The sequence below is a fragment of the Bradyrhizobium sp. BR13661 genome, assembly GCF_029892425.1.
Classification (GTDB): Bacteria; Pseudomonadota; Alphaproteobacteria; order Rhizobiales; family Xanthobacteraceae; genus Bradyrhizobium.
The window spans coordinates 115,056-226,891 of record NZ_JARXWB010000009.1; the positions used below are offsets into that span (position 1 = coordinate 115,056).

General features: G+C 64.2%; 111 protein-coding genes and 2 pseudogenes (2 of these 113 cut by a window edge). 51 read left to right on the plus strand and 62 right to left on the minus strand.

Features of this window, described 5'->3' with window-relative positions; translation table 11 throughout:
* The 3 genes from M2427_RS17025 to M2427_RS17035 form a co-directional block, all read right to left on the minus strand.
* Nucleotides 1-666: the start of a TolC family outer membrane protein gene (locus tag M2427_RS17025; protein WP_280707596.1), read on the minus strand. Its footprint begins 732 nt before the window's first position; 666 of the gene's 1,398 nt are visible here — the first part of the coding sequence; the start codon lies at nt 664-666; the stop codon falls past the left edge of the window.
* Nucleotides 667-887: 221 nt separating this feature from the next.
* Nucleotides 888-1,667 (minus strand): enoyl-CoA hydratase, encoded by a 780-nt coding sequence (locus M2427_RS17030; RefSeq protein ID WP_280707598.1) that lies wholly within the window; start codon nt 1,665-1,667, stop codon nt 888-890.
* A 106-nt stretch (nt 1,668-1,773) separates the two neighbouring features.
* Nucleotides 1,774-2,430, minus strand: a complete 657-nt coding sequence (locus M2427_RS17035) for a hypothetical protein (RefSeq protein WP_280707599.1) — start codon at nt 2,428-2,430, stop codon at nt 1,774-1,776.
* Between the two features lie 292 nt (nt 2,431-2,722).
* On the opposite strand from M2427_RS17035, the gene M2427_RS17040 reads away from it, so the two are divergent.
* Together M2427_RS17040 and M2427_RS17045 are read left to right on the plus strand one after the other, a co-directional pair.
* On the plus strand, nt 2,723-3,268 hold the full coding sequence (locus M2427_RS17040) for a sigma-70 family RNA polymerase sigma factor (RefSeq protein ID WP_280707600.1): 546 nt from the start codon (nt 2,723-2,725) through the stop codon (nt 3,266-3,268).
* A gap of 2 nt (nt 3,269-3,270) precedes the next feature.
* Complete coding sequence (locus M2427_RS17045) at nt 3,271-3,909, plus strand: DUF1109 domain-containing protein (protein WP_280707601.1); 639 nt, start codon at nt 3,271-3,273, stop codon at nt 3,907-3,909.
* Here the strand turns inward: M2427_RS17045 and M2427_RS17050 are convergent.
* Entirely contained in the window at nt 3,906-5,006 is a 1,101-nt protein-coding gene (locus tag M2427_RS17050; protein WP_280707602.1) for a DUF2336 domain-containing protein, read from the minus strand. The genes M2427_RS17045 and M2427_RS17050 overlap by 4 nt on opposite strands.
* Before the next feature lie 64 nt (nt 5,007-5,070).
* Nucleotides 5,071-6,228, minus strand: coding sequence for a GGDEF domain-containing protein (locus tag M2427_RS17055; RefSeq protein ID WP_280707603.1), 1,158 nt, complete (start codon nt 6,226-6,228; stop codon nt 5,071-5,073).
* A 438-nt stretch (nt 6,229-6,666) separates the two neighbouring features.
* Here M2427_RS17055 and M2427_RS17060 point away from each other — a divergent pair, with 438 nt between their 5' ends.
* The 4 genes from M2427_RS17060 (at nt 6,667) to M2427_RS17075 (ending at nt 10,828) form a co-directional block, all read left to right on the plus strand.
* Nucleotides 6,667-7,236, plus strand: a complete 570-nt coding sequence (locus M2427_RS17060; RefSeq protein WP_164938793.1) for a sigma-70 family RNA polymerase sigma factor — start codon at nt 6,667-6,669, stop codon at nt 7,234-7,236.
* Entirely contained in the window at nt 7,233-7,925 is a 693-nt protein-coding gene (locus tag M2427_RS17065) for a hypothetical protein (RefSeq protein WP_280707605.1), read from the plus strand. The genes M2427_RS17060 and M2427_RS17065 overlap by 4 nt, the downstream gene beginning before the upstream one ends.
* 16 nt (nt 7,926-7,941) lie before the next feature.
* Nucleotides 7,942-9,624 carry a S8 family serine peptidase gene (locus M2427_RS17070; protein WP_280707606.1) on the plus strand — a complete coding sequence of 561 codons (1,683 nt, stop codon included), beginning with the start codon at nt 7,942-7,944 and terminating at the stop codon, nt 9,622-9,624.
* Nucleotides 9,625-10,102: 478 nt separating this feature from the next.
* A complete protein-coding gene (locus M2427_RS17075) occupies nt 10,103-10,828 on the plus strand; it encodes a TIGR03809 family protein (RefSeq protein ID WP_280707608.1) in 726 nt (241 codons plus the stop codon).
* Nucleotides 10,829-10,856: 28 nt separating this feature from the next.
* Here M2427_RS17075 and M2427_RS17080 read toward each other — a convergent pair whose 3' ends face one another.
* The 13 genes from M2427_RS17080 to M2427_RS17140 form a co-directional block, all read right to left on the minus strand.
* Nucleotides 10,857-12,227, minus strand: coding sequence for a TIGR03808 family TAT-translocated repetitive protein (locus tag M2427_RS17080; RefSeq protein WP_280707609.1), 1,371 nt, complete (start codon nt 12,225-12,227; stop codon nt 10,857-10,859).
* A gap of 93 nt (nt 12,228-12,320) precedes the next feature.
* The gene (locus M2427_RS17085; protein WP_280707610.1) at nt 12,321-12,980 is read right to left on the minus strand and encodes a pyroglutamyl-peptidase I; all 660 of its coding nucleotides are present in this window, start codon (nt 12,978-12,980) and stop codon (nt 12,321-12,323) included.
* Nucleotides 12,977-13,966, minus strand: a complete 990-nt coding sequence (gene meaB / locus M2427_RS17090; RefSeq protein WP_280707611.1) for a methylmalonyl Co-A mutase-associated GTPase MeaB — start codon at nt 13,964-13,966, stop codon at nt 12,977-12,979. Before meaB ends, M2427_RS17085 begins: the two co-directional genes overlap by 4 nt.
* 56 nt (nt 13,967-14,022) lie before the next feature.
* Entirely contained in the window at nt 14,023-14,787 is a 765-nt protein-coding gene (locus M2427_RS17095; RefSeq protein ID WP_280707776.1) for an RsiV family protein, read from the minus strand.
* Nucleotides 14,788-14,994: 207 nt separating this feature from the next.
* Nucleotides 14,995-17,151, minus strand: a complete 2,157-nt coding sequence (scpA, locus tag M2427_RS17100; RefSeq protein WP_280707612.1) for a methylmalonyl-CoA mutase — start codon at nt 17,149-17,151, stop codon at nt 14,995-14,997.
* A complete protein-coding gene (locus tag M2427_RS17105; RefSeq protein ID WP_280707613.1) occupies nt 17,148-17,333 on the minus strand; it encodes a hypothetical protein in 186 nt (61 codons plus the stop codon). The genes scpA and M2427_RS17105 overlap by 4 nt, the downstream gene beginning before the upstream one ends.
* A 24-nt stretch (nt 17,334-17,357) precedes the next feature.
* Nucleotides 17,358-17,822 (minus strand): GFA family protein, encoded by a 465-nt coding sequence (locus M2427_RS17110; RefSeq protein ID WP_280707615.1) that lies wholly within the window; start codon nt 17,820-17,822, stop codon nt 17,358-17,360.
* Nucleotides 17,819-19,690 carry a methylmalonyl-CoA mutase subunit beta gene (locus tag M2427_RS17115; protein ID WP_280707616.1) on the minus strand — a complete coding sequence of 624 codons (1,872 nt, stop codon included), beginning with the start codon at nt 19,688-19,690 and terminating at the stop codon, nt 17,819-17,821. The genes M2427_RS17110 and M2427_RS17115 overlap by 4 nt, the downstream gene beginning before the upstream one ends.
* 81 nt (nt 19,691-19,771) lie before the next feature.
* Nucleotides 19,772-20,263, minus strand: a complete 492-nt coding sequence (gene folK, locus M2427_RS17120) for a 2-amino-4-hydroxy-6-hydroxymethyldihydropteridine diphosphokinase (protein WP_280707618.1) — start codon at nt 20,261-20,263, stop codon at nt 19,772-19,774.
* Nucleotide 20,264: 1 nt separating this feature from the next.
* A complete protein-coding gene (gene folB / locus M2427_RS17125) occupies nt 20,265-20,633 on the minus strand; it encodes a dihydroneopterin aldolase (RefSeq protein ID WP_100180855.1) in 369 nt (122 codons plus the stop codon).
* Nucleotides 20,630-21,490 (minus strand): dihydropteroate synthase, encoded by an 861-nt coding sequence (gene folP, locus M2427_RS17130; RefSeq protein ID WP_280707619.1) that lies wholly within the window; start codon nt 21,488-21,490, stop codon nt 20,630-20,632. The genes folB and folP overlap by 4 nt, the downstream gene beginning before the upstream one ends.
* 260 nt (nt 21,491-21,750) lie before the next feature.
* A complete protein-coding gene (locus tag M2427_RS17135) occupies nt 21,751-22,158 on the minus strand; it encodes a DUF4332 domain-containing protein (RefSeq protein ID WP_280707620.1) in 408 nt (135 codons plus the stop codon).
* Nucleotides 22,159-22,184: 26 nt separating this feature from the next.
* The gene (locus M2427_RS17140; protein WP_280707621.1) at nt 22,185-22,550 is read right to left on the minus strand and encodes a DUF2267 domain-containing protein; all 366 of its coding nucleotides are present in this window, start codon (nt 22,548-22,550) and stop codon (nt 22,185-22,187) included.
* A 333-nt stretch (nt 22,551-22,883) separates the two neighbouring features.
* On the opposite strand from M2427_RS17140, the gene M2427_RS17145 reads away from it, so the two are divergent.
* The 3 genes from M2427_RS17145 (at nt 22,884) to M2427_RS17155 (ending at nt 27,394) form a co-directional block, all read left to right on the plus strand.
* Nucleotides 22,884-24,506, plus strand: a complete 1,623-nt coding sequence (locus M2427_RS17145) for a helicase HerA-like domain-containing protein (protein WP_280707623.1) — start codon at nt 22,884-22,886, stop codon at nt 24,504-24,506.
* 137 nt (nt 24,507-24,643) lie between these two features.
* On the plus strand, nt 24,644-25,972 hold the full coding sequence (locus tag M2427_RS17150; RefSeq protein WP_280707624.1) for a glycosyltransferase family 87 protein: 1,329 nt from the start codon (nt 24,644-24,646) through the stop codon (nt 25,970-25,972).
* 27 nt (nt 25,973-25,999) lie between these two features.
* Nucleotides 26,000-27,394, plus strand: coding sequence for a M20/M25/M40 family metallo-hydrolase (locus M2427_RS17155; protein WP_280707625.1), 1,395 nt, complete (start codon nt 26,000-26,002; stop codon nt 27,392-27,394).
* 220 nt (nt 27,395-27,614) lie between these two features.
* Here the strand turns inward: M2427_RS17155 and M2427_RS17160 are convergent, their stop codons facing one another.
* Nucleotides 27,615-28,394: a class II aldolase/adducin family protein gene (locus M2427_RS17160; RefSeq protein WP_280707627.1), complete on the minus strand. Its 780-nt coding sequence runs from the start codon at nt 28,392-28,394 to the stop codon at nt 27,615-27,617.
* Nucleotides 28,395-28,520: 126 nt separating this feature from the next.
* The gene (locus M2427_RS17165) at nt 28,521-30,170 is read right to left on the minus strand and encodes a glycosyltransferase family 39 protein (protein ID WP_280707629.1); all 1,650 of its coding nucleotides are present in this window, start codon (nt 30,168-30,170) and stop codon (nt 28,521-28,523) included.
* A gap of 313 nt (nt 30,171-30,483) precedes the next feature.
* On the opposite strand from M2427_RS17165, the gene M2427_RS17170 reads away from it, so the two are divergent.
* Together M2427_RS17170 and M2427_RS17175 are read left to right on the plus strand one after the other, a co-directional pair.
* A complete protein-coding gene (locus tag M2427_RS17170; protein WP_280707630.1) occupies nt 30,484-31,359 on the plus strand; it encodes a DUF308 domain-containing protein in 876 nt (291 codons plus the stop codon).
* A gap of 163 nt (nt 31,360-31,522) precedes the next feature.
* On the plus strand, nt 31,523-31,939 hold the full coding sequence (locus M2427_RS17175; RefSeq protein ID WP_280707631.1) for a MucR family transcriptional regulator: 417 nt from the start codon (nt 31,523-31,525) through the stop codon (nt 31,937-31,939).
* A 4-nt stretch (nt 31,940-31,943) separates the two neighbouring features.
* Here M2427_RS17175 and M2427_RS17180 read toward each other — a convergent pair whose 3' ends face one another.
* Together M2427_RS17180 and M2427_RS17185 are read right to left on the minus strand one after the other, a co-directional pair.
* The gene (locus tag M2427_RS17180; protein WP_280707632.1) at nt 31,944-32,372 is read right to left on the minus strand and encodes a SufE family protein; all 429 of its coding nucleotides are present in this window, start codon (nt 32,370-32,372) and stop codon (nt 31,944-31,946) included.
* 69 nt (nt 32,373-32,441) lie between these two features.
* Nucleotides 32,442-32,882 carry a DUF5330 domain-containing protein gene (locus M2427_RS17185; RefSeq protein WP_280707633.1) on the minus strand — a complete coding sequence of 147 codons (441 nt, stop codon included), beginning with the start codon at nt 32,880-32,882 and terminating at the stop codon, nt 32,442-32,444.
* A gap of 406 nt (nt 32,883-33,288) precedes the next feature.
* On the opposite strand from M2427_RS17185, the gene M2427_RS17190 reads away from it, so the two are divergent.
* From M2427_RS17190 to M2427_RS17205, 4 genes are all read left to right on the plus strand, one after another.
* Entirely contained in the window at nt 33,289-35,133 is a 1,845-nt protein-coding gene (locus tag M2427_RS17190) for a PAS domain-containing sensor histidine kinase (RefSeq protein ID WP_280707634.1), read from the plus strand.
* Nucleotides 35,126-35,857, plus strand: a complete 732-nt coding sequence (locus M2427_RS17195) for a peptidoglycan-binding protein (RefSeq protein WP_280707635.1) — start codon at nt 35,126-35,128, stop codon at nt 35,855-35,857. The genes M2427_RS17190 and M2427_RS17195 overlap by 8 nt, the downstream gene beginning before the upstream one ends.
* 62 nt (nt 35,858-35,919) lie before the next feature.
* The gene (locus M2427_RS17200; RefSeq protein WP_280707636.1) at nt 35,920-36,264 is read left to right on the plus strand and encodes a DUF1491 family protein; all 345 of its coding nucleotides are present in this window, start codon (nt 35,920-35,922) and stop codon (nt 36,262-36,264) included.
* Nucleotides 36,265-36,690: 426 nt separating this feature from the next.
* Complete coding sequence (locus M2427_RS17205) at nt 36,691-37,413, plus strand: hypothetical protein (protein ID WP_280707638.1); 723 nt, start codon at nt 36,691-36,693, stop codon at nt 37,411-37,413.
* 30 nt (nt 37,414-37,443) lie between these two features.
* On the opposite strand, the gene M2427_RS17210 is transcribed toward M2427_RS17205, so the two are convergent.
* The gene (locus tag M2427_RS17210) at nt 37,444-38,421 is read right to left on the minus strand and encodes a DUF2336 domain-containing protein (protein ID WP_280707640.1); all 978 of its coding nucleotides are present in this window, start codon (nt 38,419-38,421) and stop codon (nt 37,444-37,446) included.
* Nucleotides 38,422-38,675: 254 nt separating this feature from the next.
* Between M2427_RS17210 and M2427_RS17215 the strand changes: the two genes are divergently transcribed.
* Complete coding sequence (locus M2427_RS17215; RefSeq protein WP_280707641.1) at nt 38,676-38,864, plus strand: hypothetical protein; 189 nt, start codon at nt 38,676-38,678, stop codon at nt 38,862-38,864.
* A gap of 14 nt (nt 38,865-38,878) precedes the next feature.
* Nucleotides 38,879-39,640 (plus strand): hypothetical protein, encoded by a 762-nt coding sequence (locus M2427_RS17220; protein ID WP_280707642.1) that lies wholly within the window; start codon nt 38,879-38,881, stop codon nt 39,638-39,640.
* 10 nt (nt 39,641-39,650) lie between these two features.
* Here M2427_RS17220 and M2427_RS17225 read toward each other — a convergent pair whose 3' ends face one another.
* Nucleotides 39,651-40,625: a dienelactone hydrolase family protein gene (locus tag M2427_RS17225; RefSeq protein ID WP_280707643.1), complete on the minus strand. Its 975-nt coding sequence runs from the start codon at nt 40,623-40,625 to the stop codon at nt 39,651-39,653.
* 93 nt (nt 40,626-40,718) lie between these two features.
* On the opposite strand from M2427_RS17225, the gene M2427_RS17230 reads away from it, so the two are divergent.
* From M2427_RS17230 to M2427_RS17245, 4 genes are read left to right on the plus strand one after another with little or no spacing between them, the layout of a single operon-like run.
* Nucleotides 40,719-44,126 carry a CHAT domain-containing tetratricopeptide repeat protein gene (locus tag M2427_RS17230; protein ID WP_280707644.1) on the plus strand — a complete coding sequence of 1,136 codons (3,408 nt, stop codon included), beginning with the start codon at nt 40,719-40,721 and terminating at the stop codon, nt 44,124-44,126.
* A 25-nt stretch (nt 44,127-44,151) separates the two neighbouring features.
* Nucleotides 44,152-44,595, plus strand: coding sequence for an Ig domain-containing protein (locus tag M2427_RS17235; protein ID WP_280707645.1), 444 nt, complete (start codon nt 44,152-44,154; stop codon nt 44,593-44,595).
* Nucleotides 44,595-44,789, plus strand: coding sequence for a hypothetical protein (locus M2427_RS17240; protein ID WP_280707777.1), 195 nt, complete (start codon nt 44,595-44,597; stop codon nt 44,787-44,789). The genes M2427_RS17235 and M2427_RS17240 overlap by 1 nt, the downstream gene beginning before the upstream one ends.
* Before the next feature lie 2 nt (nt 44,790-44,791).
* A complete protein-coding gene (locus M2427_RS17245) occupies nt 44,792-45,556 on the plus strand; it encodes a hypothetical protein (protein WP_280707647.1) in 765 nt (254 codons plus the stop codon).
* On the opposite strand, the gene M2427_RS17250 is transcribed toward M2427_RS17245, so the two are convergent.
* Complete coding sequence (locus tag M2427_RS17250; RefSeq protein ID WP_280707649.1) at nt 45,526-46,425, minus strand: LysR family transcriptional regulator; 900 nt, start codon at nt 46,423-46,425, stop codon at nt 45,526-45,528. The genes M2427_RS17245 and M2427_RS17250 overlap by 31 nt on opposite strands.
* Nucleotides 46,426-46,519: 94 nt before the next feature.
* Between M2427_RS17250 and M2427_RS17255 the strand changes: the two genes are divergently transcribed.
* On the plus strand, nt 46,520-47,347 hold the full coding sequence (locus M2427_RS17255; RefSeq protein ID WP_280707650.1) for an MBL fold metallo-hydrolase: 828 nt from the start codon (nt 46,520-46,522) through the stop codon (nt 47,345-47,347).
* Between the two features lie 37 nt (nt 47,348-47,384).
* Here M2427_RS17255 and M2427_RS17260 read toward each other — a convergent pair whose 3' ends face one another.
* Nucleotides 47,385-48,071: an L-2-amino-thiazoline-4-carboxylic acid hydrolase gene (locus M2427_RS17260; RefSeq protein ID WP_280707652.1), complete on the minus strand. Its 687-nt coding sequence runs from the start codon at nt 48,069-48,071 to the stop codon at nt 47,385-47,387.
* 133 nt (nt 48,072-48,204) lie between these two features.
* Between M2427_RS17260 and M2427_RS17265 the strand changes: the two genes are divergently transcribed.
* The gene (locus M2427_RS17265; protein ID WP_280707654.1) at nt 48,205-48,831 is read left to right on the plus strand and encodes a LysR family transcriptional regulator; all 627 of its coding nucleotides are present in this window, start codon (nt 48,205-48,207) and stop codon (nt 48,829-48,831) included.
* A gap of 43 nt (nt 48,832-48,874) precedes the next feature.
* On the opposite strand, the gene M2427_RS17270 is transcribed toward M2427_RS17265, so the two are convergent.
* The 6 genes from M2427_RS17270 to M2427_RS17295 form a co-directional block, all read right to left on the minus strand.
* On the minus strand, nt 48,875-53,482 hold the full coding sequence (locus M2427_RS17270) for a GAF domain-containing protein (RefSeq protein ID WP_280707655.1): 4,608 nt from the start codon (nt 53,480-53,482) through the stop codon (nt 48,875-48,877).
* 60 nt (nt 53,483-53,542) lie between these two features.
* Nucleotides 53,543-54,664, minus strand: a complete 1,122-nt coding sequence (locus M2427_RS17275; RefSeq protein WP_280707656.1) for a c-type cytochrome — start codon at nt 54,662-54,664, stop codon at nt 53,543-53,545.
* On the minus strand, nt 54,639-55,028 hold the full coding sequence (locus M2427_RS17280; RefSeq protein ID WP_280707778.1) for a response regulator: 390 nt from the start codon (nt 55,026-55,028) through the stop codon (nt 54,639-54,641). The genes M2427_RS17275 and M2427_RS17280 overlap by 26 nt, the downstream gene beginning before the upstream one ends.
* Nucleotides 55,029-55,112: 84 nt before the next feature.
* Nucleotides 55,113-55,283 carry a hypothetical protein gene (locus tag M2427_RS17285; RefSeq protein ID WP_280707657.1) on the minus strand — a complete coding sequence of 57 codons (171 nt, stop codon included), beginning with the start codon at nt 55,281-55,283 and terminating at the stop codon, nt 55,113-55,115.
* Between the two features lie 269 nt (nt 55,284-55,552).
* Entirely contained in the window at nt 55,553-56,488 is a 936-nt protein-coding gene (locus tag M2427_RS17290; RefSeq protein WP_280707658.1) for a MarR family winged helix-turn-helix transcriptional regulator, read from the minus strand.
* A 107-nt stretch (nt 56,489-56,595) separates the two neighbouring features.
* On the minus strand, nt 56,596-58,506 hold the full coding sequence (locus M2427_RS17295; RefSeq protein ID WP_280707659.1) for a TonB-dependent siderophore receptor: 1,911 nt from the start codon (nt 58,504-58,506) through the stop codon (nt 56,596-56,598).
* Between M2427_RS17295 and M2427_RS17300 the strand changes: the two genes are divergently transcribed.
* A complete protein-coding gene (locus tag M2427_RS17300) occupies nt 58,475-58,897 on the plus strand; it encodes a hypothetical protein (RefSeq protein ID WP_280707660.1) in 423 nt (140 codons plus the stop codon). The two genes, M2427_RS17295 and M2427_RS17300, sit on opposite strands and share 32 nt — an antisense overlap.
* A 138-nt stretch (nt 58,898-59,035) precedes the next feature.
* Here M2427_RS17300 and arsC read toward each other — a convergent pair whose 3' ends face one another.
* Genes arsC through M2427_RS17315 form a run of 3 tightly spaced genes read right to left on the minus strand, consistent with a single transcriptional unit; the run spans nt 59,036 to nt 60,494 of the window.
* Entirely contained in the window at nt 59,036-59,437 is a 402-nt protein-coding gene (gene arsC / locus M2427_RS17305) for an arsenate reductase (glutaredoxin) (RefSeq protein WP_280707661.1), read from the minus strand.
* A complete protein-coding gene (locus tag M2427_RS17310; RefSeq protein ID WP_280707662.1) occupies nt 59,434-60,135 on the minus strand; it encodes an MIP/aquaporin family protein in 702 nt (233 codons plus the stop codon). The genes arsC and M2427_RS17310 overlap by 4 nt, the downstream gene beginning before the upstream one ends.
* Nucleotides 60,135-60,494 (minus strand): metalloregulator ArsR/SmtB family transcription factor, encoded by a 360-nt coding sequence (locus M2427_RS17315; RefSeq protein ID WP_280707663.1) that lies wholly within the window; start codon nt 60,492-60,494, stop codon nt 60,135-60,137. Before M2427_RS17315 ends, M2427_RS17310 begins: the two co-directional genes overlap by 1 nt.
* Before the next feature lie 128 nt (nt 60,495-60,622).
* Between M2427_RS17315 and M2427_RS17320 the strand changes: the two genes are divergently transcribed.
* From M2427_RS17320 to M2427_RS17330, 3 genes are read left to right on the plus strand one after another with little or no spacing between them, the layout of a single operon-like run.
* Nucleotides 60,623-60,940 carry a metalloregulator ArsR/SmtB family transcription factor gene (locus M2427_RS17320; RefSeq protein WP_280707664.1) on the plus strand — a complete coding sequence of 106 codons (318 nt, stop codon included), beginning with the start codon at nt 60,623-60,625 and terminating at the stop codon, nt 60,938-60,940.
* Nucleotides 60,941-60,990: 50 nt separating this feature from the next.
* Nucleotides 60,991-62,355: an NAD(P)-binding domain-containing protein gene (locus tag M2427_RS17325; protein WP_280707665.1), complete on the plus strand. Its 1,365-nt coding sequence runs from the start codon at nt 60,991-60,993 to the stop codon at nt 62,353-62,355.
* Nucleotides 62,340-63,527, plus strand: a complete 1,188-nt coding sequence (locus tag M2427_RS17330; RefSeq protein ID WP_280707666.1) for an MFS transporter — start codon at nt 62,340-62,342, stop codon at nt 63,525-63,527. The genes M2427_RS17325 and M2427_RS17330 overlap by 16 nt, the downstream gene beginning before the upstream one ends.
* A 169-nt stretch (nt 63,528-63,696) precedes the next feature.
* On the opposite strand, the gene M2427_RS17335 is transcribed toward M2427_RS17330, so the two are convergent.
* The 8 genes from M2427_RS17335 to M2427_RS17370 all read right to left on the minus strand — a co-directional run bounded on the left by M2427_RS17335 (nt 63,697) and on the right by M2427_RS17370 (nt 71,965).
* Nucleotides 63,697-65,658, minus strand: a complete 1,962-nt coding sequence (locus M2427_RS17335) for a MacB family efflux pump subunit (protein WP_280707668.1) — start codon at nt 65,656-65,658, stop codon at nt 63,697-63,699.
* A 1-nt stretch (nt 65,659) separates the two neighbouring features.
* Nucleotides 65,660-66,895: an efflux RND transporter periplasmic adaptor subunit gene (locus M2427_RS17340; RefSeq protein WP_280707669.1), complete on the minus strand. Its 1,236-nt coding sequence runs from the start codon at nt 66,893-66,895 to the stop codon at nt 65,660-65,662.
* Nucleotides 66,892-68,439: an efflux transporter outer membrane subunit gene (locus M2427_RS17345; RefSeq protein WP_280707670.1), complete on the minus strand. Its 1,548-nt coding sequence runs from the start codon at nt 68,437-68,439 to the stop codon at nt 66,892-66,894. The genes M2427_RS17340 and M2427_RS17345 overlap by 4 nt, the downstream gene beginning before the upstream one ends.
* Before the next feature lie 278 nt (nt 68,440-68,717).
* Nucleotides 68,718-69,311: a phosphatase PAP2 family protein gene (locus tag M2427_RS17350; protein ID WP_280707671.1), complete on the minus strand. Its 594-nt coding sequence runs from the start codon at nt 69,309-69,311 to the stop codon at nt 68,718-68,720.
* 85 nt (nt 69,312-69,396) lie between these two features.
* A complete protein-coding gene (locus M2427_RS17355; RefSeq protein WP_280707672.1) occupies nt 69,397-70,395 on the minus strand; it encodes an SDR family oxidoreductase in 999 nt (332 codons plus the stop codon).
* A 94-nt stretch (nt 70,396-70,489) separates the two neighbouring features.
* Nucleotides 70,490-71,041 carry a DUF4142 domain-containing protein gene (locus tag M2427_RS17360; RefSeq protein WP_280707673.1) on the minus strand — a complete coding sequence of 184 codons (552 nt, stop codon included), beginning with the start codon at nt 71,039-71,041 and terminating at the stop codon, nt 70,490-70,492.
* A gap of 78 nt (nt 71,042-71,119) precedes the next feature.
* The gene (locus M2427_RS17365) at nt 71,120-71,620 is read right to left on the minus strand and encodes a hypothetical protein (protein ID WP_280707674.1); all 501 of its coding nucleotides are present in this window, start codon (nt 71,618-71,620) and stop codon (nt 71,120-71,122) included.
* 3 nt (nt 71,621-71,623) lie between these two features.
* The gene (locus tag M2427_RS17370; RefSeq protein WP_280707675.1) at nt 71,624-71,965 is read right to left on the minus strand and encodes a DUF3147 family protein; all 342 of its coding nucleotides are present in this window, start codon (nt 71,963-71,965) and stop codon (nt 71,624-71,626) included.
* A 210-nt stretch (nt 71,966-72,175) separates the two neighbouring features.
* Here M2427_RS17370 and M2427_RS17375 point away from each other — a divergent pair, with 210 nt between their 5' ends.
* The 5 genes from M2427_RS17375 (at nt 72,176) to M2427_RS17395 (ending at nt 75,450) form a co-directional block, all read left to right on the plus strand.
* Nucleotides 72,176-72,361 (plus strand): hypothetical protein, encoded by a 186-nt coding sequence (locus M2427_RS17375; RefSeq protein WP_280707676.1) that lies wholly within the window; start codon nt 72,176-72,178, stop codon nt 72,359-72,361.
* Between the two features lie 55 nt (nt 72,362-72,416).
* Nucleotides 72,417-72,881, plus strand: coding sequence for a DUF2231 domain-containing protein (locus tag M2427_RS17380; protein WP_280707677.1), 465 nt, complete (start codon nt 72,417-72,419; stop codon nt 72,879-72,881).
* A complete protein-coding gene (locus M2427_RS17385; RefSeq protein ID WP_280707678.1) occupies nt 72,878-74,212 on the plus strand; it encodes a sorbosone dehydrogenase family protein in 1,335 nt (444 codons plus the stop codon). Before M2427_RS17380 ends, M2427_RS17385 begins: the two co-directional genes overlap by 4 nt.
* Before the next feature lie 640 nt (nt 74,213-74,852).
* Complete coding sequence (locus tag M2427_RS17390; RefSeq protein WP_280707679.1) at nt 74,853-75,062, plus strand: cold-shock protein; 210 nt, start codon at nt 74,853-74,855, stop codon at nt 75,060-75,062.
* Nucleotides 75,063-75,210: 148 nt separating this feature from the next.
* Nucleotides 75,211-75,450 carry a hypothetical protein gene (locus tag M2427_RS17395; RefSeq protein ID WP_280707680.1) on the plus strand — a complete coding sequence of 80 codons (240 nt, stop codon included), beginning with the start codon at nt 75,211-75,213 and terminating at the stop codon, nt 75,448-75,450.
* A gap of 446 nt (nt 75,451-75,896) precedes the next feature.
* Here the strand turns inward: M2427_RS17395 and M2427_RS17400 are convergent, their stop codons facing one another.
* The 7 genes from M2427_RS17400 to M2427_RS17435 form a co-directional block, all read right to left on the minus strand.
* A complete protein-coding gene (locus M2427_RS17400) occupies nt 75,897-76,070 on the minus strand; it encodes a hypothetical protein (RefSeq protein WP_280707681.1) in 174 nt (57 codons plus the stop codon).
* Nucleotides 76,071-76,104: 34 nt separating this feature from the next.
* Nucleotides 76,105-76,650: a hypothetical protein gene (locus tag M2427_RS17405; protein ID WP_280707682.1), complete on the minus strand. Its 546-nt coding sequence runs from the start codon at nt 76,648-76,650 to the stop codon at nt 76,105-76,107.
* Nucleotides 76,647-77,111: a TlpA disulfide reductase family protein gene (locus M2427_RS17410; RefSeq protein ID WP_348521931.1), complete on the minus strand. Its 465-nt coding sequence runs from the start codon at nt 77,109-77,111 to the stop codon at nt 76,647-76,649. The genes M2427_RS17405 and M2427_RS17410 overlap by 4 nt, the downstream gene beginning before the upstream one ends.
* A gap of 114 nt (nt 77,112-77,225) precedes the next feature.
* On the minus strand, nt 77,226-78,290 hold the full coding sequence (locus M2427_RS17415; protein WP_280707683.1) for a hypothetical protein: 1,065 nt from the start codon (nt 78,288-78,290) through the stop codon (nt 77,226-77,228).
* A 127-nt stretch (nt 78,291-78,417) separates the two neighbouring features.
* On the minus strand, nt 78,418-79,239 hold the full coding sequence (locus tag M2427_RS17420) for an outer membrane beta-barrel protein (protein WP_280707684.1): 822 nt from the start codon (nt 79,237-79,239) through the stop codon (nt 78,418-78,420).
* A gap of 77 nt (nt 79,240-79,316) precedes the next feature.
* A complete protein-coding gene (locus M2427_RS17425) occupies nt 79,317-79,682 on the minus strand; it encodes a DUF2946 family protein (protein ID WP_348521932.1) in 366 nt (121 codons plus the stop codon).
* Between the two features lie 228 nt (nt 79,683-79,910).
* Entirely contained in the window at nt 79,911-80,690 is a 780-nt protein-coding gene (locus M2427_RS17435; protein ID WP_280707686.1) for a DJ-1/PfpI family protein, read from the minus strand.
* Between the two features lie 41 nt (nt 80,691-80,731).
* On the opposite strand from M2427_RS17435, the gene M2427_RS17440 reads away from it, so the two are divergent.
* Nucleotides 80,732-81,004, plus strand: coding sequence for a hypothetical protein (locus M2427_RS17440; protein WP_280707687.1), 273 nt, complete (start codon nt 80,732-80,734; stop codon nt 81,002-81,004).
* A gap of 134 nt (nt 81,005-81,138) precedes the next feature.
* On the opposite strand, the gene M2427_RS17445 is transcribed toward M2427_RS17440, so the two are convergent.
* The 4 genes from M2427_RS17445 to M2427_RS17460 all read right to left on the minus strand — a co-directional run bounded on the left by M2427_RS17445 (nt 81,139) and on the right by M2427_RS17460 (nt 85,915).
* On the minus strand, nt 81,139-82,005 hold the full coding sequence (locus M2427_RS17445) for a hypothetical protein (RefSeq protein WP_280707689.1): 867 nt from the start codon (nt 82,003-82,005) through the stop codon (nt 81,139-81,141).
* Between the two features lie 446 nt (nt 82,006-82,451).
* Nucleotides 82,452-83,036 (minus strand): DUF1254 domain-containing protein, encoded by a 585-nt coding sequence (locus M2427_RS17450; protein WP_280707691.1) that lies wholly within the window; start codon nt 83,034-83,036, stop codon nt 82,452-82,454.
* Entirely contained in the window at nt 83,033-83,611 is a 579-nt protein-coding gene (locus tag M2427_RS17455) for a DUF1214 domain-containing protein (protein WP_280707693.1), read from the minus strand. Before M2427_RS17455 ends, M2427_RS17450 begins: the two co-directional genes overlap by 4 nt.
* Nucleotides 83,612-83,620: 9 nt before the next feature.
* Nucleotides 83,621-85,915 (minus strand): PBP1A family penicillin-binding protein, encoded by a 2,295-nt coding sequence (locus tag M2427_RS17460; protein ID WP_280707695.1) that lies wholly within the window; start codon nt 85,913-85,915, stop codon nt 83,621-83,623.
* A 294-nt stretch (nt 85,916-86,209) separates the two neighbouring features.
* Between M2427_RS17460 and M2427_RS17465 the strand changes: the two genes are divergently transcribed.
* The gene (locus tag M2427_RS17465; protein WP_280707696.1) at nt 86,210-86,725 is read left to right on the plus strand and encodes a YcgN family cysteine cluster protein; all 516 of its coding nucleotides are present in this window, start codon (nt 86,210-86,212) and stop codon (nt 86,723-86,725) included.
* Nucleotides 86,726-86,886: 161 nt separating this feature from the next.
* Nucleotides 86,887-88,476: an MDR family MFS transporter gene (locus tag M2427_RS17470; RefSeq protein ID WP_280707698.1), complete on the plus strand. Its 1,590-nt coding sequence runs from the start codon at nt 86,887-86,889 to the stop codon at nt 88,474-88,476.
* 9 nt (nt 88,477-88,485) lie between these two features.
* Here M2427_RS17470 and M2427_RS17475 read toward each other — a convergent pair.
* Nucleotides 88,486-90,144: pseudogene (locus M2427_RS17475) on the minus strand (thiamine pyrophosphate-requiring protein); the annotation flags it as partial.
* 174 nt (nt 90,145-90,318) lie between these two features.
* On the opposite strand from M2427_RS17475, the gene M2427_RS17480 reads away from it, so the two are divergent.
* Nucleotides 90,319-90,726: a nuclear transport factor 2 family protein gene (locus M2427_RS17480; RefSeq protein WP_280707699.1), complete on the plus strand. Its 408-nt coding sequence runs from the start codon at nt 90,319-90,321 to the stop codon at nt 90,724-90,726.
* A gap of 21 nt (nt 90,727-90,747) precedes the next feature.
* Here the strand turns inward: M2427_RS17480 and M2427_RS42115 are convergent, their stop codons facing one another.
* Complete coding sequence (locus M2427_RS42115) at nt 90,748-91,005, minus strand: hypothetical protein (RefSeq protein WP_348521933.1); 258 nt, start codon at nt 91,003-91,005, stop codon at nt 90,748-90,750.
* Nucleotides 91,006-91,317: 312 nt separating this feature from the next.
* On the opposite strand from M2427_RS42115, the pseudogene M2427_RS17490 reads away from it, so the two are divergent.
* Nucleotides 91,318-91,443, plus strand: a pseudogene (locus tag M2427_RS17490) (cupin domain-containing protein); the annotation flags it as partial.
* Nucleotides 91,444-91,502: 59 nt separating this feature from the next.
* Here M2427_RS17490 and M2427_RS17495 read toward each other — a convergent pair.
* The 4 genes from M2427_RS17495 to M2427_RS17510 form a co-directional block, all read right to left on the minus strand.
* The gene (locus tag M2427_RS17495; RefSeq protein ID WP_280707701.1) at nt 91,503-91,667 is read right to left on the minus strand and encodes a Flp family type IVb pilin; all 165 of its coding nucleotides are present in this window, start codon (nt 91,665-91,667) and stop codon (nt 91,503-91,505) included.
* A gap of 184 nt (nt 91,668-91,851) precedes the next feature.
* Nucleotides 91,852-92,034 carry a hypothetical protein gene (locus tag M2427_RS17500; RefSeq protein WP_280707702.1) on the minus strand — a complete coding sequence of 61 codons (183 nt, stop codon included), beginning with the start codon at nt 92,032-92,034 and terminating at the stop codon, nt 91,852-91,854.
* 187 nt (nt 92,035-92,221) lie between these two features.
* Complete coding sequence (locus tag M2427_RS17505; RefSeq protein ID WP_280707703.1) at nt 92,222-92,458, minus strand: hypothetical protein; 237 nt, start codon at nt 92,456-92,458, stop codon at nt 92,222-92,224.
* 58 nt (nt 92,459-92,516) lie between these two features.
* Nucleotides 92,517-93,503 (minus strand): Ku protein, encoded by a 987-nt coding sequence (locus M2427_RS17510; protein ID WP_280707704.1) that lies wholly within the window; start codon nt 93,501-93,503, stop codon nt 92,517-92,519.
* 234 nt (nt 93,504-93,737) lie between these two features.
* Between M2427_RS17510 and M2427_RS17515 the strand changes: the two genes are divergently transcribed.
* From M2427_RS17515 to M2427_RS17580, 14 genes are all read left to right on the plus strand, one after another.
* Nucleotides 93,738-93,893: a hypothetical protein gene (locus tag M2427_RS17515; RefSeq protein ID WP_177248457.1), complete on the plus strand. Its 156-nt coding sequence runs from the start codon at nt 93,738-93,740 to the stop codon at nt 93,891-93,893.
* A 230-nt stretch (nt 93,894-94,123) separates the two neighbouring features.
* Complete coding sequence (locus M2427_RS17520) at nt 94,124-94,798, plus strand: response regulator transcription factor (RefSeq protein ID WP_011085905.1); 675 nt, start codon at nt 94,124-94,126, stop codon at nt 94,796-94,798.
* A gap of 91 nt (nt 94,799-94,889) precedes the next feature.
* The gene (locus M2427_RS17525) at nt 94,890-96,266 is read left to right on the plus strand and encodes a sensor histidine kinase (protein WP_280707714.1); all 1,377 of its coding nucleotides are present in this window, start codon (nt 94,890-94,892) and stop codon (nt 96,264-96,266) included.
* A gap of 148 nt (nt 96,267-96,414) precedes the next feature.
* The gene (locus tag M2427_RS17530; RefSeq protein WP_280707715.1) at nt 96,415-97,818 is read left to right on the plus strand and encodes a hypothetical protein; all 1,404 of its coding nucleotides are present in this window, start codon (nt 96,415-96,417) and stop codon (nt 97,816-97,818) included.
* Nucleotides 97,819-97,917: 99 nt separating this feature from the next.
* The gene (locus M2427_RS17535; RefSeq protein WP_280707716.1) at nt 97,918-98,187 is read left to right on the plus strand and encodes a hypothetical protein; all 270 of its coding nucleotides are present in this window, start codon (nt 97,918-97,920) and stop codon (nt 98,185-98,187) included.
* A gap of 130 nt (nt 98,188-98,317) precedes the next feature.
* Nucleotides 98,318-99,433: a c-type cytochrome biogenesis protein CcmI gene (gene ccmI / locus M2427_RS17540; protein WP_280707717.1), complete on the plus strand. Its 1,116-nt coding sequence runs from the start codon at nt 98,318-98,320 to the stop codon at nt 99,431-99,433.
* A gap of 37 nt (nt 99,434-99,470) precedes the next feature.
* Nucleotides 99,471-99,962, plus strand: a complete 492-nt coding sequence (gene ccmE / locus M2427_RS17545; RefSeq protein ID WP_280707719.1) for a cytochrome c maturation protein CcmE — start codon at nt 99,471-99,473, stop codon at nt 99,960-99,962.
* A complete protein-coding gene (locus M2427_RS17550) occupies nt 99,959-101,941 on the plus strand; it encodes a heme lyase CcmF/NrfE family subunit (protein WP_280707720.1) in 1,983 nt (660 codons plus the stop codon). Before ccmE ends, M2427_RS17550 begins: the two co-directional genes overlap by 4 nt.
* 3 nt (nt 101,942-101,944) lie before the next feature.
* Nucleotides 101,945-102,427 (plus strand): cytochrome c-type biogenesis protein CcmH, encoded by a 483-nt coding sequence (locus tag M2427_RS17555; RefSeq protein WP_280707722.1) that lies wholly within the window; start codon nt 101,945-101,947, stop codon nt 102,425-102,427.
* Between the two features lie 129 nt (nt 102,428-102,556).
* Nucleotides 102,557-103,900 carry a HAMP domain-containing methyl-accepting chemotaxis protein gene (locus M2427_RS17560; RefSeq protein WP_280707723.1) on the plus strand — a complete coding sequence of 448 codons (1,344 nt, stop codon included), beginning with the start codon at nt 102,557-102,559 and terminating at the stop codon, nt 103,898-103,900.
* Between the two features lie 221 nt (nt 103,901-104,121).
* Complete coding sequence (locus M2427_RS17565; protein ID WP_280707725.1) at nt 104,122-105,702, plus strand: Do family serine endopeptidase; 1,581 nt, start codon at nt 104,122-104,124, stop codon at nt 105,700-105,702.
* A gap of 292 nt (nt 105,703-105,994) precedes the next feature.
* Entirely contained in the window at nt 105,995-106,675 is a 681-nt protein-coding gene (locus M2427_RS17570; RefSeq protein ID WP_057753113.1) for a response regulator transcription factor, read from the plus strand.
* On the plus strand, nt 106,659-108,119 hold the full coding sequence (locus tag M2427_RS17575; protein ID WP_280707726.1) for an ATP-binding protein: 1,461 nt from the start codon (nt 106,659-106,661) through the stop codon (nt 108,117-108,119). The genes M2427_RS17570 and M2427_RS17575 overlap by 17 nt, the downstream gene beginning before the upstream one ends.
* A complete protein-coding gene (locus M2427_RS17580; protein WP_280707728.1) occupies nt 108,116-111,094 on the plus strand; it encodes a bifunctional [glutamine synthetase] adenylyltransferase/[glutamine synthetase]-adenylyl-L-tyrosine phosphorylase in 2,979 nt (992 codons plus the stop codon). Before M2427_RS17575 ends, M2427_RS17580 begins: the two co-directional genes overlap by 4 nt.
* Here the strand turns inward: M2427_RS17580 and M2427_RS17585 are convergent.
* Nucleotides 111,060-111,296 (minus strand): formate dehydrogenase subunit delta, encoded by a 237-nt coding sequence (locus M2427_RS17585; RefSeq protein WP_280707729.1) that lies wholly within the window; start codon nt 111,294-111,296, stop codon nt 111,060-111,062. The genes M2427_RS17580 and M2427_RS17585 overlap by 35 nt on opposite strands.
* Nucleotides 111,283-111,836 carry the 3' portion of a formate dehydrogenase accessory sulfurtransferase FdhD gene (gene fdhD, locus M2427_RS17590; protein WP_280707730.1) on the minus strand. It continues 277 nt past the right edge of the window, so the window shows 554 of its 831 coding nt (coding positions 278-831); its start codon lies off the right edge, out of view; it ends in the stop codon at nt 111,283-111,285. The genes M2427_RS17585 and fdhD overlap by 14 nt, the downstream gene beginning before the upstream one ends.

A 111,836-nucleotide genomic window follows, 5' to 3' on the forward strand; every position in this document is an offset into this window, starting at 1 on the left:
GATCACCTGGGAATAGGTCGCCTGGCTCACCGCGAGCGCGACTTCGGCGGCGTTGAGATCGGCAAGGCCACGGCTGAGGCGCGCCTCGGCCTGTGCGGTATCGGTCGGGGTCACGTCACCCGCGTTGAGCCGGCGCTGGGTGATGGAAAGCGTCTCGCGCAGGAAGGCGACGTTGGAGCGCTGTGCCTCGACCAGCGACTGGTTCGCCAGCACGTTGGTGTAGGCGGTCACCGCGTCGAGCAGCACGCCCTGGCCGACATTGCGCAGCGCCTCGCGGCCGGACTGCACCTGGAGTTCCGCCACCCGCACGCTGTTGGCGGTCCGGAAACCGTTGAACAGGGTCTGCGACACCGTGACCCCGATGGTCCAGGGCTTCAGTGTTGCGGTCTGGATGGTGTTATCAGGAAGCAAATTGCGCACCGCCTGCAGGCCGGCGCTCAGGCTCGCCACGATCTGCGGTCGGTAGCCAGCCAGCGCCTGCGGCACGTTCTCGTCGGTGGCGCGCTGCCTTGCGCGCTCGGCATTGAGCTGCGGATTGGTCTGGTAGGCCTTGACCAGCGCTTCCGGCAGGGCTTCCGCATCGGCCGCAGCGGGCAGGGTACAGCAGAGCGCCAGCGCGGCCCATGTCACGAGGACAGGACTCGCGCCCGATCGATGCCGCGTCATCACGCGACCAGCTCTGGCGGCACGCCCAATCATGTGATCCCGCAAACCCCGACTGTCCGCCCCCGCCGACGGCGGCTCTCTTAACTGTTTACCCAGCGCGGGTCCCGCAGGCAAACTGCCGCGGAGGAAACCCCCATGAAATCCGTGCTTGTTGCAGGTGCGTCACAGGGGTTCTGCGGGAAAGCGGCGGAGTCTGACACCAGCCTTACCGTTGGTCGGCTCTATCGGTTCTTGTTCACCGGCTTGCGCTTCTCGATGAAGGCGGCCATGCCCTCGGAGCGATCTTCGAGTGCGAAGGTCGAGTGGAACAAATTGCGCTCGACGCTCATGCCCTCGGCCAGCGTGGTCTCGAAGGCGCGGTTGACCGCTTCCTTGGCCATCGCCACGGCAGGGCGCGACATCGAGGCGATTTTCTCGGCCGCCGCCATCGTCTCGTCCATCAGCTTGTCGGCGGGTACGATGCGGCTGACGAGGCCCGAGCGCTCAGCCTCGGCCGCGTCCATCATACGGCCGGTGAGGCAGAGATCCATCGCCTTGGACTTGCCGATCGCACGGGTCAGACGCTGGGTGCCGCCGATGCCGGGGATGGTGCCGAGCGTGATCTCGGGCTGGCCAAACTTGGCCGTGTCGGCGGCGATGATGAAATCGCACATCATGGCGAGCTCGCAGCCGCCGCCGAGCGCGTAGCCGGCGACAGCCGCAATGGTCGGCTTGCGGCAGCGCGCGACGCGGTCGCCGCCGATCGCGGCGAAATCCTCGGAAAACATGTCGATGAAGCCCTTCGGCTGCATCTCCTTGATGTCGGCTCCGGCGGCAAAGGCCTTCTCGCTGCCGGTCACGACGATGCAGCCGATGGCGTCATCGGCCTCGAGATCGTCGACGGCTGCGGCGATCTCGCGAAAGACGCCGAAGGAGAGCGCGTTGAGCATCTTCGGCCGGTTCAGCTTGATGATGCCGACCGCCTTGATGCTCTCGACGATGATGTGTTCGAACGTGCTCATGCTCCACCCACGCTTTTGATTGAGCGGGCAATGTGCCCGCTGGCGCGGATGCCTTCAAGAGGGCTGGCAAGGAGCTAGGACGCGCAGGTGAGCGCGTCCCGGGCAATCAGGCCATGAACATGCGTGCGGCCGAGGCCAGCGTCAGCAGCGTACCGACGCCGATGAAGATCTTGCCGATCAGGGAGCTCTGCTCCCAGGCCGAGTTCGGCTGGCTGCTCGCCATCATCGGCGCCGGACGGGGCTGCGCGTCGGTCGCTGCGACCACCGTTTTCTGGACTGGCGGGTTGTCCTGTTGCAGGGCTCGGTCGATGTCGTTGAGCTGGTCGGGCGCGACGACCTGGTTCTCGGCATTGGGGGCCGGGTTGTTGTCGGCGGCAGCCTGCACATTGTCGTTGGCCCGGCCCGTCATGGCGGACGCCGCGGCCGCAGGCAGGGTGTCGGCGGCTGCGAGCTGCGCATTGGCGTTGGCAACTGACGCCGGCATCTGGTTCGACGCAGGCGCACCGCTGTCCGCTTTGACCGCATCAGCCTGCGGCGTCGCGTCCGTGTTGTTGGTCTTGCCGGCCTTGTCGTCGGATTTCTGCGCCGTCTTGCTGTCGGTATGGCGGCGAGAGGCATGGTGCCGCGGCTTGCTCGGCTTGACCGTATCGGCTTGTTTGCTTGCGCTTGCGGCAGAGCTCGGCGCGGCCTGCACAGAGGCTCCCATTAGCAGCAACAGTCCGGCCAGAACGACCATTGCCGCGCGCCCGCTGGCTTTCATCATGTTGACGATCTCCCCAATTCACCCGTCCCCGGGGGCGAACAGAGACCCTGCTGCATGACGACAGCGGGGCAAAATATGGGAATCTTCGGGCCACACCGGGCAAAACCGGGGCAAACCGGCCGGACGCACCGACCGGCCGTATGCGGCAGGGACCGATCGGTGTTATGAGCCCTGACGGGGTTTCTGCGGCTGCTTCGGGGCCGGGTTCGACGTCTATCACGATTTCGTGATCGCGAGGCCTGTGGCGTAACAAATTGAAAGAGCGGCCGAATTGCAATGGTGAGGGGCGCGCGTGCGCGGACGTGAAGACGAATGGACCGACCTGATGCGGTCGGCCATGACAGGCGATGATGCGGCGTATCATCGCCTGTTGAAGGCGGTCACGCCGGTGCTGCGCGCTGCGGCGAGGCGTGGCCTGGCGAGGGCCGGGCAGCCTCCCGATCAGGCCGAGGATATCGTGCAGGAGATTTTGTTGGCAGTGCATCTGAAGCGGCACACCTGGGACAGCGAAGCGCCTTTCGCCCCCTGGCTGTTCGCGATCGCGCGCAACAAGCTGATCGATGCGCTGCGGCGGCGCGGCCGCCGCGTCTTCGTCAACATCGACGATTTCGCCGAGACGCTGCCCGGCGAGGCACTGCAGGAGACGGCTTCGGCAGGCGAGGTGACCGCGCAGCTCAACACGCTGCCACAGCGCCAGCGCGACGTGTTGCAGTCGATCGCGGTCGACAGCACCTCGATCAAGGATACTGCGGCGAAATACGCGATGAGCGAAGGTGCTGTGCGTGTCGCGCTGCATCGGGGGCTTGCGGCCCTGACGGCCAAACTACGGGACCACTAGTCATGGACACCGATCAACTCATTCGCACGCTCGCGGCCGATAACGCTCACCGCGCCCCGCGCGTTGGCGCGCTGCTGACCATGGGGCTGCTGGTCGCGGCGCCGCTGTCGATCCTGATCTTCGCGACATTCCTCGGTGTGCGCGCCGACGTGATGACGGCCATGCATAATCCGTTCTTCGACACCAAGTTCGCGGTCACGCTGTCGCTGGCGATCCCCGCGATCATCATCAGCCTACATCTGTCTCGGCCAGAAGCGCTTATGCGCGGCTGGGCCTGGCTGCTGCTGCTGCCCGTCGGCCTGCTTGCGGTTGCGATCGGCAGCGAGGCTATGATGGCACCGGCGATGCCGATGACGATGCGGCTGGTCGGCAAGAACTCGAGGGCCTGCATGATGGCAATTCCCGCGATGTCGCTGCCGTTGCTCGCGGGCGCATTGTTCGGCCTGCGCCATGGCGCACCGTCGCGGCCCGCGCTGGCCGGTGCGCTCGCCGGCCTGCTGTCGGCCGGGCTCGCCGCCACGCTCTACGCCTCGCACTGCACCGACGACTCGCCGCTGTTCGTGGCGACCTGGTACACGATCGCGACCGCGGTCGTGACCGCGATCGGTGCCTTCGCGGGTTCGAAAGTGTTGCGCTATTAAGCCGCCGACGTCGTGTTCTGCATGCGGTGGAAGCGCAGCACCTGCTGTGCGGTGGAGCTGCGCAACGCCTCGTAGGTGTCGCGCAGCGTCAGCATGTCGGTCTGCGAGCCGCCCGAGAGCTTTTCGCGCATGGCAATGATCGCGCGAACGCTCGTCCATTGCATGCCGGCGACCTTGGCGAGGATCATCAGGCCTTCGGTTCGGCTCTCGATCATCATGTTCTCGGCGGTCTCGACCGAGACGCCGGCGAGGGCCGCGAGCCCGGCATTGGCTTCGTCGAACTTGCCTTGCTCGGCGAAAGTCGCGACCTGGAATTCGGTAAGGCGGCCGTCCTCGTGCAGCGATCTCACCAGCGCCCGCGCCATTTCGGTCTGTTTGGTCATGGCAGCCGTACGGACCCGCTGTGCCGCTTCCTGGACCACGCTCGAGACTTCGTCGGCGAGCTCGGGATGCGCGGCCTCCAGCTTCCTGCGGACGCTCAGCGACGCCTTCGCAATCAGCTTCAGGTAATGATGCCGCGGCAGATCGGGCCGCAGGCCGACGCAGGTGGCGAGATCGTCGTCGCGTTCGGCGCGCGTGACGAGGTCGGTGAGGCTGCTTTCGGAAAGCTTCGCGCCCGGATTGCTGACGGTCGACTGCACCACGTCTTCATTGCCGCGCGTGACCAGCACGTCAGTCAGCGCCTCCGACAGCACCCGGCGCAGCGAGATCGCCTTGAGGTGGGCCTGGCTCTTGCTGCGTGCAATCTCGAGCAGGGTCGTCTCGTCCAGCCGCTCCGATTTGGTCAGCACGGGACCGGCGACCTCGATGACGTCGTCGAGCGCAAGCGTGCGGATGATCTGCGGCGGCGCGGCTCCGATCGGCGCGAGGCGGTCGGCGAGCAGCGCTCTTGCCGAGGTCTCGATCTGCTCGACCAGGCACTGAAAGACGTCGTCGAACACCCGGACGTGATCGTCGGAATAGTCCACTGCGTTATTGATGAAGAGATCGGTGACCCGGCGCAGCGTCTCGACCCGGCGCGCGACGGTGCCGTGCGCGAGTGCCGACTGCAATTCCTCGAGGAGATTCTCGGATGATTTGACGGTTTTGGATCTCATAGCCCTGTCCTGGAGCGTTCGGTCCGGCGGCGTATCCTCACGCCCACCGTAGGAATTGGATTGGTCAGCTCGTAGCAATGCGGTTGCGCCCTTGCGCCTTGGCGGAATAGAGCGCGCTGTCGGCGCGCGCGAGAAATGTGTCGGCGGTATCAGCGTCGCGCAGCGTCACGACGCCCGCGGAAATCGTCACGCGCATGCCGGGCGAGAATGCGCTCCAGTCGAGCTCGGCGACGATGCTGCGCAGCCGATCGAGCATGCGCGATGCGGCCTCGCTTGCGGTGCCAGGCAGTAGCAGCAGAAATTCCTCGCCACCATAGCGGCCGAAGCGATCATCGGGCCGGATGTTGGCGAAGATGGTGATGGCGAAGGTCCGCAGCACCTCGTCGCCGACGGGATGGCCGTGCACGTCGTTGATGCGCTTGAACCAGTCGAGGTCGATCAGGGCGACCGCGCAGGGCGTGCCCGCCTGCCGTGACTTTTCGATCTCCGCGTCGAGCAGTCGCATGATGCAGCGGCGGTTGTAGGAGCCGGTCAGCTCGTCGAGCTCGGCGAGCTCCTCGATGCGTCGATAGGCGTCCTTCAGCTCGACGCTGCGCCGGTAGAGTACCTTGCGCAGCGTGGCGCCGAACAGGCCGAGGAAGGCGCACTGGCCGATCACCAGCACGAAGCACAGCATCGAGGCAGTCCGCTGCAGCCGCGTCGCGACCGGCATGCCGATCGGCAGGTCGGAGGCAAGGAAGACGGCCGCGAGCGCGCAGGTCGCGAGCGCCCAGGTCAGCATCGCCTGGGCCGAGGTCATGCGCAGCGTGCCGAAGGCGAAGATCAGGAACAGCACGCTGATGAAGGCGATCCCGATCGTCGGCACCGACACCAGGAAGATGAATTGCAGCGCCATATGCGCCGAGATCTGGAAGACGGTGAGATAGTGGTCATTGTGCCTGTCACCGACGCCGGCCTCAGACATCACGACGAAGATGCCGATGATCGTGACGCCGCCGACCCAGAACAGCGACGGAACGTTGATGTGAACGGCGCCGTCATAAGCGTAGAGCAGCAGCACGAAGGCGCCGAGCGAATAGCTTGCGACCTGGCCGACATACATCTGCCGACGCTGCCGGGTCCGCCGCGCCACGATCTCGGGGGCCACCGCTTCGGGCGCAAGGACGATATCCGCGACCTCTGCGGCATTCCTCTCCGGAAAGGACGTCGCGGCAGTGCTCATGGTCCCGCCAATGGTGGATGTCAGCCGAAAAAGTCTACGTGGCAAGCCTTTAGGTTTGGTATCCTTCTGAACCGAATCCCGGGGGCGCCGCGCGGGTGAGGGGCCTCATGCGGCGCGGAATTTTGCAGCCAGTTAGGCATTGCAGGCGATATCGCGGACCAAAGCCGGCGCCGTGCGACATAAGGTGCACAGGGCCGTGTTATGGATCGGGCTCGACCAGGCCGCCTGTGCAGTCGACGGCAAGTCCGCGAGAGAGTGTTTCCGTATTATGTTACCGTTATGGAGCGAGGCGGCAAGCCGCCACGGGTGGGACAAGGAAAATGGGCCCATGTGGGGTAGATCACACAGATCCCCGTGTGACTGCGGTAGGTTGAACAATTTTGCACCTCCCGTCGAACCCTCCGCCGTATCGACCCGACCAACCTTGCGAGACGGGCTTTGAGCGTGACACAGGCGGCTACGGACGAGGTCCTGATCGCCAGGATCGCCCAAGGAGACCGGCTCGCCATGCAGGTGCTGTACGGGCGGCACCATGTCAGGGTCTACAGGTTCGGGCTCAGGCTCGTGCGGGACGAGCAGACGGCAGAAGACCTCATCAGCGAGGTGTTTCTCGACGTTTGGCGTCAGGCCGGCAAGTTCGAAGGCCGATCCGCCGTTTCCACCTGGCTTTTGGCAATCACCCGATTCAAGGCCCTGTCAGCGCTCCGGCGCAGAAAGGACTTTGAGTTGGACGACGAAGCCGCCAACGCGATCGAGGATTCATCCGACGATCCCGAAACGGTGGTGCAGAAGAAGGATACCAGTGAAGCGTTGCGGGAGTGCTTGACGGGCCTCTCGCCAGACCATCGGGAAATCGTCGACCTCGTCTACTACCACGAGAAGTCAGTGGAAGAAGTGGCCGAAATCGTCGGGATCCCGGAGAACACCGTGAAGACGCGCTTGTTCTATGCGCGCAAGAAATTGGCCGAACTGCTGAAGGCAGCCGGCATTGAGCGAGGCTGGCCATGATGGCTTTGAGCAAGAAGATGCTGGAGCAAGAGCCCGGTGAGATCGAGTTGCTGCTGCCGTGGCATGCCGCCGGCACGCTGAACGCGCGCGATGCCCGCCGCGTCGAGGAAGCGCTTGCCAGCGATCCGGAACTCGCAAAGCAATATGCGGCGATCCGCGGCGAATACGAAGAGACCATCCATCTGAACGAGAGCCTGGGTGCTCCGTCGGCGCGAGCGATGCAGAAGCTGTTCGCCGCGATCGACGCCGAGCCTGCACGGGCGACCGGTTCGCTGCCGCTGTCGGCGCGCATCGCCACTTTCTTCGCGAGCCTGTCGCCGCGCGCGCTGGCCTGGTCGGCGAGCTTAGGCGCCGTCGCGCTGCTGCTCCAGGCCGGCATCATCGGCGCCGTCTTGATGAAGACCCAGCCCGCGACCTTCCAGACCGCATCGCTTTCGACCGGCGCGCCGATCACGCGCGAGCTCGGGGCGGTTGCGCCCTCGCGAGCGCTGGTACGCTTCACGCCCGAGGCGCGCGTTGCCGACATCACCGCGCTGCTCGACAATTATCAGGCCTCGATCATCGGCGATGCCAAGGGCGGCATGTTCCGCCTCCAGTTCGACAAGGCGATGAGCCAGGACGAGCTTACTGCGCTGCTTGCCAGGATGCAGCGCGAGAAGTTCGTCAACCTCGCCGTGGCGGCGCCTTGAGCGCGTTTCTGCAGCAATGATGCGCAAGTCAGAGAGTCAGTTACGCGCCGGGGCCTATGCTTCGTCTGTCGGAGCTGCACTCCTGCTCGCCGCCTGTCTCGGTATCGAGGTGGCGCACGCCCAGGCGATCATGCGCACGCCGACGATCAGTCTTCCCTCGCGCACGCCGACAATCTCTCCAAATATCGCGGCGAGAGCCGTGGGTGTTGATCGCGGCCCGCGCGTGACGCCGACCGTTCACATCACGGCGCGCATGGTGCCGAACCCCGTGCTGCCCTATGCGCGCTACTCGCCCAACCTCTATCCGGCCTGTTCCACCGCCTATCGCGATGCCGAAGGCGAATGCCTCAGCCAGCCGAACGGCAGCGGCGACGGCTCCGGCAAGGCGACGAAGAAGAGCGCCGGCAAGGGGCGCGGCAACGCTGCGCCGCTCGCCATCACCTCGCGCAGCTTCGCCAATGAATTCGTGGCCGAGATCGATAGTGCGCTGTCGTTGACCGAAGCCGACGAGTTGGCACGCCGCCACGGCCTGAGCCGCGTGTCGTCGGAGAATTTCCCGCTGATCGGAGCTACGATCGGCCTGTTCCGCATCACCGACGGCCGGCCCTATGACACGGTGCGGCGCGAATTCGCGGCGGACGGCAGTGTGCGCTCGCTTCAGCCGAACTTCCGCTACGTGCTCCAGGATCAGAAGCCGGCGGTCCCGACCGAAGGCGATCCCGCGCAATACGCGCTGTCCAAGCTGCGCCTGCCGGAGGCGCACATGCTGGCGCACGGCGCCAACGTCACGGTTGCCGTGATCGATTCCGGCATCGACGCAAAACATCCTGAACTTGCCAATTCGATTGCCGACGTCTTCGACGCGCTCGGCAGCAGCGAGGGCGCCCATATCCATGGCACCGGCATTGCGGGCGCCATCGTGGCCCATGCGAAGCTGATGGGCAGCGCGCCGGAAGCGCGCATCATCGCCATTAGGGCTTTCGGCGGCACCACGGGCGGCGCCGAGAGTTCGTCCTACATCATCCTGCGCTCGCTCAACTACGCCGCCGAGCACGGTGCTCAGATCGTCAATATGAGCTTTGCCGGTCCGAAGGACGCGGTGATCGAGCGCGCGATCGCGGCAACCGCCGCTCGTGGCCTGGTGTTAATTGCGGCCGCCGGTAATGCCGGCGCAAAATCGCCGCCGCTCTATCCCGCGGCCAATCCCAACGTGATCGCCGTTAGCGCGACCGACCAGCAGGACAAATTGTTCGCCGCCTCCAACCGCGGCAATTACATCGCGCTGGCCGCGCCCGGCGTCGATATCTTCCTGCCGGCGCCTGACGGCAAATACCAGATGACGTCGGGCACCTCGTTCTCGGCGGCCTATGTCTCCGGCGTCGCGGCGTTGCTGCTCGAGCGCAATTACACGCTGAAGCCGGAAGCGCTTCGCATGACGCTGGCGAAGACCGCGCGCGACCTCGGTTCACCCGGGCGTGATGATCAGTTCGGCGATGGCGAGGCCGACGCGTATGCGGCAGTGACGGCCGTTCCGCCCGACAGCACGACACCGGTCGCAGCCGTATCAGGTACAACTAAACGTGAAGATGCCGAGAAGCGTCGCGACGACCCCAACATCCGCGCGATCGAGCAGCCCTCGCTGTCGAGTGCGGGCGATAAATCCACGATTTCTCAGGCGGATAGGCCGGCGGCGCGCTAGCGCCTGCGACAACTTTGCATGCGGGCGAAAGGTTAAAAAGTCGACCCCCGCTTTGAACGTTCAGCTCGCTGCCACGACCAATCTATGTGGGAGCGGTCATCCCTCCCCATCAGTCATATTAGGCGCGAGCGCCCATCCACCCCAAGCGCCCATATGGCTCGACCCGTCCGGTTGTCCCCCCGGACGGGTCTTTTCTTTTGGCATCCGATTTCTTGAAGCGTCGTGCGTGATCAGCTTGCGGTTGAACTCGCGAGCGCGTCGTTGTCGTAACTCGCCGACGAGGCGCGGCAAGTCCGCCATGCTTGTGCGAAGCTTGACTCATAAAGCCCTGAAAACTCCGCACGACTACGGTGTTTTGTGAGGAGAGCTGCGTCGTTGCTGGACAAGTCAAAACTTTTCCACAAAATATTCACGTCACGTCTAAATTGATTCGCGTGCGTTGCGTCGCGTCCGTAATTTTCTCCTGACGGGCTGGTTCATGACTCATCGCATAGGGGTTGGCCAAGAGGTCGACCAAGGCGCGGCCAGACGTGAAATTGCGGCGCGCTGGTGCGCTCTCGCCGAACAGCGGCTGGAGCACCTCTCCGAAATGTTCGAGACCGGGCGCTGGCGCCGTTATCATTCCGAACTCGCATTTCTCGAAAACATCCAGGAAGCCAAGCGTGCGGTTCAGATCTGGCGTGCGCTTGCGAATGGCGGAGACGTCGCTGCGGCCGCGGCGAGTGTGACCTCCGCCTTCGGCTGGTCACCGGCGACGATGTCCCGCACGGTTCCGAGCGAGCAGGCCCAGACCGTGCAGCCGAAGGCCGTGCACATCGCACCCGAGACCTCCGTACCGGTCAGGCTGGACGTGCTTGCCGAGATCACGGAAGCCCCGATCGCGCCGCTTGCCGAGCCTATACCGGTCGGGGTGGCTGCTCTGATGGCGTCGTTTACAGCGCCTGCCGAGATGCCGCTGCTCAAGGCGCCCGCCGCGAGGGCGCCGGGCGCCGCACCTGCCGTGAGGTCGCCGGTCGCAGCTGCGACGCGCAGCGCGCCTGCCGTGAAGCCACCCGTCGCCGCGCCCGCTGCGATGGCAATGCTTCTGCCGCAATTCACCCCGCCCGCCGAAGACGTCGTCGCCGCCCCCGAGCGCCTGGTCGAATTCACCTTCAGCCTCGACGGCCTCGAAGCGAAATACCCGCTGCTCAGGAACGCGTTCTAGGGCCTAGGACGCCATGTGAGGGCGGCACCTATCGCCGCACAGCATTCCCGCCGATCACCACCTGCGCGAAGCGCTGGGCACCGTCGGCCGACAGGTCCGCCGTCACGGCGCGCGCATGCTCCAGGCCGACCACGGCGCCGCGCGGGGTTTCCGAGATCATGTTGTTGTTGACGAGCGCGGTGCCGGCGCCGGGCACGACGGAGACGCCGATTCCGGCCAGCGCCTTGCGGATCACATTGCCGCTGATCGCGACATCGCGCAGATACTTGCCCCAGCCGGCGACGATGCCGTAGGACGGCGCATTCTCGATGACATTGCCCGTCACCGACGTGTCCGCCTCGACGTAGATGCCGACGCCGGCATCGTCGTCAGGCGCGGTGCCGATCGGCCGCTTCGGGATCAGATTGCGGATGATATTGCCTTGAACCACAGCAATACGTCCGCCCTTGTTGAAATTGCAGACGGAGACGCCGACCGCGGCGCCGTCGACGGTGTTGTTGGCAATCACTGCCGCCTCGAACGAAAACTCCGAATAGAGCGCGACCTCGCGCACGTCGCTGACGCTGTTGCCTGAGATGTGGATGTTGGAGGCCGAATTGCCCCGCACCGCGGAGTAATCGCAATTCCTGATGCGGTTGCCGCGCACGATCACGTTGCCGGCGCGGAAGGCGTTGATGGCGTTGCCGTACTGGCCGGAGCCGCCGGGGCCGGCCTTGATGTCCTCGATGCGGTTGTCGGCGACCAGTGTACCGTCGTCGCCCATGGCAGTGCGCAGGATCTCGATGCCATTGTCGTTGGTGCCGATGATTGTGTTGCGTGCGATACTGAGGCCTCTCGCGTCGAACGAGACCACCGCGGTCACCGCGATGTCGGTGAAGATGTTGCCGGAGATGTCGCCGGACACCTGCTCGAGCCAGATGCCGCTGCCGCCCGATGCCGTGATCTCGCAGTCGGTGATACGAATGTTGCGGCCCCCGAGGACATGGATCAGCCCGCGCCGCGTCGGCAGCGGAATGCCGCCGCCATCGAAAGTGATACCGGTGAGGCCGATCGCATCAGAGCCGTCGCTCTGGATTGCCGAGGCTCCGCCGGTGAAGACGAGTTTCGTCGCGCCGCGGACGCCAACCAGTTGTGCCCCGTTCGGCAGCCGCAAAAGGCCCGTGCGATAGATACCTGGCGGCAGCGCCAGCGGCATCTGCACGCGCGAGGCATCGTCGATGGCACGTTGGAGCGCGCGCGTTTGGTCCTCGCTGCCGCCCGGCCGCACGCCATATTGGGTCGCATCGCGGCCAAGCAGCGACGTCAGCGGCGCTGCGCGCGCGGCGTCGGCAGGCATGGCAAGTGCGCCTGCGATGCCGGCGGTCGAAGCTCCGATGAGATGACGGCGGTTGAGGTCCATGACGCGTCCTTTGGCGGACGCGGGGTGTCCGCAGCCGCTTGGTAGCGCAGGGCGGACAGGCTCGTCGGGATTGTTCGCGGTAGGGTTAAATGTTTACCGCAAGGCCTGCGTGTTCCGCGCCTTCCTTGCCAGTTGTACCATCTCCACCAGCATCGCTTCCCCCGCATCCACCAGTTCCTCCAGCGTGATCCGCGGCGCGCCCTTGCGCCGGACCGCGCCGCTGCGCGCAAGCAGGGGGATGTGGATGAAGGCGGCAAGCGTCGGGCCGCCTGCCTTCACATTCTCGATCGCGCGCCAGCTCAGATAGTTGCAGAGATAGGCGCCGGCGTCGCGCGAGGGTCGTGCATCGATGCCGGTGAGGCGTGCGGCGCGCAGCAGCCTTGCGGTGTGCGGGCCGAAATTCATGGCGTCCGCATGACCGGCGATGCCGCGTCTGCTGGAGCGGGTGTTGGCGGCATCGGGCCAGAGCATGGTGACGGCGTTGCGTGCGCGGCTCTCGATGCGAAGGTAAGGCGTGCGCGCGGCGAGGCCGAACATCAGCAGCGCATCCGGCTTCACCTTTGCCAGGACGTCAGGCAATTGCCGGTCGACTGCTGCGTAAGTCACCGGAAATATGTGGCGCGATAGCGCGACATCATCGAGCGCCGGACGGCGAAGCTGCGCCAGCCGCGCCACCAGCGCTTGCGTGGGATTGTAGGGCGCGCCGGGAAACGGGCCGAAGCCGGTGAGGAGAATGCGGAGCTTGTCGCTCATTGCAGCAACTCCAGTATCTGTTCGGCGGCGAGCGACGGGGTGAGATGGCCGTCGGCAACTTCGGCCTCGATCTTCCTGACCTTGGTGCGAACCGAAGCCTCGCTGCGCAGTCGCGACAGCATCCGTTGCTCCAGCATCGACCACATCCATTTCACCTGCTGGTCGCGCCGTCGCGCCGCGAATTCGCCGGATGCCTTCATCGCCTTGCGGTGATCCAGAATTTTCTGCCAAAGCTCGGCAATGCCGGTGCCTGATATCGCCGAATAGGTGATGACAGGCGGATGCCAATGTTCGGATCGCGGCGCCAGGATATGCAACGCACCGCGATAGTCGGCGGCGGTGATGTTGGCGCGCTTGAGATTGTCGCCGTCGGCCTTGTTGATGGCGATCATGTCGGCGAGCTCGACCAGGCCCTTCTTGATGCCCTGCAGCTCGTCGCCGCCGCCCGGCAGCATCAGTGCGAGGAAGAAATCGGTCATGTCGCAGACCGCGGTCTCGGACTGGCCGATGCCGACGGTCTCGACCAGCACGACATCGAAGCCGGCGGCCTCGCACAGCAGCATCGCCTCGCGCGTCTTCGCGGCGACGCCGCCGAGCGTGCCCGATGACGGCGAGGGGCGGATGAAGGCATCGTCGGAGGCTGACAGCCGCGCCATCCGCGTCTTGTCGCCGAGGATCGAGCCGCCGCTGCGCGCCGAGGACGGATCGACCGCGAGCACGGCGACCTTGTTGCCTTGCGCGATCAGATAGGTCCCGAGTGCATCGATGGTGGTGGATTTGCCGACGCCGGGCGAGCCGGTGATACCGACCCGGACCGCCTTGCCGGTGTCGGGCAGCAGCATCTGCACGAGCTCCCGCGCCTGCGCCTGGTGATCGCCGCGCCGGCTCTCCACCAGCGTGATGGCGCGCGCCAGGGCTGCGCGATGGCCTGCACGGAGGTTGCGGGCGAGCGAGGTAATATCAAACGAAGTCTTCTTTTCGATCATGCCCTGCTTTACAACGGCGGAAGCAGGCAGGCGAGAGCCCTCAACCCCTCTCAGCCCTACTCGTCCGCGTCGCCCTTTGGTCGTGCCCCGCCAAAGATGCGTGAGCCCTCCGGTGTGAGGTAGGGCTTCAACGTCTCCCACGGAATATACGCGACATATTGGCCCTCGGCGTAGGGGCCGACGGCATAAGGCGGATAGTGGAAGGTGAGGCCGGAGCTCTTGCCCGTCTCGGTCGACGGCGCGAGCGTCACCGCGCCGATCTTGAGCAGGCTAGGCTCCACGCCCTTGAACCATTCCCCGGTCGCGGTATCGCTCGTGTCGCGCTTCTTCTTCTCGATTTTCAGCGAGGCAATCGCAGCCTTCACCATCGCCTTCATGGTCGTGCCGCCATCGGCCGTCTCGGTGAAGAACGGGCGGATCGAGATCCGCTTGTTCTCGGACTTGTCCCAAAGGATCGTGTTGACGTCGGTATTGGGATGGGCGCCGTGGGTGTCCATGTAGTCGTCGCGAAGCACGCTGACATAGCGGTCGGCAACGACCGAGCGGATCGAATATTTGCGCTCGAAGTCCCAGCCGCCGTCCCTGAAGAATTGCGGATCTTCCTTGCGCGAGGCAGCAGCGTCAGCCGTATTCTTGTCGAGCCACTTCCTGCCGTCGGCCAGGCAATCGGCGGCAAGCACCGGATCGGCCTTGATCTTGTCATCGAGGAAGACCCGCGCGTCGATGTTCTTGTTCTTGACGACGGCATCGGGCTTGGGATCGGCGGCGAGGGAGGGGAAGGTTAGGGCAATCGTTGCGATAGCGGACAGGATCGCGAGCAAGCCGGCCCGTGCATTTGGACGATGATATGTCACTTCAATATCCATCAATTCTGAATCCGTGGCCCGTCGCAGCGCTCGGATCTCTGCATAAGCGTAATGACTACAAGATGAACTGGCGCAGAACGCGCGGCGTGAACACCTGGACGTGAAGATTGGTCGCGGCAGCGCGCCCGCCGGTTTGATGCGGGCAGCCCGACGGCGGCGGAATTACTCCGCCGCCTCGCTGTGCCCGAGCCGGGCATTGAGCTTGCGGATCAGCTCCTCGGCCGCGTCCGCGATCACGGTGCCCGGCGGGAAGATCGCCTCGGCGCCTGCTGCATAGAGCGCGTCGTAATCCTGCGGCGGCACCACGCCGCCGACGATGATCATGATGTCCTCGCGGCCCTGCTTCTTCAGCGCAGCCTTCAGCTCCGGCACCGCGGTGAGATGGGCGGCGGCGAGCGAGGAGACGCCGAGGATGTGGACGTCGTTCTCGACCGCCTGTCGCGCCGCTTCGTCGGCCGTGGCGAACAGCGGCCCGATATCGACGTCGAAGCCGATATCGGCGAAGGCAGACGCGATCACCTTCTGGCCGCGGTCGTGGCCGTCCTGGCCGATCTTGGCGACGAGGATGCGCGGGCGGCGGCCTTCCGCCTCTTCGAACGCATCGATCAACGCCTGAACCTTCTCGACCTGGTTGCCCATGCTGGACGCCTCCCGCCTGTAAACGCCGGTGATCGATTTGATCTCGGCGCGGTGCCGGCCGAACACCTTTTCCATCGCGTCCGAGATCTCGCCGACGGTCGCCTTGGCGCGCGCAGCATCAATGGCGAGCGCGAGCAGATTGCCGTTGCCTTCCCCGGCCGAACGCGTGATCGCAGCAAGCGCGGCATCGACATCCTTCTGGTTGCGCTCGGATTTCAGCCGCGTCAGCTTGTCGATCTGCAGGCGCCGGACGTTGGTGTTGTCGACCTTGAGGATGTCGATCGGCGTCTCGTCCGTCGGCTTGTACTTGTTGACGCCGATCACGGCCTGCTTGCCGGCATCGATGCGCGCTTGCGTCTTGGCGGAAGCTTCCTCGATGCGCAGCTTGGGCACGCCGGCTTCGATCGCCTTGGCCATGCCGCCGAGCTCCTCGACCTCCTGGATGTGGCTCCAGGCTTTCGCGGCGAGATCGCGCGTCAGCCGCTCGACGTAATACGAGCCGCCCCAGGGATCGATGATGCGGGTGGTGCCGCTCTCCTGCTGCAGGAACAGCTGGGTGTTGCGGGCGATGCGGGCTGAGAAATCAGTCGGTAGCGCCAGTGCCTCGTCGAGCGCGTTGGTGTGCAGCGACTGGGTATGGCCCTGCGTCGCCGCCATCGCCTCGACTGTCGTGCGCATCACGTTGTTGAACACGTCCTGCGCGGTCAGCGACCAGCCCGAGGTCTGGCTATGCGTGCGCAGCGAGAGCGAGCGTGGATCCCTAGGATTGAACGGCTTCAGCAGCTTCGCCCAGAGCAGCCGCGCGGCGCGCAGCTTGGCGACCTCCATGAAGAAGTTCATGCCGATCGCCCAGAAGAACGACAGGCGCGGCGCGAAGCGATCGACGTCCAGCCCTGCAGCAAGTCCTGCGCGCAGATATTCGACGCCGTCGGCGAGCGTATAGGCGAGCTCGAGATCCTGCGTCGCGCCGGCTTCCTGCATGTGATAGCCGGAGATCGAGATCGAATTGTACTTCGGCATCTTTTGCGAGGTATAGGCGAAGATGTCCGAGATGATCCGCATCGAGGGCGCGGGCGGATAGATATAGGTGTTGCGCACCATGAATTCTTTCAGAATGTCGTTCTGAATGGTGCCCGACAATTTTTCCGGCGGAACGCCCTGTTCCTCGGCGGCAGCGACATAGAGTGCCAGGATCGGCAGCACCGCGCCGTTCATGGTCATCGACACGCTCATCTGGTCGAGCGGAATGCCCGCGAACAGCGTACGCATGTCGTAGATGGAATCGATGGCCACGCCGGCCATGCCGACGTCGCCGCCGACGCGCGGATGATCGCTGTCATAGCCGCGATGGGTGGCAAGATCGAAGGCGACCGAGAGGCCCTTCTGTCCGGCCGCGAGATTGCGGCGGTAGAACGCGTTGGAATCCTCCGCCGTGGAGAAGCCGGCATATTGCCTGACGGTCCAGGGCTGGTTGACATACATGGTCGGGTAGGGGCCGCGCAGGTACGGCGCGATGCCCGGATAGGTTTCGAGGAAATCGAGCCCGGCGAGATCAGCCTCGTCATAGGCGGGCTTTACGAGAATGCCCTCGGGCGTCAGCCACGGCTCGGCGCTGCCTGACGGTGCTGCGCTTGCGGTTCGCTCGAAGGCGACATCGGCGAAATTGGGAATGCGGGTCATTCCTTGGATTCCTCAAACCTGCGATTGCGCTCGATCAGCCTTTGCACATTCTTCTTGTAGACCGGATCATCCAGCCGATTCTCGGTCATCACACCAGTCGCGCCCCACAGCAGGCGTGCGAGAAGCTTCCCGATGTTCGCCTTCCACTCGATCAGCAGTATTTCCCCGAGCGCCTGAAGCATGGCATAGCCTATCACGCGTTGACCTCAATCATGATCCGGATGCTGATGGCTGACGATGGTCGCCATCTTCTCCGGCCCGTAATTCTGCTGCGTGGTCTGGCTCGGCAGGTTGGAGATGCCGACCACCCAGCCGAGGCGGGACTCGCTTCCATATTGCCGTGTCGGGACCAGCCGGTCGGGCCGGTCGAATGCGCCGGTCATGATCTCGATCCGCTCGCCGTCGATGCGGCCAAAGCTCAGCGGCGTGCCGCAGGCGGCGCAATAGCCGCGATCGGCGATCGAGGACGAGCGGAAGAACGACGGCTGTCCCTTGGTCCAGGCAAAATCGGTGCGGTTGATGTCGGCGAAGGAGGCGAACGGCGCGCCGCTCGCCTTCTGGCACATCCGGCAGTGGCAGATCGACACCTTGTTCGGTGTTGCCGAAATCGCAAAGCGCACCGCGCCGCATTGGCAGCCGCCGGTGAGAACGGGTTTGCTCGCGTCCGTCATGCCTGCTCCATCCGCAAATAAGCGTCTTGCAACGTGGCAAGCGCGTCACCGCCGGCAAACACGAAGCCCGTGACACCGGCCGCCCGCAGGGCAGCCTCGGCTTCAGCCGGACGGCCTGCCAGATAGATATGTCGCGCGCCCGCCATTTGCAGGGCCTTCGCCGCGGCTTCAGCGTGTTCCGCATAGACCTTGTCGCTGGAACAAAGGCAGGCAATTGCAGCGCCGGATGCCCTGAAGGCGGCGGCGAGCTTGGTGGGATCGATAAAACCTTCGCTGTCGATGGCTTGGATGCCACCGGCCTCGAAGAAGCTTTTTGCGAATGTCGCTCGCGCGGTAAAATCGGCGGGCGTGCCGAGATTGGCCAGGAATACGCTGGGCCGCGATCCGCGCACCTTCAATGCAGCGTCGGATTTGTCGCGCAGCGCTTCGAACGGCTGTGCGAGCCGGATCGGGGTGAGCGCGTCGAACTTGTATTTGGCCTCGCCATAGGGGGCCAATGCAATCGGTGTTGCCTGCAGTACGGCCGTCTCGCGCTCATGCAGGCTTGGAAACTCGCTGGCACCCGTCAATACGTCGCGGCGCTTTGCGATGTTGGCATCGCGTGCCTTTCGTACGGCTGCGACCTTACCCTGGAACAGGCCCTGTTGAAGCGCGGCGAAGGCGCCGCCGGCTTTCTCGCTCTCCTGGAAGAGCGCCCATGCGGCGTCGCAGAGCTGCGCCGTGAGCGTCTCGATGCCGCCGGATCCCGCCGCGGGATCGCTGACCCTGGCGAGGTTGCTTTCTTCGAGCAACAAAAGTTGCGTGTTGCGTGCGGCACGCCGCGCGAATGGATCGGGGAGCCCGAGCGCCAACGTATGCGGCAGCACGGTGATTGCATTGGCGCCGGCAAGCCCGGCTGCGAACGTCGCCATCGTCGCCCGCAGCATGTTCACATAGGGATCGCGCTGCGTCAGCATGCGCCAGGCCGTATCGGCCGCGATGAACAACGGCTTCGGCGATAGCCCGCAGGCGGCCTCGATCCGAGCCCAGAGCAATCGCAGCGCGCGGAACTTCGCCATGGTCAGGAACTGATCGGCATCGGCAGCGAGCCGCGCATAGATCATGCCCTGCGCGGCTTCCAGCGGAACGCCGGCGCCTTCGATCGCGCGGAGATAAGCGACGCCGCACGCGAGCACGAAGGCAAGCTCCTGCACCTCGGAGCCGCCGGCATCGTGGATCACGCGGCCATCGGCGGAGGCGAACGGCCCCTTGAAGCCGAGCGCGGCGAGACCCTTGATGCCGCCAGTCACGGCGGGAACGATCTCTTCCCAGCTGTAGGGGCTGTTTCCCCAGACTGCACACGCCGCGAGCGGATCGAGCCCAAAGCGAATGTCGCAGGCGGCGGGATCGATGCCGTTGCCCTTCACATATTCCGCGATATGGATCGCAGCCATCCGCGATTGCGGACCGACCTGAAGCTCGATGCCGATGCCGGCATCGAGATGAATGTCCTTCAGCACCTTTGCGACCGCATCGGCCGTGGGTTCCAGGCCGAAACCGTGGCTGCCAGCGCCGCCGGCGAACACGAGCGAGAGTCCTGTGGCGCCGTTCTCCAGGTCAGTCAGCGCCTGCGCATTCGCGGCCGCCGCATCGGGATGGTCGATCCGCTGCGTGATCTGCCACGGTGCGGCCGCGGGCCGTCCCGTCACCGGTGCGACGCCCTTGGCGCGCGGATAGAGCGGCTCGATCTTGAGGCCGTCATAAGTCTTGCCGACCAGCTTCTCGAACGGCGCGCCCTTCAGCACACCGTCGACCAGCCTGCGCCAGTCCGCGTCCGTTGCCTTGGGAAAATCGGCCGCCAGCGGCAGATCGTCAGTCACGGAGGTCATACGGCCAAGGGCTCCCAAACGTCTCGTTCTTCGCAGGCGAATTTGCCACGGCGGACCGCCCCTGCAAACGGTCGATTTTGGTTAACCGGTATCTGAAAGCCGCTCAATGCCTTGCGTCGAGACGCTGGCAAGTCCGTCACGGACGCGAACGCCTGATATCACGCGGTCCGGCGCGATTTCGGCCAGCGGCACCAGCACGAAGGCGCGCTCGAACAGGCGTGGATGCGGCAGGGTCAGGTCGGGCTTGTCCATCGCCACATCGTCGTAGGCGATCATGTCGAGATCGAGCGTGCGCGGGCCCCAGCGTCGCTCCTTGTCCCTGATGCGACCGAACTTCTGCTCGACCTTCTGCATCACGAACAAGAGCGCGTGCGGATCGAGGTCGGTCTCGATCTCGACGCAGGCGTTGATGAAGGGATCCTGGTCCTCGTCGCCCCAGGGCGGCGTCGCATAGTCGGACGAGCGCGCGATCACCACGGCTTGCGCCATGCCGCAGATATGGGCGATCGCCTTTTTGAATGTCGCGCGGACATCGCCGACATTGCCGCCGAGGGCGATCAGCACGTTTCCCATGTCAGGGGTGCCGCGAGCGAGTCAGCATGATGCCGACGTCGTCGAAGATCGCGGCGATCGGCGCATGCGGCTTGTGCACGGTGATCTTCACCGCGCGGATGCGCGGGAAGTGCGACAGGATGGCGTCGGCGACTGCACCTGCCGCGCGTTCCAGCAGCTTGTAATTGGTGTTCTTGAACGCCGCCGTGGTGGTTGCCACGACATCGGCGTAGGAGACGGTATCGGCGAGCCGGTCGCTGCGCGCTGGCTCCGACAAATCGGTGTAGAGTTCGAGATCAATGACGAAGCGCTGGCCGACTTCGGTTTCGTGATCCATCACGCCATGGCGGGCATGGATCGACAGGCCGGTGACGAAGATCGTGTCGGTCATTGCTTGCTCTCGATTGCGTTTGCGACCCGCAGGGCCTGCAAGGTTTCGGCGATGTCATGGGTCCGGATGATTTTCGCGCCCCTCTGGGCGGCGATCAGATGCGCGGCGATCGAGCCGGCCAGCCGTTCCTTGGGCTCCGATGGCGACACCGAGGCGATGAAGCGTTTTCGCGAGGCGCCGACGAGGATTGGCAGGCCGAATACGTCGAGCTCGCGTAAGCGGGCGAGTGCGATCATGCTCTGCTCGGCGGTCTTGCCGAAGCCGATGCCGGGATCGAGCACGATCTTGTCGCGCGCGATGCCGGCTTTCGCCGCGATATCGAGCGAGCGCATGAAAAATGCCTTCATGTCAGCGACGATGTCGATCGCGGAATCGACGCTCTCGCGGTTGTGCATGACGATGACGGGAGCGCCTCTCGCGGCGACGACCCGCGCCATATCAGTGTCGCGTTGCAGGCCCCAGACGTCGTTGGCGATGGCCACGCCCTGGTCGAGCGCGAAGGCCACGACTTCCGCCTTCATGCTGTCGATCGAGACCGGCACGCCGAGCGCGACGATGCTTGATAGCACCGGTTTTAGCCGGGCCAGTTCATCCGTCGCCGTGACCGGCTGGGCGCCTTTATAGGGGCGGGTGGATTCGGCTCCGATATCGATGATGTCGACGCCATCAGCGATCATCGCCCGCGCCCTTTCGAGCGCCCGGTGCGGAGCAATGAAGTCTCCGCCGTCGGAAAAGGAATCCGGCGTCACATTGAGCACGCCCATCACCGCCGGCAGAGGCCGTTCCAGCAGCGTCCGCAGCACGTCAGGCCCGGCCGAGCCGGCCGACGGGACGGATGGGGAGGGCAAGGCATTCATGCGGCCCGCTTTGCGCGGTCGGGGAGGGGGAGTCAAGACGGGATTGGCGTCTGCGCCGTGCCGGGCGGCGTCGATGTTGCGGCAATCTCGCGCATCAATCTCCGCTGTCGTCCCGGCCTAGTGCGCAATTGCGCACGGGGGCCGGGACCCATAACCCCAGGGAGAAGTTTGGCGAAGACTCGTCGTTCGGTACTGCGGCTTTCGGCGATCGATAGATTCCGCGGTTTGGGTCCCGGCCTTCGGTGGGACGACGTAAGGAGCTAATACGTAATCTTCGGCGACAGCTTCCTGGCCTTGGCGATGATGTCGCCGACCGACTTCTCGGACGGCAGGATGCGGACGAGCTTCTTCCGATCGTTGGCTTCGCGCATGCTTTGCGCCAGCCTTGCCGGATTCCGATAGGCGAGCTCGCGCACGGTGGTCACCCCTGCGGCGCGGACCAGGCCCACCTTGGCCCGGCCCATGCCGGGAATGCGCATGTAATCGGAGACGTTGGCCCATTCCAGGAGCTGCTGCTCGCTGATGCCGGTCTTGGCCGAGAGCGCCTTGCGGCCCTTGGCGGTGCTCGCGGCTTCCAGCAGTGCGTCGGTGGTGCGGATACCTTGCGCCTTCAGCTTGTTGGCGGCAAAGGCCGGCAGGCCCTCAATCTCGGAGATCGGATATGTCATGATACTCGACGTGAAATACGGCAGCTTCAGGCGAACTGGCTGAGGCCCGGCGTCCCTGCGATGATCTTGCCCATCTGATCCGCTCCGATTTTGTCTCGGCCGTAGCGGAAAAGTTCACGCGCCACGTTCTGGATGTCGGACATGCCAAGGCCGAGGCCCATCAGGCGCGTGCCGACGGCCATCAGCCCGCCGCCCATCAGCCGCGACAGTCCGCCGCCGCTCCTGGACGCTTCGATCGCGCCTTCTGCACCAGGGATCTGGTCGATCAAGGCCTGCACGCTGTCGGAAGGGCCTTCGTTGCGAAGGAAGCCCAAAATAATGCCGACGGTCTTTTCAGCGACAGCACTATCTATGCTGGCGTTTGTCGCCAGCCGCCCGATCAGCTCGTCCATATTAGCCCGCCCCTCAGCCGGTTCACATGCCGGAGTATTGTTTCGAAGAATGATCTTGAGCCGGTGTGATGTGAAATACAAGCGATGAACGCACGCAACGTTCCGATTCGTTCTCGAAGACGCGAAAGGTGTTGCAGCGATGCAAGAGCGGAGAAGAAATTCACGAAAACTACCGCGCTGCGAATGCGCGCTTCCGACTTTTGGTGCATGCGGCGCGCGTCATCTCCGACAATGTCGCATATCGATACCGCCTTGAACGGTTTCAATCGGCTTGCGACATGCGTTAAACTACGAAACTCGTACGCGAACCTAACAGACAGAATAGAGAGAGTGATGACGGCGCAGGACAACAAGCTCGGCGATACCGACGACAAGATCTTTGTCGGCAAGGGAGACGAGCTGGCCTGGCTGACACTGGCGCTTGCCAATCGCCACGGCCTCGTCACCGGCGCGACCGGAACGGGCAAGACGGTCACGCTGCAAGTGATGGCGGAAGGATTTGCGCGGGCCGGTGTTCCGGTGTTCGCCGCCGACATCAAGGGCGATCTTTCCGGCATCTCCGAGGTCGGGGAGGCAAAGGATTTCATCGTCAAGCGAGCGGGCGAAATGGGGCTGAATTTCCAGCCCGACCAGTTCTCGACCGTGTTCTGGGATGTGTTCGGCGAGCAGGGCCATCCGGTGCGGGCGACCATCACCGAGATGGGTCCGCTGCTTCTGGCCCGCATGCTCGATCTCAACGATGTGCAGGAGGGTGTGCTCAACGTCGCGTTCCGCGTTGCCGACGACAACGGCCTTGCCTTGATCGACATGAAGGATCTGCGGGCGTTGCTCGATGCCATCGTGCCCGATAGCAGCAAGAAAGGGCCTGATGCGGAGGAGGATCCGCTCGCGCCGATCCGCAAAGCTGCCCAGGGTTTTGGCAACGTCACCAAGGCGACCGTCGGCACCATCCAGCGTCAGCTGCTGGTGCTGGAGAACCAGGGTGGCACCAAATTCTTTGGCGAGCCGGCGCTCACTCTGAAGGACTTCATGAAGACCGACCGCGACGGCCGCGGCATGGTCAACATCCTCGTCGCCGACAAGCTGATGCAGAGCCCACGGCTTTACGCGACATTCCTGCTGTGGATGCTGTCAGAGCTGTTCGAGGAATTGCCCGAGGCCGGCGACCTGCCCAAGCCCAAGCTGGTGTTCTTCTTTGATGAGGCGCATCTGTTGTTCAACGATGCGCCGAAGGCGCTGATGGACAAGATCGAGCAGGTCGTCCGCCTGATCCGCTCCAAGGGCGTCGGCGTCTATTTCGTCACCCAAAACCCGATCGACGTGCCTGATCGCGTGCTCGGGCAGATGGGCAACCGGGTGCAGCATGCGTTACGTGCCTTCACCCCGCGCGACCAGAAGGCGGTCGCGGCCGCCGCCCAGACCTTCCGGCCCAACCCCAAGCTCGACACTGCCAAGGTGATCGTGGAGCTCGGCAAGGGCGAGGCGCTGGTGTCGTTCCTCGAAGGCAATGGCACGCCGGCGATGGTCGAGCGGGTGCTGATCCGCCCGCCCTCGGCCCGCATCGGACCCATCACGCCGGAAGAGCGCAAGGCGATCATGGATGCGAGCCCGGTCAAGGGGAAATACGACACCGCTGTTGATGCCGAGTCGGCCTATGAGATCATCCAGAAGCGGCTCGCCGGCACCGCGGCGCCGGCCGACGGCCAGGCCGGCGGACGCAGCGGTGGCATCCTCGGCCAGATCGGCTCGATGGTCGGCACCATCTTCGGCACCAATACCGGGCGTAACCGGCTCACGACGGGGCAGCGCATTGCGCGCGACGTGACGCGCACGGTCACCGACAAGGTGGTCGGCGGCGTCGTGGCCGATCTCGGCAAATCGGTCGGCGGCCAGCTTGGCGGCTCGGTCGGCCGGGCGCTGGTCCGCGGCGCGCTCGGCGGATTGCTCCGAAGGTAGGCAGGCAAGGACATTCTTGATGCGGCTTTCCGCGCTGCCGCGGCTCACCTCGCGCCTATTGGGGGCAGGGGCAGACTTGCGCCCTGTGTCTGGGTAGACATATATCGACCCTCTCCCGGCCGCAGATTGAAGGCATTGTGACCCCAGCCCAACCGCCCCACCGATCCGGCGCGCTCCGAGCTCCCTCGCTGCGCGCGCCGCTCGACCTGCTCTTCCTGTTCTGCTGCCTGATCCTGACCGCTGATGTCCTGGGTCCCGAGATCTTCGGCCGCGGCAAGACCAAGGACTATGCGCTGTGGTACTGGGCCGGGCAGCAGGTGCTGCATGGCGGCCCGCTCTATCCCAGTGACATAGACCACCCGTTTGAGTTCATCTACCCGCCGCTGCCGGCGATCCTGCTGGCGATCCCGAGCTGGTTCGGCAGGATCCCGCTTTATGTGGTGCTGTCCATCCTGAACGGGGTGGCGTGGTGGTACACGGGCATGCTCTCCAACGCCATGACCGGATCTGACCGCAAGTCCGGCCCGTGGCTTGAAGCCTTGCCGGCGCTCGTCACCGTGACCTTCGTGTTCGACATGTTCGATCTTGGCCAGCCGAACCTCGTTCTGCTGGCGATGATGCTCTACGGCTTCCGGTGCCTTCAGCATCAGCGGTCCTGGTTCGCAGGCTTCATGTTCGCGCTCGCCACCGCGATCAAGGTGTTTCCGGTCGCGGTGCTGCCCTATCTGGTCTGGCGCAGGCAGTGGGCCGCGGCCGTCAGCATGCTCGCTTTCATCGGCATCTTGCTCTATGTCGTGCCGGCACCGATCCGCGGCTTCGAACGCAACGCCGCCGAGCTCGGCACCTGGTACCGGGGCATGGTCGGATCGAGCTCGGAAAAGGGCTTTGGCCAGCGCGACGAGCAGAATTGGTCATGGGTCAACCAGTCCATCATTGCGGTGACGCACCGGCTGGTCAGGCCGATCAATTACAATCAGGAGGATCCCGAAAAGCCGCCGCGCACGATGAACATCATCGATGTCAGCTTCAGGACGGCGAACTGGATCGTGTTTGTGATCTCGGTCTTGCTCGGGCTCGGCTTCGTCGCGGTGATGCCACGGCAAGCGGAGCGAACGGCACGATCGGATGCCGAGGAGCTTGGCATCCTGTTCTGCCTCATGACGGTGGCCTCGCCGCTGGCGCGACAGTACTACTTCATGTGGCTGTTCCTGCCGTTCACCGTGCTGATGCAACGGGGCGCCTTCGACCCGCGGCCGGGGGTCCGGCTGGGAACCTGGCTTGCGCTTGGCGCTGCCGGGCTCCTGATGTTGCTGTCGCTGCCGCCGTTTCCCAACGCCTTTCAGGCCTGGGGCAACAACCTCGCTGCCACGGCCGTCCTCGCCGTTACACTCGCCTGGCACATTCGGCATCCGCCTGAAGCTGCTAGCTCGCAGGCCGCCGCAGGGCTAAAACCACCGACAGCGTGAGACTCCAGAAAATCGGGAAATGCGACCATGGCCAATGCGCAGCTTCAATCCGTGCTCGACCACATCGACAAGGACTTCGACAACAGCCTTGAACGCCTGTTCTCGCTGCTGCGGATCAAGTCGATTTCCGCCGATCCGGCCTTTGCCGGGGACTGCAAGGCCGCGGCCGAGCACCTGGCCAAGGACATCGCAAGCCTCGGCGTCGCGACCGAGGTGAGGCCGACGGCCGGTCATCCCGCCATCGTCGGCAAGACTGGGGCGAGTGGACGGCCGCATGTGATCTTCTACGGCCATTACGACGTGCAGCCGGTCGACCCGCTCGACCTCTGGCACCGTCCGCCGTTCGAGCCCGTCGTCACCGACCATGCCGACGGCCGCAAGATCATCGTCGCGCGCGGTGCCGAGGACGACAAGGGGCAGGTGATGACCTTCGTCGAAGCCTGTCGTGCCTGGAAGAAGGTGACGGGCTCATTGCCGATCGACGTCACCTTCCTGATCGAAGGCGAAGAGGAAGTCGGCTCGAAGAATTTCGTGCCCTTCATCGAAGCCAACAAGGACGAGTTCAAGGCGGACTATGTTCTCGTTTGCGACACCGGCATGTGGGACCGCAACACCCCGGCGATCACGACATCGCTGCGGGGCCTGCTCTATGAAGAGCTGAAGATCACCGCGGCCAATCGCGATTTGCATTCGGGCGTGTTCGGCGGCAGCGCGATGAACCCGATCCGGGTGCTGACCAAAATTCTCGGCAGCCTGTTCGACGACGACAACCGCATCACCATCCCCGGCTTCTACGACGGGGTGAAGGATCTGCCGCCTGATATCCTGGAGCAGTGGAAGAAGCTCAACCTCACGCCCGAGATGTTCTTGAAGCCGATCGGGCTGTCGATCCCTGCCGGCGAGAAGGGACGCCTGCTGATCGAGCAGGCCTCCTCGCGTCCGACCTGCGACGTCAACGGCATCTGGGGCGGCTATATCGGCGAAGGCTCCAAGACCGTGATCCCGTCGCATGCGTCGGCCAAGGTCTCGTTCCGCCTAGTCGAGGGGCAAGACCCGCAGAAGATCCGGAAGGCCTTCCGCGACTATGTGACGGCGCGCATTCCCGGCGACTGCAAGGTGGAGTTCGGCGATCATTCCGCCGCGCCCGCGGTCGCGCTCGACTGGAACATGAAGCCGCTGGCCGCCGCGAGCAAGGCGCTGACTGAAGAATGGGGCAAGGAGACCGTGCTGATGGGCTCCGGCGCCTCGATCCCGATCGTGGCTGATTTCAAGCGCACGCTTGGGCTGGACTCGCTGCTGGTCGGTTTTGGCCTGGACGACGACAACATCCACTCGCCGAATGAGAAGTACGACCTCCGCAGCTTCCAGAAGGGCATCCGCTCCTGGGCACGCATCCTCGCCGCGCTGGCGGAGGTGAAGTAAGCACCGGTGCCGTAGGGTGGGCAAAGGCGCAAAGCGCCGTGCCCACCACCTCTCAATGATCGCGAAAGAACGTGGGCACGCTTCGCTTTGCCCATCCTACGAGACCTGTGTCCGCATCGGCGAATGCACAAAACAAAAACGCCGCCCGGAATTGGGCGGCGTTTCATTCCAGAACGTGCAGAGGTAGGTGACGCCTATCCTACACGAAATCGGCAAAATCTCAAGAGCGGTAGCCTGGAAGCTCGCGATCGAGCTTGCGCAGCAGCGGCGGCCAGACGAGCTGGGTCGCGCGCAGCTCGGCGCGGTCGCGGTTGGCGAGCAGCTCGGTGTTCTTCTCGATCGCGATCTCCTCGACCGGATAGACCGGCGTGCCCAGCGCACGGGTGCGCACCTGCATCGAGCAGGCGCGCTCGAGGTGGTACATGCGCTCGAACGCGGAAGCGACCGAGCGGCCGACGGTCAGCGTGCCGTGGTTGCGCAGGAGCATGTGGTTGTGGTCGCCGAGATCCTTCTGCAGCCGCGGCCGCTCGTCGTGATCGAGCGCAATGCCTTCATAGTCGTGATAGGCGAGGTCGTGAGTGACGAGCTGCGCAGTCTGGTTCAGCGGCAAGAGGCCCTCGGCGCTGCTCGACACCGCGGTGCCGTCCAGCGTGTGGAGATGCAGCACGCAGATGGCGTCCTCGCGCACCTCGTGAATCGCCGAATGGATGGTGAAGCCGGCCGGGTTGATGCTGTACTCGCTCTCGCTGAGCTGGTTGCCGTGAAGATCGACCTTGACCAGGCTCGAGGCGGTGATCTCGTCGAACATCAGCCCGTAGGGGTTGATGAGGAAGTGATGGTCCGGGCCGGGCACGCGCGCCGAGATGTGGGTATCGACCAGATCGTCCCAGCCATACAGCGAGACGAGACGATAGCAGGCGGCGAGATTGACCCGTTGTTGCCACTCGGCCTCCGTCATGTCAGACGGCACTTCCTTCAGGCGGGCTTCCGCTGGCGACATGGCAAATCTCTCCGAACTTCGTTGTTGCGGGGAGGGAGCCTAGTCTTGGGTGAAGCCGGCAGCAAGGCGGGCAAAGCGCGGCAGTTCAGCGTAGCCCGCATGGAGCGGGCTGCGCTGAGACGAATATTACGGCGCCGGGATTGACAGCAGGCTGGAAATGCTGCGGCCACGGATGTCGTAGACGCGCGCGAACACCACGTCGTCGCGCTTGATCTCGACCAGCACGGGGGCGGTGAGTCCCTTGCAGTAGAACTCGCCGAGGGTCATGGCGAAATCGGCGGCATTGGAATCCCAGCCGATGGTGAAGTCGGGGCCGAGCGCGACCTGGGCCGGGCGCTGCGGACCGCACACGGCGACCTTCCATTTGCGATTGCGCGGCGGAACTTCCTGGCGCTCGACCAGCTGCTCGCGCAATTCGTCGGAGGCCTGCTTCAGGGCGAGGCCCCAATAGTCCAGCATGAAGCGGTCGTCGGCGGCGCGCACCGTGCCGGCGATGTGGTTGAAGTGGGTGTATTGATACGGATGCAGCCGGATCATCTCGGCCAGCGGCAGCGCGAGACCGAAGCAGAACAGTGCGAGCATAGCAGGCTGCCAGGCGCGGTGGTTGGCGCGCAGGCGCTCCATGGTCCAGGCGAAGGCGACGCCGCCGAGCACCGCCATCGGCGGGATCACGAATACGAAATGGCGGATGCCATTGTAGAGCGCCGGCCGCTTCACCATCGCAATCGCGAGCGGCAGGGTCGCTGCCAGCGTCAGCATCAAGAGGATGGTCTTGCGGCGTGCGGGAACCTCGCGCCGCGGCAGCATGGCGACGGTGCTGAACACCGCGCCGGCCATCAGCACCAGCATCACTTCGGGCAGCTGCAGCGCGAACAGCGTCGGCAGATACGACCAGGGCATGTCGGGCACGGACACGATGGCGCCGTCGAACATCTCCTTCCAGGGCTTCTCGAAGAAGTGCGAGAAGTAAGTCAGCGCCTCGAAGGGATTGCCGGGCTCCATGATCGACCACGGCCAGATCAGGCCCATCACGAGATAGCCGAGCGCAAGACCGGGCACCAGCACGTAGACGACGTGGGCGAAACGCCTGATGGCCTCGCGTGCGCCCTCGGTGCGCAGTTCCTCCAGGAACAGCGGCATGAAGCCGATCACGGCGTAGACGAGCGAAAGGCCGCCGAGAATGCGCGTGCCGAGCGAGAGGCCCGCGCCCAGGCCGACGATCAGGATCGTGCGCGGCGAGGGATTTGGATATTCCTCGGCAAGCCGCACCAGGCCCAGCATCAGGATGATCATCGCCACAGCGAAGGGCGCATCCTTCGGGTTCATGAACATGTGGCCGTAGAAGATCGGGCAAAGCGCGAGCAGCAGCAGCGCAGCAAGGCCGGCAAGGGGCCCGCCGATCCGGCGGCCGAGCCGCCACGTCACCGCAAGTCCGATCACGCCGACGATCGCGCCGACCAGGCGTCGCGTTTCGAACAGCTCGAGCGGTATAACCCTGTGCAGGAGGGCTGCGACCATGTCGAAGCCGCCGCCATACATGTAGAGGTTGGCGAAGGAGAGGGCGGAGGTGTCCCTGAAGCCGGAGCCGTACATGCGCAGCAGCAGGTCGGCATATTCGGCGTGGGTGTAGTCGTCCCAGCCGAGCCCGTAGTCGCGGAAGGTCAAGCCCGCGATGACGGCGACGACAGCCAGCACCAGCATGGCAAGATCGTCGCAAGTCCGTTCAACCGAGCGCCGTTGGGGCGTGTCGATCGCCGAAGTCGTGATGGATGTCATGGCTATTGGTGACCCGGAATCCCCTCGTGGCCCTGCTGGTGCGCGCGGGCCTGTTCCCCGGATTCCCTATAGCGCAGTTCCATTACCAAGTAATTGGGCATTATGGCTAAATTCCTGATGCGACGCAGCAATTCCTGGAAACGCGGGAGGCTGTAAGAGCTAGCGGATCGTTGCTGAAGGGAATGTGAATAAGTCCCTGATATCCTTCCCTTTAGGAACGGCGGCGGCAATTGGCCGTTGGCGCGCAACGTAAGATGACGGTATCGTGGCGTAACTGACGTCGCGCACGGATGCGCGGCCGGGGGTGAGTTCGATGAGCTGGGCGTTGTTGATCGCAGGGATTTTCGCCGTGGTGGCGGGCCTCCTCGCGGTCGCTTTTGGCTATTCCATCAGGGATTTCAGCCTCGGCAGTACGCTCATAACGAGCGGAACGATTGGCGTCTGCTCCGGTATGTTACTGATAGGCCTCTACGTCGTGCTGCTTGAGCTGCAGGGCATTGCCCGCCGGCTCGCCGGGACCGCGGCGCCATCGGAGGTTCGGGTCAGGCCGGTGCTGCCCCAGGGCCTCGCCGTGCCCGGCGCGCCCATGATGGAGACTGCGCCTGCACCAGCGATGCGGGGCGAGCCGCAGCCATCGCCCGCCGCGCCGCCATGGCAAGCCGAAGTGTCCGCGCCCGCACGCCCGGCAGAGCCGGAGGCACCGCCGCCGCCAGCGGCCCCGGAACCGCCGCGCCGCCGCAACCTGATGTTTGCCTCAAGCTCCCGCAAGGAGCGAGAGCGTGCGGAAGCGAAGGCATCCGAGGGCCCGCCTCCGCCACATGCCGAACCCATTGATGCCGCTGCGCCTGATGTCCCGCCGGGGAGCTTCGACGACGCTTGGCCAAAGCCCGACCGGGCGCGGCCGCCGGAGCCGCCCGCGGCGCGTCGTCCTCCACCACCGCCTTCACCGCCGTCGCGCCCGGCATCGACCTTCGAGCCTGCCGTACCTCAGCCTGACGCGCCTCCGCCTGCACCCGAGCCGCGGCCGGTGGAACAGCCGCCGGTGACGGTGCTCAAATCCGGCATCGTCGACGGCATGGCCTATTCGCTCTATTCCGACGGCTCGATCGAGGCGCAGATGCCGGAGGGCATGATGCGCTTTGCCTCGATCGACGAGCTGCGCTCCCATCTCGACCAGCGCGGTGGCTGAAGACCAGCCCCATGCAAGTAAAGTCTCGCAGCTATTGTCACGAGATCAGTAATCGACGCATATTCGCCAGTCGTCGTATTTCGGCCAAACGTATTGTTGACAGAGAATACTCCACCGCCGCCCGTGCAGCGCGACGAAGCCGGGTTGGAGAGAGGTTGCGCCCATGTCGGATGCGGGGCCCAAGAATTTCATCGAGCTGACGGCGAGCATCGTCTCCGCCTATGTCGGCAACAACCCGACGCCGGCCTCCGAGATTCCCAACTTGATCAGCCAGGTGCACGGGGCATTGACGCGGGTGTCGTCGGGCCGCGTCGAGGTGCCGCTCGAGCCGGCAAAGCCCGCGGTCTCGCTGAAGAAGTCGATCGCGCCTGACTATCTGGTGTGTCTGGAAGACGGCAAGCGCTTCAAGTCGCTGAAGCGCCATCTGCGCACCCAGTACAACATGACGCCCGAGCAGTACCGCGAGAAATGGGGCCTGCCGGCGGATTATCCCATGGTCGCGCCGAACTACGCGGTGGCGCGCTCGCAGTTGGCGAAGAAAATGGGGCTCGGACAGCAGCAGCGGAAGAAGGGGAAGTAGCGTCTCACGACGCCTCCGCGAGCGCCTCCTTCGCGTCCGTCTTGATGCGCTCGACCATCGAGCGCAGGCCGTTGGAGCGCTGCGGCGTCAGATGGTCGCGGAAGCCGAATTCGTTGAACACCGAAATCGCGTCGGTATCCAGGATCTGCTGCGGCGTGCGGCCGGAATACAGCGCGAGCACGATCGCGACCAGGCCGCGCACGATATGCGCGTCGCTGTCGCCGCGATATTTCAGGATCGGCGCGCCATTGCCGCGATCGACCGTCTTCTGCAGCCAGACCTGGCTGACGCAGCCCTGCACCTTGTTCTCGGCCGAATGCTCTTCCTCGGGCATCGGTTCCAGGGTGCGGCCGAGCTCGATGACGTACCGGTAGCGGTCGTCCCAATCGTCCAGAAGCTCGAAATTCTCGCGGATGGCGTCGATGTCAGTCATTGATGGCCTGTGGTTCCCGTTCAGGCCAATATAGGCACGCGAAGCGTCGAAATCGATAGGATTTGGGCCCTAATTCGCCGTCGGTCCGTGCCATTCCAGCGCGAGATCGTCCTGGGTCAGCGTGTCGCGCGGCGCCTCGGTGGCTGCCGTGTCGCCTTCACCGGCAACCGTGATCGAGCCGGTGTGGTCGGGCGCCTTCTTGTCGTTCCTTTTGGTCTTCTCGTTCTTCTCGTCGGTGATCTGCTCTTTCTTGTCGTTGACGATCTGGTAGATCTTGCGCGCGCCGTCCTGGGCCCGCTGGCCGATGATGGTCGCGGCCTGTCCACCGACTTCGCACGCCGCCGGCTGGCGCTTGCAGAACTGGCTCATGTCGGAGACGGCCGCGGTTGCGGCCTGCACCGCGTCGGCAGCGCCGATGTTCGGCAGCTTGTCCGATTCGGGTGTCTTGTCCCGCGGCAGGAGCACCAGCACCAGCCCGAGCCAGAATGTGATGCGGAGCAGAAAGCGCATCTTGTCGACCTGTATGTTAGATCCCGCCGCGGCGATATCCGCAGAGCGCGTCGGACCTAGCAACTGTCGATAAATCGCAAGTGCTTGCCTTCCGCTTAATTCGCGGAAAATTTACGCAAAAATTGTCGCGTCTGGAGGTCTCGTAAACTTTCGATTGATACGGGCACCGTGGTTGTCCGGACCTCATATCCACCAATTCGAAACCATGAACGGGACGGCGAAACCCTGTGTTCACCATCTACGATGATGACATCGCCAAATCGCCTAAAAATCTCTGCGATCACATGCTGTTCGGCGGCAGGTCGATCCGCCTTAGCACTCGTTTAAGGTCGCTCTGACACGGTGGCTCAACGACAAGGAGGCGTTCCGGCGCGTCTTTTGACGAGTGAGCCGAAGCGCGAGACCCGTGACAGTTTTGAGTATCATCCGCGATTGTCTCGATGCGTTGCTGCATCCCTCCGCGCGTTACGATGCGCTGACGCGTGCGCGCCATCGGGCCTTCATGGCGCCGCGGCTTCTTGGAAGCCTGGCTGCCTTTGCCGCATTTCCCGTCTATCTCGTCCTGCGTGGCGTGCCGAGCGCGATCGAGGTCGCTGCCTTCGCCTGGTTGATCGCGCCGATCCTGTTGTCCTGGTTCCTGTCGCGCACCGGGCGCTACGAAGGCGCCCACGTGCTGTCGTCGCTGGCGCTCGCCGGCCTGATCATGGCGATCGCGGCCACGACCGGCGGTATCGAATCATTCGCCGCGGTCTGGCTGGTCGTGGTCCCGCTGGAGGCCGCGTTGTCGGCCTCGCGCCGCGTCGCGGCCTTTGCCTCGCTGCTCGCACTGTCCTGCGCCGCCATTCTGATCCTGCTCGGCCAGCTCGGCTGGTTGCCCTCCGGAGAGCTCAGCACCGCGCAACATGGCGTGATGATGGCGTTCGGCGTTGCCTCCGCAACGCTCTATGCTGCCGGCCTCGCCTTCGGCGCCGAGTCGCTTGCGCGCACCAGCGTTACCCTGCTCTCGCGCGAGGAGGAGCGCTATCGCCTGCTCGCCCGCAACATGAGCGATGTGATCTCCCGGCACCAGCGCAACGGCGCCGTGCAGTTCATCTCGCCGGCGGCAGAGGCCATGCTCGGCATGCCGGTTGCGCAACTCCATGGCCACGGCCTGTTCGACCGCGTCCACGTTGCCGATCGTCCGGCCTATCTCACCGCGCTGTCGGATGCCGCGCGCGGCGACGTGCGCAGTGTCGAATTCCGGGTGCGGCGCGAGCCCGGCGGTTCCGAGCGGGACCAGATCGATTTCATCTGGGTCGAGATGCGCTGCCGGCCGCTCGATCAGGACCAGCGCCGCCAGAATCCTTACAGCGAAGCTACCGCCGAGCTCGAGGTCGTGGCGGTGATGCGCGACGTCACCGATCGCAAGCTGTCCGAGCAGGCGCTTGACCAGGCGCGCAGCGCGGCCGAAGCCGCCGATGCCGCCAAGACGCGCTTCCTCGCCACCATGAGCCACGAGTTGCGCACGCCGCTCAACGCCATCATCGGCTTCTCCGAGATGATCGCGCAGGAGCAGACCCTGATGCTGGCAGCAAGCCAGCGCAAGGAATATGCCGAGCTGATCAACGATTCCGGCAAGCACCTGCTGTCGGTGGTCAACGGCATCCTCGACATGTCGAAGATGGAATCGGGCAATTTCGAGATTGCGTCGGAGCCGTTCGCACCGCGCGCCTCGCTGATTCATTGCTGCAATCTGCTCGCGCTCAAGGCGCGCGAGAACGGCGTCGATCTCATCACCGATGCGCCGCAGGACCTGCCTGTCATGACCGGCGATCCCCGCGCGTTCAAGCAGATCGTGCTCAATCTCGTCGCCAACGCCGTCAAGTTCACCGAGCGCGGCGGCCAGGTCACCGTGTCCGCGTCGGCATCGGCTTCGCAGCTGACCCTGCGCATCAGCGACACCGGTGTCGGCATTGCCGCCGACGATCTCAAACGTATCGGCGCGCCGTTCTTCCAGTGCGGCAAGACCTATGAGCGCCGTCACGAAGGCACGGGCCTCGGCCTTTCGATCGTGAAGAATCTCGTGGCGTTGCATCTCGGCGAATTGACGGTACAAAGCAAGCTCGGCGAAGGCACCGCCGTCACCGTCAAGCTGCCGCTCGTCTACACGCCGCCGCAAGTGAAGCCGGCCGAGAGCAAGATCGCGACGTTGACGCCGGTGCTCCGACATGACGTTCAGGAACAACCTGCTCTGGTGAAGAAAAGTGCCTAAGAAGTCTGCCAACGACGAAGCTGCTCCGCGCCGCCGCGGTGCCAAGGGCGGCGCCAAGGCTGCGGTCGTGGATATCGAGACCGAGCGCAATCTCGTGATGCGCGTACTCTTGCACAGCCCGAAGGACACGCTGGCAGGCCTCGTTGCGGCAGCGGCCGTCAGCGCCATTGTTGCGAACGCGCTGTTCCTGCAGACCGGCCGGCATCCGGCGCCGATGTTCGGCACTGTGATCAATCTTCCCGCGCCGTCGCCCGCGTCGCTGTCCAGCCCCATGCCGCGCCCGCGCCCCGTCGGCGCCGATACCTCGCCGCTCGAGCCAAAGGCAACCGAGTTTCGCGTCGAGCCAAAGCCGGCCGAGAAGGCGCAAGAGAAGTTGGCTGAGAAGCCCGCCGAGACCACCGCATCGACGCCGCGCTCGGGCGATCCCATGACCAATCTGGTGATCAAGGCCACGGCACCCACGTCGGCACCGACTGCAGTGGCCGTCGCGCGGCCGCCAGCGCCTATCCCGCAGCAAAGCCCGGCGGCGCGTCGCCTCGCCGGCGTGCAGCGCGCGCTCTCCGAATACGGCTATGGCAATTTGAAGATCACGGGCACGATGAGCGGCGAGACCCAGACGGCGATCCAGACCTTCGAGCGCCAGCACAAGATGCCCGTCACCGGCCAGGTGTCGGACCGCCTGCTGCGCGAGCTCGCCGCAGCGATCGGCCATCCGATCGAATAATCGTCATCGTTCACGAGGCCTGACGGCTGGTGCTGCTTGCGGCGCTGGCCTATCGTGCACCCATGCGTTTGAAATCACACATCTGGGTCTCAGCCTACTTGCGCCGTTGCCAGACCGAGGGCGTGTTCGGCGCCGTGCGCCGTCGCGGCGCCGAGGAGGCGGGCGCGGTGTTCGTCAAGGTGTCGCTGCTCGACGGCAACGCGATGCTCTACGTGCCGGCACCGCAGAGCTCTTATGACGACGGCCGACCGATCGATCGCTTCTTCGTGCCGGCTGCGGCGCAGCCCGTGCCTGAGTCGGCAGTGGAGGAGCGCCTGACCAAGGAGCTCCGCTTCGATCCCGATGCTTGGATCGTCGAGACCGAGGATCGCGCCGGGCGGCATTTCCTCGACCTCGCGAAGACCTAGCGAGGTGTCGACCTCTTGCGATCGTCGCCCCCCGCCTGATCGGACCGGTATGGTTGGTTGCCGCGTGGGCGATGCTGATGATGGCCTTGGGTGCGCTGAAGGACGAGCGCTTTACGCTCTTTCGCTTCTTCATCGGGTATTTTTTGCTGTAGCCATATAACCGAAAGTATTTTCGGGTCCTCGGCACCTGTATCGCGATCGTGATCGGCTTAGTGATCGTTCTTAACGTGCTGTTCGCGATGGGTGCGATCGACCTCTAGCGGTCATGCCCATCGCAGAATGATCTCGATGTCTCGCGCGATGGTGACAATCAAAAGTTGATCTGGTAATTTGCTGCGCGAGTGAATCAGACATCTTTTCTCTAAGCCTGTCGACTTGTACCCGCCTCGGGTTTGCTCGGCTTCGGCTTCCATTATCAGGACGTAGATGAGTGCCGTAGCGACCGAATGGCCCTGGCGGAAAACGCTGGATGAAGTGGCGTGCAATCTAGCTCTCGGTCATCTCATCGAGAACCTGCCGCGTCGCCTGACGACCAACGGTCGAATCCACGCCGAAACCTACATTTCAGCTGTTGGAGCGATCGCTGGATACGCCGCGCAGAGGACCTTATTTGCCGAGGCCCCACCCGTGATGGGCGTTAACATCAACCGCGTCGGCGTGACCTCCGGCGAACAGTATTGGTTTGGTGATGCGCTGAACTTCATGCTGGTGCCCAGGACTGACGCCGACGCAAACAGGTGTGTTTGGGCTTTGGCTGCCGGCGGTGCAATGAGTGCCGGCATGCAAGGGCAACAGATGCCGGGGCTTGATGCAATGTTCAAGCACGTTGCCGCGACGATTGGCGGGACAGGCGAAGGCAAGTCCTCGGTCGGGGAGAAGCACCAGGCCCATCTGCCGGCGCGCGAGCTTCTCAAGGTGGTGTGGCCGTTGGCTCTTACGTGCTTTTCAGGGAAATTTCCGGGCGCGAGCCGCGAATACCCGGCAGCTCCCGTGAAATGGTGGTCGGCTATCGCGGCCTATGCCTCGAATCGTCCCATTCGAGACGTGAAAGATGTGCTGCCACCGCACGTGGCGCTGATCTTGCTGATGGAGGCCGCCATCTATTGCAGCAAGCTCGATCAGTCGAAAATTGAGGAAACGTCGGCCTGACTCGTGCCTCTAGAGCGAGGTGCGTTCGCTTCAGCGCTCCGACGATCCGCCGCTGCCCGTGCGCACGGCCGGACTCGACCCGGGCTGCACGCTCGGCCGCGTCTGGCCGACCGCGGCGCGCGCACGTTGCCGGTCGCTGTCATGCAGCGCAGGTTGATACTTGGCGCGCGTGACGGCGAGCGTCGAGCCGCGCCAGGCGGCGAGCATCACCAGCGCGGAGCGGTCGCTGAGGCGGTCATAGAGGCGCGACAGGCGGTAGACTTCGTTCACGGAATTGCCGATCGCCGGCTTGAAGAACAGCAGGATGCGCTGGAAATTCGGACTCGGCATGTCGAGCGCGCGCGCCGCGACCGCAAGCGCCTCGCCGCCGGCATCCTCGACGATCTCGGTCGCGACGCGCCAGGGCAGGATCAGGGTGTCGCCGAGCTCGTAGGTGAAACTGTCGACATCTCCGGCAATCGCGGCCATCTCCAGCACCTGGATCGCGCGCTTGGCGTGCACCGTCGGAATCCGCGGCGCCGCCTTCAGCGGCGTCTGCGCCAGGTTTTGCAGGATCAGGGCGCGCTGGTTTGCGTCGGCGCGGAAGAACATGTCGTGGATTTCGGCCGCTTCTTTCGGCTGCATCGCCATGTTGGCGGCCATGCGCACTTCCGCGTCGGTCGGCGCGCGGGCAGGCGAGGGGGCGGGCGGAGCTTGCGGGATTGCGCGCGCGAGCGGCACCCGGCGGCCTTCTTGCGCCGCGACCAGTCCGAGCTTTTGCAGCACCGGCACGGGCGTGTGCGGATAGATCGCAAGCTTCGCCTTGACGGAAGCGCGCGTCGCGTCATCGACCTGGTCGATCAGCCGCGTCGCAAGCTCGATGAATTGCCGCTGCTCGTCCTCGCTATGGGTGCTGGCCTGCACGTAGAGATCGGTCAACACGCGCAGCAATGTGGGGCGAACATCCACGCCCTCGCGGCGGGAGAGCGTCATCAGCCCGTCGAATCCGGGAAACAGCGACTTGGTCATGGAGGCGAACGCAACTCGGGAAAAACTGTTGTCGGAAGCCTATCAGGGGTTCCTTTAAAGGCTCGTTAAGGAAAACGAGATGTGAAGCGACCCCGCCCATTTCAAGCGGTCTCGCATCGTTGCGGGACGAACCGGGGCGGTCCGTGCGGTTACGGTCCAAAGGCCATCTTTACATCCCGTTAACCATAAACTGATCCTAATGCCCCGCATGTTGCAGGGGCGCGTTTGGTCGCGCGGCAATTGAGAGAGCTGACATGGGGACCATCATCGAATTTCCGGCCGGTCGCCGGGTGGGCTCGTCGGGCGACGTCACACCGCGCGCGGACATGGGGACGATCTTGATCCTTCCCGTCATTCGCATCGAGCGCGAGGCGGACGGAACCAGCGGCGATCGTGGACCGGAAGCGGGCACTGCGCCGGGGCGCCGTCGTCGTCGCCGCTAGCGTCCGGCTTTGCAATGCCGGACTCCATCCGCCAGATTCGCAAGCTCGCATCGGCCATCCTGCTGACGCTGATGGGCGCATCGCTCGCTGCCTGCAGCGGCGGTGATTTCGGCCGCACCCGCGCCAACATGCGCAGCGACGACATGCACGGCTGGCTTGGCATCGAGGCCACCGGCAGCCTCGGCCTGAAGGCCTCCCAATTCCAGCTCACCGACGAGGAGCGCCAGCTTCGCGACCTCGCCTATCCCATGATCGAGCCGCCGCTGTCGCGGCCGGCCTGGAAGAGCGTGTTCGGCGACTACAGGCCGCTGCCGTCGCCGTGGCATCAGAAGGTCGTGTTCGACCGTACCATGTACGGGCGCACGCTGATCGACGAGCCGCACCGCTCGCATTCCTCGCGCTATGCGCAGCTGATCGAGGACGTGCGCAACGACATCACCCGCTTCGAGCCGTTCTTCGGCTGCGCGATCCGCGTCATCGACCTCGATAAGAAGCGCGAGGCCAGCATGGCGCGCGTCTCCGAACTGTCGCCGAAGGAAAAGGCGGACGCAGTCGCGCGCATGCAGGAGAACGCGCTGATCGTCCAATGGGTGCAGCAATCGCTCGAGCAGCGCGTCTCGTCCTACCGCTGGGGGCTGGAGCGGCTGGTGATCCAGGCGCCCGACGGAATGGCGGCAGATGCCGACCGCCTGATCGGCGAGCTCGCCGCCCAGACCGCCAATCCGCCGGTGCAGTCGCAGCCTCCTTACGGCCGCGCGGTGGTGTCGAAGGGCTGAGCGTCCGCCGCTACGGCCCTCTCGGCATGGCCCGATCAAGAAACTCGAACAGCCTGCGCCGGGAATCGTCGGTCACATCCTGACGAAAATGATAGGTAACGTGACTGCCGCGGACGTCGATCTTGCTGAAGCCGTCCCGGTGCCGACAGTCCCAGCAGTGCGTTGCGCCGGCATAGAGATGCCATTCGACCGGAGCGCCGCCGCGCTTGAGCACGTCGAGCTTGCCGAGGCATTCCTGCGCCGGCGTCTCGGTGTCAGCATCGCCCATCAAGACCAGAAGTGGTCGTGACACATCTTCATTGACCAGATCATATGGCGATCGTTCCTTCGGCGTGATGCGGAAACAACCGGGATAAAAACTGGCGACAGCCGCAAATCCCGGGCCCGACTTCAAGGCCTCGACGTAATGAGGGCTCGCCGCCAGCAGGCCCACCATCGCGCCCCACGAAAAACCGACGAGTGCAATTCGTTGCGGATCGACATAGGGCATGCGTCGCAGATGCTCGGCCGCTTGCAGCGCATCACGCGCACCGCGAAAGAAATTCACACCGTTTTGGGGACCGAAGCAGACGCTCTTGACGTTGCGCGGCCCGAGGCCGTCGATGAGCAAGACGACGTAGCCGTGCGAGACGGCGGTGCGCGCCCAGGCCGCAACCGCGACGTTCAGCCCGCTGCACTGATGCATGAGAACGATAGCTGGAAACGGGCCGGAACCGGCTGGTTTGATCAGCGCCATCCGTGGTGAAGTCAACCGGTCGACCGTCTCGGCGACATCGGGCAGAACGAGGTCAGGGGCGATTGTGGCTCCGCGGTAGATTGCGTCGGACTCCCAGACCGCTGCCTTCCACTCCTGTCCGTCCGCAGCGGTTGCGAGGCTCCAGCCGGCAACCAGCCCGCCAGTGAGCGCGATCAGCCAGCACAGGTTCTGCCACCACACGCGTCCGATGACGCGGCGCCGTCGGCTGTCGTTAACCCCCTTGAGCACTCCGCCCCCCTACCGATTGGTGATTGCCCTCCCGCGCTATAGGGGTAGGATTGTCGCGTTTCTTCAAGCTATTTCATCCAAAGGTCCTGCGAGATGAGCTTCAACGCCGCAAGTCCTTTTAACGGCCGTCTGAACGTCACCCTGCCGCGAAAATTGCTGGTCCTCGCCGTTCTGCTCGGATCGACCGCGTCCGCCGCCGCGCTGACCCAGGAGGCGGCGCGCGAGAACTGCCGGATGACCGTCGGCAAGCCGATCGTGCAGGCTTGCATGCATGCGGGCGGCGGTGCTGATCGGGAAGCATGCCGCGCTAAGGCCTCGCCGCAGGTCCATGCTTGCGTGCTGGCGGCTCTCAACGCCGCCAACGGCCGCGCCAACGTCGCCGTCGAGCTTCCGAAGGAAGCCGCGCCCAAGCTGGAACCCGGCACGGCACTGCCCAAGGGCTTCATCGCGCCGCCGCGCACTATCTCCGACATCACCGCGATCCTCGACAGCGAAAAGCCGAACGAAAAGCTGATTGCGGAGCTGAAGGCGGACGCGGATTCGATGCCCACGGGCAAAGAGGGCCGCGAGGATCTCGCCCAGTTCTATTTCGATCGCGCCAATGCGCGCGCCCAGCTTGGACGGCTTGCCGAATCCATTGCTGATGCCAACAAGGCCATCGAGGCGGGACGCGGCGGCATCAGCCCGAGAATGATGGGACGGTTGATGCAACTCGTGGCGCTGCAATATTCGGCCGCCGGCGATCCAAAAAAATCCGTCGAGATGTATCAACGGCAGTTGCGTGAGATCACCACGCAGCCTGGCGCCAAGGGCTATCAGTTCTCTTCCTACCGCGCGATTGCGGGTAGCCTCATTCAGATGGGGGATGTTGCGCAAGCTGAAGCTTACCTGCGTCGCAGCCAGGCCGCGATCCAGGAGGCTCGGACGAGCGGCCTCCCCGGATGGCGCGCCAGCTATGCGAAGGTGGGGCAGAACTGGGAGTCCGAAATCGAGGGCACCCGCGCTATGATCTTCGAGGCTCGCGGGCAGTTCAGCGAGGCCGAGGCCTCTTATCGCCTGACTGAGCAGCGCAAACGCGCCGGTATGAAGGGGGTATTGGACTTCGAGAATCCGCCCGCTGAAACCGTTTTGTTGCAGGCAATCGATCTTATGGTTCTGAGCCAGGCCCGCATGAAGGCGCGGCAGGGAAGGCTCGCCGAAGCCGAGGTCGACGCGCGTCGGGCGCTGTTGTCGCGGCTGAAGGACACCGGCAAGTACAATCCGGTGACGCCGCGTTACGTGATGGGACTGGCCGGCATCCTGGTCGACGAAGGCCGTTACGAGGAGGCCGAACAGCTCGGCCGCGTCGCGCTCGAGATCAACAAGACGGTCGGCGTGCCCGAGGATTCGCAATCGACCGTGCAACTGCTCTCGCAGCTCGCCGGCATCCTCAACCTGCGGCGCAACAATGCCGAAGCCAACGACATGTTTGCGCGAATCGACAAGGCCGTCGCCAATTGGGATCCGCAGCGTCGCCAGGTCATCGAGCTCAATCCGGCCCGCATTCTCGCCCTCTACAATTCCGGCCAGCTCGATGACGGCATCGCCGCCGCCGAGCAACTGGTCAAGAAGCAGATCGGGCGGGTCGGAGAGAACCATTTCGATGCGGCGTCGGCGCGCGGCACCCTGGCGATCGGCCTGATGCGCGCGCGGCGCGATGCCGACGCGATCAGGGAGTTTAAGGCCGCCATTCCGATCATGATGGCGAATGCAAACGAGAACGCCGACGACGAGAACACCACTGTCGTCGCCGCGCGCAGCCAGCGGCTCCAGGCCATCGTCGAGAGTTACCTCCTGCTGCTCTCCCGGGCCGAGGGCGCCAGCGGCTCCATCGGCGAGGAGACGTTCGGCCTTGCCGATGCCATCCGTGGCCGCTCCGTGCAGCAGGCGCTGGCAGCCTCCAGCGCGCGTGCGGCGGCGAAGGATCCCGCGCTCGCCGAGCTCGTCCGCAAGGAGCAGGATCTGACAAAACAGGTCAACGCCCAGCTCGGCACGCTCAACAACGTCCTCGCCATTCCCTCGGCGGAGCGCGACGAGAAGGGGGCGCAGCAGATCCAGGCCTCGATCGCGGCCTTGCGCGGTGAACGCGACAAGGCGCGCCAGGAGATCAAGCAGAAGTTCCCTGTCTACGCCGATCTGGTTTCGCCGAAGCCGCCGAGCGTTGCCGAGATCCGCGCGACGCTGTCAGACAATGAAGCGATGCTGTCGTTCTATTTCGGCCAAAATGGCAGCTTCGTCTGGGCCGTCCCGAAATCTGGTCCGGTGGCATTCGCCGCCGTGAAGGCCGGTATCGGTGATATCGAGACCAAGATCCGCATGCTGCGGGAAGCGCTTGAGCCGCAGGCGGCGATGATCTCGGATATTCCGCCGTTCGATCTCAAGCTCGGCTACGAGCTCTATGAACTGTTGCTGAAACCGGTCGAGAGCGGATGGAAGCCGGCGAAGAACCTGATCGTAGTGACCAACGGTGCGCTCGGCCTGTTGCCGCTGTCGCTGTTGCCGACTGCGCCGACCGAGGTGGCCGCGGACGAGGATCCGCTGTTCGTCGGTTACCGCAACGTGCCGTGGCTGGCGCGGACCCATGCCGTCTCGACGGTGCCGTCGGCAGCCGCCTTGCGAACACTGCGTCAGCTGCCGCCGGGCAAGCCCGGCCGCGGTGATCTCGTGGCGTTCGGCGATCCCTATTTCAACAAGGATCAGCAAGCCGAGGCAGAGAGCGCTGACGCCAAGATTCAGGTTGCCGATGTCGGCGGCAACGTCACCCGCGGCGTGCCGCTGAAGCGTCGCAGCAGCCCGAAGCTCGAAGGCGTCGACAGCGCCGAACTCGGCCTCTTGCCGCGCCTTCCTGATACGGCCGACGAGCTCAAATCGATCGCGCTGGCCTTGCAGGCGGATCCCTCAAAAGTGCTCTTCCTCGGCAAGAACGCGACCGAGAGCGCGGTGAAGACGATGAATCTCTCCGGCTTCAGGATCATCGCCTTTGCCACGCACGGTCTCGTCCCGGGCGAGCTCAACGGTCTGACGCAGCCGGCGCTTGCCCTGTCGTCGCCGGCGGTGACCGGCGATAGCGGAGATGGCCTCCTCACCATGGAGGAAATTCTCGGCCTCAAGCTCGACGCCGACTGGGTGATCCTGTCCGCCTGCAACACCGGCGCTGGTGCAGGCGCCGGTGCGGAGGCCGCCTCCGGCCTTGGCCGTGCCTTCTTCTACGCGGGCACGCGCGCCTTGCTCGTGACCAACTGGTCGGTGCATTCGCAATCGGCCCGGCAACTGGTGACCGACCTGTTCAAGCGGCAGGCCGACGATCCGAAACTGTCGCGGAGCGAAGCCCTGCGGCAGGCGATGATGGCGCTGGTCGACGGTCCCGGCTACCTGAACAGCGAGGGCAAGACCGAGTTCGCCTACGCGCATCCACTGTTCTGGGCGCCGTATACGATCATCGGTGATGGCGGCGTGCGTTAGGACGATTGGGAAGATCGGAATGACAATGAAACGGCAAATCTGTTTCGGGCTCGTTGTAGCGGCTATTCTGTTTTCAGGACCGTCGCGCGCGACGCAATTGATCACGGAGGAGGAGGCAAAGCTGCCGCCGCCGAAGGGTGCGGTTGCGGCCGACAGGCGCGGTATCCTGCGTGGTCCGAAGGTGGAGTTCGTCTCGTCCAGTGATTCCGTCTCCTCGCCCATGCGGCTTCAGTTGAAGTTCGAGTCGTTCGGCGGTGCCAAGATCGATCCTGAATCGGTCAAGGTGACCTTCCTCCGCACGCCGAACGTCGATCTGACGCCCCGAGTCAAGCCGTTCGTCCAGGCTGACGGGATCAACATGCAGGATGCGGAATTGCCGCCCGGCGAGTACACCGTGCGGGTCGACATCAAGGACAGCGACGGGCGGCCGGGCACGGCCATCTTCACCCTCAAGGTCGCACCCAAGTGATGTGTCCTTACTGCCAGGCCGAGAATGCCGATCGCGCGCTGGTCTGCGCCTCCTGTTCGCGAGACATCGCCGTGCCTGCGACGCTGCTTGCGGAGCGCGACGATCTCCTGCGCAAGCGCGACCAGTTGCGCGAAGAGCTGGCGCGGGCCAGGGACGAGGTCGAGACCATCATGCGGCGCAGGAAGTCGCGGTAACGATGGAGTGTCCGTTCTGCGCCGAGACGATCAAGGATGAAGCCATCGCGTGCAAGCATTGCTCGCGCGATCTGCGCGTCGTGCGGCCGACGCTTCTGGAGATCGGTGACATCGTTGCCGAGCTGGACAGGCTCAGGCGCGATCTCGACCGTGTCAATGTCCGGCTCGAGCGCTACAAGAATCCGCTGCGTTATTTCGCGACGCATGCGTTTCTCTATGTCGTCATTCCGGCCGTCCTGCTGACGGTCGCGCATATTCTGGTCACCATCACTTTCAATCTCTCTCCAATTCCGCTCCGGATCGCGTCGATCATCGTCCCGCTGCTGTTCGGGTTCGCAGCCTATCCTCTGCATCGGGTCTCGGCGTTTGGAGCGTTCGTGCTGGCGTTGCTGCTCGCCAGCGTCAGCATCCAGGCGATGCTGACGGTGACCGGATTCCATGATGATGTTCCGATCCTGCCCACGGTGTGGGTCGAATGGCGCGAAGTGTTCGAATACGGTGCGAGCATCCTGCTCGCCTTCGTGTCCGGAAACATCCTGGGAGTCGTCATCTTCCAGGTCTTGCCACGCGTTCTCGGCCAGGGCGGGAAACCCAATGCTTTTGCCTTCAAGGTGGCGCGCCTGCTTGGGCAGCATGTCGGCGAAGAGCAGCTCCGCCGCCGCGCGCGTCTGATTCAGGATTTGATGCAGACCGTCGGCCCGCTGGCCGGCGTGGCCGCGACGGCTGTGGGCTCCATCTATGCCGGCCTGAAGGGCCTGCTCGGATAGTTCTGCGAGTTGCGCCGGCGGCTGGATGTTGTACGCTTGGAGGGCCGTTGCTTCGTGCCGCCGCGCCGCAGCTTTCCGATAAAATCCTTCAACGGATCCGCCAGTGGCACCGATGCGCGATAGGCGAGTCCGACCTCGCGTTTGACCTTCACGTCGATCTCACGGATGGCGACGTCGCCATGGCCTTTCGCCACGCCCTCGGGGACGATGGCGATGCCGATTCCGGCCGCGACCAGCGCCATGGCCCAATCCTCGGATTGCGCGATGGCTGCGGATGGGCGCCGTTGCGTGGCGCGGCCGAAGAACGCGCTCTGCTCGCAATGACAACGGTCGATCATGGGAACGTCGGCGAGGTCGGCGGCGCGGAGCTTCTCCTTGAGCGTCAGCGGATGCGACGGGGGCAGCGCCGCGACGTAGCGCTCGCTCCAGAGCGGGACGAAATGCTCGTCATCTCCAAGCATGCTCTTCGAGATGATCCGTGCGTCCGCGCGCTCGTCGCTGCCGACGAGCCGGAGAGCGATGTCACCGCGCGCCGTCAGCGGCTTCAGCAGCGCGATCGTCCGGGGCACGTCGAGCGTGCGCATCAGGCCGAGCGTCACAGTGGTCTTGGTACTGGGCTTGCGAAACAGGCTGCGCGCGACGTCGGCCTCGTCGATGATGCGGCGGGCAACGCTGTGAAACTGCTCGGCCGAGGCGGTCGGCGCGACGCCCTTTTTGTGCCGGATGAACAGCGTGGTGCCTAGCTCGGCTTCGAGGTTGGTGATTGCGGTCGAGATCGACGGCTGCGACACGAAGCAGGTGCGCGCCGCAGCCGTGAGGTTGCGCTCGCGGTAGACGGCGGCGAAATAGCGGAGCTCGCGGATATCCATAGTTACATCCTATAGATATTATCAATAGTTGATATTTTACCTATGGATGAGGGAATGACAAGAACGGCCTGTTCACAACAGGCGAGCATCGTTCATGAAGATCCATCATCTCAACACCGGCACCATGTGCCCCATGGGCCGACGGCTCGTGAACGGCACCGGCGGCCTGTTTCAGCGCGCCCGCATGGTTTGCCATTGCCTGCTGATCGAGACCGGTGACGGCCTCGCTCTGGTCGATACCGGCATCGGCCTTGGCGATATCGCGACGCCCGACCGGCTCGGAAAACGCTGGCTGCGCCAGACCGCGCCGAAGCTTGATCCGGCGGAGACGGCCGTGCAGCAGGTGAGGGCGCTCGGCTATTCGCCTTCTGACGTCCGCCATGTGCTGCTGACGCATCTTGACCGGGATCATGCCGGTGGCGTGCCCGACTTTCCCCACGCCGCGATCCACGTCCATCGCGCCGAGTACGACATGGCGGTGTTGCGCAAGCCCGCGCCGCCCGAGGGGCGCTACGTCACGGAGCAATGGGGGCACGGGCCAAGCTGGACGTTCTACGGCGAGGCCGGCGAGGACTGGTTCGGCTTCAAGGGCGTCCGCGCGCTTGGCGACAAGGAGGCGGATATCGTGATGATCCCGCTCGCCGGCCACACATCAGGCCATTGCGGCATCGCGGTGCGCTCAGGCGACAAATGGCTGCTGCATGCCGGCGACAGCTATTTCCATCATGCCCAGCTCGACGCATCACCACGCGCGCCTTTGGTGCTCCGCTATTTCCAGCGCCGCGTCGACATGGACCGCAACGCCCGCATTGCCAACCAGGCGCGCTTACGCGAGCTGAAGCTGAGCCACGGCGATCGTGTGACGATTTTCAACAGCCACGATCCCGTGGATTACGAAAACTGCCGCTGCGGAGCGCATTAGTGCCGCTTGCGAATGCGGGAGGCCGGTTGCGACGTCATCAGTCACGTTGCAATCGCGAGAAGCGGAAATTGCAATGGCTCGCGCCGCCAGCCAGCGTCTGAGTCCGTTCCAGATGGATGCCGAGCGTTGCATAGGCATCGAAATCGAGGCCGCAGATGCTCGGCAGAATGTCCTTGTCGCCATGGCGGCTGGCGAATTTGCAGAAGCCGCAGGCCCGGTAATTGATGCCGAATTCGAAATTGTCGTTCGTATCAGGCTCGACGAAATCGTAGACGAAATCCTCCGGAAATTCGGCCTGGTGGTTCTCCGTCGTGCTTCTGGCCGCCTGCTCGCGCAGCACGGCCTGGTTTTCCGGCGACATGAATCGATCTCCCGCGGCGAGACGCTTGGCCTCGGGCACGTCGAGCAATTGCGCCTTGTAGGTCTCCCGCTCGATGTCGCGGATGACGGGCAGCGGCACGCCATGCCGACGCAGCACGCGGCTCGTCGCCATGAATCCGGTGAGGCGCACGAAGACATCGCTCATGCGGCTCGTAGCGCCTCCGACGTAGGGCATCTGGGTGAGCACGATTTCGAATTCGTCCATCGCGTCCCGCCTGATCCCGTCGATGTCGGTGAGATCGGTACGTTCGCGCAGGATCGGTTCGGCGAGGTCGAGGCGGTGGCGCATCGCGGCTTCCATGGCATCGCGATGTTGCTCGTAGAAGGGATGGATCTCGGTCATAGGGGCTCTCTTAATGTGACGAGCCGACCTGTAGCCGGGGAGGATAGGCCGGCGCAAAGCATCATTCCTGCGGCTCAACGTAAGAAAATCTATTGCAAGACCGGCGCTCATCGGTGTCAAACTGCGCATCGCGATGACCCACGCCCTTCCGCCCCTCAACGCGCTGCGCGCTTTCGAAGCCGCCGCGCGGCATCTCAGCTTCAAGCTCGCCGCGCACGAGCTGCACGTCACGCCCGCCGCCGTCGGGCAGCAGGTGAAGGCGCTGGAGGCCCGCCTTGGCGTGCAGCTGTTCGAGCGACTGCACAAGCAACTCATCCTGACCGCTGCAGGCCAGGCCTATCTGCCCGGCGTCTCCAGGGGCTTTCGTCACATCGCGGAGGCGACCTCGCAATTGAAACCGGCGGGCGCCGTGCTGCTGCAATTGGGCGTGCACGCCAGCCTCGATTTGCGCCGGCTCGATCTAGCGCAGTTTCGCGAGGCGCATGCGGAGATCGGTTTGCGCGTGCTGCAGCCAGCCGGACTGCACGAACTGGTCGAAGGCAAGGTCGATCTCTTGATCGCCCGAAGCCTCGGCCATCATCCGGGCTATCGCTGCGACCGCGTCACGGAGGGATCCGGGCTGGGCGACTGGCTGATCGCGCCGGAGGGCACCGCGGATTGTCCTGAAATCGTCAGTTTCCGCGAATGGCTGCGTGCACGAGCGGCTGCGAGCCCGCGCACAAATCGCCGCCCGCGGCTGGTCGGCGGCGTCGGAAGTTGAAGGCTGTCGCCACACGCGGCGATGGCCACAAGATCCCAACGGCTCACGTGGGTTTCGTGCCCCCGTTCGCACGCGGCAAGGTGATCGTGAATTCGGTGAACGCGCCGGCTTCGGTCGCGAGGTCGATCCTGCCGCCATGCTGCTTGACGATGATGTCGTGCGTCATCGAGAGGCCGAGGCCGGTGCCTTCGCCCGTCGGCTTGGTCGTGAAGAAGGGGTTGAAGATCTTCTCCCTGATCTCGGCCGGAATGCCTGTTCCGTTGTCACGGATTCGAATTTCGACGGTGTTGCCGGCTCGTCTGGTTGTCGTGCTGAGCACGGGCTCGAACGCCGTGCCGTCGGCGTCCTTCTTGCGGCTGATCGCCGCGTAGAAGCCGTTGGAAAACAGGTTGAGCAGCGCCCGGGTGATGTCCTGCGGGTACACCTCCACCGCGCCAGCGTCGGGATCGAGATCCTGCTCCAGCGTGATGTTGAAGTCGGATCGTTCTGCCCGGGCGCCGTGATAGGCAAGGTTCAGGCTCTCGCTGACCAATGCATTGAGATCCTGCGAACGACGCTCGCCGGAGCCTTCGCGCGAATGCTGCAGCATGTTCTTGACGATGGAATCGGCGCGCTTGCCGTGCTGCACGACCTTGCCGAGGTTGTCTTTCAGAAGCCCGGTCAACTCGTCGACCTGCTCGCGGCCCGGCGCGGTCAGGTTCTCTCCGGCCAGCACATCCCTGAGCTCGTCGGTCAATTCGGTTGAAAGCGCCGAGAAATTATTGACGAAGTTGAGCGGGTTCTTGATCTCGTGCGCGATCCCGGCGGTGAGCTGGCCGAGCGAAGCCAGCTTCTCGGTCTGTACCAGGCGGTCCTGCGCCGTCCGCAGGTCTTCGAGCGACTTCGAAAGCTCCTGCGTGCGCGCCTGCACCTCGTCGAACAGCCGGGCATTCTCGATCGCGATCACGGCCTGGTCCGCGAAGGTCTGGATCAGCCCGACCTCCGATTCCGTGAAGGGCCTCTTTGGCCGGCGCGTGAGGACGAGGGAACCAACCCCGCTGTCCTGGGACATCATGGGCGCGTACAAGACGGTCATGCCGCCGGCCTCCCTGAGGGCTGCCCTCTTGTCCTCCGGTACTTCGGGTTTGTCGGTGAGATCGTGAAGATGAATCGGTTGCCGCATTGCGATTGCTAGACCGGTCTGGCTGCCCTCCAGCGGCATGGTGTCCGTGCCCCAGTCGCCCGCTCCGGGCCCGCGATGCGCGACGCCTCTCAGCCTGTCGCCCTCGACCAGATAGATGGCCGCGTCAAAGGGGTGAAACAGACGGCCGCAAGCTTCGAGGATCGTGTCGAAGACCGGCGCTGCGTGCGCCACCGAACGGCTGATGATCCTTAAGACATCCGCGGTCGCGGTCTGCTGCTGCAAGGCGACTTCGAGATCGCGCGTCTTGGCCTGCACCTCGTCGAACAGCCGGACGTTCTCGATCGCGATCACCGCCTGATCGGCAAAGGTCTTCAGCAATTGCACGTGATCCTCGGCGAACCGGCCGGGCTCGATCCGGGTCGTCGCGATCAGGCCGATCGACACGCCCTTGTTCATCAGCGGAGCGAACAGCATGCTGCGAAAGCCCCTCGCGCGGCCGATATCCCTGATCTGATCCGTGATGGCCTCGATATCGGGAATTTGCGTGACCTCGCCGGACTGAGCCATGAGAAACGGCGCAAAATCCGCGACCGGCATAGGGAAGGTCGACGTCAGGACCTCATCCGCTTCCGGCGTGGTCGGCGTGAACGCTTCGAGATACGCCTGTCCATCGATGAAACGGAACACCGTACTGGAAAAGCCGCCGACCAGGCTCTTGGCCCTGCTGGCAATTGCCTCGAACACCGGCCGTGTATCGGTCGGCGAGCTCGCAATCACGTTCAGAATATCCGACGTCGCGGTCTGACGTTCCAGTGCCTCCCTGGTCTCGGTGAACAGTCTGGCATTCTGGATCGCGATCACGGCCTGGTCGGCGAATGTCGACAGCAGATCGATCTGCTTGTCCTTGAACGGACGTACCTCGGTCCGGCGCAGCAGGATCGCGCCGATGCTCTCGTCGCCGCGCAACAATGGCACCGACAGAACGGTCCGAATGGCGGCTCCGGTGGCCTGCCCCATCGCCCGGGCGTCCGGATATTCGGCGCCCTCTTGGGAGAGCATGTCGTGGACATGCACCGGCTTTCGATCGACGAAGGCGCGGCCGGCCGTCCAGGTGCGGCTGATCGGCCATTTGCCGATCCGCAAGGCGATCGGGCCGGAATGTGCGCTGAAGCGAAGGTTCTCGCCATCCTTCAAGAGGGCGACGGCATCGTCAGACTCGCAAAGCTCGCGGGCGCTTTCTACGATCGCCTCGAGCACCGGGTTGATATCGGTAGGCGACGAGGCGATCACCCTGAGAACATTGCCGCTCCCGGTCTGATAAGCCAGCGCTTCGGTCAGATCGCGCGTCTTGGCCTGCACTTCGTCGAACAGGCGCGCGTTCTCGATCGCGATGACCGCTTGATCGGCAAAGGTCTGAATGAGAGCCAGCTGCTTGTCAGTGTGCCGGAAGCCGAGGATGGGATGCGTCAGGATGATGGTGCCGATGCCCTTGTCGTTGTGGACCAGCGGCACGAAAGTGATGCTTCTGAACCCCCCGGCCAGCGCGATCCGTCGGGTGAACTCCGGAGTATCGGGTGCGCTGACATCGGGAATCTGGATGATGCGGCGTTCGAGCATGGCTTGGGCCGAGGGCGAGCGCTCCGGATCGAACGCGATCGGATATGTGGCCTGTGCAGCCTCGTGGTCGAAGCTTCGGACCAGTTCTGCAACCGCATTCCAGTGCAGCTTGCCGTCCCTCAACGTCGTGATGGTCGCTGCGCATGGCGCGAACAGCCTGGCAGCACTGCCGACGATCGCTTCGAACACCGGTTGTGTATCCGAGGGCGAACTGGCGATCACCTTGAGGATGTCAGACGTCGCTGTCTGCCGCTCCAGCGCCTCCCTAGTCTCGTTGAACAGCCGGGCATTCTCGATCGCGATGGCCGCTTGCGCGGCGAAACTCCGGACGAGTTCGATCTCGCGTTCGGAGAAGGGTCTGACCTCCTGGCGGTAGATGACGATGGCGCCGACCAGTTCGTCGTCCCTGAGGATCGGCACGCCAAGGGTCGACCGCGCGCCCCCGAGTTTAGCCGCGAGGCCCGGGGCGGCTTCTGCCGCGTAATCGGCGGTGTGCTGGACCTGTCGCGTCCTGTGAATGCGATCGATCATGCCTCCTGCCAGCCCCTGAAACGGGCCAGGGCGCCTCATATATTCGCGGAGCGCCTCCGGCGTCCCGACGTCGGCGGCGAAGTGGAACGCGTTGCCGTCAAAGCGAAGCAGCGAACCAAATCGGGCGTCGCAAATGCGGGTCGCCTTTTGTAGCACGGCCTCGAAAACCGGCTGGAGCTCGCCAGGTGAGTCGGAAATGATCTGAAGCACCTCGGCGGTCGCGGTCTGCTGCTGAAGCGATTCCTGCGTTTCATTGAACAACCGGGCATTCTCGATCGCGATCACGGCCTGGTCTGCCAAGGTCTGGAGCAGGAGACGTTCGTCTTCGGCAAACGGCTTCATGTTCACGCGGGCAACCACGAGCGAGCCGATGGCGCGATCTCCTGCCAGCAGCGGGGCGGTGGCGATCGAGTAGCTATAGCCGAACCGGGCTGCGACGGCCCTCAGTCCGTCGGGCACTCCCTCGCCATTCAGGACGTCGTCGTAGCTGACGAGGCGGCGCTCGCGTATCGCCTCGTCGGTTGTGGTCCCCCGCAGCGGCACCGGAAAAAGCCGCCGAACAGCGTCCGCGTTCGGGCCGTCGACTGCGGCGATGTGAAGAAGATCACCGTGAATCCGAAAGATGACGCGGTCCTCCACGTCGAACAGGTGCTGGACGCTCCGCAGGATCTCGTCGAACACCGGTTCGACGTCGGCGACCGAATTGCTGATCACGCTCAGGATGTTCGACAGGGCCTTTTGCTGTGCCAGCGCGTTCTGTGTCTCGTTGAACAGCCGCGTGTTCTCGATGGCGATGAATGCCTGGTCGCGGAAGGATTCGGCGAGGGCGATCTCGGTCTCGCCGAACATGCCGGGCCGCGATCCGGCGAGCCCGAGCACGCCGATACATTCGTCTTCGCGCAGCAGGGGCAGATAGACGGCCGAATGGTAGCCCAATTGTTCCTGGATGCGGCGCTCGAATTCGGGAAGCTCGATCTGCGACCAATCCGGCAGGTGCAGGGTCGCCCGGCTGACAATGGCCCGCGAGGGAAAGTTGGCATTGGGGTCAATCGGCGCATGGCGGGGATTGACGACCGTCACCAGCCCATCGTCACGCCTGCACCTGGCAACGCTCCAGAAATGCTTGCCGTCGCAACGCTGGATGAAGGCCGTCTCGCAGCCAACGAGCCGGACCACGGTCTGAACGATGGCGTCGAACACCGGCTGCACGTCCGTCGGCGATTTGGCAATGAGCTCCAGCACGCGGGATGCCGCGGTCATCTGGGCGCGCAGCTCCGCAACCGATGCCGGTTTGCGCACCGGCTTCATTGCTGCAGTCTTCGCAACCTTGCGACCGCGCTGCTTGCGCGCACCGCTCACCGCCGCCGAACGACGCGCCATACCGATCCCCCGACCCGAGACGGGCATATTATCGCCAAATCACCTTCCGGGAAGGCGATTTTATGGATCGAGCGAGCTGACGTAAGCGGCGAGCGCGATCATGTCGTCCTGCGACAGCTTCTCGACGGTCTGTTTCATCGGGGCGCTCGCGGCTCCCGATCGGCTGCCGTGCTGGAATTCGTAGAGCTGGCGCATGATGTAGGTTGGCGATCTCCCTGCAATCGGAGGAACGGTCTCGACGCCCTTCAAGTCCGGTCCGTGACAGCTACCGCAGGCGACAGTCACTCCCGATCCGCCGGTCTTCACCAGCGCCTCTCCCTTCGCCAGGCTCCCGACCGGGACATAAGCCGTGAACGTCGCGCGTGGGTCGCGAAGCTCGAATTGGTTGACATCGTCGGGCATCTCGACGATGCGCTGGCCGAGCGGTTCAATTCCTCCATCTGGACTCCTGACGTAGAACAGACGCGACGGTCCCGTTTTCGGAATCGTTTCCGTCTCGACGACCTTGATGATTTGCTTGCGCTTCAGCGCGGCGAAATATTCCGCCGCGGCCAGAATGTCCGCGTCCGTCATGCTCCGGACGGAGGCCAGCATGACTTGTGTTGACAACCTCTGAGGGCCGGACATCGTTCTCGCTCCGCTTTTGAAGTCCGCAATCTGCTGGACGAAATATGCAACAGGCAGACCGGCGAGGCTTGCATTCTCGGGGCCGCCGGTGCCCTCGACGCGATGGCATGCTCCGCACGCGCGAATCTCGGGCTTGCGTCCGTTCGCGACAATGTCCGGCATCGCCGGATGGGCCTCTGGATGCCAGTCGAGCGCGGCGAACAGATCCCGCGCCTGTTTCCAACTGAACGCGGCGCTGCTGCCCGGAAGCGTATTGGGCGTGTCGGTGGGCGTGGGTACCTGGACGGTCGGGTCCCACAGGAAGGCCCACGCCGGGAGCCCGTCAGACGCCAGCGCAGGGGACGAACCAGCGCCACCTTGTGTGAAGCCGTCGTTGCTGGCAGCAATTGCGACTATCAGCCAAACCAATGCGCACAACGAAATCCGTTTCAAGAAGATCAAAACTACCTCCTGGACAAACCAACGCGGCCGGCCTGAACCGGCGGGAACATCTAAAAAACGGTGGGCGACCTTCGCGGCGTTGCCGCCGTTATGATGCGTGCTCCAGGCGCGCATCGATCTCATGGCGGAGCAGGCTGAAATCGATCGGCTTGGTCAACAAGCCTGCCGCTCCCAGCTTCGCCGCTGTCTTCTTCGTCTCGTCGTCACCATAGGCGGAGATCATGATCACGGGCACACGCGGCCGCGCTGCCTTCACCTCGGCCAGCATCTCCAGGCCGCTCATGCCGGGCATGTTGATGTCCGACAGGATCAGGATCAGCGACGGATCGGCAATGGCCTTGACTTGCTCGAGAGCCGCCCGCGCCGAGGTCGCAAATTCCATCACGAACCGGCTCGCGCGCAGATCGCGCCGGAAATGTTGGCGAAACATGCTTTCGACGTCCGGCTCGTCATCGACGACGAGAATGAAAGTGCTCACCTTGTCCCCTGGGGATTCGCGGCGCAGCGCCGCCTCGACCTCGGAGTTCTCCGCGCGCGCCATGACATTCAAGGCAGAAGCCTCTCATCGCTCGGCGTTTTGATGCCGGTCGGGCGGTGTTCGCCGAGGCTTGTTCGCTCTGCCGCGGACAAAAAGCACGAGCTTCTTCACGCTTTCGCTGGCGATCTTGAAGAACATCATGAGCCACGTCGCGAGCGCGGCACACCACAGCAAGACATCCACCGTCTCCGGCATGCAATTCCTCCAAATATGACTGTTTCAAATGCGCAAAAGATCACCGAGCAAAACGCCGATCACAAAGACTCATGAAAATCCTCCAGGCGCCAGCAACCTAGCCGTCCCGCGCCTGATGCGTTCGGAAAACTTTGCGCATATTCCGGGACGTCGAAGAAAATCACCGCGATAGGCTGGCCAGGAATCAAGCTGCCGGGCCTCGTCCTCGGCTGGCCGCTCCGCTTTTGCCCGCAATGCGGGCTATGGCCGCGCCTTGTTGAGCTGACGTGCTATCCAGCGGCCGTAGCAGCAAGCGGCCGGGCTGCGCCCTCGGCCTGGCGCTTCGTCCACTCGGGCATCACGGCGAGATTGACCGCATCGTGCAGATACAGACCGAGGGCCAGGCCGCGGTCGTAGCTCACCCAGTGGCGGGGAAGGATCTCGATGCTGCGGCCACCGCGCCCCACGATCCTGACGAGACCCGCCGCTTCCGCGGAGGCCATCAGATTGCGGACGTGGGTTCGGGAAACGCCTAGTCGCTCGGCAACGTCCATATAGGGAATCGCCGCGGCCGGATCGCTCGCGTCCATGGCGGCCTTCAGCAGTGCATTCTGGATCAACGGCCCCGCGGCGTGAGCGAAAAACAGCAACGTGTCGGGCAGCGTCATCATGAGGCGCGCGGCGACTGGATGGAGCGGCAGAGACGCGCGGCAATGGAGAATGTGGTAAAGGGGATCTCGCGACAGTGTCGGGCTGTAGTCGTGATCAGGGTATAAGATGGCGAGCGGGGCGGTATGCGCCGCAAGCCAGTCGGCGTGATGCGCGCGCAGCTTCTCCGTGGTCGCAAGCAACCGCACGCGCCCGTCTTGCGGCGCGCGGCGCCGCTCGATGAATCCGACCTCGCACAGCCGCTCCAGCAGATGATCCACCTGCCGCGCGCTCGCATATCCGAACATGGCCAATTGCCGCTTCAGGGCTGCGACCGTGAACCAGGTCTCGCGCCGCGACGGATCCTGCGCGGCTTCGAGCACCGCCGCATTGTGAAAAACAAAAAAGCGTCCTGCCTGAAGCAGAAGGCGGACCAGAAATTGATCGCCTTCGTAGACCTTGGAAAAGCCCTTGAGATAGGCGTGCCGTGCTTCCGGCAGCCTGGGATGGTTCACGATGTCCTCGAAGCTCAATCGCAGCGGGCGCCCGATGAGGCGCTCGATTTCGTCTCTTTCCAAGGCTTCCCCCAGTCTTTGCCCGTGGGAAGGTATAGGGCTACGCCGATCTGCGCAATGTTTTCCAAACGAGGCACCTGGTGATCGCACCGAATGCCTTGTTACTCCGCTCAATACCTCAGCCTGGCGAAAGCCAGAACGGTGCGTCCCTCGCCCGGCATGATGTATCCGGAGCCGCTCGCGTAGGGAACGTAATAGCGGTGATCGGCGAGATTTTTGCAGGTCACGCCGATGCTCCCGTGATCCGTCTCATAGGCGATCTTGCCGTCGAACGTGACGTAGCTCGGCGTGAAATAGATATTGTCGAGTGCCACGGCCTGCGCGGAGGCCGCGTAAAGGCCGGCCCCGAACGCGACATTCCGCAACCACCCATCCTGGACCTTGTAGTTCACCCAGAGCCGGCCGGAGTCGCGCGGGACGCGTTCGAGCACGGTGCCGGGCGCGTAGAGCTGATCCTGGATGACAATGGCTTTGACGTGCGCGTAGCTTGCAAGGATCGAAAGACCCGCGAGCGGCTGCCAGGTCAGGTCCGCATCGAACCCTTCTGCGCGCTGCTCGCCGACCTGGGTGGCGAGGAAGAGGCTGCCCGGCAGCAGGTTCATGACGTTGCGCCGCGTGTTGGTGAACCATGCCAGCGTGCCGGCAAAGCCGGACGGCAGCGCGAGCTTCAACCCGGCCTCGGTCTGCTCGGCCTCCTCGGGCTTCGGCGCCCCGGCGGCATTGAAGAAGGGGACACCACGGTAACCTTGCGAATAGTCCGCGAAGGCCGATACGCCTTTCACGAGATCGACCACGGCACCGACCCGCGGCAGCGGCTTCCAGGCATTGGTAACGAAATCGTTGCCCGCCACCGTGTCGGTGCCGTGGATATAGACATTGGCGAGACGCACGCCCGCGAGCAGATGCAGCCGCTCGTAGATGTCCGATTGCCACTGCGCCGTCAGCCCGCTGTTGACGTAGAGGTTGTTGGAGTTGAACGCAGGGGTGGTCGGTGGGGTATAGGCGGGAAACACCGGATTGGCGAAATCGACGAGGCCGACGAAGCCGACATCGTCGCGGATCTTGTCGGCGACACGATCGCTGTCCGCCCCGAACAGAACCGTGTTTCTGGTCGGCCCGAGCGCGAATTTGGCAACCGCGTTGGCGTTCGATGCAATCTCGCGCGTATCGATCGGCAAATGGAAGCTGAGAAAGGGAAATGTCGAGCCGAACAGCGGGGTATCGGTGCCGAGGAAATGTCCGAACTGATCGAGGCGCATCTCGCTGACGCGGGTCGTGGCATTGGCTGACCAGACCGCATCGAACTCGTGATCGAGACGCGCGGTCACGCCGTTATAAGTCGTCCAGCTGCGACCGAGGTCGGCCCGGTCGGGAAACAGCGACGGGGGAATCGTGAACAGCGACCGGTCGACCGTGCCTGCGCCGGGCAGCCCGGTGTAGTTCTGGAACGAGCGCGACGAGAAGCTGCCCTGGATGGTGAGGCGCGTGCCGTCATTGTCGTTGAGGAGAAGCGTCGGATTGAACGCGTAGCGGCGGTGCTCGATCACATCGACGACGTCGCCGGATCTTTCGAACTCACCGGTCATGCGGAACAGCGCCGTGCCCGCGCTCGTGATGGGCTGGTTGACGTCGAACCAGGTATTCGCCAGTTGGTAACCGCCCGCCGTAACGCCGATTTCGGCGAACCTGATATCGGTCGGCAGCTTCGAGATCGTGTTGATGATGCCGCCGACAGGGCCGATGCCGCCCTGGTAGAGAATGCCGGCCGGACCTTTCAGCACCTCGATCCGCTCGGTGTTGACGAGCGAGGTGTTGTCGCCGCCGTCGTAATAATTCGGCAGGCCGTCGACATAGCGGTCGGCCGGAAAGCCGCGCACCTTGTAGGCATAGCCGATGAAAGTGTTGGCCGACATCGGTGTCACGGCCGAGATGTTACGCAGCGCATCCATCTGCCCGAGCGGTTGCTGGTCATCGAGCACGGCGCGCGGGATGACCGCAACCGCCTGCGGAATGCGCTCCACCGGTGTGTCGGTCTTCGTTGCCGAAGCCGATGTGAGCGCGCGATATCCGCTCACCGGCCCGGCGGTCGTCTGCGTCGCGGGCGGCCCGCCATTCAGCACGACGCCATCGGGCAGCGCCGGCAAATTGGTGCGTTTCGCCCTGGGTGCAGCTGGCGAAGCCACAATCGCTGGTTTGCTGGACTTGGGTTTCTCGGTGCGTTTACGGTTCGGATACACCGACACTGGCGGCAGCCGCATCGGCGGCGTCACGGTGCGATCGGGTATTCGATCGGCGGGCACGTCTTGCGCCGAGATCGGACTGATCTGTCCGGCCGCGATCAATGTCGCCAAAGCCATCCGCCGCGCCGCACGCAAGAAAATGCGCGCGCCACGCAGATCCAAAACGATCTGACAGCCGCCTGAGCCCGAGACTTTATCCAAAAGGCTGCCCCACCCCTCGTTACCTATGGAAGGTATAAGATTGAGGGGAACCGCGCAAATCGGTTCAGGCTGGTCCCTTCAGGCAGGTCCCTTGTCGTCCCATGCGGTCCTATCGCGCTTCGACCACTTCGCCGTCTTCCTTCACGAACCGGCCGACGGGATTGTCCAGGAGATCGACAACGGCCTCCGAGGGGCGGCACAAACGCGTGCCCTTGGGTGTCACCACGATCGGGCGGTTGATCAAAATCGGATGCGCGAGCATCTGGTCGATCAGCTCGTCATCGGACCATTTGGGATCGGCAAGGCCGAGTTCCTTGTAGGGCGTTCCCTTCTCGCGCAGCAAAGCGCGGGCGGATATTCCCATCGCCGCGATCAGCCGCTTGAGCGTTTCGCGCGACGGCGGCGTCTTCAGATATTCGATGATGACGGGCTCGACGCCGCTCTGCCGGATCATCGCCAGCGTGTTGCGCGAGGTGCCGCAGTCGGGGTTGTGATAGATGGTGACGCTCATTGGTTTGTTTCCGCAATCGGGACCGGGGTGCGTGCATTGGAATGTCCGAGCAGCCAGTTCACCAACAGCATTCCGGCGAACGCTCCGCAGAGCTCCGCGAGGATGAAGCCGGGGAGGTCGGTCGGACGAATGCCGGCGAACGTGTTTGTCAGCGACCGCGCGATGGCGACTGCCGGATTTGCGAATGAGGTGGAGGCGGTGAACCAATAGGCCGCGGTGATGTAGAGGCCGACCAGCCAAGGCACGGCTGTCCGCTGAAAGCGGATCCCGGCCAGGATCGTCACGACCAGGCCGAAAGCCGCGACGGCTTCGGCGAACCATTGCGGGCCGCCGGTTCGAACCTTGGTCGAGAGATCGAGCAGGGGCAATCCGAACATCAGATGCGCCACAAATGTTCCCGCGATGCCGCCGGCGATCTGCGCAATCACGTAGAGCGCGGCCTCATTGACCGGAAGCTCGCGCTTGCCGGTGAAAACGAGCGTCACCGCCGGATTGAAATGCGCGCCGGAGATCGGACCGAGCACCGTGATCAGGACGACCAGAATGGCGCCGGTCGGCAGGGTGTTGCAGAGCAGTGCGAGCGCGACGTCCCTGGTCAGCGTCTCCGCCATGATGCCCGAGCCGACCACGGTGGCAACGAGAATGCCGGTGCCGAGCGCCTCGGCCGCGAGGCGCCGGGAAAGATCGAAAGTATCCATCAGCGGGCTCGCTCCGCTCTCCTTGGCGAACAACAGGATTGCAGGGTTTGAACCACGGGCTCGCAAACTTCAGGGCGTCCACCGCAGCAATCCTGCAGCAGGAAAACCGCAACATCGCGAAATTCTGTGAGGTTGGCGCGGTAGATGATTGACCGGCTCTGCCGCGCGGAGGTCACGAGGCGCGCGCGTGTGAGGATCGACAGATGCGCCGAGAGCGTATTTTGCGGGACTTCCAGCAGACGCGCGAGGTCGCCGGCCGCAAGGCCGTCAGGCTCGTGTTTCACCAGCGTCCGGAACGCCTCCAGGCGTGTCGACTGCGACAGGGCGGCGAGCGCCAGCATAGCGTCTTCAGTTTCCATATATCCAGATGTATGGAATTATTGAGGGCTCGTCAATCCGGAATCCCAAACCCCAATCTGAAATTGTATTTCGAATATTCTAGAAATATCGTTTGACAGCTGGCGCCGAGGTGCGCATCGTACGCGTTATGAAGATCGACGACGCAGCAGCACGCCTCGAAGCCTTGGGCAACCGGACACGGCTCCAGATCTACCGGGCCTTGGTCCGGGCAGGGCACCCCGGCATGCCGGTTGGTCGCTTGCAGGAAAAGCTCAAGGTTCCGGCCTCGACGCTGTCTCATCATATCAAGACGTTGGTCTCGGTTGGCCTGGTCAGTCAGGTCAGGGAATCGACGACGCTTGTTTGTCACGCGAATTTCGATGCCATGCGAGGACTGGTGGATTTCCTGGCATCGGAGTGCTGCATGGACGAAGTCGGTTGCAAGGATACGCAAACGGCGGCCTGATTTTTTTGGTCGCTATTATTCGATGATTCTAGAATGATCGGAGAAGCGAAGTGAACGACAAGACGGTAGCCATCATCGGGGCAGGTCCGGTCGGCCTCGCAGCCGCAGCGCATGTGCTCGAACGCGGCATGTCGCCGATCGTGCTCGAAGCCGGGCCACAAGCCGCGCACGCTGTTCGTCAGTGGCAGCACGTTCAGTTGTTCTCGCCGTGGGAATACAATGTCGACAAGGCGGCGGCGCGCCTGCTTGCGCCGACGGGGTGGAATTCGCCGGACCCTCAATCCTATCCAACCGGAGGCGAGTTGATCGACCAATACCTCGATCCGCTCGCGACACGCACACCGCTCCGCGAGGTAATCCGCACCTCCAGTCGCGTGACGGCGATCAGCCGCGCCGGTTTCGACAAGGCGAAGACAAAGGGGCGGGAGCAGGCGCCGTTCGAAATCCGCTATCAGAACGGCAAGGGCCCCGAAGTGCTGCGCGCCGATGCTGTCATCGACGTCTCGGGCACATGGTTCTCTCCCAATCCCGCCGGCAGCAACGGCTTGCCGGCGATCGGTGAACGCGAGCACGCGGATCGCATTGCCTACGGCATGCCGGATGTGTGTGGCACCCATCACGCCAGACACGCTGGCAAGGCCGTTGCCGTGCTCGGCGCCGGTCATTCCGCAGTCGGCACGCTGATTGATCTCGTGCAACTGGCCGAAGAGGTGCCCGGCACGCAGGCCATCTGGCTGTTGCGCGGGGCCGATCCCGCCAAGGCCTTTGGCGGTGGAAGCAACGACAAGCTTGCCGCGCGCGGCGAGCTCGGCTCTCACTTCGCAGCGCTGGTGGCGGCCGGCAAAATCAGGGTGGAGACCGGATTTGGTGTCACTCACATCTCGGACTCCGGAGGCCGTCTCAAGATTTTGGCCGGTGCCTGCTGCGGAGCGCGAAGCGTGGTGGCGGATGAGCTGGTCGTCTCCACTGGTTTCCGTCCCGATTTGTCGTTTCTGTCTGAGCTGCGGCTTCGGCTGGACCCGGCGATTGAGGCGCCCGCCGCGCTCGCGCCGCTGATCGATCCCAACGAGCACAGCTGCGGGACCGTCCGCCCCCATGGCGCTCGCGAACTCGCGCATGACGAGCCCGGCTTTTATCTCGCCGGCATGAAATCCTACGGCCGCGCGCCGACTTTCCTGATGATGACCGGCTACGAGCAGGTGCGCTCGGTCGTCGCCGACATCGCGGGTGACAAGAAAGCTGCGGCGCGGGTGGAGCTTGTGCTGCCTGAAACCGGCGTCTGCACACGCGGCGGCGTCGAGTCGGGAGCCGCAGCAGGATGCTGCGGCGGTCCGGCGAAGGACGAGGCATCGGCCTGCTGCGCCGCCGACGAAACCGCGAAGAAGGCAGGCAGCGCGGGGTGCGGTTGCTCGTGATGCTGGTGCCTTCGGGCCCATTCGCGGTCGTCGTTGCGCTCGGCAGTGCGCAGACCATTGCGTGGGCGTCGAGCTACTATCTCCCGGCGATCCTGGCTGCGCCGATTGCGCGGGATCTTGGTCTCGCGCCGACCTACGTGTTCGGCGCGCTGTCGGCCGCGCTCGTTATCTCCGGACTGCTCGGCCCGCGTGTCGGCCATGTCATCGATACGTTCGGAGGACGCAGGCTGCTTGCCGTCTCCAACCTCGTCTTTGTTGCGGGCCTGCTCCTCCTGTCCGTAGCGCACGGCGTGGCGCTGCTGATTGCAGCCTGGGTGTTGCTCGGGATTGGCATGGGCATGGGCCTTTATGAGGCGGCCTTCGCAACCCTTGCCCGCATCTATGGCGCCAATGCGCGGAGAACCATCACCGGCATCACCCTGATCGCAGGTTTCGCCAGCACAGTCGGTTGGCCGCTCACGACCTGGCTCGCGTCGGAATACGGCTGGCGCGTCGCCTGCCAGGTCTGGGCGGTAATCCATATCAGCGTCGCCTTGCCATTCAATTTGTCGCTGCCGCGCGCCGTCCCATTGGATCAGCAGCCTCGGCCGAGCACGGGCGCGCACCAGCAATCCGGACGCCAGGATGAAACCTTCGCGATGGTGCTGCTGGCCTACATGTTTGCTGCGGTCGGCTTCGTCAGCTCCGGCATCTCGGCCATTCTGCCGACGATGCTGGTTGCGTTCGGGGCGACGCCGGCGCAGGCCTTGTTCGCGGGAACTTTGGTTGGTCCCGCGCAGGTCGGCGCCCGGCTTCTGGAGGCGGGCTGGCTCGGCCGGTTTCATCCCCTGCTCTCGGCGAGACTGGCGACGCTGATGAACCCGATCGGTGTCGTCGCGCTGGTCGCGGGCGGTCCGTTCCTCGCGTCTACTTTTACGGTGCTCTATGGCGCGGGCAACGGCATCATCACCATTGCCCGCGGTACGCTCCCATTGGCGATCTTCGGGCCGGTGGGGTTTGGCAAGCGTGTCGGCATGATCTCGCTGCCCGGAAGGGCAACAGGTGCATTTGCGCCGCTCGTATTGGGATTGATGGTCGAGCATTTCGGCAGTAACGCGCTGTGGATCAGCGCGTTGGCGTCGATCTCGGCGTTCTTCGCGCTGCTATTGTTGCGCGCGGATCAGAAGCCATAAAGAGACGTCTGATGGGGGGAGAGCATTCGTAGCTTGAGCGGGTGGTCGCTGATTGCGGTCATGTGCATCGGACAGGTGGCGAAGAGTACCATGCATGTCTTGCAGGACATGCGCGTCGGTGGCGTCGTCGCCATGGTATGGTGAAGCTGTAACTCTCGTAATTCTAAAGTCAGTCACGGCTCAGCGCCACCACGGGGTCGAGGAAAGCCGCGCGGCGGGCGGGGAAGAAGCCGAAGGCGATTCCGATCCCGGTCGAGGTCAGGAACGCCGCGCCGATCGAGAACGGCGAATAGCTGACGCCAAATCCCGGAACCGCGATGTTGACCGCAGTGCCGAGCAGCACCGCGATGAGAATGCCGGCGATACCGCCGATCGATGAGATCAGCGTCGCCTCGACCAGGAATTGCTGGAGGATGTCGCTGCGCCTGGCGCCGACCGCCATGCGGACGCCGATCTCGCCGATCCGCTCCGACACCGACACCAGCATGATGTTCATCACGCCGATGCCGCCGACGATCAGCGAGATCACCGCGATCGCGGCCACCAGGAAGGCGAGCGTCTGCGTCGTGCTGGTGATGGTGCGGCGGATGTCATCGGTGTTGAGGATGACGAAATCCTTGGTGTTGTGACGCTGCGTCAGCAGCGTGGTGACCGCGTCCTGCGCCAGATTGGTCGAGACCTCGTCGCTGATCCGGAGCAGAACGCTGCGCAGCGCGCGGTCGCCGGTGAATTGCGCCTGCACGGTGGTGTAGGGGAGGTAGACCGACAGGTTCTGGTTCGAGCCGAACCCGCCCTGCTGCTGCGCGATGACGCCGACGATGCGGCAGGGCACCGTGCCGAGCCAGATGATGCGGCCGATCCCGGCGGTCTGGTCGTCGGCGAAAAAGGTCTTGCGGGTGTTCTCGTCGATGACGACCTGCCGCTCGATGTTGCGGACGGCGTCGCTGTCGAACAGGCGGCCTTTCGCGAGCTTGGCGCCCTTGACCTGGAAATAGCTCTCGCCGACGCCGTTCACCAGCACGTTGGACTCGTTGCCGCGGTAGCGCACCGTCGTGCTGGTCGACACCGTCGGGGTGACGCCGGCAATGAAACTCTGCCGGTCCAGCGCGCGGGCATCGGCGAGCACCAGCGTCTTGATCTTGCCGGCGCGCGCATCGCCGAAATCCTTGCCTGGAAACACCTCGATCGTGTTGGTGCCGAGGCTCGAGATGTCGGACAGCACCTTGCGCTGCGATGCGTTGCCAAGGGCTACGACCGACGACACCGCCGCGATGCCGATGATGATGCCGAGCATGGTGAGAAACGCGCGCAACCGATGCGCGGCCATCGCCACCAGCGCCATGCGCGATGCCTCGCGCAGACGTCCCAACGCGTTTGCCCAGCCTGCACCGCTGCCCTGCGCGGTCCGGATCATGGCCGGAGGCGGCTGCGGGGAAGCCACGGTCTCCGTGCGGCGGTCGGAGACGATCTTGCCGTCACTGAGCTCGATGATGCGCTCGGCACGCGCGGCGACGTCGGCATCGTGAGTGACGATGATGATCGTCCGCCCTTCGCTGCGCAGCTCTTTGAGGATCTTCAGGACTTCCTCGCCGCTGCGCCGGTCGAGCGCGCCGGTAGGCTCGTCGGCCAGGAACACCTCGGCGCCGTTGATCAAGGCGCGCGCGATCGAGACGCGCTGCTGCTGGCCGCCCGAGAGCTGGTTCGGGCGATGGCCGCCTCTGTCGCCGACGCCGAGCCGCGCGAGCAGCTGCTCCGCGCGCGTGCGCCGCTCCCGCGCATTCATGCCGGCATAGACGGCGGGGATCTCGACATTCGCGGCGGCGGAGAGATCCCCAAGCAGATGGTAGCGCTGGAAGATGAAGCCGAAATGCTCGCGGCGCAGCGCCGCCAGTTCGTCGGCGTCGAGTTCGGCGACGTTCTTGCCGGCGACGCGATAGGTTCCGGATGTCGGCCGGTCGAGGCAGCCGAGGATGTTGAGCAGCGTCGATTTGCCGGATCCGGACGAGCCGATGATCGCGACCATCTCGCCGGGCGCGATGCTCAGCGACAGATCGTCGAGCGCAACGACCCTGGTGTCGCCGGCTGTGAACTTGCGGCGGACCTTGTCCAGCGCGATGATCGGATCGGCCATGTCAGAGACCTCCCGGTGGGCCGCCCGGCGTGCTGTGCGATGCGGTCTGCTCGTTCGCCTCGCCGGTGACGACCCGTTCGCCCTCGTCGAGGCCGGACTTGATCTCGACCGTGGTGCGATCGTTGAGACCGGTCTTGACCTCGCGCTCGCGCACGTCGCCCGAGGCGGCGAGGGTGCGCACCGTGCTGCGGCCGTCGGATTTTCGCATCACGGCGAGCGCGGGGATCACCTTCACGCGGCTCGCCTCGCCGGTGACGATGTGCACCTCGGCGGTCATGTAGGTCCGTAGCGCAAGATCCCTGTTCGGGACGCTGAAGACGCCGATGTAGTAGATCGCCGTGCTGGTCGAGCTCGATGAGCTCGAGCTTGAGCTCGAACTCGATGACGTCGTGGTGGAGGAGAAGCTGGCGTCGCTCTTGATCGATTCCGGCGCCGGCTCGATCTGCTCCAGCCGGGCCTCGTAGCGATGGTCCTGGTCGCCGAGGATGGTGAAGTAGAGCGACTGCCCCGGCTTGACCTTGACGATGTCGGTCTCGGAAATCTCTGCCCGTACCGTCATCGTCTCGAGCTGGCCGAGCACGACGATGGTCGGTGCGGACTGCACCGCGTTGACGGTCTGACCTTCCTGCGCGACGGTGGCCAGCACCGTGCCGTCGATCGGCGCGGTGATGCGGGTGTAGTCGAGATTGACTCTCGCGGTCTCGACGCTGGCTTCGGCGCCGACGATCAGGGCTTCGAGGGCGGCGATCTGGGCGCGGGTCTGCAGCACGGTCGAGTCCGCGCTGTCGAAATCGCTGCGCGACGTCGCGCGCTGGGCCAAGGTCGCCTGCTGGCGCGCGAGGTTGGCTTCGGCCAGCACCAGCGCGGCCTCCTTTTCGTCCTTCTGCGCGCGATAATTCTTCAGCGAGGCTTCCGAGCTGCGCAGATCGTTCTGCTTGGTGACGGGATCGATCTGGGCGATGACGTCGCCGGCCCTGACGGTGTCGCCGACGCGAACGTTGAGCGCGGTGATCCGGCCCGACACCTGCGCGCCGACGGCGGTCAGCCGCGCCGGCTTGAGCGTGCCGCTCGCGAGCACCTCCTCGCGCAGATCGCCGACGGTCACGGGAGCCGTGATGTAGGACTGCGCCTTGCTCGACGTCCCAGGAAAGCGCGTAGCCGCGACCACGCCCGTCACCACGATGGCAATCACGGCCGCGGCGATCTTCACGCGCCTGGTGGTGATGATCCCGGTCACTTCAGCGCCTCCCGCAGGTGAGGTCCCGTGTTGGTATCGACGATGATCGGCGTCGACACATCGACCGGCTCGACCCAGCCGCCACCGAGTGCCTTGGCGAGCGCGATGTAGTCCTTGGCCGCCGACACCTTGCTCTGGATCAGCGAATCCTCGGCCGAATAGAGCGAGCGCTCGGCGTCGAGCACGTCGATGAAGCTGGCGCTTCCGGTCTCGAACAGCGATCGCGACAGTTTCGCGGCCTCGCGATAATTCTTCGCCGCTTCCGTCAGCTTGGTGGCGCGCACGCGTTCCTGCGACAGCGAGACCAGCGCGTTCTCGACGTCCTCGAGTGCGGTGAGCAGGGTGGAATGGAATGTCGCGAAGGCCTGGTCGCGCTGCGCTTCGGCAATCCTGACGGTGGCGAGGCGTTTTCCCGCGTCGAACACCGGCACCGTCACCGAAGGCCCGACCGACCAGCTGACGCTGGAATATTTGGCGAGATCGCCGACGCGCAGGGCCGACGTGCCGACCGAGCCGGTCACCGACACCGCCGGGTAGCGGTCGGCCTCGGCCGCGCCGATCTTGGCGGTGGCCTGCGCCAGCTTGCGCTCCGCGCTGGCGACGTCGGGACGGCTGGTGAGGAGATCGGCGGGGAGCCCCGTGGGCAATGGCATGCGCGGCGCCGGCACGGGCGCGGACCGCGCCATCAGTGCGGCTATCGCATCGGGCGGCCGGCCGAGCAGAATGCCGAGCCGGTGGATATCGGCGGCGAGCGCGGCCCGATAGGTCGGAACGTTCGCTTCCGTGCTCGCGGCTTGCGCGGTGGCCTTGCTGAGGTCGACGGCATTGCCGCTGCCGGCGTCATACTTGCTGCGGGTGAGCTTTTCGGTGTCGCGTTGCGAGACCGAGGTGCGCTCCGCCAGCGCGATGCGGGCCTGATAGCCGCGCGCCTCGACATAGTAGGAGGCGACGTCGCCGATCAGCGTGACGAGACTATTGCGCAGGTCTTCGCCGGCCGATTGCTCGCTGCGGACCGCGGCCTCGACGCTTCGCTGGGTCCCGCCGAACAGATCGAGCTCCCAGGTCGAATCGAAGCTTCCCTGGTGCAGCGCGTAAGGCGCGCTGTCGACGCCGGCAGAGGCGGCGCTGGTCTTGTTGTCGGTCACCTCGGCGGTGCCGCTGACGGATGGAAACAGGCCGGCTGCGGTTTGTTGAACCGTCGCGCGCGCCTCGCGCACCACGGCCTTTGCCTTGGCGACATCGGGATTGGCGGCGACGGCTTCTTCGATCAGGCGATTGAGCAGCGGATCGCGCAGGCGCAGCCACCAGCGATCGAGCTTGCCGGCATTGCGGCGATACGATGTCGCGCTCCAATGCGCCGGCAGATCGGGCTTGGGTGGACCAGCATAGTCCGGACCGACCGCGCAGCCCGCCAAGGCGCCGCCCAGCAACAGTGCGACAGCGGCGGAACGGACCGAGAGCGCATCGCGCCACAGGCAGGGCGTCCGATGATGGCTCTCCTTTGCAGCTGGCACGGGAACGACGGCGAACGGGTGAAACGGCATTAGATCGGCAAAAATCCATGGGCATGGACGGGAAGGGGCTCATCCCCTTGGGAGCGACCGCCCGCGCGAATGCGAGGCCTGGATCAGGTGCCGGCCGATTGTGGCCTTTCGGCAGAAGGAATATTTCTGAGATGTAAACAGATGTTGCTGGCGTCTCTCGACGGACGAGGCGCGCTCAGGTCGCAGCCGGGATGAAGCGGAGCGTGCCGGCCTGGCGCGTTGGCTTGCCGGTGTCGTGCTCGACGCTGCGGGCGGCCCGCACAGCGCGACAGGCCTGCTCATTCGAAGCATCGCTTGTCGTGAACACGTCGCGCGCCGCAGCGCGGTCTCGCCAACGTCCAGGGCCGCAAGAGTCTCTCGACCATGGCGCCAAGCGCGAAACCCGCAACGACGTCGCTCGCCCAATGTGCAAGCAGGGCGATTCTCGTCAGGGAAAGCGCGACCGCGATCAAGCGCACCGCGCGGCTTCGCATAGGGGGCAGGAGGCCGGCTGCGGACGCCAGCGCACCCATGTGGACGGCGTGACCGGACGGAAAGGCGTCGCGCGCCCGACCGGAGACGGGAACGCCATGCCGATGGCCGACAATTGTCAGCCGATCGGGCCGGGTCTGGTCGAACGCGGATTTCAGGATATGCGGCAGCACAGCCGTCACCAGTGAAACGGCCAGGACGTGATTTGCGATCGGACGTTGCTGCGGCTTGCGGAGCTGAACGTAGAGCCAGCCTGCCGCCGCGAGCGCGAGCAGCACGTGCTCGTCGGCACCCCAGGTGAGCGCGTCGGCGGCATCCTCAATGTCGTCATCGGTATGGGCTGCGATCGCGTCAGCGATCGCGATATCGAACCGTGTGGGTTTGATCGTGACAGGCGCCATCGGTCCCCAGCTGGTGGAGCATTCTCCATGACTGTCTTGTAAAGCTCGCGAGCCAGTGATGGTTCCCGAGCTTGGGGTCGACAGATTACGGCTGTCCCGATCCGCCCGCCGAGCCGTAGACCTGGCCGGTTGCGTAGCTCGCGTCGGCCGCCGCGAGCTGCACATAGATCGAGGCGAGCTCGGCAGGCTGGCCGGGGCGGCCAAATGGCGTCATTCCACCGAATTTTTCGAGCTTCTCCATGGTCGCCCCACCGGAGACCTGGAGCGGCGTCCAGATCGGTCCCGGCGCAACGCCGTTGACGCGGATACCCTTCGAAGCGAGCTGCTTGGCCAGCGACTTCACGTAATTCATCGTCGCCGCCTTGGTCTGTGCGTAATCGTACAGATCGGGCGAGGGATCGTAGGCCTGCTCGGATGTCGTGCCGACGATGCAGGAGCCGGGCTTGAGGTGCGGCAAGGCCGCCTTGATGATCCAGAACGGTGCGTAGATGTTCGTCTTCATGGTCGCGTCGAAATCCTCGGACGAGACGTCGAGGATCGAGGCGCGCGTCTGCTGCCGTGCGGCGTTGTTGACGATGATGTCGAGCCCGCCAAGGCCCTGTACCGCCTGCTCGACCAGCTTCTGGCAAAAGGCCTCATCCTTGAGGTCGCCGGGGATCGCGAGACCCCTGCGGCCTTCCTTCCTGATCAATGCGATCACCTCCTGCGCATCCGGCTCCTCCGCCGGCAGATAGTTGATGGCGACGTCGGCGCCTTCGCGCGCATACGCAATCGCGGCGGCGCGGCCCATGCCGGAATCGCCGCCGGTGATCAGCGCCTTGCGGCCGGCGAGCCGCCCGGAGCCCTTGTAGCTGGTCTCGCCATGGTCCGGTGGCGGCTCCATCTTGCCGGCCAGGCCGGGCCAGGGCTGCGATTGCTTCTTGAACGGAGGCTTCGGATAGCGGGTGACGGGATCGATCAGATCCTGCTCGGCCATGGTGTTTCCTTTCGCTGTTGAAGCTGCCAGCGAGGCAGCAGCGAGCGTGGCGCTCGCGGCCTGCACGACGTGCCGGCGGGATACTGAAGTCCTGTCTTGATCTGCCATGAAGGCCTCCGTGATCTTGCACCCAACCCACGGAGGGGAGCATCGTCGCCAAGGCGGGGAGGACGCCGGCAAGGCAGAAATCCCCAAACCCTGCTTATTTCGACTGTCCGACGCTCGGCGCCCTGCCAAGCTCCTTGGCCATGTCGAGATGGTGCCTGAGCGCGGGCAGCGTCTTGTCGGCCCAATCCTTCAGCGCTGCATTGTCGCCGCCCTTGGCATAGCGATCGAACAGCGAGATCGCGTCCTCGTGCGCGCTGACCTGGTCGGAATCATAATCAGAGCTGAAGTCCTTGCCTGTGGCCTTCGTCAGTTTGTCCAGCTTGCTCTGGTGGGAGCTGTCGAGCGCTGTCGGAAGCGTTGCCTGCACCTTGCCGCCGCTGACGAGAGCCTTGAGCTCGCTGCTGGTCTTGGTGTGGTCGGTGACCATCTGCTGGGCAAAGCTCTTCTCCTGCGCGTTGCCCTTCTGCTCGGCGAGCTTGCTCGACTCGATCTCGAACATGTCGCTGACGGCAACCTCCTTGACGAAATCTGCGGTCGCCGGCGCGACGCCGAGCGCCGAATTGACGCCGGTCTTCTCGCCGAGCGATTGAGCGAGAGCTGGTCCTGCGAGCAGCACGCAGGCTGCGGCGATAACGGTATGCTTCATGGTCCGGTCCTCTGATTGGTCGCGCGGCGTTCGGCGCGCAGCTTTGCGGCGATCAACACGTGTTCGCGACGGAGGTTCCTAATCCGTCGGGTGACGTCCCGTGCGCGGATTGATCGGATCGGGATGAGGTCCATGTCGCTGTCGGGCCGAGGGGCGCGCTCGAAGGTCGCGCCGCAAGCGCCAGGCAGCGATGGCGATCGCCAACCAGACGAGGAGCGCGGTCGCGAGGCAGACCAGCGGCGACAGCCGGTCGGCTTGCCACCACAGCACGACGGCAAAGCCGCCGAGCCCGAGACTTCCCCAGCCAGCACCCGCAGCATCGAGCGCGGCTGCACCTTTGCCGCGCTCGACGCCGGAGAGGCATTTCCGTTCCTTTCGTTGGCGCTCGTGTTTCTCAATGAGGGTTGCGCTGGCGGCAAAAATGGCCGGAAAAGCAAGAAAGAGCCCGCCGAGCGCAGGTCCGCCGAGATCGCCGACCAGCCCGGCGACAACTGCCGTCAGGCCGCCGAGGCCAAACCGCGCGAGATAATCGTGGAGCTTCGTCTGCTTCGCGGCGCTGAATTTGAACCGGACAACCATGTCCTAGCCGATGAGGGTCTGTTCGGCGCCGATCGCAACGATCAGCCACACCGCGAGCGCTGCACACGATGCAAGGGACACCTTCCAGCCAGCCCGTACGATGAGCTGGCAGACGGTGAAGCTGTAGATGGCGAGCGCAAGCGATCCAAGGATCATGGACCGCCCTTCGATGCTTACATAACTGCCTCCATGCCTTGCATAGGCGAGGCCGAGCGTGCCCAGCGCAACGGATGGTGCCGCGCCAAAAAGACCTGCAAAGCTTTTCGGACGCAGCACATCGCCCAGGATCGCGAACAACGAGACGACGATACCGCCGATGACGAAGCGTAACGCGTGGTCCATCATGCCTCCGTGCGATCGTTCCTCTCCTTGGGGGAGACCTATCAATGGAAGCAAACCCTCAACGTTCCTCGGCCGCTCACAACAATGAGAGTTCACGTCGGTTTGAGGTTCCCCGATTGCGCGGCCGCGCCGGCGCGGAGGAACGTGATGATCTCTGATGAATTGCCCTGACGGCACGATTGGTCGTGACATTAACAACACAGGGAGACTGACATGAGCGTTAAGGGTGAGATCAAGGAAGGCGCCGGCTACATCAAGGAAGAGATCCACGAGCACGGCAAGTCCGCGGAGAGCCAACGCAAGGCCCAGGAAGGTCGTGATCTGCGCAACGAAGGCCGGATCGAAGACGGCAAGGCGCCGAAGACCACGAAGCCCGGCACCGATCATCCGGAGAAGTGACTGGATGATGCCGTCTCGCGCATGCGGGGCGGCATCATTCCCTGGAGAAACGCAAATGAGCGATGTTTCATCCCGCGCGATCCGCCCGGTTGCGACCGCGGAAGTCGCTGGCCAGCCAATTCATCCGATGCTGGTGCCGATACCGATCGCGTGCTTCGTCGGGGCGTTGCTGACCGACATCGCCTATGTCGTCTCCGCCGAAATCATGTGGGCGGATTTTTCCGCGTGGCTCCTGGTCGTCGGCGTCATCTTCGGCCTGCTGGCCGCTGCCGCAGGCCTAATCGATTTCCTGGGCAACCGGCTCGTGCGATCCCAGGCACCGGCCTGGCCGCATCTGATCGGCAACGCCATCGCTCTGGTCCTGGCGATCTTCAATGCAGCGATCCACACCCGCGATGCCTGGACTTCGGTATGGCCGCTGGGGCTCGTCCTCTCGGCGCTTACGGTGCTGATCCTGCCAATCACCGGCTGGCTGGGCTGGGCGTTGGTGTACCGCCACGGCGTAGGAGTTGCGCGATGATGTCCAAGCTCACCCGCGCGCTTCTGTGCACGTCGCTCCTGTGCCTCGCCGGCTGCGATGACGGCAGCGGTGACCCCAAGGCGCAGATCGGGACCAATCCGAAGCTGCCCGACATCCAGCAATATCTGCTGCCGCCGATGCACATCGCCCGCATTGTCGGCTGGAAGAAGGACGAGACGCCTGATGTCGCGCAGGGCTTGCAGGCCAAGGCCTTCGCGACCCGCTTGCAGCATCCGCGCTCGCTCTACGTGCTGCCCAATGGCGACGTGCTGGTGGTGGAATCCAAGGCACCCAAGGCCGCCGCGATCAAGCGGCCCAAGGAGATCGTGATGGGATTCATCGAGTCCTGGGCGACCTCCGGCGGCGACACCGGCGAGAGCAACCGCATCACGCTGTTGCGCGATACCAACGGCGACGGCGTGCCCGACACGCAGAGCGTCTTCCTCGACCATCTCAACTCGCCGTTCGGCGTCGCCCTGGTCGGCAACGATCTCTACGTCGCCAACACCGATGCGATCGTCAAATATCCCTATACCGAAGGCGATACCAGGATCACCGCGGCGGGCACGGTGTTGACGCCGCTGCCGGGCGGCCCGATCGACCACCACTGGACCAAGAGCCTGGTCGCGAGCCCGGACGGTTCAAAACTCTATGTCGGCGTCGGCTCCAACAGCAACATCACCGAGAACGGAATGGAGGCCGAGCACAATCGCGCCGATATTCTCGAGGTCGATCGCGCCAGCGGCCGCTGGCGCATCTTTGCCAGCGGCCTGCGCAATCCCAACGGCCTCAGCTTCGAGCCGCAGAGCGGCGCGCTGTGGACGGTGGTGAACGAGCGCGATGAGCTCGGCCCCGACCTTGTGCCCGACTACATGACGTCGGTGAAGGACGGCGCCTTCTATGGCTGGCCCTACAGCTATTACGGCCAGCACGTCGATCCCCGCGTCAAGCCGCAGCGGCCGGACCTGGTGGCCAAGGCGATCGCACCCGACTACGCCTTGAGCTCGCATGTCGCGCCGCTCGGGCTGGCCTTCTCAACCGGCAGCAGCCTGCCGCCCGCCTACCGCGGCGGCGCCTTCGTCGGTGAGCACGGCAGCTGGAACAGGCAGGTGCTGAACGGCTACAAGGTCGTGTATGTGCCGTTCACGGACGGCAAGCCGAGCGGGCCGGCACAGGACGTCGTCACCGGCTTCCTCAACAGTGACAATCAGGCACGCGGCCGTCCCGTCGGCGTTGCCATCGACAAATCAGGCGCTTTGCTGGTCGCCGATGACAGCGGCAATACGGTATGGCGGGTCACGGCGGCGCATCCGCAAGTGACGCAACGATAGGCTCACGCAGCGACAGGAGAGGGATGATGGGTCTTGCTCCGGCTTGATGTCAACGCTTCGCGCATCTCACCAAGTTCATCACAAGCCAGAAGCGACAACGCGATTAGCGGAAAGAAAAGCTCATCAAGTCACTTCGCGTAACCCTGCGATCGGAGCCAGGCGATCCGGCGTTCCCCGTTCATCCAATCGTCGATTTCTGCTTTGCTCGTGAAGCCCGTGATTTCCCGGGGGGCTGCGCCGGGGTACTCGGCAACAATAGTCCAGTCGCCCTCTGAGTTACGGAGTGGTTTGAAGCTTACTTTCACTTTTGCCATGCCGAACCATGCAGGAAAGCGCGCGAAAAGGGAACCTCTGGGGAAGCAATTGAAGCAATTTGTCGCCAGCCTCGGGCCTGCGGCTATGGTTCTGTCGTGCCGACGAGGAGTTTGTTGACAAGCTCGTGCGCCCGCTGTTGGTTTCTTCTTGAGATCTCCCCACTACTCATGTATAGTTTGAAAATCGATACTGGCCGAACAACTGTTCCGCTTTCGCCTCAGATCCTGACGGCGCGCACGTTTCAGACATTCTCCAACATCGACGAACTGGACGCTGGCCGCAACTCCGCGCGCCAGGTCATGCGCGCACGCGAAAGGAACACCCGATGAATACAGGTACAGTGAAGTGGTTTAACACCCAAAAGGGCTTCGGCTTTATCCAGCCGGCAAACGGCAGCAACGACGTTTTCGTTCATATCAGCGCGGTCGAACGCGCCGGAATGGGCACCCTCAACGAAGGTCAGACGGTGTCTTACGACGTCGTCGCAGACCGTCGCACGGGCAAGTCCGCTGCCGAAAATCTTCGTGCTGCTTAGTTAACGCGCGACAGACCTTTTGCTCTCGCCACGGATGTACTGGCAGAGCTTGTGGTCCCCCGCGCCTGAGTCATCAGGGGCGGGGATTTTGCTTCAAATCCGTGCGGTGCATCCGAAGAACGTGGATCGGCGCAAAGCAGGATATTCAATGAGCATTGTAAAGCGGCATCTCGCCGAGCAGGAAGAGCGACTGGTTCTCATCGAAGAAATTTGCATCGATAAGGGAGCGCTCGTCTTGGATACCGCCACAGATGAGGTCTACTTCTCTGCAGACGAAGAGGCCTACAAGAACGCCTACGTGACCGTGTTTCAGGCCTGGGCCAAGGGCACGATCCAGGGCACGGCGGAACAGATATTCGAGGCTACAAAATCCATTCTCGAGGACTAGAGCATCTCGTATTTGATCTGGCGAGCCATGACCGGACACGACAGTACGCATTGCGTCGCTTCAAGCCATGACAGCCGCAAACGTTGAGGTCACACATGTCGCATGCTTACAAGTTGAACGAGGACGTTCGCCACCAACCCCAAGGCCCACAAGGACGGGCCGCCGCCGAACCGCCGGTGACTTACACCATCATTCGACATATGCCCATCGAGTCCGATGGACGCGTTAGATACCGGATCAGGTGCAAGTCCGAGAAGATCGAGCGGGTCGTTACGGAAGATCAACTTTCGCATGTTCAATAGCTTTCCGACCGGGGCAATACCGGGCAGGAGAGTCTGACGAGAGTCGGATGTCGTGCATGCTGGACGAGCCGCCGCAACGGGCCGGAAGGCGACATCGCCAGCTATCGCGGTGACCCTAACTTGGTCAAAGCGGCCGCGGGCCGTTCAGCGGCAGACCTTCACGTAGACACAGATCTTCTTGAAGTTCTCCCAGCGGCACTGCTGTTCCATCCGGCATGCTTTTCCTTTCGGGTCTGCCGGCGCGGCTTGGCCTGCCAGGGCTGCGGTGCTGGCGCCGATAACGAGCGTTGCGATCAGAATCCGGCCGACATATTTCATAGTTTTCTCCTGCGGAACATCGGTAGTTGCCTCATCAGTGACAGTTCGAGGACGATACGCCGAAGGCCAACTTACGCTTTCCGTCAGCGAGGCAGCCATCTTTCCAAATTCCCTGGAACACGCCCTCGAGCGTAGTCGCAGTGCCCATCCCGTTCGGCTTGCCGTTGCGGAATTCTCCTTCATAGCGCCCGCGCAGCAGATTCATGATGCCATGCCCGCTGGGCTCGCCATTCAACAGCTCACCTTCATAGGAACCGGACCCCCAGGCCTGTCGACCACGGCCGGACTGACGGCCTTGATTCCATTGTCCCTCGTCGGTCTCGATTACGGTCGTGCTTCGCAGCCATCGCAGGTTGCCGTGCCCTTGCGCCAATCCGTTGACACATTCGCCGGTCCAACTCACGGACTCGCCGGGAGTTGGATGCGGATTGAAGACTTGGCAGCCGTTTCCGGGATCGGCGACGAAGGCGCCGGGCGTTACCGAGGGCTCTTTGGTCTGAGCATTCCCCGCCGCCGGGTAACCCAGCGCCATCAGGAACAATGCCGATCTACCGATGATCTGCTTGACGGCTTCGTTCACGGGGTGTCCTTGCTTTCAAGGAGCGGCAGAACAACATCACGCAGAAGGGGCTCGCGGACATCAATGAACTTGTCACGGATGATTCCATCCCGATCGATCACGAAGGTGAGCGGAAAGCCTTCGGGAGGGCCAAACCCGTCCTGTGTGATCTTGTCGAGGGTGGAGGTCGGGTAAGACAGACCTCGGCTGACGGTGCGCATTTTCGCAAAATCCCGAGGACGATCCGCGCTGATGCCGATCAACTCCAGTCCCTGTTCGTGATAGCGCTGATAGAAAGCATTGAGGGTCGGCATCTCCTTCTTGCACGGCGCGCACCAGGTCGCCCAGTAGTTCACCAGGACGACCTTGCCGCGAAGCCTGGCGAGGTCGAAAGTGTCGCCATCGAGCCGTGCGACGATGAGCGGTGGCGCCGGCTTGCCCATCTCCGGTGCAGCGCGGGCACGATCGATCAACGCCGTCATCACCAACAGTGCTGTGGCGACTCTGATCGACTTGTCCTTTAGCCCGAGAAGGAGCGCCAGGCTCCTTCTCGCTGTTACGAGTGCTTGTGGTCGCATGCTAAGGTCGACCTCCCGCTAGAAATTATAGCTCGCCACGGTCTTCACCATGTAGGGCGCAATCAACTGTCCCTGACTGCCGTTGTCGTTGATTGCCGCGTTGGTGCGATAGTAGATCGGGACCTCGACATCGACATAGAACTTGAAGACGCGCTTGTTCACCTCATCCAGAACCTTGGTGAACTCGACGCCCGGAGAGAACATCAGGCGGTCGAAGCCGGTGTTCAGCGGATCGGACGCCGGGCCGCTGTCGTGCTGGCGGTGCGAGGCGATGATCTGGACCAGCGGCGCGATCTTGTCGAAGCCCAGCACGTTGTAGAAATTGTTGTAGATGATGCCGGCCGCGGCATCGACCTGGAAGCCCGGCTTGTAGACCTGCATCATGCCGCTGTCAGCGTTGAAGGCCGACTGATAAAGGAACGGCTGCTGCCACCTGATCTGCGAGAAATACTGCCAGGCATTGTCGCCGGTGATCATGCCGCGGTGAAATGCACCGAGAATGAGATCGGTGCTGCCGGAGCCGATCTGTGTGTCGCGGTCGAGGCCGGTTGCCGTGAACGTGCCGGTCGGCAGCTTCAGTCCGAAGATGATGCCGGTGGACATGTCCGCGGCAAATCCCGTGTACATGCCCATCACCTCGACGTCGCCGAACGAACGCGAGTTGAAGGTCTGCACCATCGGCGGATCGTTAGGGAAGTTCGTATCGGTGCTGAAGGCGCGGGTCACATAGGGCACGCGCATCATGACGCCCCAATCCCGGTTGAACATGTATTGCAGGCCGACCGTGTACCAGTTGGTCAACACTTGCCTGTCCGAATTGGCAGACGCCGGTCCTTTCGAGCTGCCGATCCAATTGGTGTTCTGGTTGGAGTGCCACCATTCGGTGAAGATCCTGCCGCCGTGCTCGTCTTCCTGCGGCAGCAGGCCGCCGCCGACGTCGAACACGCTGCAGCCGCAGGCGCAGGCCAGAGCGGGGCTGGAGCCGACGGTCGACATGATGCAGAACGCGCCGACGAGGGATGCGAGGAGGAGGATGCCGCGCCGAATACGGCGCGAGCCGCGCTGCCAGATGTCAGTGAACATGGATGCTCCGATGGCATGTGCGGAAAGGAGGGTGCCGCGAACGGACACGCGCTTTCGCGCCTCGGTTTGAGTGGAGGGCTGGCCGACATTCACGATGGTCGCCGCCGATTGATGGCCGTGTGTCATGTCAGAACCTGTAGTTCACGCCGAGGCGCACGGTCTGGATAGTCAGATTGGCTGACCCATGCAGCGTGTTGGTGCCGGCAGCATTGTCGGCGATGACGCCGAGCGCATTCAGCGTCGGGAATTTCGCAAACAGATATTCGGTCTTGACGCTGACATGGTCGGTCCAGGCCCATTCCCAGCCTGCGCCTGCGGTCCAGCCGACCAGGTTGGATGATGCGGTCGCGGTACCTGCTGCCGTATTGAGGGTATCGACATAGGTCTGCGTGTACTTGACGTGTGCGAAAGCCACGCCGCCGGTGGCGTAAATCAGCGAACGGTCCGAGGCGATACCGATGCGCGGACGGATGGTCGCCAGGCTGTCGGTTTGCAGGGACTGTGTGATCGTCATCGTGTCTGCGGTCGTCAGCACGCCGTTGGGGTTGCTGAAGGCGGGCTTGCTGCGGAACCAGTCCCAGTCGCTCTCGATTCCGGCGACGAAGATCCCGGTCTGGTAGTTGCAGCCTCCCTGAACACCGCCGATAAAGCCGGGGTCGTTGCCTGAGCCGGTGCCGGTCGCAGCCGTGGTGGCGAGATCGGCGGGATCGACGAGATGTGTGCCGGGATCGACGCTGGACTTGAAGTCAGTCCCGCTCGCGGCGCCACCCGCGTTGAGACCGAGATAGCAGCCGGTCCAGCTGAAGGCTGGCGTGTGAGCGGGGACCGCTTTCACCGAAAGGTCGGCAGCCGACACAGAAGTTGATAAAAGCAGAAGCAGGGGCGCTGCGACCGCGATGGACAAACGAAAGCGATCCTCCGATGGACCGAGGCTGAAATAACTGCGCATGGCGCAAGCTCCATGAGTGACGCCAAGTCATAGCGACTTGACGCGTGACGAACTGATCAATGCGTGAATGTTGCGGATCAGATCGCCGGCGGCGGAGCGCGAGCCTGGGAGTTGGAGCCAGTGCGGGCAGCCAGGACAACCGCTGGTTCCTGCTGCCAAATTAAGTTTGAAACATTTTCAACCGGTGCCGGAAGAGTGGCGCTTTGCGGCAAGTGGAGCGAGGCATCCGCGAGAACCACGCAGCAGAGCGTACAGGAGCCGTCGTCGCCGCGATCATCGGACGGCGCCGACCCATTCCCGGAAGCGCCATGGCAGATTTCGACGGATGCAAGAGGATCGGCTGCCGCGATCGCCGTGGCCCAGCAGGCAGCGATCGGTGCCATGATCTGCGCCATCAGCGCAATCAAGACGATCGGCAAAAATCTCTGCACGCGACGCCGCATAGTCCCCCTCAAAAAGGAAAATAGCCGGAAGTCGGCGGTATCGCAACCACGGCATGTGGTGCCGGATCGATGGCGTGCGGCGCGTTGCCCGCCGGTCACGCCGCTCAAGTGCAACGATCAACTGCCGGAACACAGCGCGGCCAACGCAAAAGGCGTTGCCGCGTGGTGTCTGGTCGGGTCAGAAATTCACGCCGAGCATGCCGAGGTCTTGCCGGATGTGTCTGCTATCTAGAGACCCAACCGCTCCCTGGCCATCTCCGCCTCCTTTCGGGCCTGTGCGATAAGCGGCGAGCGGCGCTGGAGTATCGTCTGCGTCAGCGCCGCGCCTGCGCCTTCCGTGCTGCCGGCGGTGAACGGCGGTTTCGGGTCGTATTCGATCAAAAGCTGGATGCGCCTGGCGGTATCATCGTCGGAGAGGCGGGCCGCGAGCGTCAGTCCGAAATCGATCCCGGAGGTGACGCCTCCTGCTGTGAAGCGATTGCGGTCCTCGACGACACGCTCGGCCCTGAGAGTCGCGCCCATCAATGGCAGCAGGTCGCGTACATACCAATGCGACGTGGCCTGATACCCCTTCAGCAGGCCCGCGGCCGCGAGAACCAATGATCCCGTGCACACGCTCGTCACATAGCGTGCGCGAGCTCCGCTCGATGCGAGGAATCCAATCACTTCCGCGTCCTTCATACAGGCAATGGATCCTCCGAGACCGCCCGGGACGAATAGGACATCCAGATCCGAGGGACAGGTGTCGAACGTATCGTTCGCGGGAAGGGCGATGCCGACATCGGTCATCACCGGGGTCTTGTCTTTCCAAACCAGCCTGACGTCGGCCTGAAGTATCGAAAAGACGGTTTGCGGCCCAACCAGATCCTGAAGGATCATGCCCGGATAGATCAGCATGCCGATTTTCGGCTTTGGTGTCTCTGCCGCTTCGACTGCAGATGCTGTTCGAAGAACCTGCGACAAAAGCGGCAGCGCGCCAAGTGCGATGCCAAAGTCACGACGATTCATGATGCCTCTCCTGACTATTTGCTTCCATGCGCCGGCTTGTGTTGATCCGCATCACCATTCATCATCGCCTTGCTCTTGAGGCGCGAGAATATCGCGTTGTTTTCCGCTGGAATCCCGGCTTCGGTGTTCGCAGATCGATTTCGAGTCTCTCCGCGAATCCGTACGGGCAAGAAATCTTTGCGAACTGTATCCCAAATATCGGGTTTGCTCGATCCGAGGCTTGGCTTGTCGTTGGAAACAATACCAATCCTCTCATCATCGCAATCTCCGTAGGCATGAAAAAACCCGCGACGGATTTTTCCGCGCGGGTGTGACGAACTTTCGATGATGCCATTCTGTCGGTGTTTTGCCCGACGTGTCAAACCCTCCGGATCGAGGGTGTCGCCGCGCGGCCACGCGCTGAAAATGGGTGCAGCCGACGAGGAGCGTTAGGTGCGACCCACGCCACTCACCATGCAATCTGCCGGTTCTCAGCCGGTGCACTGGTCAGAAGCGGCTTGCCAAACACCGACGGGATCAGGTCGTCGAGAAACAGCAGCATCTGGGCCCGGAAGCCCGGACTGTTTCCGCCCGCGTGGTTCATGGGAAGAATGATTTCGGCCGAGGCTTGCCATGCGACCGCGACATAGGCGATGCCGGGATTGGCTGTCGCGATCGTCTTTTGGCCGCGCGGGCTATCGAACCGAAACTCGACCAGCGGCACCCACTGGTTTAGCGGCTCTTCCCTTGGCGGACCGCCGTTGAAGCGTCGGGTCAGGTACAGCGTGCTGTATTGGACAGAGAAACCCCAGTGCAAGGTCTGCACGGCCGGGGAGGAGACGTTCTGGAACGTGCCCGTGACGGAGTTTGGCGCAAGTGCCTGGCCGCCTTGCCCGACGGGTTCTTCGTCAACGATCGAGCCAGTCACGGCGAATGGCCGGAGCCACGAGAGCGCGTCTGGCAGATCACCGAAGCCTTTGCCGAAGGTCACGCCAGCCTGGATCGTGTGTGGTGCGTCGGCCCCGACACCCACGGCGCCGGAATGAGCAATACCCCAGGCAAGACTCACTGAAACAAGTGCCTCGTGCTTGTTGTCGCGATAGGTTTCGTATTTGAGGCCAAGGCTGGTCTTGTCGAAACCGGACGTGTGACCGACAGGCCAATTCTGGTGGATCCATCCGCTGTCGAGCGTGACTGCAAGTGTCGGCGTCAGCAAACGCGCGAAGGACCAGTTGATGCGGTTCTCCAGCACATGGCTGTCCTGGGTCGGATAGTCGAGATACGAAAAGTCGGGCACAATCGCCTCGTCGGCGACCGCGGGGTCGTCGAACGTCATGGTGCCGTCAAAATAGCGGTTACCGGCGATGCCGTGAGCGCGCGCGGACTGGGTCCAGACGGAAAGGACCGCGATCGCAAGAATTGACGTATGTGTCCTCATCCGGCCACGCGTCCAAATTCAATTTGGGTTTTGCTGTATCGATAGTCTGGCTTGTCCCGGGAATAACAACGAACTTCTGATCGCGGCAATCTTCTTGCGGGCACAAAAAAAACCGCGACGGAGCTTTCCGCGCGGGTGTGACGAACTTTCGACGATGTCATTTTGCCAGTGTTTTGCCCGACGAGTCAAACCCTCCCAGATCGAGGGGTGCCGCCGCGCCGCCGTGCGCTGAAAATGGGTGCAGCCGATCGACGAAATCTAGCTCAATGAATTCAACGTCAACGCTACTGTGCATGGGGTTGTTTTCGGCTCTTGAATTCTATCGCGTCTCAACGCCCGGCGCCTCAGCGCCGTCCGCGCGGTGCTTCCGCCCTTGTAGGCGCTTCCGTCTGCGGCGCGCAGGTCGCAGCTTGCAGCGAGCCCTGCGCCTGCGGCATCAGGCCGGGCTCGGCGGCGAGCGCCTTCATCACGATCAGGCCTGTCGTGCTCGGGGAGTCGATGATCAGGCGGTCGGCCGCGGTGACCTCTTCGTCCTCGGGCAAAGCATCGTGCTGCGCCTGTGTCATCAAATCGAGCTCGATCACCTTCTTGCCGGCCGAACGGTCGTTGATGGCGTAATAGGCGATCTCGTTGCGGGTGTAGAACGACACCGACGTATAGGCCTGGCTCACCGGCACCGTGAGCTTGATCGGGCCGCCCGACAGATCATAGCGGCAGATCGCGAGCGCAAAGGCCGGATCCATGAACGGCATCGGCGAGGTGTTGGGATCGGCGAGGGGAAGCTGCGTCACGCCGTTGAGCCTGGTCATCGGCGTCAGCCGCGAATAGGCGTCCTGCGTTGCAATGCGCGGCAAGGCGAGCACGCTGACGAGATGGACCACGAGGCCCAGCACCACGCCGGCGACGATGGTGAACACCAGCCGGATCATGAGCAGCCCACCGTCGCGATAGCAGGCATCGGCGCGTCGCGCTGGGTGCGGGTCGCGACGCCGACAGGCGTGTCGTAAAGGCGGAACATCAGCGCGTAGCGCTCGATGCCGCCGGTCGGCAGCCAGTTGCCGGCGCGCGAGCGCGCGGCGATGTGGATCTCGAACGAGCCGTCGGACTGGCGCACGATCTCCTGGCTGGTGAAGCCGTAGCGTTGCAGCGAGTTGGCGACGAGATGGCCCTTGCGGTCGTACAGCGTCAACGTCCAGAACCGCGCCGGCGGCGTCACGCCGGAGACGACAACGTCGCAGCGGCCGTCGAGCGCCTTCTTCTTGTCGTCAGTTGTCGCGGTGAAGGCGACGCCGTCGCCGGTGCCGATCGGCAGCTCGCCATTGCGCACGATGGTGGCGCGCGAATAGGGATCGACGTCGGCGGTGCCGGTGCGGGGGCGGGCGGTCCATGGGCCGATGGTCAGCGCGCCGATCTCGGTGCCGCGTGTCGTCGTCATCCAGGTCGCGCCCAGGCCGACCACGCTCGCGAGCAGAAGGGCCGTCAATGTGATCAGGAGCAGCCGCACGGGATCAGATCAGTTCTTGCGCGGGGTGGATGCGTTCGCGTTCTCCTCCGCCGCATAATTCTGCGGGAAGGCGAGCGCGCTCGTCGACGACGCCGGCTTGGCCGGCTTCGTGCTGTCGTTATCAGTCGATTTGGTCGCGGTCTTGGCCGCATCGTCGAGCAGCTTCTCGACGCGCACCAGGATGTCGGCGCCGCGCTTGGTCAGCACCGGCGGCGGACCGGGCTTGGTCTCCAGCACCTTCGGGCCCGCATTGGCCTGCGCGTTGGCAACGCGTTCCGGCGGCAGCTTCTGGCCCATGCCGATGCCGGCAATCTCGCGCACCTCGACGCCCTGATGTGCGGCGACCATGATGTCGTGCCAGGTCTGTGCCGGCAGCGAGCCGCCGGTCATGCGGTTGGTCGGCGAGTAGTCGTCATTGCCGTACCAGACCGCGCAGGTGAAATTGCCGGTGTAGCCGACGAACCAGGCGTCGCGATACGCATTCGTCGTGCCGGTCTTGCCGGCGGTCGGAATGCCGTCGAGCGCGGCGCGGCGCGCGGTGCCTTCGCTGACGACGTGGCTCATCATGCCGGCCATGTCGGCGGCGATGTTCGCAGGAATGGCCTGCTTCGGCTTCGGGCCGTCGCGGTCCCAGCGCCAGACCAGATCGCCTGCGCCGGTGCGCACTTCCAGCACCGAATGCGGCGTCACTGACTTGCCGCGGTTCGGGAAGGTCGCATAGGCCACGGCGTGCTCGAGCACGGTGACTTCGTCCGAGCCGATCGGCAGCGACGGCGTGTCGGGCAGGGGCGCCTTGATGCCGAAGCGGCGCGCGACCTCGACGATCTTGGCGCGGCCGATCTTGGCCGGGTTCGGCGCCTTCGGCTGCTCCTTCTGTCCGATCGCGATCGAGAGCTTCACGGGCACGACGTTGATCGAGCGGGTGATCGCCTGCGTCAGCGTCACCGCGCCGGAATAGGAATGGCCATAGTTCTGCGGACACCAATTGCCGATGCAAACGGGGCCGTCGACCACGACCGAGTTCGGCGTGAAGCCGTTCAGGAGTGCGGTGGTGTAGACGTAAGGCTTGAACGACGAGCCCGGCTGGCGATAGGCGTCGACCGCGCGGTTGAACTGGCTCGCGCCGTAATCGCGCCCGCCGACCATGGCGCGGACGCCGCCGTCGAGATCGGAGACGACGGTCGCAGCCTGCGTCGCATGATAGTCGCGGCCGAACTGGCGCAGCTGGTTCTCGATGGCGTCTTCCGCCGCCTTCTGCACGTTGGTGTCGATGGCGAGGCGAACGACGAAGACGCGTTCGGTGTACGACTTCGGGAAGGTATCGACGAGCTTGCGCATCTCGTCGAAGGCGTAGTCGAGATAATAGTTCGGCGAGGCCTCGTCGCGGCGGTCGACCGCGAAGGCCGGGTTGCGGCGGGCGCCGAACACCTGGCCCTCGGTCATGAAGCCGGCATCGACGAGATTGTCGAGCACGACGTTGGCGCGGGCACGCGCGGCGGGCAGGTTGATGTGGGGCGCGTATTTCGTCGGCGCCTTGAACAGGCCGGCGAGCATCGCGGCTTCCGCCAAGGTCACGTCGCGCGCGGACTTGTTGAAGTAGAAATGCGCGGCGCCATCGACGCCGAACGTGCCGCCGCCCATATAGGCGCGGTCGAGATAGAGCTTGAGGATTTCGTTCTTGCTCAGGCGCCATTCCAGCCAGACCGCGAGGAACGCCTCGTTGATCTTGCGCTCGATGGTGCGCTCGTTGCTCAGGAACAAATTCTTGGCAAGCTGCTGCGTGATCGAGGAGCCGCCCTGGCGCACGCCGCCGGCCTGGGCATTGGTGACGAGGGCGCGCGCGGTGCCGGCGATGTCGATGCCGAAATGTTCATAGAAGCGGCGGTCTTCGGTGGCCAGCGTCGCCTTGATCAGGACGTCCGGGAAATCTTCCAGCGGGATCGAGTCGTTATGCTTGATGCCGCGGCTGCCGATCGGGTTGCCGTAGCGGTCGAGGAACGTCACCGCGAGGTCGGACTTCTTCAGCCAGTCCTCGTCCGCGGTCTCGCGGAAGGCCGGGATGGCGAGGATCAGCATCAGCACCATGCCGCCGAGGCCGAGCGTTGCGGCCTCCGACAGCGGCTCAATGAACACCCAGCGCTTCCACCGCCCGATATAGAAGCGGTCCATGAAGGTCGAGTAGCGCTCGTAGAGCTCGCGGATGCCCTTGGCAGAGGAGAACAGCGAGGAGTCGATGCGTGCATCGAGATCCAGGAAGAAGTTCCTGATACGACTCTTCCAGTTGGATGGTGTGTTCTGGACCACCTAGAACCCTTGAGGCTCGCTTCGACAGCGTTCAAGCACCCGGCCGGGGCGGCATCGAGACGTCTTGCGGGATTGTTGCGGCAAACCCAAGGCGCCCGTTTCGCGCACCAAAGGGGACTTGCTGTTCTTCTAGCCGAGCGGCGCCTATAAACCAATGGTCAGGCTCGCAATTTTGAACAACAGGCCTAATTGACCCCCGGTTCATTACGGGCTTTGAGGGCGCTTTCCTTGCAGCCTGACGGCCGCGCGCCCTAGATGGCGCTGGCCGCAGCTCTTTCGAATCGTACCAGGTGCATGACCGCAGCTCGCAAACGACCTTCAGATCAGGATGAATTCTTCTGGAAAACCAAGAAGATGGAGGAGATGTCGACGGCCGAATGGGAGAGCCTGTGCGACGGCTGCGGCCGCTGCTGCCTGAGCAAGCTCGAAGACGAGGATACCGGCGAGATCTACTACACCGATGTCAGCTGCAAGATGCTCGATTCCTGCACGGCTGGCTGCAAGGACTACACGAATCGCTTCGACTTCGTTCCGGACTGCGTGGTCTTGACGCCCGAGAGTGTGCGCAGCCTCAAATGGCTGCCGCCAAGCTGCGGCTACAAGCTCGTCGCCGAGGGGCGCGATCTCTATTGGTGGCATCCGCTGATATCAGGCGATCCGAATACGGTGCACGAGGCCGGCGTCTCCGTGCGCGGCCGGGTCGAGGGCACCGAGGAGAAGATCCCGGACGATGAGCTCGAGAACCACTTGGTGCAATGGCCGGCGCAGCTGCCGAAACGGGCCCGCCTGAAGCGACGCCCCGAGGACTGATCCGCCGGCACTTCCAGATCAATTGTTCGGGATGACCCGGGGGCGGGATGCACCCATGCGCCCCGGTGCCTGCCTGAGAAGAACTTTGCTGTCTAGATTGGCTTCATAGAACGAATCCTTCGCGGCTTTGCACCGCAGCACGCTCGATCTGACAGCCCGAGATGAACCAGTTTGCACGGCAGAGCAGCCAGTCTGCCGACCTCAAGACATTGCCCGACGACATTGCCGAGGAGCTGACACGCCTTCCGGGCGAGGTCATCAGCGTCAGCGACGCGCCGTCGATCTCGCCACCGGCGCCGCTGACCTCGGATGAGGTCCGCACCATCGTCATCAGCCTGATGCTGACGATGTTCCTGGCCGCGCTCGACCAGACCATCGTCGCCACGGCACTGCCGACCATCGGACGTCAGTTCAGCGACGTCTCGAACCTGTCCTGGGTCATCACCGCCTATCTGCTCGCCTCGACCGCAGTCGCGCCGGTGTTCGGGACGCTGAGCGACATCTATGGCCGAAAGGCCATGATCATCGTCTCGCTCAGCCTGTTCATCGCCGGCTCGGTGCTGTGCGCGATCGCGCCGAGCATGCCGATGCTGATTTTGGCGCGCGGCCTCCAGGGACTGGGTGGTGGCGGCATCATGCCCGTCGTGCAGACCGTGATCTCCGACGTCGTGAGCCCGCGCGAGCGTGGCCAGTATCAAGCCTATTTCTCCAGCGTCTGGATGGTCGGCGGCATTCTCGGCCCCGTCATCGGCGGCGTCTTCGCCGAGCATCTGCACTGGTCGATGATCTTCTGGATCAACCTGCCGCTTTCAGCTGCGGCGCTCGCGCTGCTGCTGCCGAAGATGAAGAAGATCCCGGTGTTCCACCGCAAGCGCAAGGTCGACTGGCTCGGCGGCGTGCTGCTGATGGCCTCCGCCGTCGTCTTCATGCTGGTGCTGACCTGGGGCGGCACCCGCTTCAAGTGGCTTTCCCCGACCATTGTTGCGATGGTGGGGGGCGCAGTCGCGCTCGCGCTTACCTTCGTCTGGCACGCGCGCCGCGCCGACGAGCCATTCCTGCCGCTGCCGTTGCTATCAGGGTCGGTTGCGCCGTTCGCGCTGACGGCAGGCGGCTGCGGTCTCGGCGCCATTACCGGCCTCACCGTGCAGCTGCCGCTTTATTACGAGCAGGTCTACCACCTTAGCGCCAGCGAGGCCGGCCTTGCACTGATTCCGCTCGCGGCAGTCTCGACCGTGGGCGCGGCCGTCGCCGGCCGCACCATGGCGCGCGCCAAGCACTACAAGCGCGTCGCCATCGTCGGCACGTCCTGGGCCGCGCTGTGCGCGCTCGGCCTCACGCTGACGACCTTGCCGCTGTCGGCGCTCCTGACGCTGATGGCCGCGTTTGCGCTCGGGCTCGGCACGACCTTCCCGGTCTGCGTGGTCTCGCTGCAGAATTCCGTTGCCCGCCCGCTGGTCGGCACCATTACCGGCGCGATGAATTTCTTCCGCTCGCTGATGTCGTCATTCACGGTCGCTGCATTTGCCGCGATCCTGCTGATTGCGCTCGGCGCCGACATTCCGCTGGCCGGCGAGCATCACGCCGCAGGCGGCATTCCCGCGATCCCCACTGAAGACATGCGGCACGCCTTCCGCTACGTGTTCGCGGCGGCGACCGCGCTGATGACCACCGCCTCGCTCTGCCTGATCATGATGGAGGAGCGGCCGCTCGCCGGTCCTTCCGTGACCAAGCACGTGGAGATGGCGGAGTAGGGAGTCTCCCTACGTCCCCGGCCGCGACACGTCGGTCTCCTTGCTGGTGATGAACTCCAGCAGCACCGGCACGCCTTCCTTCGTTTTCTGGATGCCGCGCTTGATTGCGGGGATGATGTCCTCGGGCTTCGTGACGCGTTCGCCATAGCCGCCAAAGGCGCGTGCCATCGCGGCATAGTCGCCGGAAATATCGGTCGAGCGATATTTCTCCGTCGAGATCGGCATGACTTTGAGCTCGATCGCCATCGAGAAATTGTTGAGCAGGACCGACATGATCGGAATGCGCTCGCGCACCGCCGTCTCGAAATCCATTCCCGTAAAACCGATCGCGGCATCGCCCCACACATTGATGCAGAGCTTGTCGGGCTTTGCCAGCTTGGCGCCCATCGCAAGCCCAAGGCCGTAGCCGAGCTGCGTGGTTTTGCCCCAGCCGAGATAGGAGAGGGGTGTCACCGCCTTCCAGAACGGCGAGAGCTGGTCGCGCGGGCTGCCGGCATCATGGGTGATGATGGTGTTGTCGATGTCGACGGTGTGCTGCAAGTCCCACAGCACGCGATAGGGGTTGAGCGGCGCATCATTGCTGGTGAGCTTCGGCGTCCATTTCGCCAGCCACTCCCTGTGCGAGGCCGCGATCTCGGCGGCGACCGCGGAAGCATCGCGATCCGCGGTGACGGTCTTGCCGATCTCCTCCAGCAGCGCATCGAGCACGAGGCCGGCATCGCCGACGAGGCCGATCTTCGCCTCGACGTCCTTGTTGAGATGGTTCGGATCGAGCGTCGAATGGATAATGGTCTTGCCCTTCGGCATCGCGATGCCGAAACTGGTCTCGGTGAAGGAGCAGCCGATGCCGAAGATGACGTCGGCCTCAGCGAGAAACTTCGGCACCGCGCGCGGCACGGCGAGGCCGCCCGAGCCGAGCGAGAGTGGATGCGTCTCGGGGAATGATGATTTGCCGCCAAGACTGGTGGTCACGGGAATGGCGAGCCGTTCTGCCAATCGCTTCAATTGCGGCCACGCTTGCGCGTAATGCACGCCCTGGCCGGCATAGATCACCGGACGTCCGGCCTTGACGAGCAGGGCCGCTGCTTCCTTCACATGCACGGGGTCGGCGCCGTAGCGGGTGCGCAGCACCGGCGTGTAGTTCAGCGGCTCCGGCACCTCCTCGTTCCACACGTCCGCGGGGATTTCGACGATGACAGGCCCGCCGCGGCCGTTCTTGAGCTTGGTGAAGGCGCGTCGGAAGATATTGGCGACTTCGGCGGCAAGGATGATCGGCTCGGATGATTTCGCAAACGGCCTCATCGCCTCGCTGGAATTGAAGTTCGGCTCGATATGCGCGAGCCGGCGCTGATAGCCCATCGGCAGCACCAGCACGGGCACGGATTCGCCAAAGCACTGCGCGACACCGCCCATCGCGTTCTCCGCGCCGGGTCCGTGCTGCATGCAGAACGCACCGATCGTGCGCCCCGACGTGACGCGCGAGATCGCATCCGCCATGTGTACCCCGACGCGCTCCTGGCGCACCATCACCGGGCGGATCTCGGCTTTGGCCGCGTGCTCGATCAGATGATTGACGGGATAGCCGCAGAGGATCTCGATCCCCTCGCGCCGCATGATTTCCGCAATGGCGGTGCCGAGCTTCATGGCGTCTCTCTCCTCAGGCAGAGGCCGGTTGCTCCGGCTGTTGGGGAGAGAGGATCAGGAAAACGACAAACCGTAAAGCGCAGCCCTGGCGCGTAAGCGCTGGGGCAGGCATGCAGGCCGGTGTCATGCGCCTCGTCCGGATTTCGGCAGGAGTTTTGCAACGTAGCCCGGGATGGCCGGGAAATATTTGGAGGCGACATGACTGACGGCGTACGCGATCTTTTCGATCATTGGGAACGGGTCTGGCACGACGCCCAATACGACCTGATCCCCGACTGCGTTGGCTCGCATTACATCCGCCACGACGAGAAGGGCGATCGGACCGTCACACGCGATGAATATGCCGCGGAATTGCGGGCCGTTCATCGAGACCGTCCCGGAATCCGCGTCGTGGTCTACGATCACTCCTTCACCGCGGATCGTGCCTGGTTCCGCTTTGCATTTGTCTGGCCTGATTCCGCGACCGGCGAAATGCGCAGCCGCGCCGGCATGCAGGCCTATCGCATCGAGGGCGGCAAGCTGGCCGAGACCTGGATTACGATGCTCGGCCTCGGCACCACATGGGCGGACGAGCCGCAACAGCGATGGACCAGCCGGAAGGGATGAGGAGTTCCGGTGGCAAACTTCCTATTTGCAGTTCTTGCAGATCGTCAGCTTTCGCTTCAGCGCCTCGTCTTCCTGGTCGACCAATGACTGGCTGTCGAGGCCATTTGTATCCCGCGCGGAGCGTGACCTCACAGGCTGGGTCACCTGGCTGGGTTTGTCACTGTCGTCGACGGTGGCGCTGAAGCCATCGTAATCGGCGGCTGGGTTTGGCGCCGACCCGACCACAGGCAGCGAAGGTTCTGCAGGAGATGCCGCGGGCGTGCGATGATCGTTCGTCACCGCGGTCGGCTCCCTCTTGGGTTTAGCGCTTTTGGCATTCGCATGCGGTGGCGATGCATTGGGCGGAGCCAGCGAAACCGGCGGTGTAGCCGAACTCTGCGCTCTCGCGCCGTCATGCGACCAGAGGCCGATCAAGATCAGGCTGAAAGCCAGGAGCATCGCGCGTCTCATCGGCGTCCTTCAAGCGATTTTGGTTCAATGATTGACGGCATGGCTTTTCGCGCCACGTCGCAAAGAATACCAGCACCCATTTGGCCGTCAAAGTTGACGGAAATGAGCCGCTATCGCCAGCGATACCGAAGTGCGCCAGTTCCGCCGGGATTGAAGCATTGGCACGGGGCGTCCGCGACCGCGGCGATGACACACATCGCGATCCGGGAGTCTTTGGACGGCAAGAACGTGAACTCGCTAGAGAAGGTCCGTGAGGAACAATACCGGAAGCAGGGACCCGGACGCCGTCATTGCTTCGCTACGCTCGCAATGACGGGAGGCCAGCCTTACTTCGTGGCCGCGCTGATCGAGTTGAACTTGTTGCTGAGCAGGACACTGCCGGTGTTGGTCACGACGGTGACGATGGCGAGCGCGATGCCGGCGGCGATCAGGCCATATTCGATCGCGGTGGCGCCCTTCTCATCGGCAAGAAAAGACTTGAGCACAATCATCGCCAACTCCTGTTCATCCGGACCAATATAAGCGCGCGTCGTTATCAAAGTCGTAAAGCGATCAACGAGGCGCTTGCGCGCGTTAAAGGGCAGGTTGGGCAGACCTTGCCTTCTGTGTCTTAAGGTAACAGCCGTTAAACGAAGGTTTCATTATCCACTTCAAATGAACGGAAGCGGGCCTGGCTCAATTGGCGGTGGTGTGCTCCGGCGTGCCGCTGCGGCGGCGCCCCAGCACTGCAGCGATACGTCCGACCAGATAGCTCACGACACGCGGCTGCGCCCGCAACGCCGTATCGGCGATGCGTTCTTCCTCGGCCGTGTCGCTCACGAGGCCGATGTAGTTCTTGCTGGCGTCCTGCTGCGGCACGGAGGTGCGAACCCTGGCTCAATCGATGGCGGACCATGGTGCGCGCAAAGGCAATCAGCGGTTAATTTTGTGTCCCGTAGGAATACCCGGGTGCGGTATGATGGCATGTGCCGCCGAAAATGACCCGGCCGCTTAAGGGATTGTTGAGGCTGTTCGTCAACCGATCGGCAAGCATGCCGATCTCGGCTCATGCGCGGCGGTCGTCCGCATTCAACGCGCGCAGCATGCCGATGCGCGCGAATATCAGCCAGCCGCCGCCGGTTTCTGCCGCGTTGATCAGCATCTCGATGGCGGTCTGCCAGTGCGGATCCTGCTGCTCAGCCTCAGGCAGCTGCATGATGAAGTCGGCGGCCTCTTGCAGCGTGCGCAGCTTGGCGCTGCCGCGCAAGCTGATCGGATCGTCGAACGGCGTCGACCAGGGCATGTCAGTCTGCCCGGTCGGTGAGGGGAGGTGTCACGGCGCGATCGGCGACGCGATGTGGTCAGCCGGCCTTCTTGGTTCGCGTGGTCGCGCGCACCGGCTTGTCGGCCTTCTTGGGCGCGGCCTCCCTGGCGGCGGCGTCCTTGCCGCCCTTGCCCGAGATCGGCAGCAGCATCTCGCGCTGTCCCTCGACACGCTTCTTCGGCTTCTTCGCCTTGGTCGTTTCCTTCGCTGGCTCCTTGGCAACCTTCGCCGCGGGAGCCGCTTCCTTCTCGTTCGCCAGGCTCTTCTTCAGCGCGTCCATCAGATTGATGACGTTGCCGCCGCTCTTTGGCGTGGCCTTGGCCGCGATCGGCGCGCCCGAGCGCTTCTTGTTGATGAGATCGATCAGCGCCGTCTCGTAATGATCTTCGAACAGCTCGGGCTCGAACGCGCCCGACTTCTTCTCGACGATGTGCTTGGCGAGGTCGAGCATGTCCTTCGTCAGCTTCACGTCCTGGATGTCGTCGAAATACTCGCTCTCGCTGCGGACTTCGTAGGGGTAGCGCAGCAGCGTGCCCATCAGCCCGCTCTCGAGCGGCTCCAGCGCAATGATGTGCTCGCGATTGGTCAGCACCACGCGGCCGATCGCGACCTTGTCCATGCTGCGAATTGTCTCGCGGATGACCGCATAGGCGTCGTGGCCGACCTTGCCGTCGGGCACGAGATAATAGGGGCGGATCAGATAGCGATTGTCGATGTCGGCCTTGGGCACGAACTCGTCGATGTCGATCGTGTGGGTCGAGTCCAGCGCGATGTCGTCGAGCTCGTCCTTGGTGACCTCGATGTAGGTGTCGGTGTCGACCTTGTAGCCCTTGACGATGTCCTCGGAGGTCACCTCGTCGCCGGTCTCGGCGTCGACCTTGAGATACTTGATCCGGTGGCCGGTCTTGCGATTGATCTGGTTGAACGAGACCTTCTCGGTATCCGACGTGGCCGGATACAGCGCGACCGGGCAGGTCACGAGCGACAGACGCAGAAAACCCTTCCAATTGGCGCGGGGGGCCATGGGCTACTCCAAACGCAACGGGGACAGACCTATGAGGATACCATCGGGGAACACCGAATCATACACAGGTCCGTGCGGAATCTTGCAACTGCGTTAACCAGTCGCTGACTCCAGCGGTTTGGCCCATTTGGGCAGCAAAAGCCGGAACATCAATTCGGGTCGGGCGTTGGCTCAGGACACAGGGCCGTGATCGGACGCGGTCATCGGGGGCGGCATCCAGAAATTGAGGTCACCATGGCAACCACGCGCGAGGACCGTCAGATCGTCGAAACAGCCACCGAGGCGCGCCAGGGCGAACCAGGGCCGTCGGTGGCAGCGCTGCTCGCCATTTCGACCGGACTTGCGATCCTGATCCTCGCCGTCATCTGGTTCGTGTTCTTCCGGACCTGACGGAAAACCGGCAGGAAGGGCGGACCTTCCGGAGAGCCGCGATACGCGACAGATTGCGCCCGCCATGCTGCCGGTTCGTCCGGTGGCTTGGCGGGCGCGGTCGCGTTTGACGCGAAGAGATCGTATATGACTAAAAAGTAACGCAGACGGTTCCGTGCGTTCATACTCGGTTCACGCCGGAATTGCTCATCTCTGGCGATCGATTGTGCAATCTATTTCTGGAGAGAAGCGTGCGCCTGCTCGTTGTTGAGGACGACCCCGATCTCAATCGCCAGCTTACCAAGGCGCTGACGGACGCCGGCTATGTCGTCGACCGCGCCTTCGACGGTGAGGAAGGACACTATCTCGGCGACAACGAACCGTATGACGCCGTGGTGCTCGATATCGGCCTGCCCAAGAAGGACGGCATCTCGGTGCTGGAGGCCTGGCGCCGCAACGGCCGCACCATGCCGGTTTTGATCCTCACCGCGCGCGACCGCTGGAGCGACAAGGTCCAGGGTTTCGATGCCGGCGCCGACGATTACGTCGCCAAGCCGTTCCATCTGGAAGAGGTGCTGGCGCGGATCCGCGCGCTGCTGCGCCGCTCGACCGGCCACGCCCAAAGCGAGCTCTCCTGTGGTCCTGTTACCCTCGACACCCGCACCGGCCGGGTCAGCGTGTCGGGCAACCCGGTCAAGATGACCTCGCACGAATATCGGCTTCTGGCCTATCTGATGCACCATTCGGGGCGCGTCGTGTCGCGCACCGAGCTGGTCGAGCATCTCTACGACCAGGATTTCGACCGCGACTCCAACACGATTGAGGTCTTTGTCGGCCGCATCCGCAAGAAGCTCGACGTCGACATCATCCAGACCGTCCGCGGCCTCGGCTATCTCCTGACCCCGCCGCCGGCCCCCGGCGCCTGAGGCGTGTGGGCTTGACGGACGGCTCGACACGGGCCTTGGTCCGGTCATGACCGCTGAAGCCATGCCCCCTCATGCTCCCGGGATCATTCCGATGCCCGCCAGCTCGCTTGCGAACCGCCTGTTCCTGTCGGCGACCGCCTGGCTCGTGGTGATCCTGGCGATTACGGGCGTGGTGCTGTCGTCGGTCTACAAGAACGCAACCGAGCGCGCCTTCGACCGCCGGCTCAATCTCTCTCTGCGTACGCTCGTCGCGGAAGTCGCGACCCCCGACGAGCCGCCTGACCGCCAGTTCCAATCGCTCGGCGAGCCCCTGTTCGAGCTGCCGCTGTCCGGCTGGTATTGGCAGATCACGCGCACCGACACCGAAAAGCCGGAGGTACGCACGTCGAAATCGCTCTGGGACAAGAAGCTGCCGAAGCTGGAGGATCAGGGCACCGAGCTCACCGCCGCCGGCATCCGGCTCGCCTATGTGGACGGGCCTGAGGGGCAGAATTTGCGCATGGTGGAGCGGCCGGTCGATCTCGGCGGCGACGGCAAATACCTCGTCAGCGTCGCCGGCGATTCCACAGAGATTTTCGACGAGACGCGGAGCTTCGACTATTACCTCGGCGGCACCTTCACCGCGCTCGGCATCGTGCTGCTGCTGACCACCGTGTTCCAGGTCCGCTTCGGTCTCGCACCGCTCAAGCGCATCTCCGAATCCATCGCCGACATCCGTTCGGGCAGGGCCGAGCGGCTCGAGGGTGAATTCCCGGTCGAGATCGCGCCGCTCGCGCGCGAGACCAACGCGCTGATCGATGCCAACAGAGAGATCGTGGAGCGCGCCCGCACTCATGTCGGCAATCTCGCGCATGCGATCAAGACACCGCTCTCGGTCATCGTCAATGAAGCCGGCTCGCACGCGGCCGATCCGTTCGCGGCCAAGGTGATGGAGCAGGCCGACGTGATGCGGAGCCAGCTCGCCCATCATCTGGAGCGGGCGCGCATCGCGGCGAGAGTCTCGGTCGTAGGCACGGTGACGGAGGTCGCCCCCGCGATCGAAGCGCTGCGGCGGACGATGGAAAAGATCTATCGCGGTCGCGGCATCGCGGTCGAGGCCAAGGCCGATCCGTCGGCAAAATTCCGGGGCGAGCGCCAGGATCTGGAGGAAATGGTCGGCAACCTCGTCGACAATGCCTGCAAATGGGCGGCCTCACGCGTCTTCATCGAGGTTTTGGTCGAGCCACCGATCGAGGCCGGTGCTGGCCTCAGGCTCCGGCTCATCGTCGATGACGACGGGCGCGGCCTCTCGGAGGCCGAGCGCGCCCAGGTCTCCCGCAGGGGCCAGCGGCTCGACGAATCCAAGCCGGGTTCCGGGCTCGGGCTCTCGATCGTGACGGACCTCGCCGCGCTATATGGCGGCAGCCTCTCGCTGGGCAGCGCGCCGATCGGGGGCTTGCGCGCCGAGCTGGTGTTGCCGGGAATTTAATCCTCTGATTTGGCACGATTATTTTGGCTTCCGGGCGAAACCGGAGGCATTCGGACTGACTTCCTCAACGGCTTCTTAAGGCGCGCCCACCTATGATCGGCGCGGACGCATCCTACGTCCGCCATTTTACCGTGCATTACCCGGGCGCATGAGCCAGACATCGATCGAGCGGCTGAGGGAATATCTCGCGCAGCTCCCGCCGCAGGCGCAGGCGCTGCTGATGCGGGAGTTCGAGCGCGCGCTCGAGCGCGGCCAGGACACCGCTGTCGCGACCCTGGTGCTCGAGCAGCTGCGCAAGATCGTGCGCAAGACCGAGGCCGACGAAGCTGCCCCGCCGCGAACCGACGATCTGTCACGGCTGCTGTTCCAGGTGCTGGAGCCGTTCCTGGTGGAGGCCGGAGTCCCGATCCGGGTCGGCCAGATCCGCCGCTCCTCGCTGCATCCGATCTGGCAATGGCTCGGCCGCGATGGCGCCCCGGACAAGATCAACGAATTCGAGGCGGCGCTGGCGCACATGCCGGTGACAGATAGTTCAGGGCAGGTCGAGGCGTTGGCGCTCAAGCTCCAGGCCGTGGCCGCGGACGCCATCTTCGAGCTGACAGGGCCCGGTGGCGGCGACAAGTCGCGTGCGCTCGCCCGTGTCGGTCCGCCCAATGTGATCGAAGACCTCTATTCGATCGGCGCGTTGCTTGCCGTTCGCGAGGCCCTCGACACGCTCAATGAAAAACTGCCGCGCTTCCTGCGCACATTCGGCGATCCCCAGATCGCTTCGGTGACCGCTGCACTCAACATTCCCGTGCTGCAGACCCCGCAGATGCTTCCGTTTGCGCTGTCCATGGTGGTCCAGCGCATGACCGCGCCGTGGCAGATCATCCGCCTTGCCATCAAGATTGCCGCGTCCGATGACGAGATCCGCGTCGCCGCGACGCCTTATGGCGTCGCCGTCACGATGGCGCTGCACGACCTGTCCCGCGTCGCCGCCAATCTGCGCATGGACATCAAGCGCGGTCATTTCGAGACCGTTGCAGACAATCTGAAGGCGCTGCATGACGGCGTGCGCGGCTTGCGCACCGAACTCGACCTGCGCAACGATTCCGCCTGGGGCAAGCAGCTGACCTCGATCCGGGCCGACATCTCCAATGCCCTGCAATCGGAGATCGACAGCGTTCCCGGTCGGGTTCGCCGCATCCTGCGCCAGCGTCCCGAAAAGGAGATTCCGCCCGGAGCACGGGTCGACACCACCGAGGTCGAGGAGACCGTGGCGCTGATCGACTTCGTCGCGACCTGCCGCAACTATGCCAGCGAGCTTGCGATCAACGAGGTGACGCTGCGCACCTATTCCGACCTGCAGCAATATGTGGAGCGGTCGACCGAGCAGGCGGTGCAGTCGCTGCGGGGCGCCGATCACAAGGTCCGCACCTACCGCCAGCAGCAGGTGCAGGCCGCGATCCGCTTCTGCCAGGTGCTGTTCGGCGACGATTACGCCTCGCTGATGAGCCGGGCCGCGGAGAACGCGGCGACGGTGGAGCGCAAATCGACGCGCGCGAGCTGATTCAGGGGTATTTTTTCGTATTCACAATTTCTGGTTGACCTTGCCGGCTGCGGGCCCTACGCTCCCGTGCAAGCATTTGGAATTTCTATCTGTGGGCGCATGAAACCCTTTATCAGCTCCATCGAAATTGAGAACCGCGTCATTGTTGCCAAATATCAACGGCTGATGGTCGGTGCGAAGGTGGTGCTGGTCGAGAAGGCGAGCGGTCGGCAGTTGCCCGAGACCGTGACAAGGGTTGCATCGCCCGTTCCCGTCGGGGCGCTTCGGATCAGATTGCCCGACGCTATCGAGCCCGGAACATACTTCCTGAGGGCCCTCAACGGACATGGCGAGGACGCCGCGCAAAGCGCGGACTTCGAGATCGGCTAAGTCGTTGGATTTTCACCATTTCGGGACTGTGCGGCTCGCGCCAAATTGACAATTGTCAATTGCCGCATCGTCCGGCCGTGGTGTAAAGCCACATGGAGGCGCGGTTTGCGCGCTGCCGGAAGCTTGCCTGATGACGCTATGGTTCGTGTTCGCGCTGATGACGGTCGCGGCGATATTCGCCGTGCTCTGGCCGCTCGGCCGTGGCGGACGTCGCGACAATCAAGGCAGCGAAGTCGCGGTCTACAAGGACCAGCTGGCCGAGATCGAGCGCGATCTTGCCGCAGGACTCATCGCCGCGCCGGAAGCCGAGGCGGCGCGCATCGAGATCAGCCGCCGGCTTCTCGCCGCTGACAGCAGCGAGTCCGCGATCGCTCCCGCATCCAACCCCAAATGGCGCCGTGCGGCGGCCGTGCTGGCGCTCGTCGGTCTGCCTCTGGTGGCGGTCGCGATCTACGCGCCGCTCGGCTCGCCCGCACTTCGCGACTTCCCGCTGGCGCAGCGGGAGCGCGGGGCTGGCACCAATATGGCGCAGTCGCTCGAGAACCTCGTCGAGCAGGTCCAGCAACATCTGGAAAAAAATCCGGCCGACGGTCGCGGCTGGAACGTGCTCGCGCCGGTGCTGGAGCGGCTTGGCCGTTTCGACGAGGCCGTGCGCGCCTATCGCAATTCGATCACCTATAACGGCGAGAGCGCCGAGCGCCGCTCCGATCTCGGTGAGGCGATCGCGGCCGCCGCCAGCGGCGTGGTGACGGCCGAAGCCAAGACCGAGTTCGAGCGCGCGCATGCGCTCAACGCCGACGATCCCAAGGCGAACTATTTCCTCGGACTCGCGGCCGAGCAGGACGGCCGCAAGGATGACGCGGCGAATATCTGGCGCGCGCTGCTCGCGAAAGCGCCGGCGGATGCGCCGTGGCGGCCCCTGGTGCAGACCTCGCTCGCGCGGGTCGGCGGCGGCGGCGTGACGATGCCGGCGCTCTCCGACGAGACCATCGCGGCGTCCAAGGAGATGAACGACGGCGATCGCAACGTGATGATCCGCGGCATGGTCGATCGTCTCGCCACGCGCCTCAAGCAGAACGGCGACGACGTCGAGGGCTGGCTGCGTCTGGTGCGCGCTTATCTCGTGATGGGCGATCGCGACAAGGCGCTTGGTGCCACGACCGACGCCCGCCAGGCGGTTGCCAAAGATTCCGAGCGGCTGCGCCAGCTCAACGAAGGCCTCAGGACCCTCGGGCTCGACGGATGACAGTCGCAGCACGAGACGAGCGGAGAACGGACACGCCATGACGCGAAAGCAGCGACGTATGACCATCATCGGCGGCTCGCTCGCCGTGCTCGCGCTTGCGGCCGCGCTGGTGCTCAACGCACTTCGCGACTCCATCGTGTTCTTCTCGACCCCGACCATGGTGGCCGAAAAGCATGTCCAGCCTGGCAAACGTTTTCGTCTTGGCGGCCTGGTGCAGCCGGGCTCGCTCCATCGCGGCGACAATCTGGCGGTGACATTTGAAGTTGCCGATGGCGGTGCCAAGCTGCCCGTCGCCTACAAGGGCATCCTGCCTGATCTGTTCCGCGAAGGGCAGGGCGTCGTCGCCGAGGGCGCGCTCGATGCCGACGGCGTATTCAAGGCCGACACCGTGCTCGCCAAGCACGACGAGACCTACATGCCGAAGGATGTCGCCGATGCCCTGAAGAAGCAGGGTCACTGGAAGGATGATTACGGCGGAAAGCCCGCGGCGACCACGGCGCAGGGCAATTCGCAGGGAGCGGTGCGGTGATCGCGGAAGCCGGACATTACGCACTGGTGCTGGCGCTCGCGCTGGCGCTGATCCAGTCCTTCGTGCCTGTCATCGGCGCGCGCCTGCGCGATCCCGCGCTGATGAACGTGGCGCGCTCCACCGCGCTGGCGCAGCTCTTGTTCGTCGGCGCCTCGTTCATTGCGCTCGTAACGCTGCACGTGAACTCGGACTTCTCCGTCGCCAACGTCTACGAGAATTCGCACTCGATGAAGCCGCTGATCTACAAGATCACCGGCGTGTGGGGAAACCATGAAGGCTCGATGCTGCTGTGGGTGTCGATCCTGGCGCTGTTCGGCGCCCTGGTCGCGGCCTTCGGCAACAATCTGCCGCTGTCGCTGCGCGCGCATGTGCTGGCCGTCCAGGCCTGGATCGCCAGCGCGTTTTATCTCTTCATCCTGATCACCTCGAACCCATTCCTGCGCATCGTCAATCCGCCGATCGAGGGACGCGATCTCAATCCGGTGCTGCAGGACATTGGTCTCGCCGTGCATCCGCCGATGCTTTATCTCGGCTATGTCGGCTTCTCGATCTCGTTTTCCTTCGCGATCGCGGCGCTGATCGAGGGGCGGATCGATGCGGCCTGGGCGCGCTGGGTGCGGCCGTGGACGCTGGTCGCCTGGATCTTCCTGACGCTCGGCATCGCCATGGGCTCGTACTGGGCCTATTACGAGCTCGGCTGGGGCGGCTGGTGGTTCTGGGACCCGGTCGAGAACGCCTCGCTGATGCCGTGGCTCGCCGGCACCGCGCTGTTGCATTCGGCGCTGGTGATGGAGAAGCGCAACGCGCTGAAAGTCTGGACCATCCTTCTGTCGATCCTGACCTTCTCGCTGTCGCTGCTCGGCACCTTCCTGGTGCGTTCGGGTGTCATCACCTCCGTGCACGCCTTCGCCAATGATCCGACCCGCGGCGTGTTCATTCTCCTGATCCTCTGCCTGTTCATCGGTGGCAGCCTGTCGCTGTTCGCGGGCCGCGCGACCTCGTTGAAGCAGGGCGGCCTGTTCGCGCCGATCTCGCGCGAAGGCGCGCTGGTGCTGAACAATCTGCTGCTCACCGTGGCCTGCGCCGTCGTGCTGTTCGGAACGCTCTATCCGTTGGCGATGGAAGTGCTCGCCGACTTCAAGATGTCGGTCGGGGCTCCCTTCTACAATCTCACCTTCGTGCCGCTGTTTACGCTGCTGCTGCTCGCCGTGCCGTTCGGGCCGATGCTGGCGTGGAAACGCGGTGACCTGCTCGGTGTCACCCAGCGCCTGCTGGCGGCCGGTGTCGCAGGTCTCGTCGTGATCGCTATTGTCTGGGCCTGGACGCGCGGCGGCAGCGCGCTGGCGCCGCTGGCGATCGGGCTTGGTGTCTTCGTCATCGCCGGCGCCATGACGGATTTGGCAGAACGGACCGGCCTGTTTCGCCTGCCGTTCGTGACGACGCTGCACCGTGCGCGCGGTCTGCCACGCTCGGCCTGGGGCACCGCGTTTGCGCATGCCGGCCTGGGCGTCGCGCTGATCGGGATCGTCTGCGAGACCACCTGGAACAGCGAGTACATCGCGACGATGAAGCCGAACGATGTCGCGCGGGTCGCCGGCTATGACCTGAAGCTCGACGGCCTGCTCGAGCGGCAGGGGCCGAACTACCGCGAGATGGTCGCCCAGTTCAACATCAGCCGCGGTGGCGAAGCGCTCAGTGTCATGACGCCGTCGAAGCGCAGTTTTACCACGCGTGGCTCCTCGACCACGGAGGCGGCACTTTTGACTCGCGGCGCGAGCCAGCTCTACATCTCCCTCGGCGACGTCACCGCAGAGGGTGCGATCGCCGTCCGCATCTATCACAAGCCGTTCGTGCTTCTGATCTGGTGGGGGCCGGTGCTGATGGCGTTTGGCGGCATGCTGTCGTTGTCCGACCGGCGCCTGCGGGTCGGTGCGCCGAAGCCGGCGCGGGCCAGGCAGCGCCTGCAACCGGCGGAGTGATCGATGCGCCGGATGATGTCCGCCGTTGTCGCGCTGATGCTGCTGGCCGTGCCCGCGGTGCACGCCGTGCAGCCCGACGAGATCATGTCCGATCCCGTGAAGGAGGCGCGTGCGCGCGATCTGTCGCGCGAGCTGCGCTGCATGGTCTGCCAGAACCAGTCGATCGACGATTCCGATGCGCCGCTCGCGCGCGATCTGCGGCTGCTGGTGCGCGAGCGGATCGCGGCCGGCGACAGCAATTCGCAGGTGCTCGACTTCCTGGTCGCGCGTTACGGCGAGTTCGTGCTGCTGAAGCCGCGCTTCGAACAGAAGACCATGTTGTTGTGGCTGCTGGCGCCGCTGCTGCTGGCCGGTGGGGGCTTTGCGCTCTGGCGGCAAAATCGTCGCCGCTCCCAAAGTGGTGCAGATGTACCAGCGCCGCCGCTGACGCCGGACGAAGAGAGGCGGCTCGCGGCCCTGATGTCGGACGAAGGCAGATCTTCCTAGCTGCATCAATCGTTCTGGCTACGCAGTGCCACCTGGCCCGCCCGCGGGCTGGTGCCGCGTGGTTCATGCTATGTTGACCTTTGTCTGGAACCCTGTCGCAAGATTTGATTCCAGAATCTTGAGTCCCCCATGTTCACGAATAGCAATCTGACGATCCGCTTTCTGGTCGGTGCCGTCGTCGCTGCATTATTGTTCCTGCTGAGTATCGGGGGCGGTACCGGGTTCGTCGCGGTGCTCTATCTCAACAACGAGATCACCAGCCTGTCGTCCGACTTCGCCGCGCTGAGCGGTCCTGCGCACGACCACGCGATGCAGATCTACCAGCAAGCCCAGGCCGCATTCTCCTATTTCCTGGCCGCTTGCGGCATGATCGCCGTCGTCGCCGTCGCGATCTGCCTCACCACCTGGTTTGCGGTGCGCAATGGCATCCTTCATCCTCTGGCGGCGATCGTGCATGCCATGCGCGAGGTCGCCGACCAGAAGTTCGAGACACCGGTACCGGGCCTCGGCGGCACCAACGAGATCGGTCTGCTCGCCGGCGCGCTGGAAGTGTTCAAGACCAATGGGATCGAGCGGCGCCATCTTACCGCTCAGCAACTCCACGAAGCACAGCACCAGGCCGAGCGGTCGAAATATCTTGATGCCCGGATCAGGAGTTTCAACGAGCTCGTTGCCAGCGTCGTCGACAGTGTGGCGTCCTCGGCCGTGCATCTGAAGCGCAACGCCGAGACGCTGTCGCAGACCGCCAACGAGACCAGCACCAAGGCCAACGCGGTCGCGAGCGCCGCGAGCTTGGCCAGCTCCAGCGTGCAGACGGTCGCGGGCTCCGCCGAGGAGATGACGAATTCGATCGGCACGATCAGCCGCCGCGTCACGGACGCGACCCAGCGCGCCGAGGGTGCAGCGACGCAAGCCGAGAAGAGCCGCGATACCATCCACACGCTGTCGGATGCCGCCGACAAGATCGGCGAGGTCGTGCAGCTCGTGCAGGCGATCGCATCGCAGACCAATCTGCTGGCGCTCAACGCCACCATCGAGGCGGCGCGCGCAGGCGAAGCCGGCAAGGGTTTTGCGGTGGTTGCTTCCGAAGTGAAGAGCCTCGCGCATCAGACCAGCAAAGCGACGGAGGAGATCACCTCACACGTCGCCAGCATCCAGGGCATCACCGCGGAGACGCGCGGCGCGATCGACGCCATCTCGAAGACGCTGTCGGAGATCTCGTCGATCATGTCCGGCATCGAGGTCGACACCGCCCAGCAGCGCAACGCCACGCAGGACATCACCCGCAGCGCACAGGACGCGGCACGCGGAACGCTCGACGTCTCCAATCACATTGTCCAGATCACCTCGACCTCGGCCGAGACCGGCCGTATGGCCGCTGAAGCCCGGGATTCCGCGGTCGACCTGTCGCAGCAGGCCGAGACCCTCAAGCGCGAAGTCGACGAATTCATCGTCAGCGTCAGGGCGAGCTGACGGAGTGGGATAGCGTGTCGGCACCGATCTCAGGAACCTCATTAAGTTCCTGTAAGACCGCGATTTTTGGCCTGCGCTAAACAGCCGCAGCGCTGGGCCCCCTTCATTACAAAAGTTTAACCCCGCAGCCAGCGCGCGGTAAGGCGGAAGCCCCCATCTTCAGGTCCGTAAGGTGCTGCCATCAGGCACCAAAAGGATTTCAAGGCCCTGGAGACCTCTGCATGACCGACCGTATCGACCTCACGAACCTTCCGTCCTACCGGCAGCCCCGCCGTTCGCTGTTTTCCGCCCGCAGGATCGCGCTGATGGCCTCGGTCGTCGCCGGTCTCGGCATCGCGGTCCACGGCTTCAGCCCGTCGACGTCGCCTGCCGACCTGTTCTCCACCCCGGCCAACGCGCAGGTCAACAACGAGGTCAAGAAGGTCGAGCGTCCGATCGGTTTTGCCGACATCGTCGAGCGCGTGAAGCCCTCGGTGATCTCGGTCAAGGTCAATATCAAGGAGAAGACTGCAAGCAACGACGATGGCGACGACGCGCAATCGCCGTTCCAGCCGGGCTCGCCGATGGAGCGCTTTTTCCGTCGCTTCGGCGGTCCGGACGGCATTCCCGGGCTGAAGGGCGGCGGTCGCGGCCGCGTCGTGCAGGGCCAGGGCTCCGGCTTCTTCATCTCTGCTGACGGCTTTGCCGTGACCAACAACCACGTGGTCGACGGCGCCGACAAGGTCGAGGTCACCACCGACGACGGCAAGACCTACAGCGCCAAGGTGATCGGCTCCGATCAGCGCACTGACCTGGCCTTGATCAAGGTCGAGGGCGGTTCGAACTTCCCGTTCGCCAAGCTCGCCGACGCCAAGCCGCGGATCGGCGACTGGGTGCTCGCGGTCGGCAATCCCTTCGGTCTCGGCGGCACCGTCACCGCGGGCATCGTCTCGGCCAGCGGCCGCGACATCGGCAACGGTCCCTATGACGATTTCATCCAGATCGACGCGCCCGTCAACAAGGGCAATTCCGGCGGTCCGGCTTTCGACACCAACGGCGAAGTGATGGGCGTCAACACCGCGATCTACTCGCCCTCCGGCGGCAGCGTCGGCATCGCGTTCTCGATCCCCGCTGCGACGGTGAAGAGCGTCGTGGCCCAGCTCAAGGACAAGGGCTCGGTCAGCCGCGGCTGGATCGGCGTGCAGATTCAGCCCGTCACCTCTGATATCGCCGACAGCCTCGGCATGAAGAAGGCCGAAGGCGCGCTGGTGGCGGAGCCGCAGAAGGAGGGTCCGGCCGCGAAGGCCGGCATCGAGTCCGGCGACGTGATCACATCGGTCAACGGCGAATCCGTCAAGGATGCGCGCGAGCTCGCCCGCACCATCGGCGGCATGCCGCCCGGCGCGTCCGTGAAGCTCAATGTGCTGCACAAGGGCCAGGACAAGGTCGTGAACCTCACCCTCGGCCAGCTGCCGAACACGGTCGAGGCCAAGGCCGACATCGATAACGACAACGGCAAGGGCGCCAGCAAGGGCACCGACGTGCCGAAGCTCGGCATGACAGTTGCACCTGCCAATTCCGTGGCCGGCGCCGGCAAGGACGGCGTGGTGGTCACCGAAGTCGATCCGAAGAGCGCGGCCGCCGAGCGCGGCTTCAAGGAAGGCGACGTGATTCTCGAAGTCGGTGGCAAGAGCGTGAGCACCGCCGGCGATGTCCGCGACGCCATCACCGCGGCGCGGACCGACAACAAGAACAGCGTCCTGATGCGCGTGAAGAGCGGCGGCCAGTCGCGCTTCGTCGCGGTGCCCATTGCCAAGGGCTGAGCAAGGGCTAACCAGGGCTGAGCCTCAGGAGGCTCGCGAGATGAAGGTGTCGCCGGCTTAGTCGCCCCCGCCGTCGGCATTCTTCCGGGGAGCAGCGCAACGCGCGCTCCCCATGCCTACCTTCCGGTGGAAATACGCCCCCCTCCGTCGGAAGGTCTAGGGCGGTGAGGTCCCCCCAGCTTCACCGCCCGCCTTTTTGCCTACCCGGGTCTGGTTCACTCGGCTTGCATGCGATTGCTGCTCGCGCCATGTTTAGAGAAGGTTGACCTCCTTGACCGCCGCCGAACGCACGATGCGCCTCCTCATCATCGAAGACGACCGCGAATCCGCCGACTACCTCGTCAAGGCGTTTCGCGAGGTCGGACACATTGCCGACCACGCCGGCGACGGCGAGGAAGGCCTCGCCATGGCCGAGAGCGGCGATTACGACGTGCTGGTGGTCGATCGCATGCTGCCGAAGCGCGACGGGCTGTCGCTGATCGGCGCGCTACGCGACAAGGGCGACACGACGCCTGTGCTGATCTTGTCCGCGCTCGGTCAGGTCGACGACCGCATCAAGGGTCTGCGCGCCGGCGGCGACGACTATCTGCCGAAGCCCTATTCCTTCGCCGAGCTGCTCGCCCGCGTCGAGGTGCTGTCGCGCCGTCGCGGCGGACCTGCCGAGGACACGCTCTACCGCGTCGGCGATCTCGAGCTCGACCGGCTCTCCCACCGCGTCGCCCGCGGCAAGGACGAGCTGACGCTGCAGCCGCGCGAATTCCGCCTGCTCGAATACCTCATGAAGCATGCCGGCCAGGTGGTGACGCGCACCATGCTGCTGGAAAACGTCTGGGACTATCATTTCGATCCGCAGACCAACGTGATCGACGTGCACATTTCGCGGCTGCGCTCCAAGATCGATAAGGGATTCGAGCGGCCGCTGCTGCACACGATCCGCGGCGCCGGGTACATGATCCGTGACGGCATTCGGTAAACTGATCCGAACGACGGCATTCCGGCTGACGCTGGTCTACCTGTTCCTGTTCGCGATCTTCGCGGCGTCGCTGCTCGGCTATTTCGCCTGGAACACGCGGCGGATGATCACCGAGGAGATTACGCAGACGGTCAATGCCGAGACCTCGGAGATCAACGAGATCTACGGCCGCGGCGGCATGTTTCGCCTGGTGCGCACGATCGAATCCCGCGCGCTGCGGCCGGGTGCCAATCTCTACCTCGTGACCACGCCGACCGGTCAGGCGATCGCCGGCAATGTCGGTTCGCTGGCCCCCGGCGTGATGGCGACGCGCGGCTGGTCGGAGACCGCCTATCGGCGGATCGAGGACACCGATGACCGCGATCATCGCGCGCTGGTTCGCGTCACCGAATTGGAGAACGGCTTCCGGCTCCTGGTCGGCCGTGACCTTGCCGAGCGGCGGCGCCTGTTCGGCATCGTGGCCAAGGCTGCGCAATGGTCGATCCTGATCGTCGTCGTGCTCGGCCTTGGCGGCGGCGTCTTCGTCGCGCGCAGGGTGCTGACGCGCATCGATGCGATGAGCGGCACAGCGCATCGCATCATGACCGGCGATCTCAGCGAGCGCCTGCCGGTCGGGCGCAGCGGCGACGAGCTCGACCGCCTCGCCGAGAACCTCAACGCCATGCTGGAGCGGATCGAGGCGCTGATGTCGGGGCTCAAGGAAGTCTCCGACAACATTGCCCATGACCTCAAGACGCCGCTGACGCGGCTCCGTAACCGGGCCGAGGAGGCGCTGGCGAAATCCGGTTGCGAGGCCGATTACCGCGCCGCGCTGGAACGGACCATCGAGGAGTCCGACGGGCTGATCCGCACCTTCAATGCGCTGCTGATGATCGCGCGCGCGGAGTCCGGTCAGGCGCGCGGCAACATGGATGATTTCGATGCCGCCGAAGTCGCGGGCGGCATTCACGAGCTCTACGAGCCGCTCGCCGAAGAGGACGGCATGACCCTGAAGGTCAAGACCCAGACGGCGCCGATTCACGGCAATCGCGAATTGATCAGCCAGGCACTCGCCAATCTCGTCGAGAATGCGATCAAATACGGCAAGCCGGCGGCGCCGTCGGCGGGGTCAGTGGTCAGCATGGACGCGCGTCAGATCACGATCGAGGCGAGGCGCGAGGGCGATCAGGTGTTGCTCAGCGTCACCGATCGCGGTCCCGGAATTCCGGAAGGCGATCGCAAGCACGCCATCGAGCGCTTCGTGCGGCTGGAAGCGAGCCGCACGATGCCGGGCTCCGGCCTCGGCCTCAGCCTCGCATCCGCCGTCGCCACATTGCATGGCGGCGAATTGCGGCTGGGCGATGCCCATCCCGGTCTCGTCGCCACGCTGGTGCTACCGGCGCGGGGAGCGGCCGGCGACAGGGTTGCTCCGCCAATGCCGGATGTGCCACAGAAGGTGGCATGAACCAATCCGCGCCGGGAAACGCGGACAAGCATGGTGAGAGCCTGGCCACGCGGTTTGTGGAGGCTCCCCATGTTGCCGTTTCCAGATCAGACGAACGACGTTTTGATAATTGGCTGGCCGAGCTCGAGCCGGCGCAATCGGCCCGTCTGGAGGTGCTGCTGGCCTATCCCTTCGCGCGGGATATTCTCGCGGGTATCGCGGAATTCTCGCCTTATTTGTTCGATCTGGTGCGCGCCGATCCGTTCCGCCTGATCCGATTGCTCGAATGCGAACCGGATGCGCATTTGGCCGTGCTGATTGCGGCGGCGAGGGGCGCCGTGCTTGCCGCACCCGATGAGGCCGAGGTGATGCGGCTGCTCCGCCGCATGAAAGGCGAGGCAGCGCTGCTGATCGCGCTGTGCGACATCGGCGGGGTCTGGCCGGTGATGCGGGTGACGGCGGCGTTGACGGACCTTGCGGTCTCCTCGGTGCAGGCGGCGCTCCAATATTTGCTGCGTCAGGAGGCCGCACGTGGAAAGATCCTGCCGCTCAATATTGAGGCACCGGAGGTCGGTTGCGGCCTGATCGTGCTCGCCATGGGCAAGATGGGCGCGGGCGAGCTGAACTACTCCAGCGACATCGATCTCATCGTTTTCTTCGATCCCGACGCCACGACGCTTGCGGGCGATATCGAGCCGCAGCCGTTCTTCGTCCGGGTGACGCAGGGCATGGCCCGCATCCTCCAGCAGCGTACATATGACGGCTATGTGTTCCGCGTCGACCTGCGGCTGCGGCCGGATCCGTCCTCGACGCAAGTCGCGATCTCGCGCGACGCCGCGCTGAACTATTACGAGCGGGAAGGCCGCACCTGGGAGCGCGCCGCGATGATCAAGGCGCGTGCCTGCGCCGGCGACGCTAGGGCGGGCGAGGCGCTGCTTGCTGAAATCGCGCCCTTCGTCTGGCGCAAGCATCTCGATTTCGCAGCCCTTGCCGATGTTCACGACATGAAGCGGCAGATGCAGACCTATCGCGGTCAAAGCGACATCGCGGTCGAGGGCCACAACGTCAAGGTCGGCCGCGGCGGCATCCGCGAGATCGAGTTCTTCGCCCAGACTCAGCAGCTGATCGCCGGTGGCCGCCATCCGGAACTGCGGGTGCGGCCGACGCTTGCCGCGCTCAACATCCTCGCTGCGCGCGACTGGATCACATCCGCCGCGCGCGACGAACTGACCACGGCCTATGAATTCCTGCGCCGGGTCGAGCATCGTCTTCAGATGATCGCCGACGAGCAGACCCATGCGCTGCCTGACGACAAGGAGGCAGTCGAACGTTTCGCCTGGTTCTTCGGTTATGACAGCCGCGAGGCCTTCGCGCGCGATCTGTTGCGTCAGCTCGAGATCGTCCAGGGACATTACGAAAAGCTGTTCGAAGGCGATGATCCCACCGGCACGGCAAGCCTGCCGGCGATCGACTATCGCGCCGGCCCTGATGATCCGCGCCTGCTCCAGCACCTGACGACGCTCGGCTTCAAGAAGCCTGCGGCCGTGGCGCAGACCATCCGCGATTGGCTCACCGGCGACTACCGCGTCTTCCGCAACAAGCAGACGCGAAACGCCTTCGTCGAATTCGTGCCGGCCCTGATCGACGGCCTCGCGCATGCCGAGGAGCCGGACCGGGCGGTCGTCGCGTTCGACCATTTTCTTGGGGCGCTCCAGCGCGGCGGCCGGCTGATCACGCTGCTCGGCCAGAACCGCGATCTCGTCGCGCTCGTGGCGCTCGTGCTTGGCGCAGCTCCCCGGCTTGGCGAGATGCTGGCGCGGCAACCGCAGCTGATGGACGGCCTGATCGATCCGCGCTTCTTCGGTGCGATGCCGGATCGTCAGGAATTGTCGGCGCGGCTGGCGACCACCGTGCAGGACGCCGGCTCCTACGAGGAGTTTCTGGACCGCCTTCGCCTGTTCGGGCAGGAGAGCCTGTTCCTGATCGGCACGCGCATCCTCTCCGGCACCGTCTCGGCGCAGCAGGCGAGCACGGCCTTCGCCGACGTGGCCGAGGGCATCGTCCACACCGTTCACGGCCTCGTCGCCGATCGCTTTGCCGCCCAGCACGGGCGAATCAAGGGGCAGGAGACCGCGATCATCGCGATGGGGCGGCTCGGCAGCCGCGAGATGACGGCGTCCTCGGATCTCGATTTGATCCTGCTTTACGATTTCGACAGCGACAACCCGGACTCGGACGGCCAGAAATCACTCCATGGCGCGCATTACTTCGCCCGCTTCACCCAGCGCCTGATCAGTGCCTTCACGACCCGCACCAATTACGGCGTGCTCTACGAGATCGACATGCGGCTGCGGCCGTCGGGGCGCGCAGGGCCGGTGGCGTCGAGCCTCGTGTCATTCGCGGACTACCAGGCCGTTGAGGCCTGGACCTGGGAGCACATGGCGCTGACGCGCGCGCGCGTGGTGTCGGCATCGCCGGAGTTTACCACACGGATCGAGAGCATCATCCGCGAGGTCCTGACCCGCCGTCGCGACCCTGCGATCACCGCCAACGACGTCGCCGACATGCGCCGCGCGATCGCGCAGGAGAAGGGCGAGACCGATTATTGGGACCTCAAATACGCTTCAGGAGGCATGGTCGACATCGACTTCATCGCGCAATATCTCCAGCTCGTCCATGCCCATGACAAGCCCGACATTCTCGACGTCTCGACCGTGCAGGTGCTGGAGAATGCCGCAAGGCTTGGCGTGCTGCCGCAATCGCAAGCGGAGATTTTGCGCGCCGCGGCGCGGCTCTATCACGATCTCACGCAGATCCTGCGGCTCTGCGTCAGCGATCGCTTCAAGCCGGAAACCGCCGGCACCGATCTTCAGCGCGTCATGGCACGCGCCGGCGATGCGCCGGATTTCTCATCGCTGGAAGCGCGCGTGAAGGAGACGCAGAGCGAAGTGCGGCGCGTGTTCAACGCGCTTCTGGAAGGAAAGTTGCCTGCTTGAGGGAGGTCAAGGCTTCGAGCACGTTCGGCTCGAGGCCTGCGCCGCCGGCATCGAGATGCGCGAAGATCGCGCGCTTCATCCGGGGATCCCAGAACTTCTTGATGTGGTCGGCGATCCCTGGCACGGCCTTGTCGTGGCCCTGGCTGCGGAAGAACGTGCCGATCTGGTTGGCCATGTAGACGAGACGGTCAGGCGACGACATGGATGATCTCCGGAGCGCAAGGAGCCGTAATGCGGCCCTGATGCGTGAACACTTCAAACCCGTCGCTGCGGGCGATTGCAATCAGCGTGATGCCGGCCGCGGCTGCGGTGCGAACCGCGAGTGCGGTGGGAGCGGAAACCGCGACCATCACGGGCGCGCCGATGGCTGCGGTCTTCTGCACCATCTCGACCGAGACGCGGCTGGTCAGTAGTACCAGGCCGCCGCTCGCGTCGGTCCGGCTGCGCGCCAGCGAACCCGCAAGCTTGTCGAGCGCGTTATGGCGGCCGACGTCCTCGCGCAGGGCCACGATACCGTTTGCGGGCGACCAAAAGGCCGCCGCGTGAGCCGCTCGGGTCTGGATGTTGATCGCTTGCAGGGGCGCGATGGTCTGCATCGCCATCATGACCTGGTCGGGCGTGAAGGTGTGCCCCTGCGACACGATCGCGGCGGGCCGTATGGCTTCGGCGATGGAGTCGATGCCGCAGATGCCGCAGCCGGTGGGGCCGGCGATGTGACGGCGACGCTCGCTGATGCGTGCGG

What these genes read in the sequence shown, in the direction of transcription:
- M2427_RS17030 (WP_280707598.1), bottom strand. Translation starts at nt 1,667, where the DNA reads ATGAGCACGTTCGAACACATCATCGTCGAGAGCATCAAGGCGGTCGGC.
- M2427_RS17035 (WP_280707599.1), bottom strand. Translation starts at nt 2,430, where the DNA reads ATGATGAAAGCCAGCGGGCGCGCGGCAATGGTCGTTCTGGCCGGACTG.
- M2427_RS17045 (WP_280707601.1), top strand. Translation starts at nt 3,271, where the DNA reads ATGGACACCGATCAACTCATTCGCACGCTCGCGGCCGATAACGCTCAC.
- M2427_RS17050 (WP_280707602.1), bottom strand. Translation starts at nt 5,006, where the DNA reads ATGAGATCCAAAACCGTCAAATCATCCGAGAATCTCCTCGAGGAATTG.
- M2427_RS17055 (WP_280707603.1), bottom strand. Translation starts at nt 6,228, where the DNA reads ATGAGCACTGCCGCGACGTCCTTTCCGGAGAGGAATGCCGCAGAGGTC.
- M2427_RS17065 (WP_280707605.1), top strand. Translation starts at nt 7,233, where the DNA reads ATGATGGCTTTGAGCAAGAAGATGCTGGAGCAAGAGCCCGGTGAGATC.
- M2427_RS17070 (WP_280707606.1), top strand. Translation starts at nt 7,942, where the DNA reads ATGATGCGCAAGTCAGAGAGTCAGTTACGCGCCGGGGCCTATGCTTCG.
- M2427_RS17075 (WP_280707608.1), top strand. Translation starts at nt 10,103, where the DNA reads ATGACTCATCGCATAGGGGTTGGCCAAGAGGTCGACCAAGGCGCGGCC.
- M2427_RS17080 (WP_280707609.1), bottom strand. Translation starts at nt 12,227, where the DNA reads ATGGACCTCAACCGCCGTCATCTCATCGGAGCTTCGACCGCCGGCATC.
- M2427_RS17085 (WP_280707610.1), bottom strand. Translation starts at nt 12,980, where the DNA reads ATGAGCGACAAGCTCCGCATTCTCCTCACCGGCTTCGGCCCGTTTCCC.
- meaB (WP_280707611.1), bottom strand. Translation starts at nt 13,966, where the DNA reads ATGATCGAAAAGAAGACTTCGTTTGATATTACCTCGCTCGCCCGCAAC.
- scpA (WP_280707612.1), bottom strand. Translation starts at nt 17,151, where the DNA reads ATGACCCGCATTCCCAATTTCGCCGATGTCGCCTTCGAGCGAACCGCA.
- M2427_RS17105 (WP_280707613.1), bottom strand. Translation starts at nt 17,333, where the DNA reads ATGCTTCAGGCGCTCGGGGAAATACTGCTGATCGAGTGGAAGGCGAAC.
- M2427_RS17110 (WP_280707615.1), bottom strand. Translation starts at nt 17,822, where the DNA reads ATGACGGACGCGAGCAAACCCGTTCTCACCGGCGGCTGCCAATGCGGC.
- M2427_RS17115 (WP_280707616.1), bottom strand. Translation starts at nt 19,690, where the DNA reads ATGACCTCCGTGACTGACGATCTGCCGCTGGCGGCCGATTTTCCCAAG.
- folK (WP_280707618.1), bottom strand. Translation starts at nt 20,263, where the DNA reads ATGGGAAACGTGCTGATCGCCCTCGGCGGCAATGTCGGCGATGTCCGC.
- folB (WP_100180855.1), bottom strand. Translation starts at nt 20,633, where the DNA reads ATGACCGACACGATCTTCGTCACCGGCCTGTCGATCCATGCCCGCCAT.
- folP (WP_280707619.1), bottom strand. Translation starts at nt 21,490, where the DNA reads ATGAATGCCTTGCCCTCCCCATCCGTCCCGTCGGCCGGCTCGGCCGGG.
- M2427_RS17135 (WP_280707620.1), bottom strand. Translation starts at nt 22,158, where the DNA reads ATGACATATCCGATCTCCGAGATTGAGGGCCTGCCGGCCTTTGCCGCC.
- M2427_RS17140 (WP_280707621.1), bottom strand. Translation starts at nt 22,550, where the DNA reads ATGGACGAGCTGATCGGGCGGCTGGCGACAAACGCCAGCATAGATAGT.
- M2427_RS17145 (WP_280707623.1), top strand. Translation starts at nt 22,884, where the DNA reads ATGACGGCGCAGGACAACAAGCTCGGCGATACCGACGACAAGATCTTT.
- M2427_RS17155 (WP_280707625.1), top strand. Translation starts at nt 26,000, where the DNA reads ATGGCCAATGCGCAGCTTCAATCCGTGCTCGACCACATCGACAAGGAC.
- M2427_RS17160 (WP_280707627.1), bottom strand. Translation starts at nt 28,394, where the DNA reads ATGTCGCCAGCGGAAGCCCGCCTGAAGGAAGTGCCGTCTGACATGACG.
- M2427_RS17165 (WP_280707629.1), bottom strand. Translation starts at nt 30,170, where the DNA reads ATGACATCCATCACGACTTCGGCGATCGACACGCCCCAACGGCGCTCG.
- M2427_RS17170 (WP_280707630.1), top strand. Translation starts at nt 30,484, where the DNA reads ATGAGCTGGGCGTTGTTGATCGCAGGGATTTTCGCCGTGGTGGCGGGC.
- M2427_RS17175 (WP_280707631.1), top strand. Translation starts at nt 31,523, where the DNA reads ATGTCGGATGCGGGGCCCAAGAATTTCATCGAGCTGACGGCGAGCATC.
- M2427_RS17180 (WP_280707632.1), bottom strand. Translation starts at nt 32,372, where the DNA reads ATGACTGACATCGACGCCATCCGCGAGAATTTCGAGCTTCTGGACGAT.
- M2427_RS17185 (WP_280707633.1), bottom strand. Translation starts at nt 32,882, where the DNA reads ATGCGCTTTCTGCTCCGCATCACATTCTGGCTCGGGCTGGTGCTGGTG.
- M2427_RS17200 (WP_280707636.1), top strand. Translation starts at nt 35,920, where the DNA reads ATGCGTTTGAAATCACACATCTGGGTCTCAGCCTACTTGCGCCGTTGC.
- M2427_RS17205 (WP_280707638.1), top strand. Translation starts at nt 36,691, where the DNA reads ATGAGTGCCGTAGCGACCGAATGGCCCTGGCGGAAAACGCTGGATGAA.
- M2427_RS17210 (WP_280707640.1), bottom strand. Translation starts at nt 38,421, where the DNA reads ATGACCAAGTCGCTGTTTCCCGGATTCGACGGGCTGATGACGCTCTCC.
- M2427_RS17215 (WP_280707641.1), top strand. Translation starts at nt 38,676, where the DNA reads ATGGGGACCATCATCGAATTTCCGGCCGGTCGCCGGGTGGGCTCGTCG.
- M2427_RS17220 (WP_280707642.1), top strand. Translation starts at nt 38,879, where the DNA reads ATGCCGGACTCCATCCGCCAGATTCGCAAGCTCGCATCGGCCATCCTG.
- M2427_RS17230 (WP_280707644.1), top strand. Translation starts at nt 40,719, where the DNA reads ATGAGCTTCAACGCCGCAAGTCCTTTTAACGGCCGTCTGAACGTCACC.
- M2427_RS17235 (WP_280707645.1), top strand. Translation starts at nt 44,152, where the DNA reads ATGAAACGGCAAATCTGTTTCGGGCTCGTTGTAGCGGCTATTCTGTTT.
- M2427_RS17240 (WP_280707777.1), top strand. Translation starts at nt 44,595, where the DNA reads ATGTGTCCTTACTGCCAGGCCGAGAATGCCGATCGCGCGCTGGTCTGC.
- M2427_RS17245 (WP_280707647.1), top strand. Translation starts at nt 44,792, where the DNA reads ATGGAGTGTCCGTTCTGCGCCGAGACGATCAAGGATGAAGCCATCGCG.
- M2427_RS17250 (WP_280707649.1), bottom strand. Translation starts at nt 46,425, where the DNA reads ATGGATATCCGCGAGCTCCGCTATTTCGCCGCCGTCTACCGCGAGCGC.
- M2427_RS17255 (WP_280707650.1), top strand. Translation starts at nt 46,520, where the DNA reads ATGAAGATCCATCATCTCAACACCGGCACCATGTGCCCCATGGGCCGA.
- M2427_RS17260 (WP_280707652.1), bottom strand. Translation starts at nt 48,071, where the DNA reads ATGACCGAGATCCATCCCTTCTACGAGCAACATCGCGATGCCATGGAA.
- M2427_RS17265 (WP_280707654.1), top strand. Translation starts at nt 48,205, where the DNA reads ATGACCCACGCCCTTCCGCCCCTCAACGCGCTGCGCGCTTTCGAAGCC.
- M2427_RS17270 (WP_280707655.1), bottom strand. Translation starts at nt 53,482, where the DNA reads ATGGCGCGTCGTTCGGCGGCGGTGAGCGGTGCGCGCAAGCAGCGCGGT.
- M2427_RS17275 (WP_280707656.1), bottom strand. Translation starts at nt 54,664, where the DNA reads ATGCGCGCCTGGAGCACGCATCATAACGGCGGCAACGCCGCGAAGGTC.
- M2427_RS17285 (WP_280707657.1), bottom strand. Translation starts at nt 55,283, where the DNA reads ATGCCGGAGACGGTGGATGTCTTGCTGTGGTGTGCCGCGCTCGCGACG.
- M2427_RS17300 (WP_280707660.1), top strand. Translation starts at nt 58,475, where the DNA reads ATGACCGCAACCGCCTGCGGAATGCGCTCCACCGGTGTGTCGGTCTTC.
- arsC (WP_280707661.1), bottom strand. Translation starts at nt 59,437, where the DNA reads ATGAGCGTCACCATCTATCACAACCCCGACTGCGGCACCTCGCGCAAC.
- M2427_RS17310 (WP_280707662.1), bottom strand. Translation starts at nt 60,135, where the DNA reads ATGGATACTTTCGATCTTTCCCGGCGCCTCGCGGCCGAGGCGCTCGGC.
- M2427_RS17315 (WP_280707663.1), bottom strand. Translation starts at nt 60,494, where the DNA reads ATGGAAACTGAAGACGCTATGCTGGCGCTCGCCGCCCTGTCGCAGTCG.
- M2427_RS17320 (WP_280707664.1), top strand. Translation starts at nt 60,623, where the DNA reads ATGAAGATCGACGACGCAGCAGCACGCCTCGAAGCCTTGGGCAACCGG.
- M2427_RS17335 (WP_280707668.1), bottom strand. Translation starts at nt 65,658, where the DNA reads ATGGCCGATCCGATCATCGCGCTGGACAAGGTCCGCCGCAAGTTCACA.
- M2427_RS17345 (WP_280707670.1), bottom strand. Translation starts at nt 68,439, where the DNA reads ATGCCGTTTCACCCGTTCGCCGTCGTTCCCGTGCCAGCTGCAAAGGAG.
- M2427_RS17350 (WP_280707671.1), bottom strand. Translation starts at nt 69,311, where the DNA reads ATGGCGCCTGTCACGATCAAACCCACACGGTTCGATATCGCGATCGCT.
- M2427_RS17355 (WP_280707672.1), bottom strand. Translation starts at nt 70,395, where the DNA reads ATGGCAGATCAAGACAGGACTTCAGTATCCCGCCGGCACGTCGTGCAG.
- M2427_RS17360 (WP_280707673.1), bottom strand. Translation starts at nt 71,041, where the DNA reads ATGAAGCATACCGTTATCGCCGCAGCCTGCGTGCTGCTCGCAGGACCA.
- M2427_RS17365 (WP_280707674.1), bottom strand. Translation starts at nt 71,620, where the DNA reads ATGGTTGTCCGGTTCAAATTCAGCGCCGCGAAGCAGACGAAGCTCCAC.
- M2427_RS17370 (WP_280707675.1), bottom strand. Translation starts at nt 71,965, where the DNA reads ATGATGGACCACGCGTTACGCTTCGTCATCGGCGGTATCGTCGTCTCG.
- M2427_RS17375 (WP_280707676.1), top strand. Translation starts at nt 72,176, where the DNA reads ATGAGCGTTAAGGGTGAGATCAAGGAAGGCGCCGGCTACATCAAGGAA.
- M2427_RS17380 (WP_280707677.1), top strand. Translation starts at nt 72,417, where the DNA reads ATGAGCGATGTTTCATCCCGCGCGATCCGCCCGGTTGCGACCGCGGAA.
- M2427_RS17385 (WP_280707678.1), top strand. Translation starts at nt 72,878, where the DNA reads ATGATGTCCAAGCTCACCCGCGCGCTTCTGTGCACGTCGCTCCTGTGC.
- M2427_RS17390 (WP_280707679.1), top strand. Translation starts at nt 74,853, where the DNA reads ATGAATACAGGTACAGTGAAGTGGTTTAACACCCAAAAGGGCTTCGGC.
- M2427_RS17395 (WP_280707680.1), top strand. Translation starts at nt 75,211, where the DNA reads ATGAGCATTGTAAAGCGGCATCTCGCCGAGCAGGAAGAGCGACTGGTT.
- M2427_RS17400 (WP_280707681.1), bottom strand. Translation starts at nt 76,070, where the DNA reads ATGAAATATGTCGGCCGGATTCTGATCGCAACGCTCGTTATCGGCGCC.
- M2427_RS17410 (WP_348521931.1), bottom strand. Translation starts at nt 77,111, where the DNA reads ATGACGGCGTTGATCGATCGTGCCCGCGCTGCACCGGAGATGGGCAAG.
- M2427_RS17415 (WP_280707683.1), bottom strand. Translation starts at nt 78,290, where the DNA reads ATGTTCACTGACATCTGGCAGCGCGGCTCGCGCCGTATTCGGCGCGGC.
- M2427_RS17420 (WP_280707684.1), bottom strand. Translation starts at nt 79,239, where the DNA reads ATGCGCAGTTATTTCAGCCTCGGTCCATCGGAGGATCGCTTTCGTTTG.
- M2427_RS17425 (WP_348521932.1), bottom strand. Translation starts at nt 79,682, where the DNA reads ATGCGGCGTCGCGTGCAGAGATTTTTGCCGATCGTCTTGATTGCGCTG.
- M2427_RS17435 (WP_280707686.1), bottom strand. Translation starts at nt 80,690, where the DNA reads ATGAATCGTCGTGACTTTGGCATCGCACTTGGCGCGCTGCCGCTTTTG.
- M2427_RS17445 (WP_280707689.1), bottom strand. Translation starts at nt 82,005, where the DNA reads ATGACGTTCGACGACCCCGCGGTCGCCGACGAGGCGATTGTGCCCGAC.
- M2427_RS17450 (WP_280707691.1), bottom strand. Translation starts at nt 83,036, where the DNA reads ATGATCCGGCTGGTGTTCACCATCGTCGCCGGCGTGGTGCTGGGCCTC.
- M2427_RS17465 (WP_280707696.1), top strand. Translation starts at nt 86,210, where the DNA reads ATGACCGCAGCTCGCAAACGACCTTCAGATCAGGATGAATTCTTCTGG.
- M2427_RS17470 (WP_280707698.1), top strand. Translation starts at nt 86,887, where the DNA reads ATGAACCAGTTTGCACGGCAGAGCAGCCAGTCTGCCGACCTCAAGACA.
- M2427_RS17480 (WP_280707699.1), top strand. Translation starts at nt 90,319, where the DNA reads ATGACTGACGGCGTACGCGATCTTTTCGATCATTGGGAACGGGTCTGG.
- M2427_RS17495 (WP_280707701.1), bottom strand. Translation starts at nt 91,667, where the DNA reads ATGATTGTGCTCAAGTCTTTTCTTGCCGATGAGAAGGGCGCCACCGCG.
- M2427_RS17505 (WP_280707703.1), bottom strand. Translation starts at nt 92,458, where the DNA reads ATGCCCTGGTCGACGCCGTTCGACGATCCGATCAGCTTGCGCGGCAGC.
- M2427_RS17510 (WP_280707704.1), bottom strand. Translation starts at nt 93,503, where the DNA reads ATGGCCCCCCGCGCCAATTGGAAGGGTTTTCTGCGTCTGTCGCTCGTG.
- M2427_RS17515 (WP_177248457.1), top strand. Translation starts at nt 93,738, where the DNA reads ATGGCAACCACGCGCGAGGACCGTCAGATCGTCGAAACAGCCACCGAG.
- M2427_RS17525 (WP_280707714.1), top strand. Translation starts at nt 94,890, where the DNA reads ATGCCCGCCAGCTCGCTTGCGAACCGCCTGTTCCTGTCGGCGACCGCC.
- M2427_RS17530 (WP_280707715.1), top strand. Translation starts at nt 96,415, where the DNA reads ATGAGCCAGACATCGATCGAGCGGCTGAGGGAATATCTCGCGCAGCTC.
- M2427_RS17535 (WP_280707716.1), top strand. Translation starts at nt 97,918, where the DNA reads ATGAAACCCTTTATCAGCTCCATCGAAATTGAGAACCGCGTCATTGTT.
- ccmI (WP_280707717.1), top strand. Translation starts at nt 98,318, where the DNA reads ATGACGCTATGGTTCGTGTTCGCGCTGATGACGGTCGCGGCGATATTC.
- ccmE (WP_280707719.1), top strand. Translation starts at nt 99,471, where the DNA reads ATGACGCGAAAGCAGCGACGTATGACCATCATCGGCGGCTCGCTCGCC.
- M2427_RS17555 (WP_280707722.1), top strand. Translation starts at nt 101,945, where the DNA reads ATGCGCCGGATGATGTCCGCCGTTGTCGCGCTGATGCTGCTGGCCGTG.
- M2427_RS17560 (WP_280707723.1), top strand. Translation starts at nt 102,557, where the DNA reads ATGTTCACGAATAGCAATCTGACGATCCGCTTTCTGGTCGGTGCCGTC.
- M2427_RS17565 (WP_280707725.1), top strand. Translation starts at nt 104,122, where the DNA reads ATGACCGACCGTATCGACCTCACGAACCTTCCGTCCTACCGGCAGCCC.
- M2427_RS17570 (WP_057753113.1), top strand. Translation starts at nt 105,995, where the DNA reads ATGCGCCTCCTCATCATCGAAGACGACCGCGAATCCGCCGACTACCTC.
- M2427_RS17580 (WP_280707728.1), top strand. Translation starts at nt 108,116, where the DNA reads ATGAACCAATCCGCGCCGGGAAACGCGGACAAGCATGGTGAGAGCCTG.
- M2427_RS17585 (WP_280707729.1), bottom strand. Translation starts at nt 111,296, where the DNA reads ATGTCGTCGCCTGACCGTCTCGTCTACATGGCCAACCAGATCGGCACG.